This is a genomic window from Pseudomonas parakoreensis (assembly GCF_021602155.1).
In the GTDB taxonomy this organism is placed as follows: domain Bacteria; phylum Pseudomonadota; class Gammaproteobacteria; order Pseudomonadales; family Pseudomonadaceae; genus Aquipseudomonas; species Aquipseudomonas parakoreensis.
Window position 1 is genome coordinate 173015 of record NZ_BQHY01000009.1, and the last position, 114196, is coordinate 287210.

General features: G+C 60.7%; 107 protein-coding genes, 1 pseudogene and 1 riboswitch (2 of these 109 cut by a window edge). Of the genes and pseudogenes, 55 read left to right on the forward strand and 53 right to left on the reverse strand.

Annotated features, from left to right (window positions below; translation table 11 throughout):
* A protein-coding gene (locus L6D63_RS16045; protein ID WP_010203399.1) for a hypothetical protein crosses the window boundary here: on the forward strand, positions 1-38 show its end. The gene continues 130 nt to the left of window position 1, outside the view; 38 of the gene's 168 nt are visible here — the last part of the coding sequence; its start codon lies off the left edge, out of view; it ends in the stop codon at positions 36-38.
* Between the two features lie 94 nt (positions 39-132).
* Positions 133-2346: a hypothetical protein gene (locus L6D63_RS16050; RefSeq protein WP_010203400.1), complete on the forward strand. Its 2214-nt coding sequence runs from the start codon at positions 133-135 to the stop codon at positions 2344-2346.
* A gap of 336 nt (positions 2347-2682) precedes the next feature.
* On the opposite strand, the gene L6D63_RS16055 is transcribed toward L6D63_RS16050, so the two are convergent.
* On the reverse strand, positions 2683-3234 hold the full coding sequence (locus tag L6D63_RS16055) for a hypothetical protein (RefSeq protein WP_007246725.1): 552 nt from the start codon (positions 3232-3234) through the stop codon (positions 2683-2685).
* Between the two features lie 672 nt (positions 3235-3906).
* Here L6D63_RS16055 and L6D63_RS16060 point away from each other — a divergent pair.
* The 5 genes and pseudogenes from L6D63_RS16060 to L6D63_RS16080 form a co-directional block, all read left to right on the forward strand.
* Positions 3907-5319, forward strand: coding sequence for a site-specific integrase (locus L6D63_RS16060; RefSeq protein ID WP_103452362.1), 1413 nt, complete (start codon positions 3907-3909; stop codon positions 5317-5319).
* Between the two features lie 326 nt (positions 5320-5645).
* Positions 5646-7238, forward strand: coding sequence for a hypothetical protein (locus tag L6D63_RS16065; RefSeq protein ID WP_227496829.1), 1593 nt, complete (start codon positions 5646-5648; stop codon positions 7236-7238).
* Complete coding sequence (locus tag L6D63_RS16070) at positions 7238-9196, forward strand: tyrosine-type recombinase/integrase (protein ID WP_131670606.1); 1959 nt, start codon at positions 7238-7240, stop codon at positions 9194-9196. Before L6D63_RS16065 ends, L6D63_RS16070 begins: the two co-directional genes overlap by 1 nt.
* Positions 9193-9591, forward strand: a complete 399-nt coding sequence (locus L6D63_RS16075) for a hypothetical protein (RefSeq protein ID WP_095023237.1) — start codon at positions 9193-9195, stop codon at positions 9589-9591. Before L6D63_RS16070 ends, L6D63_RS16075 begins: the two co-directional genes overlap by 4 nt.
* A 444-nt stretch (positions 9592-10035) precedes the next feature.
* Positions 10036-10797 (forward strand): annotated as a pseudogene (locus L6D63_RS16080) (cation:proton antiporter); the annotation flags it as partial.
* Here the strand turns inward: L6D63_RS16080 and L6D63_RS16085 are convergent.
* Together L6D63_RS16085 and L6D63_RS16090 are read right to left on the reverse strand one after the other, a co-directional pair.
* Positions 10798-11703, reverse strand: a complete 906-nt coding sequence (locus L6D63_RS16085; RefSeq protein WP_131670607.1) for a formate/nitrite transporter family protein — start codon at positions 11701-11703, stop codon at positions 10798-10800.
* A gap of 190 nt (positions 11704-11893) precedes the next feature.
* Positions 11894-12301, reverse strand: a complete 408-nt coding sequence (locus L6D63_RS16090) for an acyl-CoA thioesterase (protein WP_047297108.1) — start codon at positions 12299-12301, stop codon at positions 11894-11896.
* Between the two features lie 196 nt (positions 12302-12497).
* Positions 12498-12596, forward strand: a riboswitch (S-adenosyl-L-homocysteine riboswitch).
* A 23-nt stretch (positions 12597-12619) separates the two neighbouring features.
* Between L6D63_RS16090 and ahcY the strand changes: the two genes are divergently transcribed.
* The 4 genes from ahcY to L6D63_RS16110 all read left to right on the forward strand — a co-directional run bounded on the left by ahcY (position 12620) and on the right by L6D63_RS16110 (position 18098).
* Positions 12620-14029, forward strand: coding sequence for an adenosylhomocysteinase (ahcY, locus tag L6D63_RS16095; protein ID WP_047297109.1), 1410 nt, complete (start codon positions 12620-12622; stop codon positions 14027-14029).
* 174 nt (positions 14030-14203) lie between these two features.
* On the forward strand, positions 14204-15049 hold the full coding sequence (metF, locus tag L6D63_RS16100) for a methylenetetrahydrofolate reductase [NAD(P)H] (RefSeq protein ID WP_047297145.1): 846 nt from the start codon (positions 14204-14206) through the stop codon (positions 15047-15049).
* A gap of 148 nt (positions 15050-15197) precedes the next feature.
* The gene (locus tag L6D63_RS16105) at positions 15198-16010 is read left to right on the forward strand and encodes a substrate-binding periplasmic protein (protein ID WP_131670608.1); all 813 of its coding nucleotides are present in this window, start codon (positions 15198-15200) and stop codon (positions 16008-16010) included.
* A gap of 222 nt (positions 16011-16232) precedes the next feature.
* A complete protein-coding gene (locus L6D63_RS16110) occupies positions 16233-18098 on the forward strand; it encodes an RNA helicase RhlE2 (RefSeq protein ID WP_047297111.1) in 1866 nt (621 codons plus the stop codon).
* 334 nt (positions 18099-18432) lie between these two features.
* Here the strand turns inward: L6D63_RS16110 and L6D63_RS16115 are convergent, their stop codons facing one another.
* From L6D63_RS16115 to L6D63_RS16125, 3 genes are all read right to left on the reverse strand, one after another.
* Positions 18433-19026 (reverse strand): YceI family protein, encoded by a 594-nt coding sequence (locus L6D63_RS16115; RefSeq protein ID WP_041063462.1) that lies wholly within the window; start codon positions 19024-19026, stop codon positions 18433-18435.
* A 31-nt stretch (positions 19027-19057) separates the two neighbouring features.
* On the reverse strand, positions 19058-19609 hold the full coding sequence (locus L6D63_RS16120; protein ID WP_131670609.1) for a cytochrome b: 552 nt from the start codon (positions 19607-19609) through the stop codon (positions 19058-19060).
* A 346-nt stretch (positions 19610-19955) separates the two neighbouring features.
* Positions 19956-21749, reverse strand: a complete 1794-nt coding sequence (locus L6D63_RS16125) for a flavin monoamine oxidase family protein (RefSeq protein ID WP_131670610.1) — start codon at positions 21747-21749, stop codon at positions 19956-19958.
* Positions 21750-21973: 224 nt separating this feature from the next.
* On the opposite strand from L6D63_RS16125, the gene L6D63_RS16130 reads away from it, so the two are divergent.
* Positions 21974-23380 (forward strand): adenosylmethionine--8-amino-7-oxononanoate transaminase, encoded by a 1407-nt coding sequence (locus L6D63_RS16130; RefSeq protein WP_131670611.1) that lies wholly within the window; start codon positions 21974-21976, stop codon positions 23378-23380.
* A 144-nt stretch (positions 23381-23524) separates the two neighbouring features.
* Complete coding sequence (locus L6D63_RS16135; RefSeq protein ID WP_131670612.1) at positions 23525-24244, forward strand: 16S rRNA (uracil(1498)-N(3))-methyltransferase; 720 nt, start codon at positions 23525-23527, stop codon at positions 24242-24244.
* A 4-nt stretch (positions 24245-24248) separates the two neighbouring features.
* Here L6D63_RS16135 and L6D63_RS16140 read toward each other — a convergent pair whose 3' ends face one another.
* Complete coding sequence (locus tag L6D63_RS16140; protein WP_131670613.1) at positions 24249-25151, reverse strand: transporter substrate-binding domain-containing protein; 903 nt, start codon at positions 25149-25151, stop codon at positions 24249-24251.
* A 41-nt stretch (positions 25152-25192) separates the two neighbouring features.
* On the reverse strand, positions 25193-26434 hold the full coding sequence (locus tag L6D63_RS16145) for a D-amino acid dehydrogenase (RefSeq protein ID WP_047297117.1): 1242 nt from the start codon (positions 26432-26434) through the stop codon (positions 25193-25195).
* A 108-nt stretch (positions 26435-26542) separates the two neighbouring features.
* On the opposite strand from L6D63_RS16145, the gene L6D63_RS16150 reads away from it, so the two are divergent.
* Positions 26543-27499, forward strand: coding sequence for a LysR family transcriptional regulator (locus L6D63_RS16150; protein ID WP_131670614.1), 957 nt, complete (start codon positions 26543-26545; stop codon positions 27497-27499).
* A gap of 51 nt (positions 27500-27550) precedes the next feature.
* Here the strand turns inward: L6D63_RS16150 and trhA are convergent, their stop codons facing one another.
* Complete coding sequence (gene trhA / locus L6D63_RS16155) at positions 27551-28168, reverse strand: PAQR family membrane homeostasis protein TrhA (protein WP_007964065.1); 618 nt, start codon at positions 28166-28168, stop codon at positions 27551-27553.
* Positions 28169-28335: 167 nt separating this feature from the next.
* Between trhA and L6D63_RS16160 the strand changes: the two genes are divergently transcribed.
* Complete coding sequence (locus L6D63_RS16160) at positions 28336-29250, forward strand: LysR family transcriptional regulator (RefSeq protein WP_047297119.1); 915 nt, start codon at positions 28336-28338, stop codon at positions 29248-29250.
* 111 nt (positions 29251-29361) lie between these two features.
* Here the strand turns inward: L6D63_RS16160 and madM are convergent, their stop codons facing one another.
* From madM to pilG, 16 genes are all read right to left on the reverse strand, one after another.
* On the reverse strand, positions 29362-30126 hold the full coding sequence (gene madM, locus L6D63_RS16165) for a malonate transporter subunit MadM (protein ID WP_047297120.1): 765 nt from the start codon (positions 30124-30126) through the stop codon (positions 29362-29364).
* A gap of 1 nt (position 30127) precedes the next feature.
* Entirely contained in the window at positions 30128-30544 is a 417-nt protein-coding gene (gene madL / locus L6D63_RS16170) for a malonate transporter subunit MadL (protein ID WP_003229065.1), read from the reverse strand.
* Positions 30545-30610: 66 nt separating this feature from the next.
* A complete protein-coding gene (mdcH, locus tag L6D63_RS16175; RefSeq protein ID WP_047297121.1) occupies positions 30611-31531 on the reverse strand; it encodes a malonate decarboxylase subunit epsilon in 921 nt (306 codons plus the stop codon).
* Entirely contained in the window at positions 31528-32148 is a 621-nt protein-coding gene (locus L6D63_RS16180) for a malonate decarboxylase holo-ACP synthase (protein WP_047297122.1), read from the reverse strand. The genes mdcH and L6D63_RS16180 overlap by 4 nt, the downstream gene beginning before the upstream one ends.
* Positions 32142-32927, reverse strand: a complete 786-nt coding sequence (gene mdcE / locus L6D63_RS16185; protein ID WP_131670615.1) for a biotin-independent malonate decarboxylase subunit gamma — start codon at positions 32925-32927, stop codon at positions 32142-32144. The genes L6D63_RS16180 and mdcE overlap by 7 nt, the downstream gene beginning before the upstream one ends.
* On the reverse strand, positions 32924-33775 hold the full coding sequence (locus L6D63_RS16190; RefSeq protein ID WP_047297124.1) for a biotin-independent malonate decarboxylase subunit beta: 852 nt from the start codon (positions 33773-33775) through the stop codon (positions 32924-32926). The genes mdcE and L6D63_RS16190 overlap by 4 nt, the downstream gene beginning before the upstream one ends.
* A complete protein-coding gene (locus L6D63_RS16195) occupies positions 33768-34067 on the reverse strand; it encodes a malonate decarboxylase subunit delta (protein ID WP_047297125.1) in 300 nt (99 codons plus the stop codon). Before L6D63_RS16195 ends, L6D63_RS16190 begins: the two co-directional genes overlap by 8 nt.
* Complete coding sequence (locus L6D63_RS16200) at positions 34067-34939, reverse strand: triphosphoribosyl-dephospho-CoA synthase (RefSeq protein ID WP_047297126.1); 873 nt, start codon at positions 34937-34939, stop codon at positions 34067-34069. The genes L6D63_RS16195 and L6D63_RS16200 overlap by 1 nt, the downstream gene beginning before the upstream one ends.
* Positions 34939-36609 carry a malonate decarboxylase subunit alpha gene (gene mdcA, locus L6D63_RS16205; RefSeq protein WP_131670616.1) on the reverse strand — a complete coding sequence of 557 codons (1671 nt, stop codon included), beginning with the start codon at positions 36607-36609 and terminating at the stop codon, positions 34939-34941. Before mdcA ends, L6D63_RS16200 begins: the two co-directional genes overlap by 1 nt.
* Positions 36610-36839: 230 nt before the next feature.
* Positions 36840-37205: a DUF6124 family protein gene (locus L6D63_RS16210; RefSeq protein WP_131670617.1), complete on the reverse strand. Its 366-nt coding sequence runs from the start codon at positions 37203-37205 to the stop codon at positions 36840-36842.
* A 530-nt stretch (positions 37206-37735) separates the two neighbouring features.
* Entirely contained in the window at positions 37736-38206 is a 471-nt protein-coding gene (locus tag L6D63_RS16215) for a chemotaxis protein CheW (RefSeq protein ID WP_027610587.1), read from the reverse strand.
* On the reverse strand, positions 38199-44111 hold the full coding sequence (locus L6D63_RS16220; protein ID WP_131670618.1) for an Hpt domain-containing protein: 5913 nt from the start codon (positions 44109-44111) through the stop codon (positions 38199-38201). Before L6D63_RS16220 ends, L6D63_RS16215 begins: the two co-directional genes overlap by 8 nt.
* A gap of 11 nt (positions 44112-44122) precedes the next feature.
* A complete protein-coding gene (locus L6D63_RS16225; protein ID WP_131670619.1) occupies positions 44123-46177 on the reverse strand; it encodes a methyl-accepting chemotaxis protein in 2055 nt (684 codons plus the stop codon).
* A gap of 154 nt (positions 46178-46331) precedes the next feature.
* Positions 46332-46871 carry a chemotaxis protein CheW gene (locus L6D63_RS16230; protein WP_047297131.1) on the reverse strand — a complete coding sequence of 180 codons (540 nt, stop codon included), beginning with the start codon at positions 46869-46871 and terminating at the stop codon, positions 46332-46334.
* Positions 46872-46881: 10 nt separating this feature from the next.
* Positions 46882-47247 (reverse strand): twitching motility response regulator PilH, encoded by a 366-nt coding sequence (gene pilH / locus L6D63_RS16235; protein WP_047297146.1) that lies wholly within the window; start codon positions 47245-47247, stop codon positions 46882-46884.
* A 60-nt stretch (positions 47248-47307) separates the two neighbouring features.
* The gene (pilG, locus tag L6D63_RS16240; protein ID WP_041063509.1) at positions 47308-47712 is read right to left on the reverse strand and encodes a twitching motility response regulator PilG; all 405 of its coding nucleotides are present in this window, start codon (positions 47710-47712) and stop codon (positions 47308-47310) included.
* Positions 47713-47937: 225 nt separating this feature from the next.
* Between pilG and gshB the strand changes: the two genes are divergently transcribed.
* The 7 genes from gshB (at position 47938) to L6D63_RS16275 (ending at position 54026) form a co-directional block, all read left to right on the forward strand.
* Positions 47938-48909 carry a glutathione synthase gene (gshB, locus tag L6D63_RS16245; RefSeq protein ID WP_095668102.1) on the forward strand — a complete coding sequence of 324 codons (972 nt, stop codon included), beginning with the start codon at positions 47938-47940 and terminating at the stop codon, positions 48907-48909.
* 107 nt (positions 48910-49016) lie between these two features.
* Positions 49017-49916 (forward strand): energy transducer TonB, encoded by a 900-nt coding sequence (locus tag L6D63_RS16250; protein WP_007964106.1) that lies wholly within the window; start codon positions 49017-49019, stop codon positions 49914-49916.
* Between the two features lie 212 nt (positions 49917-50128).
* Positions 50129-50701, forward strand: coding sequence for a YqgE/AlgH family protein (locus L6D63_RS16255; RefSeq protein ID WP_011336368.1), 573 nt, complete (start codon positions 50129-50131; stop codon positions 50699-50701).
* Positions 50701-51138 carry a Holliday junction resolvase RuvX gene (gene ruvX / locus L6D63_RS16260; RefSeq protein ID WP_003229101.1) on the forward strand — a complete coding sequence of 146 codons (438 nt, stop codon included), beginning with the start codon at positions 50701-50703 and terminating at the stop codon, positions 51136-51138. Before L6D63_RS16255 ends, ruvX begins: the two co-directional genes overlap by 1 nt.
* 80 nt (positions 51139-51218) lie before the next feature.
* Positions 51219-51725, forward strand: coding sequence for a bifunctional pyr operon transcriptional regulator/uracil phosphoribosyltransferase PyrR (gene pyrR, locus L6D63_RS16265; RefSeq protein ID WP_121187653.1), 507 nt, complete (start codon positions 51219-51221; stop codon positions 51723-51725).
* A gap of 28 nt (positions 51726-51753) precedes the next feature.
* Complete coding sequence (locus L6D63_RS16270) at positions 51754-52758, forward strand: aspartate carbamoyltransferase catalytic subunit (RefSeq protein WP_041063517.1); 1005 nt, start codon at positions 51754-51756, stop codon at positions 52756-52758.
* A complete protein-coding gene (locus L6D63_RS16275) occupies positions 52755-54026 on the forward strand; it encodes a dihydroorotase (protein ID WP_131670620.1) in 1272 nt (423 codons plus the stop codon). The genes L6D63_RS16270 and L6D63_RS16275 overlap by 4 nt, the downstream gene beginning before the upstream one ends.
* Positions 54027-54179: 153 nt before the next feature.
* Here the strand turns inward: L6D63_RS16275 and L6D63_RS16280 are convergent, their stop codons facing one another.
* Complete coding sequence (locus tag L6D63_RS16280) at positions 54180-54611, reverse strand: NINE protein (protein ID WP_007964113.1); 432 nt, start codon at positions 54609-54611, stop codon at positions 54180-54182.
* A 249-nt stretch (positions 54612-54860) separates the two neighbouring features.
* On the opposite strand from L6D63_RS16280, the gene L6D63_RS16285 reads away from it, so the two are divergent.
* Positions 54861-55487 carry a C40 family peptidase gene (locus tag L6D63_RS16285; RefSeq protein WP_108184091.1) on the forward strand — a complete coding sequence of 209 codons (627 nt, stop codon included), beginning with the start codon at positions 54861-54863 and terminating at the stop codon, positions 55485-55487.
* A gap of 121 nt (positions 55488-55608) precedes the next feature.
* On the opposite strand, the gene L6D63_RS16290 is transcribed toward L6D63_RS16285, so the two are convergent.
* Positions 55609-56643, reverse strand: a complete 1035-nt coding sequence (locus tag L6D63_RS16290) for a type IV pilus twitching motility protein PilT (protein WP_041063525.1) — start codon at positions 56641-56643, stop codon at positions 55609-55611.
* A 56-nt stretch (positions 56644-56699) separates the two neighbouring features.
* On the opposite strand from L6D63_RS16290, the gene L6D63_RS16295 reads away from it, so the two are divergent.
* The 10 genes from L6D63_RS16295 (at position 56700) to L6D63_RS16340 (ending at position 63724) form a co-directional block, all read left to right on the forward strand.
* Positions 56700-57386, forward strand: a complete 687-nt coding sequence (locus tag L6D63_RS16295) for a YggS family pyridoxal phosphate-dependent enzyme (protein ID WP_095668099.1) — start codon at positions 56700-56702, stop codon at positions 57384-57386.
* A gap of 28 nt (positions 57387-57414) precedes the next feature.
* A complete protein-coding gene (gene proC, locus L6D63_RS16300) occupies positions 57415-58233 on the forward strand; it encodes a pyrroline-5-carboxylate reductase (protein WP_047297136.1) in 819 nt (272 codons plus the stop codon).
* Positions 58234-58243: 10 nt separating this feature from the next.
* Positions 58244-58834 carry a YggT family protein gene (locus tag L6D63_RS16305; protein ID WP_047297137.1) on the forward strand — a complete coding sequence of 197 codons (591 nt, stop codon included), beginning with the start codon at positions 58244-58246 and terminating at the stop codon, positions 58832-58834.
* Positions 58831-59124, forward strand: a complete 294-nt coding sequence (locus L6D63_RS16310; RefSeq protein ID WP_047297138.1) for a DUF167 domain-containing protein — start codon at positions 58831-58833, stop codon at positions 59122-59124. The genes L6D63_RS16305 and L6D63_RS16310 overlap by 4 nt, the downstream gene beginning before the upstream one ends.
* A gap of 230 nt (positions 59125-59354) precedes the next feature.
* A complete protein-coding gene (metX, locus tag L6D63_RS16315) occupies positions 59355-60494 on the forward strand; it encodes a homoserine O-succinyltransferase MetX (protein WP_047297139.1) in 1140 nt (379 codons plus the stop codon).
* Positions 60495-60501: 7 nt separating this feature from the next.
* On the forward strand, positions 60502-61122 hold the full coding sequence (gene metW, locus L6D63_RS16320; RefSeq protein WP_047297140.1) for a methionine biosynthesis protein MetW: 621 nt from the start codon (positions 60502-60504) through the stop codon (positions 61120-61122).
* A 26-nt stretch (positions 61123-61148) separates the two neighbouring features.
* Positions 61149-61583, forward strand: a complete 435-nt coding sequence (locus L6D63_RS16325; RefSeq protein WP_047297141.1) for a DUF4426 domain-containing protein — start codon at positions 61149-61151, stop codon at positions 61581-61583.
* A complete protein-coding gene (rdgB, locus tag L6D63_RS16330) occupies positions 61580-62176 on the forward strand; it encodes an RdgB/HAM1 family non-canonical purine NTP pyrophosphatase (RefSeq protein WP_041063545.1) in 597 nt (198 codons plus the stop codon). Before L6D63_RS16325 ends, rdgB begins: the two co-directional genes overlap by 4 nt.
* Positions 62173-63378: a radical SAM family heme chaperone HemW gene (gene hemW / locus L6D63_RS16335; RefSeq protein WP_131670622.1), complete on the forward strand. Its 1206-nt coding sequence runs from the start codon at positions 62173-62175 to the stop codon at positions 63376-63378. The genes rdgB and hemW overlap by 4 nt, the downstream gene beginning before the upstream one ends.
* Positions 63379-63400: 22 nt before the next feature.
* Positions 63401-63724: a DUF3392 domain-containing protein gene (locus L6D63_RS16340; protein WP_003229134.1), complete on the forward strand. Its 324-nt coding sequence runs from the start codon at positions 63401-63403 to the stop codon at positions 63722-63724.
* Between the two features lie 236 nt (positions 63725-63960).
* On the opposite strand, the gene trmB is transcribed toward L6D63_RS16340, so the two are convergent.
* The 4 genes from trmB to L6D63_RS16360 all read right to left on the reverse strand — a co-directional run bounded on the left by trmB (position 63961) and on the right by L6D63_RS16360 (position 66203).
* The gene (gene trmB / locus L6D63_RS16345) at positions 63961-64686 is read right to left on the reverse strand and encodes a tRNA (guanosine(46)-N7)-methyltransferase TrmB (RefSeq protein ID WP_047297147.1); all 726 of its coding nucleotides are present in this window, start codon (positions 64684-64686) and stop codon (positions 63961-63963) included.
* 9 nt (positions 64687-64695) lie between these two features.
* Entirely contained in the window at positions 64696-65490 is a 795-nt protein-coding gene (locus tag L6D63_RS16350) for a thiazole synthase (protein WP_039757540.1), read from the reverse strand.
* Positions 65491-65550: 60 nt separating this feature from the next.
* On the reverse strand, positions 65551-65751 hold the full coding sequence (gene thiS / locus L6D63_RS16355; RefSeq protein ID WP_161794890.1) for a sulfur carrier protein ThiS: 201 nt from the start codon (positions 65749-65751) through the stop codon (positions 65551-65553).
* An 80-nt stretch (positions 65752-65831) separates the two neighbouring features.
* Positions 65832-66203 (reverse strand): DUF423 domain-containing protein, encoded by a 372-nt coding sequence (locus L6D63_RS16360; protein WP_047297149.1) that lies wholly within the window; start codon positions 66201-66203, stop codon positions 65832-65834.
* Positions 66204-66277: 74 nt separating this feature from the next.
* On the opposite strand from L6D63_RS16360, the gene mtgA reads away from it, so the two are divergent.
* Entirely contained in the window at positions 66278-67000 is a 723-nt protein-coding gene (gene mtgA / locus L6D63_RS16365; protein ID WP_047297150.1) for a monofunctional biosynthetic peptidoglycan transglycosylase, read from the forward strand.
* A 206-nt stretch (positions 67001-67206) separates the two neighbouring features.
* Here mtgA and rpoH read toward each other — a convergent pair whose 3' ends face one another.
* From rpoH to ftsY, 4 genes are all read right to left on the reverse strand, one after another.
* The gene (rpoH, locus tag L6D63_RS16370) at positions 67207-68061 is read right to left on the reverse strand and encodes an RNA polymerase sigma factor RpoH (RefSeq protein ID WP_003229146.1); all 855 of its coding nucleotides are present in this window, start codon (positions 68059-68061) and stop codon (positions 67207-67209) included.
* 115 nt (positions 68062-68176) lie between these two features.
* Positions 68177-69202 (reverse strand): permease-like cell division protein FtsX, encoded by a 1026-nt coding sequence (gene ftsX / locus L6D63_RS16375; RefSeq protein WP_007964135.1) that lies wholly within the window; start codon positions 69200-69202, stop codon positions 68177-68179.
* Positions 69199-69870, reverse strand: a complete 672-nt coding sequence (gene ftsE, locus L6D63_RS16380; protein ID WP_003229148.1) for a cell division ATP-binding protein FtsE — start codon at positions 69868-69870, stop codon at positions 69199-69201. Before ftsE ends, ftsX begins: the two co-directional genes overlap by 4 nt.
* Positions 69867-71369 (reverse strand): signal recognition particle-docking protein FtsY, encoded by a 1503-nt coding sequence (gene ftsY / locus L6D63_RS16385; protein WP_047297151.1) that lies wholly within the window; start codon positions 71367-71369, stop codon positions 69867-69869. Before ftsY ends, ftsE begins: the two co-directional genes overlap by 4 nt.
* Positions 71370-71713: 344 nt before the next feature.
* On the opposite strand from ftsY, the gene L6D63_RS16390 reads away from it, so the two are divergent.
* The 5 genes from L6D63_RS16390 to L6D63_RS16410 all read left to right on the forward strand — a co-directional run bounded on the left by L6D63_RS16390 (position 71714) and on the right by L6D63_RS16410 (position 77144).
* Positions 71714-73069 carry a M16 family metallopeptidase gene (locus tag L6D63_RS16390; RefSeq protein ID WP_098966083.1) on the forward strand — a complete coding sequence of 452 codons (1356 nt, stop codon included), beginning with the start codon at positions 71714-71716 and terminating at the stop codon, positions 73067-73069.
* Positions 73062-74549, forward strand: coding sequence for a M16 family metallopeptidase (locus tag L6D63_RS16395; protein ID WP_131670623.1), 1488 nt, complete (start codon positions 73062-73064; stop codon positions 74547-74549). Before L6D63_RS16390 ends, L6D63_RS16395 begins: the two co-directional genes overlap by 8 nt.
* Positions 74549-75160, forward strand: coding sequence for a 16S rRNA (guanine(966)-N(2))-methyltransferase RsmD (rsmD, locus tag L6D63_RS16400; RefSeq protein WP_027610566.1), 612 nt, complete (start codon positions 74549-74551; stop codon positions 75158-75160). Before L6D63_RS16395 ends, rsmD begins: the two co-directional genes overlap by 1 nt.
* Positions 75161-75321: 161 nt before the next feature.
* A complete protein-coding gene (locus tag L6D63_RS16405; protein ID WP_131670624.1) occupies positions 75322-76317 on the forward strand; it encodes a hydrolase in 996 nt (331 codons plus the stop codon).
* Positions 76293-77144, forward strand: coding sequence for an AraC family transcriptional regulator (locus L6D63_RS16410; RefSeq protein ID WP_236170356.1), 852 nt, complete (start codon positions 76293-76295; stop codon positions 77142-77144). Before L6D63_RS16405 ends, L6D63_RS16410 begins: the two co-directional genes overlap by 25 nt.
* A 63-nt stretch (positions 77145-77207) precedes the next feature.
* Here the strand turns inward: L6D63_RS16410 and L6D63_RS16415 are convergent, their stop codons facing one another.
* Both L6D63_RS16415 and L6D63_RS16420 read right to left on the reverse strand, forming a co-directional pair.
* Complete coding sequence (locus tag L6D63_RS16415; RefSeq protein ID WP_131670625.1) at positions 77208-78062, reverse strand: sulfurtransferase; 855 nt, start codon at positions 78060-78062, stop codon at positions 77208-77210.
* A gap of 31 nt (positions 78063-78093) precedes the next feature.
* Complete coding sequence (locus L6D63_RS16420; protein ID WP_007964152.1) at positions 78094-78765, reverse strand: TetR/AcrR family transcriptional regulator; 672 nt, start codon at positions 78763-78765, stop codon at positions 78094-78096.
* A 145-nt stretch (positions 78766-78910) separates the two neighbouring features.
* Between L6D63_RS16420 and L6D63_RS16425 the strand changes: the two genes are divergently transcribed.
* The 5 genes from L6D63_RS16425 to L6D63_RS16445 all read left to right on the forward strand — a co-directional run bounded on the left by L6D63_RS16425 (position 78911) and on the right by L6D63_RS16445 (position 83624).
* Positions 78911-80341: a coniferyl aldehyde dehydrogenase gene (locus L6D63_RS16425; protein WP_047297156.1), complete on the forward strand. Its 1431-nt coding sequence runs from the start codon at positions 78911-78913 to the stop codon at positions 80339-80341.
* 28 nt (positions 80342-80369) lie between these two features.
* On the forward strand, positions 80370-80915 hold the full coding sequence (locus tag L6D63_RS16430; RefSeq protein WP_131670626.1) for a twin-arginine translocation pathway signal protein: 546 nt from the start codon (positions 80370-80372) through the stop codon (positions 80913-80915).
* A 120-nt stretch (positions 80916-81035) separates the two neighbouring features.
* Positions 81036-82631, forward strand: coding sequence for a GMC family oxidoreductase (locus tag L6D63_RS16435; RefSeq protein WP_131670627.1), 1596 nt, complete (start codon positions 81036-81038; stop codon positions 82629-82631).
* Positions 82632-82746: 115 nt separating this feature from the next.
* On the forward strand, positions 82747-83226 hold the full coding sequence (gene coaD, locus L6D63_RS16440; RefSeq protein ID WP_003229157.1) for a pantetheine-phosphate adenylyltransferase: 480 nt from the start codon (positions 82747-82749) through the stop codon (positions 83224-83226).
* A gap of 146 nt (positions 83227-83372) precedes the next feature.
* Complete coding sequence (locus L6D63_RS16445; protein ID WP_003195146.1) at positions 83373-83624, forward strand: YfhL family 4Fe-4S dicluster ferredoxin; 252 nt, start codon at positions 83373-83375, stop codon at positions 83622-83624.
* Between the two features lie 151 nt (positions 83625-83775).
* Here L6D63_RS16445 and L6D63_RS16450 read toward each other — a convergent pair whose 3' ends face one another.
* The 3 genes from L6D63_RS16450 to L6D63_RS16460 all read right to left on the reverse strand — a co-directional run bounded on the left by L6D63_RS16450 (position 83776) and on the right by L6D63_RS16460 (position 85819).
* Positions 83776-84099, reverse strand: coding sequence for a multidrug transporter (locus tag L6D63_RS16450; protein WP_131670628.1), 324 nt, complete (start codon positions 84097-84099; stop codon positions 83776-83778).
* Between the two features lie 69 nt (positions 84100-84168).
* Positions 84169-84981 (reverse strand): bifunctional DNA-formamidopyrimidine glycosylase/DNA-(apurinic or apyrimidinic site) lyase, encoded by an 813-nt coding sequence (gene mutM / locus L6D63_RS16455; protein WP_047297159.1) that lies wholly within the window; start codon positions 84979-84981, stop codon positions 84169-84171.
* 25 nt (positions 84982-85006) lie between these two features.
* Positions 85007-85819: an HDOD domain-containing protein gene (locus tag L6D63_RS16460; protein ID WP_179295008.1), complete on the reverse strand. Its 813-nt coding sequence runs from the start codon at positions 85817-85819 to the stop codon at positions 85007-85009.
* Between the two features lie 228 nt (positions 85820-86047).
* Between L6D63_RS16460 and L6D63_RS16465 the strand changes: the two genes are divergently transcribed.
* The 6 genes from L6D63_RS16465 (at position 86048) to ilvD (ending at position 93861) form a co-directional block, all read left to right on the forward strand.
* Positions 86048-86587 (forward strand): type 1 glutamine amidotransferase domain-containing protein, encoded by a 540-nt coding sequence (locus L6D63_RS16465; RefSeq protein ID WP_131670630.1) that lies wholly within the window; start codon positions 86048-86050, stop codon positions 86585-86587.
* A gap of 268 nt (positions 86588-86855) precedes the next feature.
* Positions 86856-88052 (forward strand): class I SAM-dependent rRNA methyltransferase, encoded by a 1197-nt coding sequence (locus tag L6D63_RS16470; protein ID WP_131670631.1) that lies wholly within the window; start codon positions 86856-86858, stop codon positions 88050-88052.
* Positions 88053-88489: 437 nt separating this feature from the next.
* On the forward strand, positions 88490-89563 hold the full coding sequence (locus L6D63_RS16475; RefSeq protein WP_131670803.1) for a SagB family peptide dehydrogenase: 1074 nt from the start codon (positions 88490-88492) through the stop codon (positions 89561-89563).
* Positions 89560-90537 (forward strand): diiron oxygenase, encoded by a 978-nt coding sequence (locus L6D63_RS16480; RefSeq protein WP_131670632.1) that lies wholly within the window; start codon positions 89560-89562, stop codon positions 90535-90537. Before L6D63_RS16475 ends, L6D63_RS16480 begins: the two co-directional genes overlap by 4 nt.
* Positions 90530-91762, forward strand: a complete 1233-nt coding sequence (locus tag L6D63_RS16485) for an MFS transporter (protein WP_131670633.1) — start codon at positions 90530-90532, stop codon at positions 91760-91762. The genes L6D63_RS16480 and L6D63_RS16485 overlap by 8 nt, the downstream gene beginning before the upstream one ends.
* A 257-nt stretch (positions 91763-92019) precedes the next feature.
* Positions 92020-93861, forward strand: coding sequence for a dihydroxy-acid dehydratase (ilvD, locus tag L6D63_RS16490; protein WP_047297165.1), 1842 nt, complete (start codon positions 92020-92022; stop codon positions 93859-93861).
* Positions 93862-94054: 193 nt separating this feature from the next.
* Here the strand turns inward: ilvD and L6D63_RS16495 are convergent, their stop codons facing one another.
* Positions 94055-95110, reverse strand: a complete 1056-nt coding sequence (locus L6D63_RS16495; RefSeq protein ID WP_047297167.1) for an HAD family hydrolase — start codon at positions 95108-95110, stop codon at positions 94055-94057.
* Between the two features lie 241 nt (positions 95111-95351).
* Between L6D63_RS16495 and L6D63_RS16500 the strand changes: the two genes are divergently transcribed.
* The gene (locus tag L6D63_RS16500) at positions 95352-96743 is read left to right on the forward strand and encodes an L-cystine transporter (RefSeq protein ID WP_041063642.1); all 1392 of its coding nucleotides are present in this window, start codon (positions 95352-95354) and stop codon (positions 96741-96743) included.
* Positions 96744-96833: 90 nt separating this feature from the next.
* Here L6D63_RS16500 and L6D63_RS16505 read toward each other — a convergent pair whose 3' ends face one another.
* The gene (locus L6D63_RS16505; RefSeq protein ID WP_047297169.1) at positions 96834-97346 is read right to left on the reverse strand and encodes a dihydrofolate reductase; all 513 of its coding nucleotides are present in this window, start codon (positions 97344-97346) and stop codon (positions 96834-96836) included.
* A gap of 85 nt (positions 97347-97431) precedes the next feature.
* On the opposite strand from L6D63_RS16505, the gene L6D63_RS16510 reads away from it, so the two are divergent.
* Positions 97432-98805: a DUF2868 domain-containing protein gene (locus tag L6D63_RS16510; protein WP_047297170.1), complete on the forward strand. Its 1374-nt coding sequence runs from the start codon at positions 97432-97434 to the stop codon at positions 98803-98805.
* Positions 98798-100174: a GTPase/DUF3482 domain-containing protein gene (locus L6D63_RS16515; RefSeq protein WP_131670634.1), complete on the forward strand. Its 1377-nt coding sequence runs from the start codon at positions 98798-98800 to the stop codon at positions 100172-100174. Before L6D63_RS16510 ends, L6D63_RS16515 begins: the two co-directional genes overlap by 8 nt.
* 128 nt (positions 100175-100302) lie before the next feature.
* Here the strand turns inward: L6D63_RS16515 and L6D63_RS16520 are convergent, their stop codons facing one another.
* The 7 genes from L6D63_RS16520 to L6D63_RS16550 form a co-directional block, all read right to left on the reverse strand.
* Positions 100303-100857, reverse strand: coding sequence for a phosphonate degradation HD-domain oxygenase (locus tag L6D63_RS16520; RefSeq protein ID WP_047297172.1), 555 nt, complete (start codon positions 100855-100857; stop codon positions 100303-100305).
* Positions 100857-101990: a TIGR03364 family FAD-dependent oxidoreductase gene (locus tag L6D63_RS16525; protein WP_131670635.1), complete on the reverse strand. Its 1134-nt coding sequence runs from the start codon at positions 101988-101990 to the stop codon at positions 100857-100859. The genes L6D63_RS16520 and L6D63_RS16525 overlap by 1 nt, the downstream gene beginning before the upstream one ends.
* A gap of 143 nt (positions 101991-102133) precedes the next feature.
* On the reverse strand, positions 102134-103159 hold the full coding sequence (locus tag L6D63_RS16530) for a putative 2-aminoethylphosphonate ABC transporter substrate-binding protein (RefSeq protein ID WP_041063660.1): 1026 nt from the start codon (positions 103157-103159) through the stop codon (positions 102134-102136).
* Positions 103160-103194: 35 nt separating this feature from the next.
* Complete coding sequence (locus L6D63_RS16535; RefSeq protein ID WP_131670636.1) at positions 103195-104919, reverse strand: putative 2-aminoethylphosphonate ABC transporter permease subunit; 1725 nt, start codon at positions 104917-104919, stop codon at positions 103195-103197.
* A complete protein-coding gene (locus L6D63_RS16540) occupies positions 104919-105995 on the reverse strand; it encodes a putative 2-aminoethylphosphonate ABC transporter ATP-binding protein (protein WP_131670637.1) in 1077 nt (358 codons plus the stop codon). Before L6D63_RS16540 ends, L6D63_RS16535 begins: the two co-directional genes overlap by 1 nt.
* Before the next feature lie 256 nt (positions 105996-106251).
* The gene (locus L6D63_RS16545) at positions 106252-107115 is read right to left on the reverse strand and encodes a LysR family transcriptional regulator (RefSeq protein ID WP_047297500.1); all 864 of its coding nucleotides are present in this window, start codon (positions 107113-107115) and stop codon (positions 106252-106254) included.
* A 16-nt stretch (positions 107116-107131) separates the two neighbouring features.
* Positions 107132-109447 carry a heavy metal translocating P-type ATPase gene (locus L6D63_RS16550; RefSeq protein ID WP_131670638.1) on the reverse strand — a complete coding sequence of 772 codons (2316 nt, stop codon included), beginning with the start codon at positions 109445-109447 and terminating at the stop codon, positions 107132-107134.
* 84 nt (positions 109448-109531) lie between these two features.
* Between L6D63_RS16550 and cadR the strand changes: the two genes are divergently transcribed.
* Positions 109532-109981: a Cd(II)/Pb(II)-responsive transcriptional regulator gene (gene cadR / locus L6D63_RS16555; RefSeq protein WP_121182497.1), complete on the forward strand. Its 450-nt coding sequence runs from the start codon at positions 109532-109534 to the stop codon at positions 109979-109981.
* 122 nt (positions 109982-110103) lie between these two features.
* Here cadR and L6D63_RS16560 read toward each other — a convergent pair whose 3' ends face one another.
* The 3 genes from L6D63_RS16560 to L6D63_RS16570 all read right to left on the reverse strand — a co-directional run bounded on the left by L6D63_RS16560 (position 110104) and on the right by L6D63_RS16570 (position 112817).
* Positions 110104-111075 (reverse strand): thymidylate synthase, encoded by a 972-nt coding sequence (locus L6D63_RS16560; protein ID WP_131670639.1) that lies wholly within the window; start codon positions 111073-111075, stop codon positions 110104-110106.
* Between the two features lie 50 nt (positions 111076-111125).
* A complete protein-coding gene (lgt, locus tag L6D63_RS16565; RefSeq protein ID WP_095668081.1) occupies positions 111126-111941 on the reverse strand; it encodes a prolipoprotein diacylglyceryl transferase in 816 nt (271 codons plus the stop codon).
* A 93-nt stretch (positions 111942-112034) separates the two neighbouring features.
* Positions 112035-112817, reverse strand: a complete 783-nt coding sequence (locus L6D63_RS16570; RefSeq protein ID WP_047297179.1) for a sulfite exporter TauE/SafE family protein — start codon at positions 112815-112817, stop codon at positions 112035-112037.
* A gap of 130 nt (positions 112818-112947) precedes the next feature.
* Here L6D63_RS16570 and L6D63_RS16575 point away from each other — a divergent pair, with 130 nt between their 5' ends.
* A complete protein-coding gene (locus tag L6D63_RS16575) occupies positions 112948-113694 on the forward strand; it encodes an NRDE family protein (RefSeq protein ID WP_131670640.1) in 747 nt (248 codons plus the stop codon).
* Positions 113695-113853: 159 nt separating this feature from the next.
* Here the strand turns inward: L6D63_RS16575 and ptsP are convergent, their stop codons facing one another.
* Positions 113854-114196 carry the final stretch of a phosphoenolpyruvate--protein phosphotransferase gene (gene ptsP, locus L6D63_RS16580; protein ID WP_041072165.1) on the reverse strand. 1937 nt of this gene lie beyond the right edge of the window, so 343 of the gene's 2280 nt are visible here — the last part of the coding sequence; the start codon falls outside the window, past its right edge; its stop codon occupies positions 113854-113856.

The window sequence follows — 114196 nt, forward strand, 5'->3', positions numbered from 1 at the left end:
TCACTGCGACGCTGCTTGCCAAGACCTGCAGCCTCTAATAAATCCCTTCATCCGAAAGCAGCCTAATGGGCTGCTTTTTTTTGCGCGATCACAATGACTCCATACCTCATCACCAGCTTCGAAGAGGCGACGATGGCAGCGTTGATTCATGAGCCATACGGCTATGATCACGCTGACATCTTCAAAAAACCTCAGATCAAGTACATCTATAACTACTTGAAGTCCTTCATGCCCGAGATTCCGAAGGGTAAGAAGACGGTAGGAAGCATCCTGCTTGAGCACGAATACATCGACCGAGACTTCCTCGAGGACTACTCGCGTTTTTACCTGGGGCGTTTCGGCAACGATGGCTACAAGTGCGCTCGGCTTCACTTCTTCAGTTGCGATCTGACTCACAAGCGGCTCGACGCTCTACTGGCGGGTGACGTGGGAGAAATGTTAGATGATGCTGAGGATGACAATGCTGTAAAAACTCTAGAGCAACTCCAGTCGCACTACCTCGGTTTCATGGTTATCAAACCTCTCACCAGGACATTCGTGGGGAAAACCTGCCTTCGTGTCAGTGGTGACCGAGGTGTGGGCAAGAAGAAAATTGACAAGCCTTATGATGTGAATCTCTTTGGCATCAAGCTGACAATCGACTCAATTGCATTCCAAGAACAGGACAAGGTGGTTGCCGCGTGTGCTACCACCGCCATTTGGACAGCGTTGCACAGTTCGCCTGGTCGTAGTGTTAAGGACATTAAATCCTGCAGTGAGATCACCACCGCCGCCCTGAATTTTGTGGACGGTTCCAGTAATGGATTCCCAAATAAAGAGCTTACCAATAAGCAGATCCAGCGAACGCTTGATATTGAGGGGCTGCGATATCACAACAATAGCCTTGAGGAATCAACTCCTGAATCTTTCCGAGAGTCCCTCGTTGCTCACATTAATAGCAACCTGCCCGTCATTTTGACGGGAAAAGTATACGGCGTGGAACCCAACGAAGCTGGTGAGTACGTCAAAGCTGGGCACGCAATTACCGCCCTTGGTTATGACTTCCGGGGTGATTCGAAATGGGTATACGTTCATGACGACCGACTCGGGCCGTACGCACGAGCAGAAATGGTCATGCTTGACGAATTTTTCGGGGAATCCACTCCTGAGGCCGTAAAAGGTCGTTGGGGGCTGGCGATGTCCATTCGAGAACCGGATGCCACTAACTGGGTGGCTCCCCATGAGATTATTGTTCCAGATATCTCGATCATCCCGGCAGATAGAAAGACGCGCATCGACTTCAAGTTCGCTCATGGCACAGCAGAGCGTATTCGTGATCAGGTATTGGGATACCTGGAAGATGAAATGTGTCCTCTGCTTGAGATCCCGGTTCCTTCGGTCAGGTACGAGATCAAACTGGCATCGATTGCTCAAGCGCGAGACGATGTCCGTAAACATTACACCCACCGCAAGGTCAATGACGTGTTGGGTACTTACACCCTCGATGAAGAGAGAATGATTCGCTGGCGTAAGGAAAAACTCAGTTTCTTGACTGGCAGCCTCGCACGCTTACAGTGGCAAATTGATGTCTACTGGGATTCCGAGTGTGCTTTCCAGGTGTTCTTGGATGCGACTGACATTCCCTTGGGCAACGCTGTATCTGGCATTTACATTCATGACCCAATTTATGCAGATGCGATGCTGGCCGGCTTCAAGGGGCAGGAGAGCCAGATCGCCGGTCTAGATGATCAGCACTTCTTCCCGGCGTTCACCAGGGCTGTGAAGCAGCGCCGAGATGACTACGAAAGTCATCTCAATAGCATGTATGGGACATTGCGTGCGCCCAACCACATTAAAGAGAACGAGGTCTCGCGGAACGGAAAAGGCACCAACAAGACCGCGAAAAAATTCTGGGATCCGCAACAAATCCGTTTGGTTGATGTTCACGAGGCCTACAAGAAAGTGGCCGATTCAGTGGCTAACGACCCATCCTCTGAGAGTAAGCTTATCTGGGCCATAGGTAAGGACGGCGTGTTATTCGTCGCTGAGGACATTCCAAAACCTGATGAGCTCGGTCACCCAAGTATGACTGGGATGCAGGCCGCTCGGATTGCGGGAGAAATACGGCCAAAGGCTGGCTATTGGGAGGTCAACTTCTTCTCTGGAAGGTACAGCGGTGATTACGCCGATATAGAGAAGACTCAGTTTCTTACAAACGCCGTGTACAAAATTCAGTCACTCTTCCCGTATGACAAGTTTGAAGCTTTTTACCCTTATGCCCCTTCCTCCCAAGGTCTGGTTTCGCCTGATCTAGCGGCACAGGGAGGCGGTGACGATACGGCGGAACCCGCTGCTGTGCTCGCTTAATCCGAATAAACCCGGCTTCAGGGCATCGCCCTCGGTCGGGTTCACTCCTATCAAGCTGTTCACCGCACTGGTGAATGCCCTTTTCTCAGCCTGCATCCAATCTGGGCGTTTATCCCTTCAGAAAGCCAGTGCCAGACTCACGTTTGACTTTTCAATGGATCAGAATGTGCGAGCTACAGGCACTGTCCAGGGAGGAACTGATCTCTGCATACCGCAAGCGGAGCGCGCAGGCGTGCGGGATGAAAGCCCGAAGGGCCGAGACGCAGGCTTTGCCAAGGCTCGGTTCACGACAGCCGCTACCCGCAGGGGCACGCCGTGACCGAAAACTCAGGGTCATCAGAGCTCCGCATTCCATGCATCCATAGCCTCGCTCACAGCCGCGTACCACTGGAGATCATCGAGCTGTAGGGCATTCGCGATTTGCCTGTTGGTATTGCCGTCGACCCAAGTCGGGAGACTCTCCATGGCCTCTGTGAACAGACTGGCTGTAGCGACAGCGAATCGCCCCGTACTTGTAGACTGGAGGCACACGTAGCGCACAGCAGCGCCACTATGGAGCCGACGCCAAGCCACCACCTCAATACAGTCCTGCAGCTCTACAGGGGCCTCAGCAGCGGGGTAAGCCTTCTGCCCCACCTCGTTCTCTGCCACAGGTTGGAATGGCCTGCTTGGCTTTCCTGGCTGGTGGACAAGGTGCTGCAACTGCTCGCGTGCCGCGATTATCTGATCTCGGAGTTCTTCGGGATCGATGGACATTCCGCCCTCTGGTGTCACCTTGAGGGTCTTCAAGGAGTTGGCCGCCTGGATGAACTCGCGTTCACGCACTTTCTCACGCTCGGGGCGGCGGTCAAGGAATAGCCAGGCGGCGAGTCGCTGGAAAGTGATCATCGATAATCCGGAGGTAACAATGGGATGAGCTGTTGTTAGCAAGTAGACTAACACCTGATACGAATGAAGGATTAACGGGCTTCATAAAGAGCATCCGTGTGCGGTGCCCGTAGGCCTCAGTGCGATGTGAAACACAGGCAGAACCCGCCATCAATGATGCACGCCGCCGGAAAGCTGCAGTGAACCTGAATTAGCAATCCTATCTGCTTCATCATAGGAAAAATAAGCTCGCGTCTACGATGCACAGCGGCCTCTGCCACCAAGCCGTCTTAGGCTGAAACCGTGCACCCCTCCCAGAAAGACAATCAAAACGGAAAAAATTCTCATAGATATGGGATATAAACATTTATCCACAAATTGACAATATATCTACTAGCCCTGACTTTTTAAGTTAACAACTATAGATTTCATCACCCCCCCTCAAGAACATTGGGCCCGCCTGAATACAAGCAGATAATCTCTCCTGCAAAGTCCTGCCAACCTCTGCTAGGAGACGGTAATCAGATCATATAAATATTTAACGGATATTGTCATACAAGTATATATTCTCTTAAAAAAACCTATTGCAAAGCCAATTACACGACGCTAGCCTTTTCAAATCACTTGAAACCTAAGCTACTCGCAGCGAGCACTCACTCGACTGCGCCCCTTGTGTATGGACATAAGAAAATCATGAGCAATGCAGGCCTGATCAGAATCGAAAACCGTCCTCCGACAGGGGAACTTTCGATTAAAAAAATTGCAAAACTAAAACTACTTCAAGCAGTAGAACTGGAAGAGCGTGAGCCTAAAAAAAATATAACTTACTACTCAGCCAGCAAATCTCCAGATAACTTGTTCCCCCTAATGCCTATGGAGAGTGTTGAGAAACAAATTTTCAGCCACTTTCCATGTTTGCTGCAACCGGACGGTTCTCCATGGGCACTTGGCAATCTTTACCTGCTCGATCTTGTGGCTACCGGCGCTACAGCCAGCCAGGCGACTGTAGAAAAGCATGCAATAGCTTTAAAAGACTTCTTTCGCATCATGTTGGATCTCGGCCTTAACTTTTTAAACTTCCCCCTAAGAAAGGCCAGAAGACCCACATACGCTTACTCGGACTATTATCGTGATGTCGTCAAAGAGTTCCCTAAAGAAGGACAAAAAGCCAATGCAATGATTCGAAAAATCATTGCATTCTATCGCTGGTTACTGCACAGAGGATTCGTTCCCGAGCAGGCTATGTGGAGGGAATCAACAGGATACATACGCATCAAGAACAAAGCAGGTATGTCTTATGACAAGAAAATCACACGCACCGATCTGACGCTAAAAGTTATAAAAAACCTAGGCGCTAAAGCTCTCAGGGCGTATGACGAAACAGAGCAAAAAGCACTCATTGAGACACTGCTCCAAATCGACAATACGGAGATGACCCTAGGTTTTCTTCTCGCAATCCTTACGGGAGCTAGGCTTCAAACAGTATTCACGCTACAAGCTAGTGCTTTGGATGACTACGACGGAAGTGACTACCATCCAGTAGTGGTCGGCGAACAGGGATTCGCAGATAGTAAATTTCAGAAAAGATTTCCGATACTGATCCCTGGATGGCTTGTGTTAGCTCTCAAAACATATCTCGTTTCTGAGAGGTACGCAGCACGCAAGGATAAATCCTTTTACTCTAATGCGAAGAGCACCTATATTTTTTTGACAAAAACCGGAGCACCGTATTACGCCAAGGGAGACGATACTTTCGCAAGTGAATATCGAAGTCAACGCGTAGGGAAGTCCGTACAAGCTTTTATCTTTCAGCAATTAAACCCTGCGCTAGCGCAATCGGGTAATACATTTAAAGTTCGCTTCCACAACTTGCGCGCATCGTTCAGTGAAAACGTAGTGATTGACAATCTTGATCGCCTCAACTCTGGTAGTATCACGTGGCTTGAACTCCTGAATATTGTTTCCGAAAGGCTTGCCCATTCAAGCATAGAGGAGACTGAAAACTATATTAATAGCGTACGCAAGAAACAAATAAAAGCAGTAGCTCAAAGAAAGTTCGAATCCTATTTGGAGGCAAAGCTCCGAACCACCTGGGAAGCGAATTAATGGCAGAACAAGTGGCTTTCGTTTCGCGCCAAATAAATCTGGACGAAAGTAGTTACGACGAATGCATGCGACTATTGGATGAAATTCCTGTCGCCTCATTGCAGTTGTCACTTCGATGTGGCGCGACTGTGCACCGGCTAAATGTCGGCGCGTATCTATATCACGTAAGAGTCAAGGCAAGGCCCTACAACCCAGCGTTCGTGGATCTCCAAACAGTCTCCTACAGCAGAATACAGGCTGTTCTAAACTGGGCTATAAGCATAGTAGAGCAATACTTTCGCATACTACGACCTGCATCTGTGCATGAGGATTGGAGTCGAACGGCTATGTTTTTGGACTGGTGCGATACAAATGGCCATCCAGCAGCGCTTGATAGTATTGAAGACTATCACCTTGCACTTGTGGAATACTCTCGCCACCTTTGTTCGACAGCAGATCCTGAGCGTCGAAACACCCCACAACGCAAACTCACGGTCGCAATGCAATCAGCTGAGAAGTTCTATCCAGAACATACTCATAACGTAGGTATTGGTATACAACATCCTGGATACAGTAATAATGAGAAAATCAATACTGAAGTTCCGTCCGAAGACGCATTTCTTCCGACCTTAGCAGGTGCGCGCGGCCTGTTTGACTCTATTAGCGCATTCATGGAGGGAACACAAAGTGTACCTGTCGCCCTGAAAGGTTTTGGGCATACTTATTGGTTTACTTCCTGCTATTACCCTGTGATGTCTGAGTCGGCGATCTTACATTACCAGACCAATAAAACACCGGGTAGGATTTTGAGCTCAATTAGGCGTGATGTGCTGAATCACGTGCAAGCAACAGGGAACGACGCTTCAGATGGATTCCAAATCGTATTTGACCTTCTAAAAGACAGAGGTTGGATCCAAGATGCAGCAAATAATGAAAAACTCATTTCCCTCGATAGAATACTGACCAAAACGGAGCAATTGCAGTTATGCAAAGTCGCTCACGACTGTTTCTTGTTCATGTTCATTTTGTACACTGAGGGAAACGAGTCTCCAGTGGGCGCAATACCTTGGGATGCAACATCGTCTGTTGATACGGTTATACAAAGTTTTCGAACGATCAAATGGCGTAGCCATACCGAGTTAGACTTGTCGTTCGAGGCGAGATTTCTTGTGCACTTTCGCGCATATCTGCGAATCAGGGAAACTCTCGTTGATGGTCACGATTTCAAGTATCTTTTTGGTACGTTTGGTCGCAAGAACGGCCCACTCCCTCTAGACAATGGCTACTCATCAACTGTAGGAAAACAGCTTAGGCGTCTGGTGGATCCAAATCTTACGATCTTTGGGTTTCGGGAGCTCCGCGCCTACCACCATCATTATAAAACCACGCATCATGGCATCGAAGCCGCCGCTGCGGATGCAAACCACACTCTGGGCACCGCCCTTGCCAGTTACCAGGCAGGTAACGTTGCAGACAACATTGCTCAAGCTGGAGCCTTCTTCACCAATTTGGGCTTGATTCTGGCCAGCGTAGAGCAGCAGCAGGCAGCTCGAACGACTCAAGCTGGGTCATGTGATGGTCAACTCATACCAGCAAAGCAGCTGGATGAAGTTTCAATTCAGCCAAACTGCCGCAACTTCCTTGGCTGCTTATTTTGTGATAGCAACTTAATTCATTTTAATGCCCAAGATGCCCACAAACTATTAAGCATGGCCTACATCATAGAACAGCTTCGGCTGATACAGATCAGCCCAACAGAACATGGCCAGGTTTTTGATCTCACCTTGAATAAGATCTACTGGATTATCAAGAAAATGGAGGGCAACCCCTCCCTCGCGGCAGAGATTACTCAGATTCGAATTGATGTTTTCGAATTTGAAAACCTGACTCCCTACTGGCAAAACAAGCTACGAATATTTTCTGAAATTGGGGTTCTGTAATGCAGTTTGCAAAATTTTTTCTAACTGAATATTTGGATTCCGAGCAAACACCTTGGTCGGCATCTGCTGAAGATTATGTATATCCATCGGATTATTTCGTGGTCGCGACCCAGGCTGACGGTACCCCAGTCGAATTTTGGGAGAACACTTGGCCGATTCAGGGGCGCGAGCGAGGGATATCGCAAAGAAAGGTTGTTTATTTGGGTTACGAGGGAGAGCACACCGAGACAAATTGGGGAACCAATCTGAAACAGTCCAAGAGCATTCTGCTTGCCTTGGACAGGCACGCTTATAAATCACCTGGAACACCGCTAGGTGTCGACTCCATGAACAGGTACAACCTGGTTCTGCAAAAAGCACGAAAGTATTGCTACCAAAACAACATATCGGTATTCCAAGCCTTGTCTTCAATCGAGCACGTAAAAGGCATCCATAAGCTGTGCCTTGAACAAGCTAAGAGCAATGCGGCAGCACTTGAAGACTTGCTGCCAAAGATTTCAATGCTGCCGTTTAGATACCTGGGATTTAAGCCTGCAGTGGCTAAATTCCAGGCACCGCCCCTCTCTAAAAACACTAAAAACGACCAAACACTGGTAATACCTACTGCCATCTACGTTGAGTTGCTTGTCGAGTACAAAAAGAAGATCGCCAATTACATGGAGCATCGCGGACAATTACAACAGCTGGCAGTGCTGATCTCATGGAATAACGACCACGGCACAGCTCCATCAGAAGACCATAAAGAAAGTTTCGTAAAAGCTCTAGCTCACTGCGATCTCGCTAACTACGCAGATGCCAACAATATCACGGACAAAAAGGAGCTGTTGGGACATTTTGGCGTCATAAACTATTGTTCAGCAATGTTGATTTACTCCTTCACAGGCATGAGGCGGTCTGAACTTTATTCCTTGCGGCTTAGCGCACTTCGGCAAGACATAAAAAATGGGGTGGTGATTTCTAGAAGTCTGCATGGTTTCACGACCAAACTGCATAAAAGAAGAAAACATGTGGACTGGTATTCATCATCTGACGTTGAGTTGCCATTTGCGGCAGCGTCTCACGTCTGTAAAACGATTTTAGCTTGTAACGGAATGTTCCCAGACGATCAGTATGTTTTTATCTCTACCGCGTATTTCCCTTTCAGCAACACTGTACTGGATGCGGCGACCATTAACTCAGATGAACCGGTCGCCGGGAACTATGAACCATCTCGTTTCCAACGGAGGCTTACCACTCCGACAATCAACTCCGCCGATATGGTGGAGCTTAAGAACGTTGATCCATTGCGCATCTGGAATGCAACCAGTGAAGTCAATATCGGAAACGCATGGCCTCTAAGCATTCACCAGCTTCGGCGCTCTACTGCAATTTACGCAATCAGAAGCGGAATCGTTACCCTTCCAGCCCTGAAGTCCATGCTCAAGCACATAAGTATAGTCATGACCAAATACTATAGTCGTGGATCTATCTACGCGCCCGACATCCTTAAAGCTTTTAGCGGCAAGAAAGATAGCATGGTAGCTCTTTTCCAAGAGTCTGAACGTCACGTTGCATCCTGGCAATATACTAATGAGGTGATTATGTCAGAAGAGGCTCTCTATGGCGCTCATGGCGTCTGGGCTCAAATCCATGGCAAGAAAGCGTTGCTCAAGTTGAACTATGCAGAGCGTTTCGATGAAACCCTCAAGCGAGTGAACAAAGGTCAGCTATCGTATCGCGCCACACCACTGGGCGGGTGTACGTCGAATAGCATTTGTACTAAACGTATTACCGTTGATCTCCTAGGCTGTGATGGCTGCGCTTCTGCAGTCGTTATCAAGCCAAAACTCCTCAAGCTTATTGCCCTTCAGAATGTGACCGTAGAGGCCTGCAACCAAGGAAGCATGGAGCACACTGCAGAGCTTCAGACGCAGTATGAGTTGTCATCCTTCGCTACTCGCCTGGGGATCCAAGCATGACCGAACTCTGCGATCTAATCATCTTTTGGGATGCCTTAAATAGAATCCTTGCTGGCAAACCGCTGATCGTCAGCAGAAACATGCCTATCACCTATGACTTGGTCGCGCTTGAGGCTGGGAGAACTAGGGGGTCGATCAGAGCTGATCGCCCTCAGTTCGCGGCGCTGAGGCAAGCCGTCAGGGACGCAGCGGCTGCGCAGAAGCCCCCACCAAAGAAAGCTTCCGCTCAGCAGGAAAAAGACAAACTCAAAGCTAAGAACCGGGAAATTGCCGACCTCAAAAATGAGTGCGACGGAGTTCGTAGTCGCGAGTTGATGCTTGTCCGATACATCGACGAGCTTGAAAGGGAGATTGTAAGGCTGCGTAAGCCAAGGCTGGTCAGTTCCATTGGCTGAGTCTCTTGGCAAAGTTTCCAGAGTACGAATGTTGGGATGCCTCATTGCCAACATTCGTTCTCCCGTCAGGAAGCTGGCAATGCACCTTGTCTCGCAATCGTCCAGTTCTAAGAAGGTTTAATATCAACTTCGCATCGGGCAATTCATTACGTCCGGTCGCCTACATCATGCAAGTTCTATTTTGACTCACAGGCTCATTCCTACTCTGGAATAGTGCCCCGAGTCCTGGAGCGCCGAGCTGCTAGAGCAATCGCCCAGCCAAATTCCATTGCCCCTCATCCTTCTAGTCATGTGTATAGGCTCTCTCCCTATGTCCATGCTTGCCTGAAGCTTTCTGAAGTCTGCTCTGATGCGCGTTCAAGGTAGCCGGCACGCTCCATGGAAAGGTGTCTGTCCACATGGTCACATGTACGGCATAGGTTTTAGGTGTCTATATAGACCGTATCGTTGTTCAACGACGGCACCGCGGTCGTGGTGTTCACCGTGCTGCTGGGCATCGCCCAATTGGGTGAAACGCCGACCCTCGGCGCCACCGCCATGCTGTTCGTTCATGAAGCCCTTGGCGGCGTGCTGTTCGGCGGGCTGATCGGTTATGGGGTGTACCGGATGATCAAAAGCGTCCAGCAGCATCAGATCACCGTGATGCTGACCCTGGCGCTGGTGATTGGCGGTTCGGCGATGGCCACCGAGCTGCACGTCTCGGCGCCGATTGCGATGGTGGTGGCCGGTCTGATCATCGGTAACCTGGGGCGCAACCTGGCGATGAACGACATGACCCGCAAGTACCTCGACGGCTTCTGGGAACTGCTCGATGACATGCTCAACGCCCTGCTGTTCGCGCTGATCGGCATGGAGCTGTTGCTGCTGCCGTTCAACTGGGCGCACGTGGCGGCGGCCAGCTTGCTGGCGCTGGCGATCCTGCTGTCGCGCCTGCTCACCGTGGCCCCGGCCATCGTTCTGCTGCGGCGTTGGCGCACAGTGCCGCGTGGCACCATCCGCATCCTGACCTGGGGCGGTTTGCGCGGCGGTGTTTCGGTGGCACTGGCGCTGGCCCTGCCGCTGGGCCCGGAGCGCGATCTGCTGCTGAGCATCACCTACATCGTGGTGCTGTCGTCGATCCTGTTGCAGGGCCTGACCATCGGCAAGCTGGTCAAGCATGCCACCCGCGACGAGCCGGCCACCACGGCCGAACCCGCGCACCACTGATCATTTTCTGATCTGCTGCGGGTCAGGCTTTTCGGCCTGATCCGCAGACCCTTTGGCCTTGCCTGTTTCCTTTGGCGCACCGCTTTCGCTGCGGATCTGCGCATGGCTGATCAGGGCAAAGATGCAACTGCCGCCGATGATGTTCCCCGCCAGCGTCGGACCGGCAAACACCATCCAGAAATCACTCCACGCCAACTCGCCGGCAAACACCAGGTACGAGACTTCCGCCGAACCGACCACGATGTGGGTGAAGTCGCCCAACGCCATCAGATAAGTGATGAGGATGATGATCCACATCTTCGCGCTCTCCATGGACGGGATCATCCAGACCATGGTGGCGATCATCCAACCGGAGACGATGCCCTTGGCGAACATCTGGCTGGCGTGGTTCTCCATGACCTTGCGGCCGATTTCAAGGAAGGCGTGATCGGTCCTGGTGTCAAAGATCGGCAGCTCGAGCATCACGTAGGCCACGAGTATCGTCCCGCACAAATTGCCGAACAGGACGACGCCCCACAAGCGGATCAACCGGCCAAAATTGGCCAGGGTCGGTTTGGTCATCACCGGGAGGACGGCGGTCAGGGTGTTTTCGGTGAACAGTTGCTGGCGGGCGAGAATCACCGCGAGGAAACCGGCACAGTAGCCGAAACTGGCGATGACCTTGAATTCGTCACCCTCGGGCAGGCGCGAATTGAGCAGGCCCATGCCCATCAGCGACAGGCCCATGGTCAATCCGGCCGCGAGCGCCGACCACCACAACGCGGCGATGCTGCGCTCCAGTTCCTGATCGCCCTGCGTGCGGATGATTTCATGCAGAACCGCTGCGCGCGGCGGCTGGTTTTTCTCGACTTCGTGTTGTTCATCGGTCGAGAGGTTGGGGGTCTTGCCGTCTGTCGGGGTGGTCATGGCGTGGGAACCGGGTGGGGGCTTTTAGCTACGACCGTTCTTGCCTGGAATACGTTCTGTATGCGCCACGCAAATCCCCGGTTTTACGCATGACAGTGTAGGAGCTGCCGCAGGCTGCGATCTTTTGATCTTGCTCTGCAAAAACAACGTCAAAAGATCGCAGCCTGCGGCAGCTCCTACAGGGCTCGCATTACTCGCTGACGAGCTCATCTTCCTTGAACTGGTCTTTGACGTACTTGATCTCGGTCCGCCCGTGCGGCGCTGGCAGGCCGTCTTCGCCGAGGTTGACGAAGACCATCTTTTCGACGGTGAGGATGCTCTTGCGGGTGATCTTGTTGCGTACTTCGCAGGTGAGGGTGATCGAGGTGCGGCCGAACTCGGTAGCGGTGATGCCCAGTTCGATGATGTCGCCCTGACGCGAGGCGCTGACGAAGTTGATTTCGGAAATGTACTTGGTCACCACGCGCTGATTGCCCAACTGGACGATCGCGTAAATCGCCGCCTCTTCGTCGATCCAGCGCAGCAGGCTGCCGCCGAACAGGGTGCCGTTGGGGTTCAGGTCTTCGGGTTTTACCCATTTGCGGGTGTGGAAATTCATGTTCACTCCTGAGCATTTGCCGAAAGATGGCGCCATCTTGGCAGACCGGGCGGTCATGCTCCATGAGCCTTCTACTATGGTCGCTATTAACGATCTTCATCTGGCCGACAGAAACCCTTTGGAAGATCAGTCTAGACGGCTATAATCGCCCCCGTTTCAAAACGGTAACCTTCACTTGCTACCGTTTTCCCGCCACCTGTCCGAGGGGCGCTGCAGCAGGATCAACCTGTCAGGCTCGGATGGGGCGTTGACTGGCCACGGCCGGACACTAAACGCACAACGGCGCCCATTCGCATACATTACGAATGGAGGCTCTTCATGAGCGCTGTTATCACGCCTGCCGATTTTAACGATTACAAAGTTGCCGACATGTCCCTGGCTGCCTGGGGCCGTCGCGAAACCATCATCGCCGAATCGGAAATGCCGGCCCTGATGGGTCTGCGCCGCAAGTACGCTTCCGAGCAGCCGCTCAAGGGCGCGAAAATCCTCGGCTGCATCCACATGACCATTCAGACCGCCGTGCTGATCGAAACCCTGGTTGCCCTGGGTGCCGAAGTACGCTGGTCGTCCTGCAACATTTTCTCGACTCAGGATCAGGCTGCTGCGTCCATCGCTGCCGCCGGCATCCCGGTTTTCGCCTGGAAAGGCGAGACTGAAGAAGAGTACGAGTGGTGCCTGGAGCAGACCATCCTGAAAGATGGCCAGCCATGGGACGCCAACATGATCCTCGACGACGGCGGCGACCTGACCGAGCTGCTGCACAAGAAATACCCACAGGTGCTGGACCGCGTTCACGGCGTGACCGAAGAAACCACCACCGGCGTTCACCGTCTGCTGGACATGCTGGCCAAGGGCGAGCTGAAGATCCCTGCGATCAACGTCAACGACTCGGTGACCAAGTCCAAGAACGACAACAAGTACGGCTGCCGTCACAGCCTGAACGATGCGATCAAGCGCGGTACCGACCACCTGCTGTCCGGCAAGCAAGCGCTGGTCATCGGTTACGGTGACGTGGGCAAGGGTTCCGCGCAGTCCCTGCGTCAGGAAGGCATGATCGTCAAGGTTTCCGAAGTTGACCCGATCTGCGCCATGCAGGCCTGCATGGACGGTTTCGAACTGGTTTCGCCGTTCATCGACGGCATCAACAATGGCACCGAAGCGAGCATCGACAAAGCGCTGCTGGGCAAGATCGACCTGATCGTGACCACCACCGGTAACGTCAACGTTTGCGACGCGAACATGCTCAAAGCCCTGAAGAAGCGTGCTGTTGTCTGCAACATCGGCCACTTCGACAACGAAATCGACACCGCTTTCATGCGCAAGAACTGGGCATGGGAAGAAGTGAAGCCACAGGTCCACAAGATCCACCGTACCGGCCCGGGCGCTTTCGACGCGCAGAACGACGACTACCTGATCCTGCTGGCCGAAGGCCGTCTGGTGAACCTGGGCAACGCCACCGGTCACCCGAGCCGCATCATGGACGGTTCGTTCGCCAACCAGGTACTGGCGCAGATCTTCCTGTTCGGCCAGAAGTACGCCGACCTGTCGCCAGCCCAGAAAGCCGAGCGTCTGACCGTTGAAGTACTGCCGAAGAAACTCGACGAAGAAGTGGCCCTGGAAATGGTGCGCGGCTTCGGCGGCGTGGTCACTCAACTGACCAAGCAACAGGCTGACTACATCGGCGTCACCGTCGAAGGCCCGTTCAAGCCGCACGCTTACCGCTACTGATTGGCTGAGCGTCGACGCGGTGTGCCTTGCGCACCGCGTTGCCTGACTGGCGCTGCTGACCGCTCTGTGTAGGAGCTGCCGCAGGCTGCGATCTTTTGATCTTCAAAGATCGCAGCCTGCGGCAGCTCCTACAGGAGTACAGCGTCCGGCTTACGTGTTTCCAAGGGTATGACCATGTCCCAAGACCGTCGCTACAGCTTCGAGTTCTTCCCGACCAAGACCGATGCTGGGCATGAAAAACTGCTCAACGTTGCCCGTCAGTTGGCAACGTACAACCCCGATTTCTTTTCCTGCACCTACGGCGCTGGCGGTTCGACCCGTGATCGCACCCTCAACACCGTTCTGCAGCTGGAAAGCGAAGTCAAAGTACCGGCCGCACCGCACCTGTCGTGCGTCGGCGACAGCAAGGACGACCTGCGCGGACTGCTGAACGAGTACAAGGCTGCCGGCATCAAGCGCATCGTTGCCCTGCGTGGTGACCTGCCGTCCGGCATGGGCATGACCAGCGGCGAGCTGCGTCACGCCAATGAACTGGTTGAATTCATTCGTGAAGAAACCGCTGATCATTTTCACATCGAAGTTGCCGCTTATCCGGAGATGCATCCGCAAGCGCGCAATTACGAAGACGATCTCGCCAACTTCGTGCGCAAGGCCCGCGCCGGCGCCGACAGCGCGATCACCCAGTACTTCTTCAACGCCGACAGCTACTTCTACTTTGTCGACCGTTTGCAGGCGCTGGGCGTGGACATTCCGGTGGTACCGGGGATCATGCCGATCACCAACTACAGCAAGCTGGCGCGGTTCTCCGATGCCTGCGGTGCGGAAATCCCGCGCTGGATCCGCAAGCAACTGGAAGCCTACGGCGATGACAGCCAAAGCATTCAGCGCTTCGGCGAGCAGGTTGTCAGCGAAATGTGCGAGCGCCTGCTGCAAGGTGGCGCACCTGGGCTGCACTTCTATTCCATGAACCAGGCCGAGCCTAGTCTGGCGATCTGGAATAACCTGAAGTTGCCGCGCTAAAAAGCATCAAAGCACAATCAAAAGATCGCAGCCTTCGGCAGCTCCTACAGGGATGTCGTGGCTGCGATCTTTTGCTTTTGAATCCCCGAATTAGAGCTTGTGCAGGCACTTTCTGGCTCTTTCGCGTTTCTCGTCGTAATCTCAAGCCATGCCTTTGATCGCGCAATTATTCACGGTGCTGGTTTTTGCTTGCCTGAGCTTTGCCGCTCGGGGCGAGAAGTTGCGCATTGTCACCGAGCCATGGGCGCCGTACGTGTACGAAGAGGACGGCAAGAACCTCGGGCTGGATTACGAAACCACGGCCATCGTGTTCAAGCGCCTGGGGATCGAGGTCGAATGGCAATTTTTGCCGTGGAAACGTTGCCTGTCGATGCTCGAAACCGGTCAGGCTGACGGCGCACTGGACATCTTTCACAGCGACGAGCGCGACGCCATGCTGCTCTACCCCATCGAACCGCTGTCGGACGTCGAGTTCGTGATGTTCTACGCCAACGACCGGCCGCACCCGTTCAGCAAACTCGAAGAACTCAAAGGCCTGACCATCGGCACCTCGCCGGGTTATCTGTACAGCCCTGACTTCCGCGAATCGACACTGTTCACCCGGGAACCGGCGCCAACCCACGAAGCCAACTTCGGCAAACTGCTGCGCGGGCGCATCGACTTGCTGATCACCGATCGCCGCGTCGGTCAGCATTTGCTCGATCAGTTGAATATCCGCGACCAGATCACTGAAAACCCCACTGTCATTAGCCGCCAGAGCCAATATTTGGCCGTTCGTCGCAATGCCGGGATGGATCTGCTGGTGGCGCGTTTTGGCGCCGAGCTCAAGCGTTTCAAGCGCGAACCGGCCTACGCCGAGCTCAGCGCACGCTACGGCGCAGCCCCGGTCGACGCCGCGCCAATGAGCAACGTCTCGGCCAGCCGCAAAACCGTTGAGCAGCAGGAAAGCAGCGCGCAGTGATTGCTCTGTTATACTCCGGCGTTCCCGCCAGGCTCACGCCCGGACGCCCGGAACCGTAACAGGCCTCCAGTCCCGCTACAGCGCAGCTTTTCAGCCTGCGCGAGCGCTCCTGACGTGCCTTCGAGACCGCAGCAGGACCGGACGGGATCGCGTCCTCTTAAACGCGATTCGCGCCAGGCAAGACTCCCATTGGGCCAAGCCCTAACTAAAACAGGATTACTCATGTCCTTTGCTTCCCTCGGTCTCTCCGAGGCTTTAGTCCGTGCCATCGAAGATGCGGGCTATACCGAGCCTACTCCGGTGCAACAGCGGGCCATTCCCGCCGTGTTGCAAGGTCGCGACCTGATGGTTGCGGCACAGACAGGTACCGGTAAAACCGGCGGTTTCGCCCTTCCGATCCTGGAGCGGTTGTTCCCCAACGGTCACCCGGACAAATCCCAGCGTCATGGCCCGCGCCAACCGCGCGTACTGGTCCTGACCCCGACCCGCGAACTCGCGGCCCAGGTTCACGAGAGCTTCAAGATCTACGCCCGTGACCTGAAATTCGTCAGCGCCTGCATCTTCGGCGGCGTCGGCATGAACCCGCAAGTCCAGGCCATGTCCCGTGGCGTTGACGTCCTCGTCGCCTGCCCGGGTCGCCTGCTTGACCTCGCCGGCCAAGGCAGCGTTGACCTGTCCCACGTCGAAATCCTCGTCCTCGACGAAGCCGACCGCATGCTCGACATGGGTTTCGTGCACGATGTGAAGAAAGTCCTTGCGCGTCTGCCGGCCAAGCGTCAGAACCTGCTGTTCTCGGCGACCTTCTCCAAAGACATCACCGATCTGGCCGGCAAACTGCTGCACAACCCGGAACGCATCGAAGTCACGCCGCCGAACACCACGGTCGAGCGCATCGAGCAACGCGTGTTCCGTCTGCCGGCCAGCCACAAGCGTGCCCTGCTGGCGCACCTGATCACCGCCGGCGCCTGGGAACAGGTGCTGGTGTTCACCCGCACCAAGCACGGCGCCAACCGTCTGGCCGAATACCTGGACAAACACGGCCTGCCGGCTGTGGCGATCCACGGCAACAAAAGCCAGAACGCCCGCACCAAAGCCCTGGCCGATTTCAAGGCCGGTGAAGTGCGCATTCTGGTAGCGACCGACATCGCTGCTCGCGGTCTGGACATCGACCAGTTGCCACACGTGGTCAACTTCGAGCTGCCGAACGTCGATGAAGACTACGTGCACCGTATCGGCCGTACTGGCCGCGCCGGTCGTTCGGGCGAGGCGATCTCGCTGGTCGCGCCGGACGAAGAAAAACTGCTGAAAAGCATCGAACGCATGACCAAGCAGAAAATCGCCGACGGCGACCTGATGGGCTTCGATGCCAGCACCATCGAGGCCGAGAAGCCTGAAGTGCGCGAGCGTCCGGACATGCGCAACCCGCGCAACTCCCGCGGTCCGCGCGGCGACGGTCCGAATGGCGGCGGCGGTGGCGGCGGTCGTAAAGACAAAGGCAAAGACAAGGGCAAGGAAAAACCGGCCGGCGAACGCGGCGAGCGCCCTGCCCGCCAGCAGAAGCCCCGTGAAGGCACGCCGAGCCGCGAACAGCGTCCGAGCCAGCCACCACGCGCGGCGGCTGATCGTGCACCGGACGAGTTCCTCGACGACGATATCGATAACTTCGGTAACCGCGTTGACTACGTGCCCAAAGCCGCTCCGGCCGGTGGTCGTGGTCGCCGTCCGGGCGCGCCAGGCCAGGGCGCAGGTGCCGGCGCACCTCGCGGCGGTCAATCGCAAGGTCGCCAGAACGGCCCGCGCAACAGCAACGGTTCGAGCACCGGCACTCCACCGGGCAAACGCAACGGTCCGCGCAATGGCGCCCCACGTGACGGCCAGGGCCGTCGTGACGAGTCCTCGCGCAACCGCCGTCCGGCTCGCGACGATCAGCAACGCGCCGAACCGGCCGTGCAGAACCCGCGCAGCACCGGGCCGAAGATCATGCACAAGGAATCGAAAGCCGACCGCTTCCCGACGCCTGAGCAACTTGATCAATTGCCGACCCGTCCGCGCGGCGAAAAACCAGCCTTGCTGACCCGCAATCGCTGAGTTATCGCTGCAATGAAAAATGCCCCGGTTCGAAAGAGCCGGGGCATTTTTTTATGCCGTCACGAATATCCCTGAATCACCGCATATCCCCCTGTGTAGACCCAACACTGTGGAGAGGGGATTTATCCCCGATCGGCTGCGAAGCAGTCGCAAAACCATTCAACGCGGTATGCCTGATACCCCTCGGTTGGCGGTCATGGGGCCGCTGCGCGACCCATCGGGGATAAATCCCCTCGCCACAAAAGCCCGTACCACGGGGTGGATGTGTGCGTGTAGCAGGCAAAAAAAACGCCCCCGGCCTTGCGACCGGGGGCGTTTTTGTAAGGCGGCGAAGTTACTTCGCTTTCACACCTTCGAACGAGATGTACAGGTCGACGTTGTCGGACTGTGGACCCAGGTCCATCATCTTGCCGAAATCAGAACGCTTGATGCTGGTAGTACCTTCGAAGCCGGCACGGTAGCCGCCCCATGGATCCTTGCCTTCGCCCAGGAACACGGCCTTGACCACGATTGGCTTGGTCACGCCGTGCAGGGTCAGGTCGCCGGTCACGTCAGCCGTGTCTTTGCCAGCGGCGTTCTTGCCGGTGGATTTGACGCTGGTGGAGACGAACTTGGCGTCAGCGTATTTGCCCACGTCCAGGAAGTCTTTGCTGGCGATGTGCTTGTCGCGCTCGGCATGGTTGGTGAACACGCTGGCGGTCTTCACGTTGAATTCGATTTTGCTGTCTTCAGGCTTGGCAGCGTCAAAGCTGAACTTGCCGTCGATGTCCTTGAACGTACCGGTGATGTAGCTGTAGCCCAGGTGGCTGATCTTGAAGTCGACGAAAGCGTGCTGGCCTTCCTTGTCGACGGTGTAATCAGCAGCCATCACGTTCGCGGACAGTACGGCCGAACCGATTGCCAGAGCGGCCAGAGTCTTTTTCAACATGCTTTCTTTTCCTTTGAGTCGAGGTTGAATTTCAGGCTTTGCGACCGAGCATTCGCGTCAGGGTCGCATCACGATCGATAAAGTGGTGCTTCAATGCTGCCAACGCATGGAGGCCGGAAAAAATTACCAGCGCCCATGCCAGCCAGAGATGAATCACCCCAGCGGTATCTGCCTGATCCGGTAGTCCGGAAACCAGTGCAGGCACTTCAAACAGACCAAACACCGGAATCCCGACACCGTCTGCGGTGGAAATCAGGTAACCGGCAAGCATCACAGCGAACAGCCCGACGTACAGAAACCCGTGGCCGAATTTGGCGCCGAGGCGGGTCATGCGGCTGTAGCTTTGCAGCGTCGGTGGCGGTGGGCTGATAAAGCGCCACAACACCCGCAACACCATCACACCCAGCAGCACCAGACCGATGCTCTTGTGCAGATCCGGCGCGTCTTTGCGCCAGCTGCTGTAGTAATCCAGCCCCACCATCCACAGACCCAGCGCGAACAGTCCGAAGACCGCCAGCGCCACGCCCCAGTGCATGAAGATGCTGACCCAACCATAGCGTGAAGCAGAGTTACGTAGCTGCATTGCCCAAATCCTGTGAGAACTGCGAACCAAGACTAGCGAGTTATCTATCGAATTAAAGCGGAAAATTTTGCTTTGAAATATCGAGAAATACGATCAAGAGTCTGTAAGTGGCTTGTTAAGGAAAGATTAACCGGGAAAAGTGTGGCGGGATGTCAGGTGGAAGATCCTGATGATGTACTGTATGAACAGGCCTCATCGCGGGCAAGCCCGCTCCCACAGTGGACAATAGCGCACACAAACTCTGCGCTCACCGCAAAATCTGTGGGAGCGGGCTTGCCCGCGATGAGGTTCTCACAGGCAATAAAAAAGCGCGGCCGGAGCCGCGCTTTTCATTCACCGCAAAGCCTTACTGCGCTTTGCTGTCCGTGCCTGCCGCCGGAGCCGGCACTGCAACAGGCTTGGCCGCTGGCTTCTTCGCCGGCTCAGCCTTTTTCGCCGCAGGCTTGGCCGGGGCCTTTTTCGCCTCGGTTTTCGCTGCAGGTTTCTTCGCCGCAGGCTTGGCTGGCGCTTTCTTCGCCGGCTCGGCTTTCACCGGAGTCGCTGGTTTCGGCGCTTCCACCGGAGCTGGCGCAGGTGCCGGAGTCGGTGCAGGCGCTGGCGCCGCTGGAGCTGGAGCGGGAGCCGGCTCAGGCGCCTTCGCAGGCTCTGGCTTCTTCTCGTCATCCGAACCGCCAAACAGGTTGCTGAAGAAGTTACCCTTCTTCGCCGCCACGGCACCCGCCGCGCCCGCCGCTGCTGCAGCCGGAACCACTTTGGCCGGTTCAAACGACTTGCCGGCGGCCAGGTCTTCAACCTGACTGGCCGCACGCTGACCAGTGCGCAGCGCGCCTTCCAGGGTGCCCGGGTACAGGGTGTCGGTGTGTTCACCGGCAAACGCTACACGTTGCAGCGGACGCTCCCACAGGCGCCAGAACTTGCTGATCTGGCCCGGGCCGTAAGCCAGGTAGGCGCCGCCCATCGACGGATCGGTGCTGTAACGACGGATTTCATAACCGGTGAACGAGCCACGGGCCTGTGGATAAAACGCGTGCAGGCGGATCAGCACCTGATCGACCATCTGCTTGTCGCCGAACGCCTGCATCACACGGGCGTTGTCGCCGGACAGGTTGATCACCACGTTGGCGCCGCCCTTCAGCGCCGGCTCGATCCAGAGCATGCCGAGGCCGGCGTTGCTGTAGATCTCACCGGACATGCGCGCCTTGCTTTCCCACACCGGCGTCTTGAACTTCAACATGATCTGGTCGCGCCAGCCGTAGTTGGTGCCCTTGATCGCGGCCAGGTGCTGCGCGTCCAGCGCCGGGGTCAGCGCAATCTTGTTGAGTGCGCGCAGCGGCACGGCCAGCACCACGTAATCAGCCTGGTAGCCGACACTGCCGACCTTGACGGTCACGCCGTCCTTGTCCTGAGTGATCGCCGACACCGGCGAGTTGGTCTTGATGGTCTTGATCTGTTTGACGAAGGCCTGGGCCAGCACCTGGCTGCCGCCGACCAGACGCGAGGCACGCAGGTCGCGGTCAGAGACGCCGCGATACACGCGGTTCTGCTGGGCGAAATACAGCAGCGACAGACGCGAAGGCTCGTCGTAATGGGTGCGGATGTCCTGGTTGATCAACTGACGCGCGGTGGCCGGCAGGTTCTGCTTGTCGAGCCAGTTCGACACGTTGATCTGATCCAGCGCATGCAGGGTGCTGGTCGCGGCCGGGTTCTGCGGGTCGTCGATCGAGCGCGCCAGGTCGTCGAGGGTTTTCTGGTAGCGCTTCAAGGCATCGGCGGTGGCCGGTTGCTTGGTTGCCAGATCGGCAGCGGAGAAATACTCGCCGTCGATCAGATAACCCGGGGTACGCACGAACTCCGGGGCTGGCGTGGTGCTCAGCTTGAAGGTCGAGACGTACTTGTTCAGCACCGGCTGGGTCTTGTCGTTGCCGATCCACTCGCTGGTGGCCATGCCCGAGCGACCGCCCAGGCTCGGCTTTGCTTCGAGCAGCGTGACCTGCCAGCCCTTGTTTTGCAGCTCGTAAGCCGCGGTCAGGCCCGACAGGCCGCCGCCGATCACGATTGCGGTTTTATCCTTGGCCAGCGCCGTAACGCTGAACAGCCCCAACATCACCAGCGCACAGGCGCGCAGCCAACCGACAGACATTCAGCGAACTCCGGAAATACACGTAGGAAAAAGCAGTTTTTGCGGGTCAGACGACCCAAAGAACCGCGAAGAATACGTCAGCCATCAAAACGCCGCCAGCGACGTCTATCGGCCCATACAAAGTAGCTCAATCGACACAATGGGTTGTTCCGACGCGATGCATTGCATAGGCTTGCGCGATTGTTTGCCCGCGCCTGACGCGAGCCGCCTCGAGGAGACTGTAAATGGGCCTGAATAACCAGTGGATGCAACGCGACCTCGCGGTGTTGTGGCATCCCTGTACCCAGATGAAAGACCACGAACAGCTGCCGCTGATCCCGATCAAGCGCGGTGAAGGCGTCTGGCTCGAAGACTTCGAAGGCAAGCGCTACCTCGACGCCGTCAGCTCCTGGTGGGTCAACGTGTTCGGCCACGCCAACCCGCGCATCAACCAGCGCATCAAGGATCAGGTCGATCAGCTGGAGCATGTGATCCTCGCCGGTTTCAGCCATCAACCGGTGATCGAGTTGTCCGAGCGTCTGGTGAAGATGACCCCGGAAGGCCTGAACCGCGCGTTCTACGCCGATAACGGTTCGTCCTGCATCGAAGTCGCGCTGAAAATGAGCTTTCACTACTGGCTCAATCGCGGCCAGCCGAACAAGAAACGCTTCGTCACCCTGACCAACAGCTACCACGGCGAAACCATGGCAGCGATGGCGGTCGGCGACGTGCCGCTGTTCACCGAGACCTACAAAGCGCTGCTGATGGACACCATCAAGGTGCCAAGCCCGGATTGCTACCTGCGCCCCGAAGGCATGAGCTGGGAAGAACATTCGCGCAATCTGTTCGCCGCCATGGAACAGACACTGGCAGAACATCATGCCAGCGTGGCGGCAGTCATCGTCGAACCGTTGATTCAAGGCGCCGGCGGCATGCGCATGTATCACCCGGTGTACCTCAAGCTGCTGCGCGAGGCCTGCGACCGCTACGGCGTGCACCTGATTCACGACGAAATCGCCGTCGGCTTCGGCCGCACCGGCACCATGTTCGCCTGTGAACAGGCCGGCATCCGTCCGGACTTCCTCTGCCTGTCCAAGGCCCTGACCGGCGGCTACCTGCCACTGGCGGCGTGCCTGACCACCGACGAGGTCTACAGCGCGTTCTACGACGACTACCCGACCCTGCGCGCCTTCCTCCACTCGCACAGCTACACCGGCAACCCGCTGGCCTGTGCGGCGGCGTTGGCGACGCTGGATATCTTCGAGCAGGACAACGTCATCGAGAACAACCAGGCGCTGGCCCGGCGCATGGCCTCGGCCACGGCGCATCTGGTTGATCACCCGAACGTCTCCGAAGTGCGGCAGACCGGCATGGTCCTGGCCATCGAGATGGTCAAGGATAAAGCCAGCAAAGAGGCCTACCCTTGGCAGGAACGTCGCGGCCTGAAGGTGTTCCAGCATGCGCTGGAGCGTGGCGCGCTGCTGCGGCCGCTGGGCAGCGTGGTGTATTTCCTGCCGCCGTACGTGATCACCCCGGAGCAGATCGACTTCCTCGCCGAAGTCGCCAGCGAAGGCATCGACATCGCCACTCGTGACAGCGTCAGCGTGGCGGTGCCGAAGGATTTCCATCCTGGGTTCCGTGATCCGGGCTGATCTATTTCACTTAAGCTTCAGCGGTGACCGGACTACCGTCATCGCTGGCAAGCCAGCTCCCACAGGTCCTGCGCAAAACCCTGTGGGAGCTGGCTTGCCAGCGATGGGGCCGCCAGACTTTTACAAATTTTACAGAGACCCCGCATGAGACTGTCCCGCTTCTTTATCGACGCCCCCCTGAGCACCGGCGAACACGAACTGCCGGAAGCCCAGGCGCATTACATCAGCCGCGTGTTGCGCATGGCCGAGGGCGATGCGGTGCAGTTGTTCGACGGTTCCGGCCATGAGTTTCGCGGCTCGCTGGTGGAAGTCGGCAAGAAACGCGTCGTGGTGCAGATCGACGAACAGCTCGCCGGCCAAGTCGAATCGCCGCTGCACATCCATCTAGGCCAAGGCCTGTCCCGGGGCGAACGGATGGACTGGGCGATCCAGAAAGCCACCGAACTGGGCGTGAGCGAAATCACCCCGATCTTCAGCGAGCGCTGCGAAGTGCGCCTGAAGGACGAGCGCGCCGACAAACGCCTGCTGCACTGGCGTCAGGTGGCGATCAGCGCCTGCGAGCAATGCGGTCGTTCGCGGGTGCCGGTGATTCATCCACCGGTACTCCTGGCGGACTGGCTGAAACAGACCGACGCCGAGCTGAAACTGGTTCTGCACCCGGTGGCCGAGCCGTTGGTCAGCCACGCCAAGCCTGCGACCCTGGCGTTCCTGATCGGCCCCGAAGGCGGCTTGTCCGACGCCGAAGTCGAGCAAGCCAAGGCCAACGGTTTCCACGCCGCCCGCCTCGGCCCACGCGTGCTGCGTACCGAGACTGCGCCGGTGGTTGCACTGGCGGTGGCTCAGCAGCTTTGGGGTGATTTCTAACCCGTCACTGCACCGGATCACTGATCGGTTTGGCGATGATTGCCTTGAGTTCGCTGGTCATCGGGAACTCAAGGTTCAAGCCTTTCGGCGGGATCGGCTGTTCGAACCACTTACGGTAGATCCCGTTGATCTCCCCCGAGCTGTACAGATCGGCCAGCGCCCCGTTCACCAGCGCGAGGAATGGCGGATCATCCTTGCGCACCATGCAGCTGTAGATTTCCCGCGATTGTTCCTCCCCCACCACGACCCAGTTGTGCGGGTCCCGCGCCTTGGCCCGCTCGCCGTAGAGCAATGCGTCGTCCATGTAGAAGGCCGCTGCCCGTCCCGACTGCAGCATCTGGAACGCCTCGCCGTGATCCTTGGCGCTGATCACGAACATGTTCAGTTTGTGGTCGAGGTTGTAGCTCTTCAGATAGCGCTCGTTGGTGGTGCCGGCGGTGGTCACCACGTTCTTGCCGCGCAGGTCATCGAAGCTGTGAATGCCGCTGTCCTTTGCGGTCAGCAACTGCCCTTTGACGTAGATGAAACCGTAGGAGAACGCCACCTGTTTCTGCCGCTCGGCCGTCACCCCGGTGGAGCCGCACTCAAGATCAACCGTGCCGTTCTGCACCAGCGGAATCCGCGTCTGCGACGTCACCAGGTTGTACTTCACCTTCAGCTCCGGCAACGCCAGTTGCTGCTTGATCCGCTCGACAATCTTGCCCGCCAGCTCCACCGAATACCCCATCGGCTGCCCGGTGTGATCGCCCACATACGAGAACGGCACCGAGGCGTCGCGATAGCCCAGGGTGATGCTGTTGGCGCTGGCGATCTTGCCAAGCGCGCCGGCCAGCGGCACTTCATTGGCCTGTGCCTGGGCGCCGATGAACAGCGCCAGTGTGCAGCCGAGCAACGTGATTTTTTGCATTGTTATTCTCCGTTGTGGTTGGGGTGTTTTAGCAGAAACTGTCACGCCGCACGGGGATTGAACCCGTGCAGGTCAATGGATGTACGCTGCTGACCGATCAGTTCACTGAGCAACTGCCCGCTGCCGCAGGCCAGGGTGAAACCGAGCGCGCCGTGGCCGAGGTTGAGCCACAGATTGCGATACGCCGTGGCGCCCAGCAGCGGTACGCCGGTGGGGGTGGCCGGGCGCATGCCCGCCCATTCCACAGCCGCGTCGTAATTGCCGGCATCGGGAAAGGTGTCGCGGGCCTGGCGCTTGATCAGTGCCAACCGCTCGGGATCTACCGCCGGGTCGAAACCGACGATGTCGACCATCGCCGCCACCCGTAACTGTTCGCCGATGCGCGCGTAGACGATCTTGCGGTCGTAGTCGGTGATGCTCACGTCCGGCGCCCGATGCTCATCGCCGATCGACAAGGTCAGGCTGTAACCCTTCAGCGGATACAGCGGCAGGCGCAGGCCGGGCAGCGCCAGCAAGGGGCTTCGGTGCCCGGCGGCGATCACCAGTTGTTCAACTGGCAGGGGTTCGTTGCCAAGCTCAATCGCCGTAACGACGCCGTGGCTGTGGCGAATGCCGGTGACTGCCTGACCGAGGCGAAACTCGCAGCGACCCGACGCCGTCAATCGCGCCGCCAACTGCTGGCAGAAGGCGTGACAGTCGCCGACTTCTTCATCCGGCGTGTAGATCGCGCCTACAAACGGCGCATCGGTCAGTGCCGGTTCCAGCTGCGCACATTCGGCGGCGGACAACACCTGTTGTTGCTGCGGATCGGCCAAGCCCTTGCGCGCATGGTCGAAGTTGCCGGCATTGCGGAAGGTCACCAGTTTGCCGTTGCGCCGCCAGTTGAAACCGGTGAGCCCGTCATCCTCGCGCCAGCGTTTCAGCGTGCTCTGGCTGAACAGCGCCAGACGCAACAGATGCGCCGCGTTTTCCCGGTTGACCGAGGTGCGGCAGGCGGCGAGAAACGACGCCATCCAGCGCCACTGCGCCGGGTCCAGACGCGGGCGCAGCTTGAGCGGCGAGTCGCCGCGCAGCATCCAGCCGAGCGCCTGCAACGGCACGCCGGCATCAGCCAGCGGCGCCACATAGCGGTAGGACAACTGGCCGCCGTTGGCGAAACTGGTTTCGCTGCCCAGCGACTGCCGCGCCTCGACCACAGTCACTTCGAAACCGTCGCGCACCAGCGCATAGGCCGTTGCCAACCCGATCACACCGCCGCCGATGATGCACACGCGCTGAGCCATGTCCGTCCTTATTTCTATGTGAAGACGAGGCTGAGGTTAGGGTGAGGTGACAGGCGCCGAACAATGAATAAAGATGCCAGACTTATAAACAAAGGTTATGGACTCACCATGCGCCTTCGCCACATCGAGATTTTCCAGGCCATTCGCCAGACCGGCTCGATCAGCGCCGCTGCGCAATTGCTGCACGTCTCTCAGCCGGCGGTGACCAAAGTGCTGCAGCACGCCGAGCAGCAGTTGGGCTTTCCGCTGTTTCTGCGGGTGCGCGGTAAATTGCAGGCGACTCCGGAAGCGCTGGAGCTGGAGCGCGAAGTCGACAAGGTCACGGAAAGTCTGCAAGGCGTGCGACGCCTGGCCCAGAGCCTGCGCCGCGAGCCCGGCCACAGCCTGCGGATCGGCGCGACCCCGGCGCTGGCGCTGTCGTTGCTGCCGCCAGCGATCCGGCAATGGACGGCACAGTTCCCGGACATCGCCTGCGAACTCTCCAGCGCCCACAGCCGCGAGCTGATGCAGAATCTGCTGATGCGCGAAGTGGACGTGGCCCTGACGTTGCAGTTGCCGGATCATCCCGGATTGAAGGCGCAGGCATTGGCCTCGGGCGTGTTGGTGGCGCTGGCGCCGAAAGGTTACTGGCCGGAGGAAGAAGCCGGTCAGCCGTTGCCGCTGATGGCGTTGGCGGGAGCACCGCTGATCGGGCTGTCCAGCGCCGACCCGCTGGCTGCCCGACTCGACAGCTACCTGGAAGCGGTCGAGCCACCGCCTCGCGTGCGGATCGCCGTGCAGACGTATTCGCTGGCGCGGGCGATGGTGGAGTCTGGCGCCGGGGTGGCGGTGATCGACCCTTTCACGGCACTCGGTGCTTCGCCGACCAGCACCGTAATCCGCCCGTTGGCGCCGCCCTTGCCGATCACGTTGTACGCAGTGACCCGCGCCACCGAACCGCCACCGCATACCCTCGGCGACTTGTTGCAGATGTTCAGCAGACGCGCGCAGATACAACTGCAAACCCTGGTCCCTGTGGGAGCTGGCTTGCCAGCGATTGCGGTTGCCCCATCAACACATGAGTGACTGACAGTCCGTCATCGCGGGCAAGCCCGCTCCCACAGGATTTGTGATGTTCTAAAGGACATAAAACAGAATCGCCACAAAGTGCAGCAGACTCCCGGCGATCACAAACAAATGCCAGATTCCGTGCGCATGCCGCAACCGGTGATCCAGGGCAAAAAAGATGATCCCCACGGTGTACAACACCCCGCCCGATGCCAGCCAGGCAAAGCCTGCTGTGCCCAGCGCCGCGATCAACGGTTTGACCGCCACCAGCACGATCCAGCCCATCACCGCGTAGATCACGATCGACAGGATCCGCGCTTCCGAGCGTGGCTTGATCTCCTGCAGGATACCGATCAGCGCCAGCCCCCAGACAATCCCGAACAACGTCCAGCCCCACGGCCCGCGCAACGTCACCAGGCAGAACGGCGTGTAGCTGCCGGCGATCAGCAGATAGATGGAAAAGTGATCGACCTTCTTCATGATCGCTTTCTTGCGCCCGCGCACGCTGTGGTACACGGTTGAAGCGCTGTAGAGCACCAACAAGGTAAAGGCGTAGATCGCCACGCTGACGATCTTCCACGGACTGCCGTCGAGGCTGGCAATCACCAGCATCCACACGCCGCCAATAAACGCAGCCACGGCCCCGACCAGATGCGTCCAGGCGTTGAGTTTTTCCCCGTGATACATGTGTCGCTCACCTCAAGATTCGTTACCGCAACGCGCAAGGCTCGGGCCTTGAGCGTAAAAGCGCAATGTTTCCGTTTAAAAGATCAAAAGATCGCAGCCTTCGGCAGCTCCTACAAAGAGCGGCGCATACCGGGCACAATCGGTCGATACCAAAAAGAGTCCGCGCCATGCTGATCGACGAAGAATTGACCCTGAAAAAACTCGAGGTGTTCCTCGCCTTCATGCGCACCGGCAATCTGGCGCGTGCCGCAGCCGAGTTGCAGACCAGCAATGTCAGCGTGCACCGGGCGATCCATTCGCTGGAAAGCGCCCTGCGCTGCCCGCTGTTCAAGCATGAAGGGCGCAACCTGACGCCCCTGGAAAGCGCCTACGTGCTCGAAGAACGCGCGCAGAAGCTGATCCAGGACGTGGTCGAGAGTGTGCGCCTGACTCGCGAGGCCGCCGGTTTCTCCGCTGAGCGCTTCAAACTCGGCTCGCTGTACTCGCTGACGGTGAAAACCGTACCGCAACTGATCATGGGCCTGAAGATCCGCCGCAGCGAACTCAACATCGACCTGATCCTAGGCTCCAACATCGACCTGCTCTACAAGCTGAAGAACATGGAAGTCGACGCGATTCTGGTGTCGCTGGACGACACCGTCAGCGACCCGGACTGCGAGCAGATCCCGCTGTTCTCCGACGACATTTTCCTCGCCACGCCGGCAGATTCAAGGTTCGCCCAACGCAGTGAAGTCGATCTGGCCGAGGTGCGTGACGAAACCTTTATCACCCTGACCCAGGGCTTCGCTACGCATCAGGACGGTATCCGGGTGTTCAAGCAGGCGGGGTTCGAGCCGAAGGTGGCGATGCAGGTCAACGACATCTTCACCCTGCTGAGCATGGTCAGCTCCGGGGTCGGCTATGCGTTGCTGCCGGGGCGGATTGCGGCGGTGTACGAGAATAGGGTGAAGCTGATCCCGTTGCAGGAGAAGTACCGCTTGCAGCAGCACATTGGCGTGGTCTTCTTGAAGGCCAAGGAGCGCGATCCGAATCTGCTGGCGTTGCTGGCGGAGTGTCGGATGTATGCCAATCGCCAGATCTGACACCGAGTTGCGCCCTTCGCGAGCAAGCTCGCTCCCACAGGAGAATGCATTCCAAGTGTGGGAGCGAGCTTGCTCGCGAAGGCGTCAGCGCAGACAACTGAAATTCCGGATCTAGCCCACAATCCCGCGAACAATGAAGAACAACAGCGAAGGCCCCAGCAAGCACCCGAGCCCGGTGTGGAACGTCGCCGTCAACGCCCCATAAGGCACCAACCGCCGATCCGTCGCCGCCAGCCCTGCGGTCACCCCGCTCACCGTCCCGGCCAGACCACCAAACACCATCGCCGAACGCGGGTTATCCAGGCCCATCCAGCGCGCCGCGACCGGCGTGCCGACCATCACCAGAATCGCCTTGATCAACCCGGTAGCAATCGACAGCGCCATCACATCCGAAGTCGCGCCAATAGCCGCACCGGTCACTGGGCCGACGATGTAGGTCACCGCGCCCGCGCCGATGGTGGTCATGCTCACCGCATCGCGATAGCCGAAGGCCCAGGCCATGCACGCGCCGACAATGAACGGCAACACCGTACCGAGCAGCAGCGCGATCACGCCAATCAACCCGGCCTTCTTCGCCTCGGTCGCCTGCACTTCGAACGCCGTGGCGACAATCGCGAAATCCCGCAGCATCGCCCCGCCCATCAGGCCGATGCCGGAGAACAGCGTCAGGTCGGCCAGGCCTTTTTGCCCGCCAGTCAGGGTGCCGCCGACCCAGGCCAGCACCAGACCGATGACGATGGCAATCGCCGAGCCATGAATGCGCCCGAAGGTCAGGCGTTTGGAGAGAATCACCGAGACCCACATGATCACGCCGACGAAAGCGAACGCGGTGATCAGGCCGTTGTGTTCCAGACCGTTTTCAATGAGTGCCCACATGTCAGCGACCTCCTACCGGGGTACCGACCGGGGTGACTTCCACCGGTTCGTCAGGCAACGGTTCGCCTTTATGGGTGCGGCTGATCAGGGCAATCGTGCAGCCACACACCACCACCGAACCGATGGCCGCCAGCACCGCCACCGGACCGCCGTGCAGGGCGGTGACGACGTTCTGTTGCGCGGCCATCGCCACCACCACAGGAATGTACATCGCGCCCCAGAAGCCGACGCCCATCTCGCAATCCTTGGTCATGCCGCCGCGTTTCTGCATCCACAACCGCGCGCAGATCAGCAGGATCATGGCGATGCCGACCCCGCCGACGTTGGATTTGACGCCCAGCAACACGCCGAGCATGTCACCCATGATCACCCCTGCCAGCGTACAGATCGCCAACAGCGCCACACCGTAAATAATCATTGTTGTAGTCCTCAAAGTGCATCGTCGAATGTTGTTTTTGTTGTTCGAAGCCTGAGTCGCGGCGGTTTAGGGTCGGCGGTCTCCCTCCTCTCGCAACAGCGCCTGCAAGGTGTCCAGACGCGCACTGTCGAAGGCAGTGACCGTGCCCGATTCGAACACCCGGCGCGCCAGCCCGGTCAGCACCGCACCGGGCGGCAGTTCGATCTGTAAACGCACGCCGCGCTCGTAGGCGCTTTGTACGGTGCCGCGCCAGTCCACCACGCGGCACATGTTGAAAGCGAGGTCGTCGCGCAGGGCGTCAGGCTTGATCAGCGGACGCGCGCGGCTGCCACTCAGGTAGGCGATTGTCGGGCGCTTCAGTTCAACCTTGGCGAAGGCTTTGGCGAGGATTTGCGCAGGTTTTTCCAACAGCGGACAGTGCGACGGCACGCTCACCGCCAGACGTTTCGCCAGACCGGCGCCACGACTGCGCGCCAGTTCCGCCACCCCTTGCATCGCCGCGTCACTGCCGGCAATCACCACCTGGTTATCGGCGTTGATGTTGGCCAGGTACACCGGCGACTCCGCGCTGTGCACCTGCGCCAGCAGCGTTTCGACGGTGGATAACTGCAGACCGATAATCGCGGCCATGCCGTAGCCCTGTGGATAAGCCTGCTGCATCAACTCGCCACGCAGGCTGACCAGATGCAACGCATCGCTGAAGCTCAGCGACCCGGCGACCACCGCTGCCGGGTACGCACCGATGGACAGGCCGGCGACGTAATCCGCCGTGAGTCCGTCCTGCAGCAACTGCCGCGAGGCGGCGACCCCGGCGATCAACAGGCACAGCTGAACCGCCCGGGTGCTGCGCAGCGCATCGGCCGAATCGAGCAGCGAGACATCCTCACCGAGCACGTCGCTGGCCTCAATCAAGGTTGCCCGAGGCAAACGCTGGAGCATGCCCGGTTGCTGCGCGCCCTGGCCGGGGAACACCAACAGGCTGCTCACGCTGCCTGCTCCTGCGGGTTCCACGGGTCAGTGACCAGACAGGCCTGATGCTGAGTTTTCAGCAGCACCCGGGCCGAACCGCTGGCCCATTCGCGCAGCGCCACAGCACCAAACGGCGTCTGCAATTGCATATCCACCCGGCATACAGCCTGATCGAAACCCGCGACCAGTTTGCGTGCCTGATTACGGGTGATCAGCTGCGGGGTACGCAGAATCAGATCGAGGTCACTGGCCGCGTGCATCGCGGTAAAACCACTGGCCAACTCAAATCCGACACTGCCGCTGACACCCCAGACCCAACCACAATCATCGAGCATCGGCCGCAGTTGTTTGAGTGCCTGCATCACTGACAGATCGTGCTCGCAATCGACATGACAAAGCGCCTCCGGACTGATCCGACGCACGATTGCATCAAGACTCATGAACGCCGCCAGGCGCTGCTCACGCAACACACCGCGAATACCCACCGCGACCCAACCTTCTGCACTCACCGCGCGCCGCACCACCACCGGTTGCCCGGCAGCCAGCGACTCGATCGCCCACTGCGGCGCATCCGCTGGCAACTGCGCAGGAGTCATGCCCCACAGCAGGTCGTGGGCCAATGGCAAGTTCACCACTGTGCCCTCAGCAGTTCACGCACGCGGCTGGAGGCCTCACGGTTTTTCGCACCGAGACGTTTGCTCAAGTCATTGCCGGAGATATCGTCGATGGCCTGTTTCAGGCACTCGGTGACCCGCGTCAGATCCTCCGTCGTCGGCTGCTCGATCTGCTGCACCGAGAGGGTTTCCCAGAGCAATCCGAGGCTGGCGTAGCTGTCGATGTCGTAGGCCATCGGCGGCACGCTGGCGGCCAGCGCTTTCAGTTCCTCGACACTGCGCAATGTCACCCGCGCCGCCGAAGCCTTGCCCATCGCATGCACCATCACCCCGGGATCGCGCAGGGCAATCAAGCGGTTGGCCTGATAACCGTGGGCCAGAAACGCCCCGGACATCGCCTTGCCCACCAGCAGCGCAATCACCGGATGCCCGGCCAGACGGGCGCGGGCATAACTGTCCGCCGCACCGGCCAGGGCCTGATGAATGCCGAGGGCTTCTTCGCGACGACCGTAAGCCTGGCTCGGTACATCGACGATGGCGATGATCGGGCGTTTCCGTGTGTTGTCGCGATCTGCCGTGATTGCGTCATCCACCGCCTTGGCCAGGCCCCAGCCTTCGAGCAAACCGACTTCGCCGTTGCGAGCCCGTGGAAAACGGTTGTCGGGGTCAGCAACCACAGCAATAAAGCGTCCGAGTTCGCCATCGGCCACCTTCAACGACGGCGGCAAACCTTCCACCGCTTTCGCACCCGCGCTCAATGCGTTGAACCAGTTCAAACCGCGCATCGAATAACCACTCATGAGCGCTCTCCTTGATACAGATCGCGAACCACCGCAGGCTCGATTTGCTTATCGGTGTCCAGGCTCGCCAGACGTTGCAGAAACCAATCGGAGCGCTGACTGCGCGGCCGGGTTGGCAAACCCTGTTGCAGCAACGCACCGACCTGCTGGCGAATCTGTGCCACATCATCGGCGACGTAACGATCCACCAAGCCGCTGGCGAAACGCTGCTCGCCACCGGTCAGGCTCCAGATGAAGGGCCGGTCGCGGGAGTCGTACTCTTCGATCCCGGCTTCCTGTTCGATCACTTGCGGGCCGTTGAGACCGAGGCGCGCTTCCTGAGTCACCAGCAAATAGCTGCACAACGCAGCGGCAATCGACATGCCGCCGAAACAACCGACACTGCCCGCGACCACGCCGACCACCGGTTGGTACTGCTGCAAATCGACAATCGCCGCATGAATATCGGCAATCGCCGCCAACCCGAGATTGGCTTCCTGCAAGCGCACGCCACCGGTTTCCAGCAGCAACACGGCGCGCGTCGGGATGCCTTTGCGGTTGTCTTCGGCGGCCAGTTCCAGCGCGCCGGCAATCTTCGCGCCGCCGACTTCGCCGAGGCTGCCACCCTGGAACGCGCCTTCAATCGCGGCGATCACCAGCGGCAGGCCATCGAGGCTGCCTTTGGCAATCACCACGCCGTCATCGGCTTGCGGTACCACGCCCTGGCGCTCGAGCCACGGCGACATGACCCGTTGAAACGGGTCGAGCAATTCGCGGAAAGTCCCGGCGTCGAGCAAGGCCTTCGCCCGTTGCCGCGCACCGAGTTCGACGAAGCTGTGCTTATGCAACAGCGCTGCGCTGTCAGTCATGGCCGATCTCCTCGAAACCTTGTTCCAGACGCAGCCGCACCACACCCGGCGTGGCGCCGAAATCGTGGATATCGATGGCCATCGCCGGTGGCGTGGTGCCGTCGAACATCCGCGCAAACAGATGCTGCCAACGCTGCTGCGCACCGTTGACCGAGGTCTGCACATTGATCGTCAGCTTGCCGGCCAGCCCCGGTTCGATCAGCACTTCCAGATCGCCGGAGCCGACACAACCGACCAGCGCGCGCCCGCGTGGCGGCTGCCCGGCGGGAAATTCAAAGGATAAGATTTCCATCAAAACGCTCCCTGAAGGATACCGTCGCGCTCGATTCGGTCGAGCAGCAGCGTGGCGGCGAGCAAGTCGGCGGCGCCACCGGGCGAGGCATTCAATGCGATGAGTTGTTGATCCAGTGCGTGCAGGCGCCGACGCCCGTTGAGGCTGGCGCTACCACCGGCGTCGAGCACTGCTTGCGCGCCGTGTTGCATGGTCTGCAGGCCTTGTTCACCGGCGCGGTAGAGCACGCAGGTGTCGGCCAGATCGGTCATGATCGCCAGCAGCGCATCGAGCCGGGCATTCTGTTCGCCGTGGCCGTTGGCGCGGCTGCGTTTGAGTTGCGGCAAGCCGCGTTGCAGCACGGACGGAAAGCCGAGTTGCGCTTCCTCCCGAGCGCCGCGTGCGCCGTAACGCAGGGCGACCTGAGCGCCGTGGCTCAAGGGTTTTGGTGCGTAGCGATCATCCAGCAAGGCCAGACGTGCGGCGCGAACAGAGACGGCGTTGGCACTTGAAGATTTCGGTTCCAGCGCAGCGGCGGTCACCAGTAAACCCAGTGCCCAAATGGCGCCGCGATGAGTATTCACCCCGTTGGTGGTCGCAAGCATGGCTTGCTCGCCTTCGCGACCGATGCGACCAATCGCTTCGCGCAACGCTGTATCGACTGCGCCGATATCAACTGCGGCCTCGGCCATTTCCTTGAACGCCGGCCACAATGACAATGCCGAAGCGTGCATCAGGCCCAAGTGCAGATCGGTGTGCGCGCCATTGCCACGCCGGTCGACCAGCGCCGGTTTCGGTGACAGATCGGCTTCGTCGATCAGCGCATCCACCGCCAGATCCGCCAGGCGCTCGCTCAGGCTCAGGGGTTTCGCTTGCAGGTTGAGTGCGTGCATTACCAGCTCCTGAACTTGGCGGGCGGGTTGTACAGGCCGCCGGACCACTCGACCAGATCGGCCACACTCTTCGCTGCCAGCAGTTCGCGGGTGGCGTCGGTGCGGCGGATGCCGAGGTCTTCGGGCAAGGCGATCAGGCCTTCGCGGCGCATACGTTCAGTGTCTTTCGGGTTGTGGCGTAGGCCGATGGCGGTGACGCCGGCAACCGCTGCGATCATCGCCTGGCGCTCTTCCAGCGAGCGCGCCTTGTACAAGTAGGCGATGCCTTCTTCGGTGAGCAGGTGGGTGACGTCGTCGCCGTAGATCATGATCGGCGCCAGCGGCATGCCGCTTTTCTTCGCCACGTCCACTGCGTCGAGGGTTTCGACGAAGGTCGGTTTACCGCCCTCCTGGAAGGTCTCGACCATTTGCACCACGAGTTTCTTGCCGCGTTCGAGCATCGGTTGCGGCGCGTCGTCGTGGCGCATGTCGAGCCACGCCGGGGTGCCGTGACGCCGACCGCGCGGGTCGTGGCCCATGTTCGGCGCACCGCCGAAACCGGCGAGGCGGCCACGGGTCACGGTCGAGGAATGCCCGTCGCCATCGACCTGCAGCGTCGCGCCGATAAACAGATCCACCGCGTACTGCCCGGCGAGTTGGCAGAACATCCGGTTGGAACGCAGCGAGCCGTCGCGGCCGGTGAAGAACACGTCCGGGCGCGCGGCGATGTAGTTCTCCATGCCCAGTTCAGTGCCGAAGCAATGCACGCTTTCGACCCAGCCGCTTTCGATAGCCGGGATCAGCGTCGGGTGCGGGTTGAGGGTCCAGTTGCGGCAGATCTTGCCCTTGAGGCCGAGGGATTCGCCGTAGGTCGGCAGGATCAATTCGATGGCAGCGGTGTTGAAACCGATGCCGTGGTTGAGCGACTGCACGTTGTGTTTTTCGTAGATCCCGCGGATCGCCATCATCGCCATCAACACGTGCACCGGTTTGATGTGCCGTGGGTCGCGGGTGAACAGCGGTTCGATGTAGAACGGCTTGTCCGCCACCACCACGAAATCAACCCATGAGGCGGGGATATCCACGCGCGGCAGTTCGCTGACGTCATCCACCAACTGGTTGACCTGAACGATGACGATGCCATCGCTGAACGCCGCCGGTTCGATCAGTGCCGGGGTGTCTTCGGTGCTGGGGCCGGTGTAGATGTTGCCGGCGCGGTCGGCCATGAACCCGGCCGAGAGCACGACGTTGGGGATCAGGTCCACCACCAGCCGCGCGTAGAGTTCGATGTAGGTGTGAATCGCGCCGACTTCCAGCAGGCCGTCTTCGAGCAACTGGCTGATGCGCAGGCTCTGGGTGCCGGCGAAGGAGAAATCGAGCTTGCGGGCGATGCCGCGTTCGAACAGATCCAGATGCTCGGAGCGACCGACGCTGGGCATGATCATGTGCAGATCATGCAGCTTTTCCGGATCGGCTTTGGCCAGCGAACGGGAAAGGAAATCCGCCTGTTTCTGGTTGTTGCCCTCCAACACCACACGGTCGCCGGGATGGATCAACGCTTCGAGTGCGGCGACGATCTTGTCGCTTGGCAGTACCACACCGTCGGCCAGGCCGCGCACCTTGTCGAGACGCCGCTGCTTCTCGTCACGCCGCCGCGTCCAGCGCGAGTCGGGGGAAATTGTTGTTGTCATGCTCACTCCACGGGGTTCGCTGTCGTGGAGCTACGTTAGGCGTGTGGGGTGGGGGCATCAATCAAGCGCGGTGGTGAATCATTACGCTGAGCGTAACGTTCACTGGCCTCATCGCTGGCAAGCCAGCTCCCACAGGTTTTTGGGTAATTATCAGAATCCGAAAACAACTCGGACACTGTGGGAGCTGGCTTGCCAGCGATAGGGCCGGTCAACACACCGCAACGACTGGATCAGTCTGCGGGCACCCACTTGTCCAACACCCGATTCACCGCCATCTCCGCCACCATCACCACCTGAGCGATGCCTTGCAGGGTCTTGCGGTGCGTGCCTTGCACCAGCGCCGCATGGTTGTTGAGCATGACCGTGGCCGAGCCGAGGGATTCACTGGCGTCGGCCAGCAGGGATTCGCTGTCGGCGTCGGGGTTGGCCATGTACAGCGTGTTGGGGGTGTAGGGTGTGGCCATGAGGTCGGGTTTTGGCGGGCCGAGGTAATGGTCGAGGGCGCGTTCGGCGGCTTCGTGGAATTTCTTTGATTCGGGGGCTTCGTAGGGGGATGCCGTGTCTGTTAGCGGCGGGTTTGGTGTTGGTTTAATCATTCTCAGGTTCCGAAATAAAGCTGGAACCGCTTCTCTGCTAAAAGAAGGGGTGGCAGCTGAACGCAGGTTAGCAGACCGGGGAACCTAAGGAAGCCGGCGCGCCGAAGCGCCCTGCGCACAGCCGCCATCGAATGCAGGCACTGAGCCTGACGATGATGTATGTGCACCCTTAGATTAACCACGGGCTGCTAAACCCGATCACTGGGAATCAGTGACGCAATCAAGTTACGCAGGCTGCCGAGGGCGCACAAGCCGGCGGATTCTGGTGCATGCGTAGGCAGTGGCGCAAGGATTTGTAGGCTGGTGAGGCGTAACACTGAGTGTCTTTAAACAGCTGTGCCAGAAGGTGTTTATTGCACTGCAGAAATTGAAGATTTGCCTGTAAGAATTTGCTGATTCAACTGGCCCCATCGCTGGCAAGCCAGCTCCCACAGGGTTTTGTGTGATTCACAAAATCCGAATACGACTCGGACATTGTGGGAGCTGGCTTGCCAGCGATGAGGCCAGTCAAAGCACCACAAAACTCTAACTCAGTGAACCAGCCCAGCCTCCACCAACAACTGCTCCAACCCCAACAAATCCGGCACCTTGGCCACCTGTTCCCCGACCTGCACCGCCGCCTGCTCCAGCGCACACAACGGCACATCGACATAACTCAACTGGCTGTCGAGCTTGTATGAACGCGGGATCCCCTGCACCAGCAGCGCGATGAATTTCAGCTGCGGCAACCCACCAAGGGCATTGAGGATGACGATCCGCGCGCGTTCGCCGATGACGATTTTCTGCCCGCACGCCGACTCGAAACTCAGCAGCGGAATCTGCCGTTCACGCCAGCTCACCCGCCCCAGGTACCACGGCGGCGTGTCCAGGTCGAAGGCGCTGGCCTGATAGTCGATGAGCTCGGCGACGGCGACGTTGGGCAGGATCAGGTTGCGGTCGGCCAGCGGCAGCAGCAGGCCGGTGAGTTGGCTGGTGCGCGCGTTGTGGCGGCGCTCATGCATGTTTCTTGCTCCAGTGGGCAATGCTTTCGAGCAGCACCGATTCCTGATACGGCTTGCCAAGGTAGTCGTTGACGCCGATGGCCATCGCACGGTCGCGGTGTTTCTGCCCGGTGCGCGAGGTGATCATGATGATCGGCAGGTGCTGCAGACGTTCGTCGTGGCGCACCTGGGTGGCGACTTCGAAGCCGTCCATGCGCGGCATTTCAATGTCGAGCAGCATCAGGTCGGGCATGTGTTCTTCCAGCAGCAGCATGGCATCGACGCCGTCCTTGGCGGTCAGCACGTTCATGCCGTGGCGTTCGAGCAAACGGCTGGTGACCTTGCGCACGGTGACCGAGTCGTCGACCACCAGCACCAGCAGGGGTTTCTGCGGTTCGCTGTCGATGTCCGCCTGCGCCGGATGCTGGGCGATCCGCGCCTGCATCGCGCGGATCGGTGCGAGCAAATCAAGAATCAGCACCACCCGGCCATCGCCGAGAATCGTCGCCCCGGACACCCCTTGCACCGCCGCGAACTGCGGGCCGAGGCTCTTGACCACAATCTCGCGCGTGCCGGCCATCGCGTCGACCTGCACCGCGATGTGCCGGTCATTGCACTGCACCAGCAGCACCGGCAATGGCAGGCTCTGGCCGAGCAGTTTGGGGCGTGGCGCGGTTTTCAGCAGCTCGCCCAGATAGCACAACTCGTAACGCTGGCCGGCGTAGTGGTAGCTCGGCGGATCGTTGCGGTAGTGCGCTTCCAGATCATTCGGCAACACCCGGACGATGCCTTCGATGGTGTTCAGCGGAATCGCATATTGATCCTCACCACACTGCACCATCAGCGCGCGGTTGACCGACACGGTGAACGGCAGACGGATGCGGAAATGCACGCCCTGCCCCGGCACCGAGTCGATGCTCATGGTGCCGCCGAGCTGCCGGACTTCCTCATGAACCACGTCCATGCCGACGCCGCGCCCGGAAATCTGGGTGATCTTTTCCGCGGTGGAAAAGCCCGGCTGCAGGATGAACTGCAGCACGTCGCGGTCGCTGATCTCGGCGTCCGGTGCGAGCAGGCCACGCTTGATCGCCTTGCGCCGCACCGCGTCCAGCGGCACCCCGGCGCCGTCGTCACGGATATCGAAAACGATGTCGCCGCCCTCGCGGGACAAGTCCAGGCTGATTGTGCCCTGCGCCGGTTTGCCCGCCGCCAGCCGCACTTCGGCTGACTCCAGGCCATGGTCGACGGCGTTGCGCAGCATGTGTTCCAGCGGCGCCGCCATGCGCTCCAGCACGTTGCGGTCCATCTCGCCTTCGGCGTTGTCGATGATGAAGGCGACGTCCTTGTTCAGCTCTTCGGCGACCTGCCGCACGATACGTTTCAGGCGCGGCAGCATCCGTTCGAACGGCACCATGCGCGTGCGCATCAGGCCTTCCTGCAATTCGGTATTGATCCGCCCCTGCTGCTGCAACAGGTTCTCGGCGTCGTGATTACGGCGCTCAAGGGTTTCCTTGAGGTCAAGCAGGTCGGAAGCGGATTCGAACAGCGCCCGCGACAGTTGCTGCAACTGCGAGTGACGATCCATTTCCAGCGGGTCGAATTCTTCGTAACCGAGGCGTTCAGCATCGACTTGCTGGCGGCTGAGAATCCGTCCCTGGGTTTCGGTATCGAGCCGGCGCAATTGATCGCGCATGCGCTCGATGGTGGTTTCCATCTCGTTCAGCGCGGTTTGCGCATCGCTGACCTGCTGCTCGATACGCCCACGAAAAATCGAAGTTTCGCCGGCCAGATTGACCAGTTCATCAAGCAGTTCGGCGGAGACCTTGACCATGTCCGCGCCAGCATCGGCGGCGGGTGCGGCAGGTTCGGTCTTGGCCGGAATCGGCAGCAACGGCGGCGTGTCGGGGGTCGCCGGATGGCTGAAATTCTGGATCGCGTTGATCAGCCGATCCGCCGGCGGGCATGGCTGCCCGGCGCGTACGCCGTCGAGCATCTGCGCCAGGCGGTCATGCCCGCGCTGCACCAGCGCGAACAGTTCGGCAGATGGCTGCAGCACGCCGGTGGCGAGACTTTCGTAAAGGAATTCGAGCTCATGGGCGAGGTCGCCGATCGGGCCGATCTCGACCATCCGCGCGCCGCCCTTGAGGGTGTGCAGATCGCGCAGCAGGGTTTCCACTTCCTGCCGATTGCTTGGCTCGGCCTGCCAGCGCAGCAGCGCCGCGCCGGAGCTTTCGATGATGTCGAAACCTTCTTCGAGGAAGATGTCCAGCAGCTCCGGATCATGCGCCGCGCTGTCGGAATCAGCCGTCGGTGGCGCCGCTTCGGCAGTGCCGGCGGCACCCTGGCGGAACTGGCGGAGCGTCTCGATCAGATCCTGCGCCGGGCGCAATGGTTGATGCGCCTGCAACTGCTCCAGCAACAAGGCCAGGCGGTCATGGCCCTTGTGCAGCAAGCGGCCCAGCGCTTCGCTGTGACTGTAGCGACGATCCACCAGCCCTTCATAAAGGCCTTCCAGCTCATGGGCCAGATCGCCAATGGCATCGACCTCGGCCATCCGCGCACCGCCCTTGAGCGTGTGCAGATCGCGCTGCAACGACGACAGCGGTGCAGCGTTGTCCGGGTCGCTCAACCAGCGTTGCAAGGCTTGCCCGGCGCTGTCGAGAATGTCCACCGCTTCTTCGAGGAAGATCTCGACGATCTCGTCGTCCGGCGCCGTCTCGGTATTGGTGCGGGACAGTTCGGCGGTGGCGGCACCCAGTTCGCTGATGTTCAAGGTGCGGCTGCCATCGCTGCGGATCAGCCCCATCGCTGACGGGTCGAGGCTTTCATCGAGCAGCTCGTGCAAGGCACGAATGCGCTGCGGCTGCGGGGTAATTTCCTGGCCGGCAGCCAGTTCGTCGAGCATGTTGATCAGCGCTTCATGGGCGTTCTGCGCTTCGTGGAAAAACCTGTCGCTGACCGCCAGGCTGCTTTCTTCGACCGCGCCGTAGAGGTCGAGCAAGGCTTCGCACAACACATCCACCGGCAGCAGATCGGCGAGGTGCGCGCCTTCGCCCAAAGTGCTCAGCTCATCCAGCAGCGCGCTGAGTTCCTGGCGCTCGCCGGGGTGTTGCTGCCAGCGTTGCAACAGGCTTTCGGCGTCAAGCAGGATGTCCATGCCCTGGGCGAGGAAGTTGTTGATCAGTTGCGGATCGCGCTTGATTCGCAGGCCGGTATTGGGCGCGCTGAGGATCGCTTCCAGACGTTCGGCAAGCAGCGTTTCGGTGCGTTTGATCAGCGACTGCGCACCGACAATCGGCGCCAGCGGATCGTGCTTGAGCTGGCGCAAACCAACGCGGAACAGGCCTTCGGCTTCGAGGAGCAATTCCACTTCATCCAGATCCAGAGGCAACTGATGCGCCTTGAACTCCCGCGCCAGCTTATCCAGCGGCGCGGCCAGTTCGGCAATCGGCAACACGCCGGCCATCGACGCACTGCCCTTGAGCGTGTGCAAGGCGCGCTGCAATTCGTCGCTGGCCGGCAGCGGCACATGCTCGGCAGCCTGATCGAGGAAGCGGTTGAGGCTGGCGAGGTGGGTTTCAGCCTCGTTGCGAAAGATCTCCAGCAACAGCGGATCGAGGGCCGCCACATCGTCGACGTCTTCGGCCGCCAGCGGCTCGACACCTTTGGCCAGCGCATGCGCGCGGGCCGCCAGTTGATCGACATCGCTGCGCTGCCGCTGGCGCTGAGTGGCGAATTCGCTGATCAGTTCCGGCAGCAACAACACCGTGTCCGTGAGCAACTGCTGCACCTGCGCGCCGGGCTCGACGCTGTGTTCCAGCACGCGGTTGAGCAGGTTTTCCACGGCCCAGGCCAGCTCGCCAAGGATCAGCGCACGAACCATGCGCCCGCTGCCCTTCAAGGTGTGAAAAGCGCGGCGCAGCTCGGTCAGGGCGGCGCGGTCGTGGGTGTCAGCCGTCCAGCGCGGCAGGTATTCGTGCAGGACTTCGAGCACCTCGTCGGTCTCTTCGAGGAACACTTCGCGCAGTTCATCGTCCACCGGTGCTTCATCGAGCGGCGGCGGCATCAGGCTGCCGGGGGTGATCAAGGCCGGCGGGTTGACTGCCGATACCGGACTGGCCAGCACCTCGGCCAGCGACTGCACGGTCTGCGGATCGTCCAGCGCCTGCAGGTCCTGCATCACCAGCGCTTCGCTGGGGCTGAGGACATCGTCGAGCAACGGCACGTGAGGTTCGCCGGGAGGCTCGTCAGGAAAGAAACCGAGGCTGGCGAGGCTCTTTTGTGCAACATCCAAAAGTTGTTCATTCGGCGCTTGCGGGTCGTCGCTCAGGCGTTCGAGGTAATACTCGAGGCTGGTGATGACGTCGGCGAGGTGATCCAGTTGCTGCCAGCCCGGCTCATGCGGATCGAGCAGCAGGTGTTCGCGAATGAAGCTGTTGCAGGCCTCGACCAGACTCGCCGCGCGGCTCAGCGGAATCATCGCGAGCGCGCCGCGCACCTGGGTCAGCAACTCCGGCAGCGGTTGCAGTTGCTGGCGATCCCAGTCGGCGTCGATGTAATCGACGATCATGTCCTTGGCCTGTTGCAGGCAGATGCGCGCTTCCTTGATCACGATCTGATGGATCTGTGTCAGGTCGGTGGTCGGCAGGCGCGCGTCTTCGGGACTTTCCGGCTCTACGGTGCCGACCATGCCGGCGAGGTTGGCTTCGACGTAGAGCAGCGCGCCAGCCACGTCCATCAGGGTCGCGTCATTCGGCTCGCGCTGGCCCTGAGCCAGGCTGAGGACCACCGCCAGTTGATCGATGATGACTTTGCGCGGCTGGCCAAAACCGAGCACCGCGAGGGTGTCGGCGATCTGCCGCAGCGGCGCCAGCAGGCTCTCCAGATCAGCGGTGTGCTGACGGTCGCTGCGCACGAACAGGTCGAGGCGCTCCTTGACCCGCACCAGCTCTTCGCACAGCGCCGCCAGCACCGAGCGCATCGCATCGCGGTCGGGGCCGGCCAGGCGCGCGCGTTCTTCGTCGACCATCGCGCTGTCGGGCAACGCGTCGTCCAGGGAGTAGCGATCTTTCATGGTCAGCATCTGCCCGGTGGGATGTTCGGCTTTGGCAATATAGAACAGCAGGCTTTTCAGCAGCTCCGGCGGAGGCGGCTGATTGAGGCCGCGCGGGCCTTGTTCGAGCAGGCGCTTGAGTTCCTTGTCGGCGTCCTTGAACAGGCTGCGCAAGGCCGGGCTGTTGGCGATGGCGCCTTCGCGCATGCCTTCGACCAGCGCTGAAGCGACCTGCCACAACGGGCTCAACGGCGCATTGGCGCTCAGCGCTTCGAGGCGCTGGAAGACTTTCGCCAGGTAGTCGAGGTGCGTCTGGTCATCCTGCTCGCGCAGCAACCCGACCAGCGCCATTTGCAACATCTGGCGCAACTTGCGCAGTACGTTGGGCCACTCGGCCGGCTCCAGCGCGGCCAAGGCTTCCTCGCTCAACGGCGGCAAGTCCGGCAGTGGCGGGCTGAACAGGCTGGTTTCCGAGAGCAGGCTTTCACCGCGCGCACTGCGCAGATCGTTGATCAGCGGCAGCACCACCAACGGCAAGTCGCGGCGGGCGCTCTGCACCCGATCGAGGTAAATCGGCAATTGCCCGAGGGCTTGCAGCAACAAGTGCAGGGCTTCGTCGCGGTGGCTGACGCGCCCTTGCTGCAGGGCGTCCACCAGATGCTCCATCTCTTCGGCCAGCAATGCCGCGCCGTAGAACTCGACCATCTGCAAACTGCCATGCACTTGATGAATAAACGCCAGGCACTCGTCCAGGCCCGGCGCGGCCTGCGGGTCATCGAGCACGGATTCAATCGCCTGATGCGCCTGCTTCAGCGTTTCGGCAATTTCACCCTTGACCCATTCGAGGGCCACATAGTCGTGCCGGTCACCCATAACCACTCCACTCACGCCTTGTCCGTCGCGGACGCCGACGGCAAGGTGAAACCGGATACCGAACGGCGCAGCTGACTGGCCATCTTCGCCAGGTTGCCGATGCTCTCGGCGGTGGCGGTCGAGCCAGACGAAGTCTGCGAGGTGATCTGCTGGATCACGTTCATCGTCAGCGAGATTTGCCCGGCCGACGAGGTCTGCTGCTGCGCCGCGTTGGAGATGCTCTGGATCAGCGCGGCAAGGGTCTTCGATACCCCTTCGATTTCTTCCAGCGCCACCCCGGCATCCTGCGCCAGTCGCGCGCCGCGCACCACTTCGGTGGTGGTCTGCTCCATGGAAATCACCGCTTCGTTGGTGTCGGTCTGAATCGCCCGCACCAGGGTTTCGATCTGCCGGGTGGCGGCGGACGAGCGCTCGGCCAGCCGCTGCACTTCGTCGGCAACCACGGCAAACCCGCGTCCGGCATCCCCCGCCATCGAGGCCTGAATCGCCGCGTTGAGCGCGAGGATGTTGGTCTGGTCGGCGATGTCGTCGATCAGGCTGACGATGTCGCCGATTTCCTGCGACGACTCGCCGAGGCGTTTGATGCGTTTGGCGGTGTCCTGAATCTGTTCGCGGATGTTGTCCATGCCATGGATGGTGTTGTGCACCACCTCGTTGCCCTTGTTGGCGATTTCCACCGAACGCTCGGCCACCGCCGAGGATTCAGCGGCGTTAGCCGAGACCTGATCGATCGACTGAGCCATGTCGCTGATCGCCGTCGAGGCTTCGGAAATCTGCTGCGCCTGATGTTCCGAGGCCTGGGCCAGGTGCATGGCGGTGGCCTGGGTTTCCTGCACGGCGGCAGCCACTTGGCCGGCGGTGAGGTTGATGGTGGCGACCAGATCGCGCAGTTGGTCGACCGAGTAGTTGATCGAATCGGCGATGGTCCCGGTGAAGTCTTCGGTCACCGAGGCGGTCACCGTCAGGTCACCGTCGGCGAGGTCTTCGATCTCGTCGAGCAGGCGCATGATCGCGTTCTGGTTACGCTCGTTCTTCTCGGCGGTCTCGCGCAACTGGCGGTTGGTTTCGCGGACCATGACCAGGCCGATCAGGATGATCGAGGCCAGTGCCAGCAAGCCCAGGACGTAGCCGCCAATGGTGTCGGTGCTGCGTCCGCCGGCAAGGTTTTCGAAACCGCTGGCGAGGTGTGAAGCCTCGTCGAGCAGGGTCTGCGACAGGCTGAAGATGTTGCTCGCCGATTCACGGACCTTGAACAGCTCCGGCGAGGTTTCGAGGATTTCGTCCACGGAGCCGGAGACGAACTGGAACAGCTCGGAAATTTCACTCAGGCGTGCGCGGGCATCGCGGTCTTCGACCTGGCTGATTTTCAGGGTCGGGTTGCCCTGCAGCATGCCGTTGAGCACCTGGCCGAAACGAGTGGCGTCGCGGCCAAAAGCGTCGGCGGCCTGCTGCGAGTTTTCGTCGCCAGCGAGCACGGTGTTGACCGCGCCGAGGATGCGTTCGGCCAGCAGCGATTGACGCTGGGCCATCGCCACTTGCGCCGCCGGGGCGCCGCGTTGCAGGAGAATTTCGACGACTTTTTCGTATTCGATCTGCAACTGCGGCACGGTTTCGGCCAGGGTCGCGGCGACCTGATGCAGCGAGAGCACGGTCTGTTCGCTGGAGAGAATCGCGTCGGTGTTTTTCAGCAGGCGTTCCCAATCCAGCTGCACCGCGCGCATTTCCGGGCGCACGGTGGCCGGCGCAGGCGGCAGACCGGTGGCCGGGTCGCCCTTCTTCAGATAACCCCAACGCTGGGCGAAATCGTTGCGCGCATCGCTCAGCAGCTTGAACGCGGCAGCCTTGCCGGCGGCGGCTTCGGTGGCGTTCTTGGCGATGCGTTGCGACAGCACCCGCAGCTCACCGGCGTGGCCGATGTACTGCTTGTCGTAGTTGGCCTGGGTGTTGAGGTAGGCGAAGTTGGCGAACAGCAGCATGATGAACACGATCAGTGCGATGAACAGCACGATGATCTGCGAACGACTGCGCGACCCTTCTGCCGACTTGCCTGTTTTTGCTTTTGTCATCGGTCCTCGCCTATTCCCGCGCCATTTAAAGCTCACCGAAAACCCTGTGGGAGCGGGCTTGCCCGCGATGAGGCCGGCACATCCGACATCTATGGCGACTGATCTGACGCCATCGCGGGCAAGCCCGCTCCCACAGGTTTGGGTGGTGTTTCGACTAAATCGCGACGCTCATGAACACCGGCGACCTGGCCAGCGCAAACAGGCTGAACACCCGCCAGTTCTGCTCGCGCCGGAAATAGCCTTTGACGAACTCGGCCTTGGAACCCTGGCGCTTGCTGATCGAGATCGGTTCGAAGCTGTCCTGCTCGAAGTGCTGCAAACCGAACACCTCATCCACCAGCAGCCCGGCGAACACGTCGTTGTGCTCCACCACCAACACCCGCCGCTGTTTGCGCAGCGGTGACAGCTCGTGGCCGAAGAAGCCGCACAGGTCCATGATCGGCAGCAAGCGCCCACGCAGGTTAGCCACCCCTTTGACCCATGGTTTGACCCCGGGCAATTGAGTGCAGCGTGGTTCGTGCAGCACTTCGCTGACTTCACCCATCGGCGTCACGTACCAGTGCTCGCCGAGGCGAAAACCGATGCCGCTCCAGCGATCCTGGCGGCCGGGTTGCGACGGCAGGTCCGCCGCCAGCAGGCGGCAGCGCTGGTCGATCTGCCACAGCAGTTCGAACGCGGTCAGCGATTCGCTCATGGTCGCGCGATCAACCGGCCAGCACGTTGTTCAGAGTCTTGATCAGCATGTCTTCTTCGACCGGTTTGGTCAGGTAATCCCTGGCGCCCTGGCGGGTGCCCCAGACCTTGTCGGTTTCCTGATCCTTGGTGGTGATGATGATCACCGGGATATGGCTGGTCTCGGCATCCTTGGTCAACTGGCGGGTGGCCTGAAAACCGTTGAGGCCGGGCATGACGATGTCCATCAACACCGCGTCGGGTTTTTCCTGACGGGCCAAGGCCACGCCGTCGGCGCCGTTTTCGGCCTTGAGCACTTCATGGCCGTGCTTTTCCAGCATGCCGGTGAGTTTGTACATTTCAGTCGGCGAATCATCGACGATCAGGATACGTGCCATGGTCTTCCCCATTTTTCTTGTCGACTCCCGGCCCGCTGGCCGAGCGTCACTGTACGTGTCTTACTGCGGCAAAACGGCGGCAAAGCCCGGAACGTGGGCCTGAATCGCGTCGAGCAGTTCTTCCTTGCTGAAAGGCTTGGTCAAAAATTGATCAGAACCGACAATGCGCCCCTTGGCCTTGTCGAACAGTCCGTCACGCGACGACAGCATGATCACTGGCGTGGCCTTGAACGCACTGTTGTTCTTGATTAAAGCGCAGGTCTGATAACCATCCAGACGCGGCATCATGATGTCGACAAAAATGATACCGGGGTGGTTGTCGGCGATCTTGGCCAACGCGTCGAAGCCGTCGATGGCCGTGATGACCTCGCAGCCCACATTCTTCAACAGCGTTTCGGCGGTGCGACGAATCGTTTTCGAGTCGTCGATCACCATGACCTTCAAGGCGCTGGACTGCTGTTCCATAAGGGGGCTCTACCGTCGCCTTTGCGAATCAAATTGTCCGTTTTGCGATGAGTAATGGCTGGAAACCCTTGATGCTCAAGGGCCAGCACGCTATGCCAGCCTTTTTAGCACAGTCTCCAGATGCAATCTATCGACGGGTTTTTCCTTGACCGAAAACCCTGCCAGCGCCACTCTGGCGGCACTTTTTCAATACCGATCCGGTAGCCAATTTTCGAGGAAAACCCAATGAGCGTTCGCGTCGGGATTGTCATGGACCCTATCGCCAGCATTTCCTATAAAAAGGACAGCTCGCTGGCCATGCTGCTGGCCGCGCAGAAACGTGGCTGGGAACTGTTCTACATGGAACAGCGCGACCTGTATCAGGCCGAAGGTCAGGCCCGGGCGCGCATGAAGCCGCTGAAAGTCTTCGCCAACCCGGAAAAATGGTTCGAACTGGACGCCGAGCAGGACAACCTGCTGAGCGACCTGGACGTGATTCTGATGCGCAAGGATCCGCCGTTCGACATGGAGTTCGTCTACTCCACCTACCTGCTGGAACAGGCCGAAACCGCCGGCGTGCTGGTGGTCAACAAACCGCAGAGCCTGCGCGACTGCAACGAAAAGCTGTTCGCCACGCTGTTCCCGCAGTGCACGCCGCCGACCATCGTCAGCCGTCGTCCGGACGTGCTGCGTGAATTCGCCGACCACCATGGCGATGTCATCCTCAAGCCGCTGGACGGCATGGGCGGTTCGTCGATCTTCCGTCATACCGCCGGTCACCCGAACCTGTCGGTGATCCTTGAAACCCTGACGCTGCACGGCAAGCAGCAGATCATGATTCAGGGCTACCTGCCGGCCATCGTCGATGGTGACAAACGCATCCTGATGATCGACGGCGAGCCGGTGGATTACTGCCTGGCGCGAATTCCGGCTCACGGCGAAACCCGTGGCAACCTCGCGGCCGGTGGTCGTGGCGAAGCGCGGCCGCTGACCGACAAGGATCGCTGGATCGCCGCGCAAGTCGGCCCGACCCTGCGTGAGAAAGGCTTGCTGTTCGTCGGTCTGGATGTGATCGGTGAACACCTGACGGAAATCAACGTCACCAGCCCGACCTGCATCCGCGAAATCGACAACGCGTTCGGCACCGACATCGGCGGCATGCTGATGGACGCGATCGACAAGAAACTGCAAGCCGCCGGCAAAAAGCCACAAGCTTGATGCACGTCACATGCAGTCTGTCGCTTGAAGCGTGAAGCCCAAGGCGTGAAACCAACATTGCGTTATCATGCGCAGCCTCTGAAAAACGCGATGTTGGTTTTCTTGTCATGACCCTCCCGTCCGATCTGCCCGCAGAACTCGCCCATCGTGGCGTGCGCCCGGCCGATCGCCTCGGCTTTACCCTGTTTCTGGCGGCGCTGATTCATTTGGCGCTGCTGCTCGGCGTGGGCTTCACCATGGTCGAGCCCAAGCAGATCAGTAAAACCCTGGAAATCACCCTCGCTACCTTCAAGAGCGAAACCAAGCCGAAAAAGGCGGATTTTCTCGCTCAGGAAAACCAGGAAGGCAGCGGCACCCTCGACAAGAAGGCGATTCCCAAGACCACCGAGGTCGCGCCGTTCCAGGATAACCAGGTCAAGAAGGTCACCCCGCCACCGGCCGCCAAGCCGGAAGTGCGCGAAGCAGCGCCCAAGGCTGCGGTGACCACCGTGGCGCCGAAACAGCAAAAGGCGCCGACCAAGAAAGAAGAAACCAAAACCGAAACCAAGCCTGCGGTCAACGCGCCGACGTTCGACAGCTCGCAGCTGTCCAGCGACATCGCCAGCCTCGAAGCCGAACTGGCCAACGAACAACAGCTATACGCCAAGCGCCCGCGCATTCACCGTTTGAGCGCGGCCTCGACCATGCGCGACAAGGGCGCCTGGTACAAGGACGACTGGCGCAAGAAGGTCGAGCGCATCGGCAACCTCAATTACCCGGAAGAAGCCCGGCGCAAGCAGATTTACGGCAACCTGCGCCTGATGGTTTCGATCAACCGCGATGGCTCGCTGTATGAAGTGCTGGTGCTGGAGTCCTCCGGCCAGCCGCTGCTGGATCAGGCGGCGCAGCGCATCGTCCGGCTGGCGGCACCGTTTGCGCCGTTTACCGGCGATCTGTCGGATATCGACCGACTGGAAATCATCCGCACCTGGAAATTCGCCCGGGGCGACAAGCTCTCCAGTAACTGACCAGCGCCAAGCAAGCTTATGTGGCGAGGGAGCTTGCTCCCGCTGGGCTGCGAAGCGGCCCCCTGCATTTATTCAGATACACCCAGATATCGGGATTTACGACTGCTGCGCAGCCGAGCGGGAGCAAGCTCCCTCGCCACAGGGGACGGGCAGACCATTCGCAACGCATCCTCAGCTTGTCAGTTCGCCCCTTGAACGCCACACTATCGCTCATGAAAAACGTCAGCCCCAGCTACCTCAAGCATCACTTCCTGATCGCCATGCCGCACATGGCCGACCCGAACTTTGCCCACACCTTGACCTACATCGTCGAGCACACGGCCAATGGCGCCATGGGGCTGGTGGTCAATCGACCGCAAGAGCTGAATCTGGCTGACATCCTCGAGCAATTGCGCCCGGACATCGATCCGCCAGCGCTGTGCCAGCACGTGCCGATTTTCATCGGCGGCCCGGTGCAGACTGATCGCGGTTTCGTCCTGCACCCGGCCGGCAAGACCTTTCAGGCCACCGTTGAGCTCGAAGGTGATCTGGCGCTGTCCACTTCTCAGGACGTGCTGTTCGCCATCGCCGACGGCGTGGGCCCGGCGAAAAGCGTGATCACCCTCGGCTACGCCGGTTGGGAAGCCGGGCAACTGGAGGCTGAACTGGCCGACAACGCCTGGCTGACCTGCCCGTACGACGCCGACATCCTGTTCAACACCAGCAGCGAGCTGCGTCTGGAAGCGGCGGCACGGCACCTGGGGATCAACCTCAGCCTGCTGACCAGCCAGGCGGGGCACGCCTGATGGCCCTGCGCCTGATTCTCGGCTTCGACTACGGCACCAAACAGATCGGCGTTGCGGTCGGCCAGGTGATTACCGGCCAGGCCCGCGAGCTGTGCACCCTGAAAGCGCAGAACGGCGTGCCCGACTGGAATCAGGTCGAAGCGCTGTTCAAGGAATGGAAACCCGACGCCGTGGTGGTCGGCCTGCCGCTGAACATGGACGGCACGCCCAGCGAGATGTGCCTGCGCGCGGAGAAATTCGCCCGCCGCCTCAATGGCCGCTTCAATGTGCCCTTCTATACCCATGACGAACGCCTGACCACCTTTGAAGCCAAGGGTGAGCGACTGGTGCGTGGCGGGCAGAAAGGCAGTTACCGCGACAACCCGGTGGACGCCATCGCCGCCGCTCTGCTGCTGCAGGGCTGGCTCGATGAAAACACTGCATTGTTTGAATCCTGACAAGCGCTTCGGCGCTTTTCTTTTGAGCTACGACCCGAGCCGCGTCCAAGGACCCGGCTCGGCCCCAAGAAGGAGCAACCATGAGCCTGCCCAATCCCGCCGATCTGATCAGCCAGATGGCGACCCGCCTCAAGGCGCACCTTGCCCAGCGTGATATCCGCGAGCCGCGTTACATCGGCATTCGCACCGGTGGTATCTGGGTCGCGCAGGCCCTGCTCAAGGAACTGGGCAGTGACGCGCCGCTGGGCACGCTGGATGTTTCCTTCTACCGCGACGACTTCAGCCAGAACGGCCTGCACCCGCAAGTGCGTCCGTCGGCCCTGCCCTTCGAGATCGAAGGCCAGCATCTGGTGCTGATCGACGACGTATTGATGAGTGGCCGGACCATCCGCGCCGCCATGAACGAACTGTTCGACTACGGCCGCCCGGCCAGCGTGACCCTGGTCTGCCTGCTCGACCTGGATGCCGGCGAGCTACCGATCCGCCCGAACGTGGTCGGCGCGACGCTGTCGCTGGCCGCCAACGAGCGCGTGAAGCTGTCCGGCCCGGAACCGCTGACGCTCGAACTGCAAGACCTGAATTCCTAACCCGCCCTTATTGAGAGTCCCCCTCGCGATGACGCCTCTAGATACCAAGCGCCCGCTGCAGCTCAATGATCAGGGCCAGCTGCGCCACTTCCTCTCGCTCGATGGCCTGCGCCGCGAGTTGCTGACGGAAATCCTCGACACTGCCGACTCGTTCCTCGAAGTCGGTGCCCGAGCGGTGAAGAAGGTCCCGTTGCTGCGCGGCAAGACCGTGTGCAACGTGTTCTTCGAAAACTCCACCCGCACCCGCACCACCTTCGAACTGGCGGCCCAGCGGCTGTCGGCGGACGTGATCACCCTGAACGTGTCGACTTCGTCGGCCAGCAAAGGTGAAACCCTGCTCGACACCCTGCGCAACCTCGAAGCGATGGCCGCCGACATGTTCGTCGTGCGCCACGGTGATTCCGGCGCCGCGCATTTCATCGCCGAGCATGTCTGCCCGCAGGTGGCGATCATCAACGGCGGCGACGGCCGTCATGCGCATCCGACCCAGGGCATGCTCGACATGCTCACCATCCGTCGGCACAAGGGCGGTTTCGAAAACCTCTCGGTGGCGATTGTCGGCGACATCCTGCACTCGCGGGTCGCGCGCTCGAACATGCTGGCCCTGAAGACCCTGGGCTGCCCGGACATCCGCGTGATCGCGCCGAAGACCCTGCTGCCGATCGGCATCGAGCAGTACGGGGTCAAGGTCTACACCGACATGAACGAAGGCCTGAAGGACGTCGACGTGGTGATCATGCTGCGCCTGCAGCGCGAGCGCATGAGCGGCGGCCTGCTGCCGAGTGAAGGCGAGTTCTACCGCCTGTTCGGCCTGACCACCGCGCGTCTGGCCGGGGCCAAGCCCGATTGCATCGTCATGCACCCGGGGCCGATCAACCGTGGCGTGGAAATCGAGTCTGCGGTGGCCGACGGCCCGCATTCAGTGATCCTCAATCAAGTCACCTACGGCATCGCGATCCGCATGGCCGTGCTGTCCATGGCCATGAGCGGGCAAACAGCGCAACGTCAATTCGAGCAGGAGAACGCCCAGTGAAGCTCAGCATTCTCGGCGCCCGCGTCATCGATCCAAGCAGCGGCCTGGATCAAATCACCGATATCCACGTTGAAGCCTGCAAGATCGTCGCCTTCGGCGCCGCACCCGCCGGTTTCACTGCCGTTGAAACCATCGACGCTCAAGGCCTCGTTGCCGCGCCCGGGCTGGTCGATCTGAACGTCGCCCTGCGCGAACCGGGCTACAGCCGCAAAGGCAGCATCGCCAGCGAGACCCGCGCCGCGGCGGCTGGCGGCGTGACCAGCCTGTGCTGCCCGCCGAAAACCAAACCGGTACTCGACACCTCGGCCGTGGCCGAACTGATCCTCGACCGCGCCCGCGAAGCCGGCAACACCAAGGTGTTTCCGATTGGCGCGCTGAGCAAAGGCCTGGACGGCGAACAGCTGGCAGAGCTGGTGGCGCTACGCGACGCCGGGTGTGTGGCGTTCGGCAACGGTCTGGAGAGTTTCCGCAACACCCGCACCCTGTGCCGGGCGCTGGACTACGCGGCCACTTTCGACCTGACGGTGATCTTCAATTCGCAGGATCACGATCTGGCCGATGGCGGTCTGGCCCATGAAGGCGCGGTCGCCAGTTTCCTTGGCTTGCCGGGCATTCCGGAAACCGCGGAAACCGTGGCCCTCGCTCGCGATCTGCTGCTGGTCGAGCAGACCGGCGTGCGCGCGCACTTCAGCCAACTGACCAGCGCGCGCGGCGTGTCCCTGATCGCTCAGGCGCAGGCCCGTGGTTTGAAGGTTACGGCGGATGTCGCCCTGTATCAGCTGATCCTTACCGATGAAGCGCTGATCGACTTCAGCAGCCTGTATCACGTGCAACCGCCGCTGCGCACCCGTGCCGACCGCGACGGCCTGCGCGAGGCAGTGAAATCCGGCGTGGTGTCGGCGATCTCCAGCCATCACCAGCCGCATGAGCGCGACGCCAAACTGGCGCCGTTCGGCGCGACCGAGCCGGGCATCAGCAGTGTTGAATTGCTGCTGCCGCTGGCGATGACGCTGGTCGAGGATGGCTTGCTGGATCTGCCGACCCTGCTGGCGCGCCTGAGCACTGGGCCTGCGGACGCGCTGCGTTTGCCGGCGGGCAAACTGGAAGTCGGTGGTGCGGCCGATATCGTGCTGTTCGACCCGAAAGCCTCCACCGTGGCCGGCGAAAGCTGGCTGTCGAGGGGCGAGAACTGCCCGTTCCTCGGGCACAGCCTGCCGGGCGTGGTGCGCTATACGCTGGTGGACGGGCGGATCAGCCACCAGGCGTAACCGGCTGCTGAGGGACATTGTGGCGAGGGGATTTATCCCCGATGGGCTGCGCAGCAGCCCTCGATCTACAACCGCGGTGATTTCAGTTCCTCCGCGGTTGAATGTTTTAGGGCCGCTATGCGCCCCATCGGGGATAAATCCCCTCGCCACAGGTTACTGAAAAGCGCCGCGATTCTGCGCGTTGCGCACCGACACCTGATCATTCAGGGTCCAGAAGTCATACAGCACACCAATAAAGAACAACCCGCCGGTCAGCAGATACAGCAATCCGCTGATCCACTTGCCCTGGTACATCCGGTGCACGCCGAACACGCCCAGGAACGTCAGCAGAATCCACGCCACGTTGTATTCGATCGGCCCTGCGGTGAAACGCAGATCCGCCTCGCGATCCATCGCCGGGATCAGGAACACGTCGATCAGCCAGCCAATGCCCAGCAGACCGAAGGTGAAGAACCAGATCGTTCCGGTCACCGGCTTGCCGTAATAGAAGCGGTGAGCGCCCGTGAAACCAAAAATCCACAGCAGATAACCGATGATTTTGCTGTGCGTATCTTGCGGTGCAGCGACCTGCTGATAGCGGTTCATGAAGACCTCGATTCACTCGATAGATAAATTTTTCTTTAATTCTTTGTGACTTTTTTACAGGGAGCCGACGTACGGCAAATGTTACTGTGTCGTCCGTCAAAGCCTTATACCACCGGACTTCTGTCGGACAATCGCGTCCATTTGCCGCTTGTTTGGTTCCGTTGCCTCCCGATTGAATCGACCAACGGCCTCGGAAGGGACAAAAAAGCTGTTATAAAGTTGCGCGCTACCACCTAAGAGCCACGCCTAATGCGACCATTTTTCAAGACATGGCTAACTATTTGCCTATTAATGCCACTGGCCGCCCACGCCACCAATCGTGAGCAACGTCTTCCCAACGTCAACGGTTTCACCCCTAAATCCCATGCTTCGGCTCCTTCGAGCAAGAGCAGCAAACAAACGAAACACACCACGCTTGCCAGCAAGAGTCACGGCAAGCTGGTGCCACCGATGGCCAACAAGGAAAGCAGCAACGTCCTGAGCCGTGCGGTGAACGTCCTCGGTACTCCCTACCGTTGGGGCGGCAGCAGCCCAAGTAAAGGCTTCGACTGCAGCGGTCTGGTCAAATATGCGTTCAACGACGCCACGTTCGACCTGCCACGCACCTCTAACGCCATGGCCAGCGGGCATGGTGAGAAAGTCGAACGCAAGGACCTGAAACCCGGCGACCTGATTTTCTTCAACATCAAGAGCCGTCGGGTCAACCACGTTGCCATCTACTTGGGCAACGACCGCTTCATCCACGCACCACGCCGTGGCAAAGCGGTCAGCATCGATACGCTGAACAAGCCGTACTGGGAACAGCATTACGTGGTTGCCAAGCGTGTGCTGCCGAAAGAACCGGGCGGCAAGCAGATGCGCGTCGTGCAGCGCTGAAACACGATCAACTGTGGCGAGGGAGCTTGCTCCCGCTGGGCTGCGCAGCAGCCACAAAATCTTGTGAGCGCTACGCGCTCAAGCGGGAGCAAGCTCCCTCGCCACAGGCGTAATCCAGCCTTTAGAAATTATCCGGCGTACGCGCCTTTTCCCGCGCATGCTCGCGGCTGATCAAGCCCTTGGTCACCAGCTCCTTCAGGCACATGTCGAGTGTCTGCATCCCCAGCGACCCACCGGTCTGAATCGCCGAATACATCTGCGCCACCTTGTCCTCGCGGATCAGGTTCCGGATCGCCGACGTTCCCAGCATGATTTCGTGCGCCGCCACCCGCCCGCCACCAATCTTCTTGATCAGCGTCTGCGACACCACGGCCAGCAGCGACTCGGACAACATCGAACGCACCATGGACTTCTCGTCGCCCGGGAACACATCGACAACCCGGTCGATGGTCTTGGCGGCTGAAGTGGTGTGCAGCGTGCCGAACACCAGATGCCCGGTCTCGGCGGCAGTCAGTGCGAGGCGGATGGTTTCCAGGTCGCGCATCTCGCCCACCAGAATCACGTCCGGGTCTTCGCGCAGCGCCGAACGCAACGCCGTGGCAAAGCTGCGGGTATCGCGGTGGACTTCGCGCTGATTGATCAGGCATTTGCGCGATTCGTGGACGAACTCGATGGGGTCTTCGATGGTGAGAATGTGATGATGGCGATGGGTGTTGAGGTAGTCGATCATCGCCGCCAGCGTGGTGGATTTGCCGGAACCGGTCGGCCCGGTCACCAGCACCAGCCCGCGTGGCGCATCGGTGATCTTGCGAAACACATCGCCCATGGCGAGGTCTTCCATGCTCAGCACTTTCGACGGGATGGTGCGAAACACCGCACCGGCGCCACGGTTCTGGTTGAACGCATTGACCCGAAAACGCGCGACGCCAGGGACTTCGAACGAGAAATCCGTTTCCAGGTGTTTCTCGAAGTCGACGCGCTGGGTGTCGTTCATGATGTCGTAGATCAATTCGTGCACTTGCTTGTGATCCAGCGCCGGCAGATTGATCCGCCGCACATCGCCATCAACGCGGATCATCGGCGGCAGGCCGGCCGACAGGTGCAGGTCGGAAGCGCCCTGTTTGGCGCTAAACGCCAGCAGTTCAGTGATATCCATAGCGTCCCTCAATTCCAGTAGAATGCCGCGAACCTTCAGACCGCCGGCGCCTCTTGATGTCCACGATAGCAGACAACATCCAACTGGTTAGTTCGCGCATCCAGGCTGCCACCGCAGCGGCCGGGCGCAGTGAAAACAGCGTGCAGTTGCTGGCGGTCAGCAAAACCAAACCCGCGCAGGACCTGCGTGAAGCTTACGCCGCCGGCCTGCGTGACTTTGGCGAGAACTATCTGCAGGAAGCCTTGGGCAAACAGCTCGAACTGGCCGACCTGCCCTTGATCTGGCACTTCATCGGCCCCATTCAATCGAACAAGACTCGCGCTATCGCCGAGCATTTCGACTGGGTGCACTCCGTGGATCGCCTGAAAATTGCCCAACGCCTGTCCGAACAGCGCCCGGCCGAGCTGCCGCCGCTGAACATCTGCATTCAGGTCAACGTCAGCGGTGAAGCCAGCAAGTCCGGCTGCACCCCGGCCGACCTGCCGGCGCTGGCCGAGGCCATCAGCACCCTGCCCCGGCTGAAATTGCGCGGGCTGATGGCGATTCCCGAGCCGACCGAAGATCGCGCCGAACAAGACGCCGCTTTTGCTGCCGTACAACGTTTGCAGGCCAGCCTGAATCTGCCGCTCGACACACTTTCCATGGGCATGAGCCACGACCTCGAGTCGGCCATCGCCCAAGGCGCCACCTGGGTGCGGATCGGTACCGCCCTGTTTGGTGCCAGAGATTACGGTCAGCAATGACCGACAGCCATCTGAAAAAGGACCTGACATGAGCAACACACGTATTGCCTTTATCGGTGCCGGCAACATGGCCGCCAGTCTGATTGGCGGCCTGCGCGCCAAGGGTCTGCAAGCCAGCCACATCCGCGCCAGCGATCCAGGTGAAGAAACCCGCCAACGCGTCAGCGCCGAACACGGCATCGAAACCTTCGCCGACAACGCGCAAGCCATCGACGGTGTCGATGTGATCGTGCTGGCGGTCAAGCCACAGGCGATGAAAGCCGTGTGCGAAGCCATCCGTCCAAGCCTGAAACCGCATCAACTGGTGGTATCGATCGCCGCCGGCATCACCTGCGCGAGCATGACTGCGTGGCTCGGCGAGCAGCCGATCGTGCGTTGCATGCCGAACACCCCGGCGCTGCTGCGTCAGGGCGTCAGTGGTTTGTACGCCACCAGCGAAGTGACTGCCGAACAGCGTCAGCAGGCTGAAGAGCTGCTGTCCGCCGTGGGCATTGCGCTGTGGCTGGACGAAGAGCAGCAACTCGATGCCGTGACCGCCGTCTCCGGTTCCGGCCCGGCGTACTTCTTCCTGCTGATCGAAGCGATGACCGCCGCCGGCGTCAAACTCGGCCTGCCCAAGGAAATCGCCGAGCAACTGACCCTGCAAACGGCGCTGGGCGCCGCGCACATGGCGGTATCCAGCGATGTCGACGCCGCCGAACTGCGCCGCCGCGTGACCTCGCCAAATGGCACCACAGAGGCTGCAATCAAATCATTCCAGGCTGATGGCTTCGAAGCCCTGGTGGAAAAAGCACTCGGCGCCGCCGCGCACCGCTCGGCCGAAATGGCCGAACAACTGGGCAAATAAGGAGCCTTACATGATTGGATTGAACACCGCAGCGGTTTACGTGCTGCAAACCCTCGGCAGCCTGTACCTGCTGATTGTGCTGCTGCGCTTCGTCCTGCAACTGGTGCGGGCGAATTTCTACAACCCGCTGTGCCAGTTCGTGGTCAAGGCCACCCAGCCGCTGCTCAAGCCACTGCGCCGGATCATCCCGAGCCTGTTTGGCCTGGATATGTCATCGCTGGTGCTGGCAATTCTGGTGCAACTGGCCCTGATGGCCCTGACCCTGCTGCTGACCTACGGCACCACCGGCAACCCGCTGCAGCTGTTCATCTGGTCAATCATCGGCGTGACCGCGCTGTTCCTGAAGATCTTCTTCTTCGCCCTGATCATCAGCGTGATCCTGTCGTGGGTCGCCCCAGGCAGCCACAACCCGGGCGCTGAACTGGTCAACCAGATCTGCGAGCCGGCGCTGGCACCTTTCCGCCGTATCCTGCCGAACCTCGGCGGTCTGGATCTGTCGCCGATCTTCGCCTTCCTCGCGCTGAAGCTGATCGACATGCTGGTGATCAACAATCTGGCGGCGATGACGATGATGCCGGAAATCCTGCGCCTGCTGATGTGAGCTGGTTTCGCTGGGACGGGGACGATTTGATCCTCGAATGTCATCTGCAACCGGCAGCCCGCAGCGATGATTTCGCCGGGCTGCACGGTGACCGCCTGAAGATCCGCCTCACCGCGCCGCCGGTCGAGGGTAAGGCCAATGCGTATCTGATGGGCTTTCTGGCCAAGGCTTTCGGGGTGTCCAAGAGCCAGGTCAGTTTGCTCAGTGGCGAGCTGAACCGGCAGAAACGGGTGAAGATCCGTGCGCCGAAGAAGCTGCCGGCATTGCCTGATCTGACGCGTCCAGCCTGATCCACTGTGGTGAGGGGATTTATCCCCGATGGGTCGCGCAGCGGCCCCCTGGTTGTTGCCCACCCCATTCCTTCGGCACGGCCAAAGATTACAGAGCTGCTACGCAGCCATCGGGGATAAATCCCCTCACCACAAGGACTTCGCTCAATCAACGATCAGGCCTTATCGTTGCTTGCCGCTAACCCCCCCGGTCTTTAGACTTACGCCTCATTTCAACGAGAGCAGGGTCGATGCCAGCTGCCTTTCCCCCCGATTCTGTTGGTCTGGTGACGCCGCAAACGGCGCACTTCAGTGAACCTCTGGCTCTGGCCTGCGGCCGTTCGCTGCCCGCCTACGACCTGATCTACGAAACCTACGGCACGCTGAACGCGCAGGCGAGCAACGCCGTGCTGATCTGCCACGCCTTGTCCGGGCATCATCATGCCGCCGGCTATCACAGCGTCGACGACCGCAAGCCCGGCTGGTGGGACAGCTGCATCGGCCCGGGCAAACCGATCGACACCAATAAGTTCTTCGTGGTCAGCCTGAACAATCTGGGCGGCTGCAACGGCTCCACCGGCCCGAGCAGTATCAATCCGGAAACCGGCAAGCCATTCGGCGCCGACTTCCCGGTGCTCACCGTGGAAGACTGGGTGCACAGCCAGGCGCGTCTGGCCGACCGGCTCGGCATTCGTCAGTTCGCCGCCGTGATCGGTGGCAGCCTCGGCGGCATGCAGGCCTTGCAGTGGACGATCACCTACCCGGATCGCGTGCGTCACTGCCTGGCTATCGCCTCAGCGCCCAAACTGTCGGCGCAGAACATCGCCTTCAACGAAGTCGCGCGTCAGGCGATCCTCACCGACCCGGAATTCCACGGTGGTTCGTTCCAGGAACACGGCGTGATCCCCAAGCGCGGGCTGATGCTGGCGCGCATGGTCGGGCACATCACCTACCTGTCCGACGACTCGATGGGCGAAAAATTCGGTCGCGGCCTGAAGAGCGAAAAACTCAACTACGACTTCCACAGCGTCGAGTTCCAGGTCGAAAGCTATCTGCGCTATCAGGGTGAAGAATTCTCCGGGCGTTTCGATGCCAACACCTATTTGTTGATGACCAAGGCGCTGGACTACTTCGATCCGGCGGCGAACTTCGACGATAACCTGGCGAAAACTTTCGAAAACGCCACAGCCAAGTTCTGCGTGATGTCATTCACCACCGACTGGCGCTTCTCCCCGGCCCGCTCGCGGGAACTGGTGGACGCGCTGATGGCGGCACGCAAAGACGTGAGCTATCTGGAAATCGATGCGCCACAGGGCCACGACGCCTTCCTGATTCCGATCCCGCGCTATCTGCAGGCGTTCGGCAATTACATGAACCGAATTACGGTGTGAACAAGCCATGAGAGCTGATCTGGAAATCATCCAGGAATGGATCCCCGCCGGCAGCCGCGTGCTCGACCTCGGCTGCGGCGATGGCGAACTGCTGACCTGGCTGCGCGACAACAAGAACGTCACCGGTTATGGCCTGGAAAACGACGCCGACAACATCGCCGAGTGCGTGGCCAAGGGCATCAACGTCATCGAGCAGGATCTGGACAAAGGGCTCGGCAACTTCGCCAGCAACAGTTTCGACATCGTCGTCATGACCCAGGCCCTGCAAGCCGTGCATTACCCGGACAAGATCCTCGACGAAATGCTGCGGGTCGGTCGTCAGTGCATCATCACCTTCCCCAACTTCGGTCACTGGCGCTGCCGCTGGTACCTGGCAAGCAAGGGCCGGATGCCGGTGTCTGAGTTTCTGCCGTATACCTGGTACAACACGCCGAACATTCACTTCTGCACCTTCGAAGACTTTGAAGAACTTTGCCGCGAACGTGATGCGAAGGTCATTGATCGGCTTGCCGTGGATCAACAGCACCGCCACGGGTGGGCCAGTAAGCTATGGCCTAATCTGTTAGGTGAGATTGGTATCTACCGCGTCAGCAGCCCGGTGCTCGCAGATCATCGGATCGCGGTCTGAACCACGATATTTCGAGGAGAACGATCATGGGTCGCTTGATTACTGTGCTATTGGCCGCCTGCCTGAGTCTGTCGGCGGTGGCCGCCGATGCCATCAAGGGCGAACGCAAGGAAGTGTTCGGTGACATTACCGTGCACTACAACACCTTCAACTCGACCTTCCTGACACCCGACATCGCCAAGGCAGCCGAGCTGATCCGCAGCAAGAACCAGGGCGTGATCAACGTCTCGGTGATCAAGGACGGCAAACCGCTGATCGCCAACGTCACTGGCACGGTCAAAGACCTGACCAGCCAGAGCGTGCCGCTGAACTTCCGCCAGGTCACCGAACAGGGGGCGATCTACTACATCGCGCAGTACCCGGTGGAGCAGCAGGAAACCCGCACCTTTGAAATCAAGGTGCAGAACGGCGACAAGATCAACACCATCAACTTCAACCAAGAACTCTTTCCCGGCGAATGATGAACCTCACGCAACTCGTACTGGCCAGCCATAACGCCGGCAAACTCAAGGAACTCCAGGCCATGCTCGGCGACTCGGTGCAACTGCGCTCGATCGGCGAATGGAGCAAGGTCGAACCGGAAGAAACCGGTCTGTCGTTCGTCGAGAACGCGATCCTCAAGGCGCGCAATGCCGCGCGCATCTCCGGGCTGCCGGCACTGGCTGATGACTCGGGTCTGGCGGTGGATTTCCTCGGCGGCGCGCCAGGCATCTACTCGGCGCGTTATGCCGATGGCAAAGGCGATGCAGCGAACAACGCCAAACTGCTCGACGCGCTTAAAGACGTGCCACAAGCCGAGCGCGGTGCGCAGTTCGTCTGCGTGCTGGCACTGGTGCGGCATGCCGATGATCCGCTACCGATCCTCTGCGAAGGCCTGTGGCACGGACGCATCCTGACCGCCGCCAGCGGCGAGCACGGTTTCGGCTACGACCCGCTGTTCTGGGTGCCGGAACGTGACGTGTCCAGCGCCGAACTGAGCCCGGCCGACAAAAACCAGATCAGCCACCGCGCCCGTGCAATGGATCTGCTGCGCCAGCGTCTGGGTTTGAAATGACCGACAGCCACCCCGCGTCGTCGCTGATCATCGGCGGCGCCGCCTCCTCGCCTCGGGCGCCGCTGCCGACGCTGCCGCCGCTGGCGCTGTACATCCACATTCCGTGGTGTGTGCGCAAATGCCCGTATTGCGACTTCAACTCGCACACCGCCAGCCCGGTACTGCCGGAAGAAGAGTACGTCGACTCGTTGCTGGCTGACCTCGATCAGGACCTGCACGCGGTGTATGGCCGTGAAATCAGTTCGATCTTCTTCGGGGGTGGCACGCCGAGCCTGTTCAGCGCCGAAGCCCTCGGACGGTTGCTCAAAGGCGTCGAGCAGCGCATCCCGTTTGCGCCCGACATCGAGATCACCCTGGAAGCCAACCCCGGCACCTTCGAGCAAGAGAAGTTTGTCGCGTATCGCAAGCTGGGGATCAATCGCCTGTCGATCGGCATCCAGAGCTTCCAGCAGCAGAAACTCGAGGCCCTCGGCCGTATCCACAACGGCGACGAAGCGGTGCGCGCGGCGGGCATGGCACGCCAGGCCGGGTTCGACAACTTCAACCTCGACCTGATGCACGGCCTGCCCGATCAGTCACTGAACGATGCCTTGAGCGACCTGCGCCAGGCCATCGAACTGAAACCGACGCACATCTCCTGGTATCAGCTGACACTGGAGCCGAACACGGTATTCTGGAACCAGCCGCCGGTGCTGCCGGAAGACGACACGCTGTGGGACATTCAGGAGGCCGGGCAAGCGCTGCTGGCCGCACACGGTTACGCGCAGTACGAGGTCTCGGCCTATGCCCAGCCCGGGCGTCCGGCGCGGCATAACCTCAATTACTGGAGTTTCGGCGACTTCATCGGCATCGGCGCTGGCGCCCACGGCAAGCTCAGCCATCCGGACGGGCGCATTATGCGCACCTGGAAGACGCGTTTGCCGAAGGACTATCTCAATCCGGCAAAAAACTTCCAGGCTGGCGAAAAAGCGCTGACCAACGACGAGATGCCGTTCGAATTTCTGATGAACGCTTTGCGCCTGACCGCGGGCGTCGAATCGCGCCTGTATCCGGAGCGCACCGGCCTGCCGCTGGAAAGCCTCGCAGAAGGCCGGGCCGCGGCAGAACAAAGTGGCCTGTTGCAGGTCGAACCGTCACGTCTGGCGGCCACCGAGCGCGGACAGTTGTTCCTCAACGACTTGCTGCAACAATTTCTGAACTGACTTCAGTCCCAAGGGAAAACGCATGGATTTGATACTCGACCTGCTCGCCACCGTATCCCGCTGGAGCCGCAGCAACCTCTCGGAAATCGCCCTGGCGCTGGTGGGCTGCCTGCTGGTGCTGTTCGGCGCCGACTTCAAAGGCTGGGTCGAACAACGCCTGGGCAGCATCGCCGGCGCCCTGCGCGTACCATTGATGGCCCTGCTGTGCGTGATCGGCAGCGGCGCCGCACTGATCTACGCCACACCGTGGGTGGTCAAGGGCCTGAGCCAGTTCAACAACTACAGCCTGGCGCCGGTGTTGTTGGTGGTGCTGGTGTTGATAGGCGTAGTCGCCGACCGCCGCTGATCTTTCAGTACCCCCAAAACAACTGTAGGAGCTGCGGCACGCTGCGATCTTTTGATCTTCAAATCAAGATCAAAAGATCGCAGCGTGCCGCAGCTCCTACACCGCTTGCACCGTGAACCTAAAACAAATGTGGGAGCGAGCCTGCTCGCGAAGACGTCTTAACATTCAACCTCATCGTTGAATATCAGACCGCTTTCGCGAGCAAGCTCGCTCCCACAGTTTTTATTGCGTGATGCTCAGGAGATTTTCTCGAACTTCAGATCCCACACGCCATGCCCAAGACGTTCGCCGCGGCGTTCGAACTTGGTGATCGGGCGTTCGGCCGGGCGCGGTACGCATTTGCCGTCTTCGGCGAGGTTGCGGTAGCCCGGGGCGACGTTCATCACTTCCAGCATGTACTCGGCGTACGGTTCCCAGTCGGTGGCCATGTGCAGGATGCCGCCGACTTTCAGCTTGCTGCGCACCAGTTCGGCGAAAGACGCCTGAACGATGCGACGCTTGTGATGACGGCTCTTGTGCCATGGATCCGGGAAGAACAGCATCAGTCGATCGAGGCTGTTGTCGGCGATGCAGCGGTTGAGCACTTCGATCGCGTCGCAATCGTAGACGCGCAGGTTGGTCAGGCCCTGAGTCAGCACGCCATTGAGCAGCGCGCCAACACCCGGACGGTGCACTTCCACACCGATAAAGTCCTGATCCGGTGCCGCTGCGGCCATTTCCAGCAACGAGTGGCCCATGCCGAAACCGATCTCCAGCGAGCGCGGCGCCGAACGGCCGAACACCTGATCGTAATCCACCGGCGCGTCGGCCAGCGGCAGCACGTACAGCGGCGCGCCCTGGTCCAGACCACGTTGCTGGCCTTCGGTCATGCGCCCGGCGCGCATCACGAAGCTCTTGATGCGGCGGTGTTGGCGCTCGTCGCCCTCTTCCGTCTGGATAGGCGTGTCGTTCGATTCAGTCATCAATGGCTCTTACTTGATCAGACCATCCAGCGGCGAAGAGGCGCTGGCATAGAGTTTTTTCGGCATGCGGCCGGCGAGGTAGGCCAGACGGCCCGCGACGATCGCGTGTTGCATGGCTTGGGCCATCATCACCGGTTGCTGGGCATGGGCGATGGCCGAGTTCATCAGCACCGCGTCACAGCCCAGTTCCATGGCGATGGTGGCGTCGGAAGCGGTACCGACACCGGCATCCACCAGTACCGGAATTTTCGCTTCTTCGAGGATGATCTGCAGGTTGTACGGGTTGCAGATCCCCAGACCGGAACCGATCAGACCGGCCAGCGGCATGACCGCGATGCAGCCGATTTCCGCCAGTTGCCGGGCGATGATCGGGTCATCACTGGTGTACACCATCACGTCGAAGCCCTCCTTGACCAGCGTTTCCGCGGCCTTGAGGGTTTCGATCACGTTGGGGAACAGGGTTTTCTGATCGGCCAGCACTTCCAGCTTCACCAGGTTGTGGCCGTCGAGCAGCTCACGGGCCAGGCGGCAGGTGCGCACGGCTTCGATAGCGTCGTAGCAACCGGCGGTGTTTGGCAGGAAGGTGTAGCGCTCCGGCGACAGCACATCGAGCAGGTTCGGCTCGCCTTCGATCTGGCCCAGGTTGGTGCGGCGCACGGCGAAGGTGACGATCTCGGCACCCGAGGCTTCGATGGCCTGGCGGGTTTCTTCCATGTCACGGTACTTGCCGGTACCGACCAGCAAACGCGACTGGTAAGTACGACCGGCCAGGACGAAAGGCTTGTCGCTACGAACGATGCTCATGGGGAATCCTCTTTAGGGGTGAGGGTCTTGCAGAATTCTGTGCCCTTGCGGGTCGGGCGACTAGCCGCCGCCGATGGCGTGCACCACTTCAACATGGTCGCCGTCATTGAGAACGGTGTCGGCATGCTGACTGCGCGGGACGATATCCAGATTGAGTTCGACTGCCACCCGGCGACCGGTCAGGTCCATACGGGCAATCAGGGCCGCAACGGTTTCACCGTCGGGCAGTTCAAGGGATTCGCCGTTCAACTGAATGCGCATGCGCCAAGCCGCCATCATTTTTAGGGGGTGGCATTCTAGCCCGATCATGACCTAAAGGTCAGCACCAAGCGTCAAGCGGTTCACTGCAGGCGCCAGGCGGCAAGCCCAAGGCACAGCCAGCCGACCAGAAACGCCAGCCCGCCGAACGGGGTAATGATGCCGAGCTTGCTGATGCCGGTGGTGGTCAGCACATACAGGCTGCCGGAGAACAGCAGGATGCCGACGGCGAACGATGCCCCCGCCCAAGCGACGAGACGCCCCTGAATCTGCGAGGCCAACAGTGCAACACCAAACAACGCCAAAGCGTGCACCAGCTGATAGGTCACGCCAGTGTGGAAAATCGCCAGATACTCGGGGGTCAGGCGGTTTTTCAGGCCATGGGCGGCGAAGGCGCCAAGGCCCACACCGGTGAAACCAAAGAAAGCGGCCAGCATCAGAAAGCCACGCAGCATGTGGAACTCCAGTCAGACTCGTTCGGCAGGGTCTGTATAATGGCCCGCTCCATCGGTTCGGCCAAGCCATCTCTATGCTGCGTTCACTTTTGCGTCGTCTCACGAAGGCCCTGCTCTGGTTCGCGGGCGGCAGTGTATTGCTGGTGTTGCTGTTTCGCTTCGTGCCGCCGCCGGGCACGGCGCTGATGGTCGAGCGCAAGGTTGAATCCTGGGTCGACGGCGAGCCGATTGACCTGCAGCGCACCTGGAAACCGTGGGACGAGATCTCCGACGATCTCAAGGTCGCGGTCATGGCCGGCGAAGACCAGAAGTTTCCCGAGCACTGGGGCTTTGACTTCGGCGCGATCCAGGCGGCATTGGCCCACAACGAATTGGGCGGTTCGATTCGCGGCGCCAGCACCCTGAGCCAGCAAGTGTCGAAGAACCTGTTCCTGTGGTCGGGGCGCAGCTATCTGCGCAAAGGCCTGGAGGCCTGGTTTACCGCATTGATCGAAGTGTTCTGGCCCAAACAGCGGATTCTTGAGGTTTATCTCAACAGCGTCGAGTGGGATGACGGAGTGTTTGGTGCCGAAGCGGCGGCACGCCATCACTTCGGCGTGAGCGCCAAGTCACTGTCGCGTCAGCAGGCAAGTTATCTGGCAGCAGTACTGCCCAACCCGCGAGTGTGGAGTGCGAGCCATCCGACGGCTTATGTATCGCGCCGGGCCGGGTGGATTCGGCAGCAGATGAGCCAGTTGGGCGGGACCAGTTATTTGCTGGGGCTGGATGATTCGCGCCGGGCGCCTTGGGCGCGATAGCCCTCACTGTTCTTATAGACACTGAAAATCCCTGTGGGAGCGGGCTTGCCCGCGATAGCGGTAGTTCAGCCACCATCTACATGACTGACCCGACGCCATCGCTGGCAAGCCAGCTCCCACAGGGATTAATGCCGCCCTGACATATGCGCATAAAAAAACGCCCCGATCATCGCTGATCGGGGCGTTTTTGTTTGCCTGAGCGCCGGTTACGCGGCGATCGACAACTTGAGCTTGTTCATCGCGCTCTTCTCGAGCTGACGGATCCGCTCGGCCGATACGTTGTACTTCTGCGCCAGGTCGTGCAGCGTGGCTTTCTCCTCTGCCAGCCAGCGCTGGTAGAGGATGTCGCGGCTACGTTCATCCAGCACTTCCAGCGCTTCGTGCAGGTTGTGGTTGGAGTTGTCGCTCCAGTCGGCATCTTCCAGTTGACGCGCCGGATCGTACCGGTGGTCTTCCAGGTAGTTGGCCGGCGACTGGAAAGCACTGTCGTCGTCAGCTTCTGCAGCCGGGTCGAAGGCCATGTCATGGCCGGTCAGGCGACTTTCCATCTCGCGCACTTCACGCGGTTCGACGCCGAGGCTTTCCGCCACACGGTGGACTTCCTCGTTGTTCAGCCATGCAAGACGCTTCTTCTGGCTGCGCAGGTTGAAGAACAGCTTGCGCTGGGCCTTGGTGGTCGCGACTTTCACAATGCGCCAGTTGCGCAGGATGAACTCGTGAATTTCCGCCTTGATCCAGTGCACGGCGAACGACACCAGACGCACACCCATTTCCGGGTTGAAGCGTTTTACCGCCTTCATCAGCCCGACGTTGCCTTCCTGGATCAGGTCAGCCTGAGCCAGACCGTAGCCGGAATAGCTACGGGCAATGTGTACGACAAATCGCAGGTGGGCGAGCACCATCTGCCGAGCCGCCCCCAGATCCTGCTCATAGTAGAGACTCTCGGCCAGTTCACGCTCCTGCTCCGGCGTCAGCAATGGAATGCTGTTGACGGTGTGCACATAGGCTTCCAGGTTCGCACCCGGAACCAACGCGTACGCAGGTTGCAAAGAATTGGTCATGCGAAAAAACCTCCCACTTACATACTCGTGCCTCTCGGCACTGCGAAAAATTGACCGGGAATTCAAGTACAAGTTCCCAAAAAAACCGCAAGGTCAATCACGCGCAAAAAAGATTCTACTTCGGCGCCAGCTCCCTGAGATGACGTGCGACTGCAATCCATGCACCGATATAACCCAACAGCACCGCGCCAAGCAAGAGCGACAGACCGTCGGCAACTGGCACTCCGGCCAGCGCGAAATCACTGCCGTACAAGCCGGCCAGTCCAACCACCGCGTCGTTCAGCCAGTTCAGGCCAAACGCCAGCACACCCCAGGACAGAACACCCGCACCGAAGCCATACAACGCGCCCATATAAAGGAAGGGACGACGCACATAGCTGTCAGTGCCGCCGACGAGTTTAATCACTTCTATCTCTGTGCGGCGGTTTTCAATATGAAGACGAATGGTATTGCCTATCACCAAAAGTAATGCAGAAACCAGAAGCACCGTCAGACCGAAGACAAAACGGTCACCGAGCTTGAGGATCGCAGCCAGACGCTCGACCCAGACTAGATCAAGTTGCGCCTGTTGTACCTTGGGCAGCTCGGAAAGTTTTTGTCTTAATGCTTCCAGGGTCGGCTTGTCGACCTCGTTCGGGGTCACCAGCACCACGCCCGGCAGCGGGTTCTCCGGCAGCTCGCGCAGGGCTTCGCCCAGACCGGACTGCTGTTGAAACTCTTCCAGCGCCTGGTCACGGCCGACATATTCGGCATCAGCAACGCCGGGCATGCCTTTGATCTGCTCGCGCAACGATTCGCCCTGCGCGGGCGTGGCATCCAGTTGCAGATACAGCGAAATCTGCGCCGCCCGCTGCCACGAACCGCCGAGACGCTCGACGTTATTGATCAGCAGCGACAGCCCCATCGGCAAGCTCAGCGCCACGGCCATCACCATGCAGGTGAAGAAGCTGCCGATCGGCTGCTTGCCAAGGCGACGCAGGCTGTCGAGCAGGCTGGCACGGTGACTTTCGATCCACGAGCGCAACAGCGTGGAAAAGTCCGGGCCGTCGTCATCGTCGTGTTTTTTCTTCTTTGGCGGCTGCGGATCGGCGGCTTTCGGGGCCACGCGTTCGGAAACCTTCGGACTGCGTGTCGCACTCATACGCCGGCCTCCCCGTCGCCAATCAAGCGGCCGCGCTGCAGGGTCAGCATGCGGTGCCGCATGCGCGCAATCAGGGCCAGGTCGTGACTGGCGATCAGCACGCTGGTGCCCAGTCGGTTGATATCTTCGAACACGCCCATGATCTCGGCCGCCAGGCGCGGGTCGAGGTTACCGGTCGGTTCGTCCGCCAGCAGCAGCGCCGGACGGTGAACGATGGCGCGGGCAATGCCGACGCGCTGTTGCTGACCAGTGGACAGGTCGCCGGGGTACAGATCGGTTTTATCCGACAGCGCCACGCGCTCCAGCGCCGAATCGACGCGCTTGGCGATCTCGGCCTTGGACAGCCCGAGAATCTGCAGCGGCAGCGCGACGTTGTTGAACACCGTGCGATCGAACAGCAACTGGTGATTCTGGAACACCACGCCGATCTGCCGGCGCAGGAACGGAATCTGCGCATTGCTGATGGTGCTCAGGTCTTGCCCGGCCAGCAGCAGTTTGCCGCTGGTCGGACGCTCCATCGCCAGCAGCAGGCGCAACAGTGTGGATTTACCGGCACCGGAGTGACCGGTGACAAACAGAAACTCGCCACGACGGACTCGAAAGCTCAGCTCATGCAAGCCGACGTGACCGTTCGGGTAGCGTTTACCGACCTGTTCGAAACGAATCATGAACGCTCCCGCTCGGCAAACAGTGCCTGGACAAAGGGTTCGGCTTCAAAGGTACGCAGATCGTCGATGCCTTCACCGACACCGATGTAGCGAATCGGCAGGCCAAACTGCTTGGCCAGGGCGAAAATCACCCCGCCCTTGGCGGTGCCGTCGAGCTTGGTCAGCGCCAGGCCGGTCAGTTCGACGGTCTGGTTGAATTGCTTGGCCTGGTTGATGGCGTTCTGACCGGTGCCAGCGTCGAGCACCAGCAACACTTCGTGCGGCGCGTCGGCGTCGAGCTTGCCGATCACCCGGCGAACTTTCTTCAACTCTTCCATCAGGTTGTCTTTGGTGTGCAGACGACCGGCGGTGTCGGCGATCAGCACGTCAATGCCACGGGCCTTGGCGGCCTGCACGGCGTCGAAGATCACCGACGCGGAGTCGGCACCGGTGTGCTGGGCGATCACCGGGATCTTGTTGCGCTCGCCCCAGACCTGCAACTGCTCAACGGCAGCGGCGCGGAAGGTATCACCGGCGGCAAGCATGACTTTCTTGCCTTCCAGCTGCAGCTTCTTCGCCAGCTTGCCGATGGTGGTGGTCTTGCCGGCGCCGTTGACGCCCACCACCAGAATCACGAACGGCTTGGTCTGCGAGGCGATTTTCAGCGGCTGTTCGACCGGTTTCAGCATCGCCGCCAGCTCGGCCTGCAGCGACTTGTACAGCGCGTCGGCGTCGGCCAGTTCTTTGCGGGCGACCTTCTGGGTCAAGCGCTGGATGATCTGCGTGGTGGCTTCGACACCGACGTCGGCGGTCAGCAGACGGGTTTCCAGCTCATCGAGCAAATCGTCATCAATGGTTTTACGGCCGAGAAACAGGCTGGCCATGCCCTCGCCGATGCTGGCGCTGGTTTTCGACAGGCCTTGCTTGAGGCGGGCGAAAAAGCCGACTTTGGTTTCTTCGCTGCGCGGGGCTTCCACTGGCGTTTCAGCAACCACGTCTACCGGCACCACCGGAGCAGCGACGACCGGTGCAGGTGCAGGCTGCTGAACGACCGGCGCAACAGGGGCGACGACCACCGGGGCCACGGGTTCGGGAACAACCGGTGCCGGCTCGACAACCGGCTCAACCACTGGCGCCGGAGCGACTTCAGGGACGAACGCGGCGGGCGCCGGAATCGGCGGCGTCACATGCGGCGATGCCTCTTCGACCAACGCCACCGGCTCTTCCGCCACCGGCAAGGTCAGCCACGGCTCGGCCGCCGGGGTCAGGGGCAACTCGGCCGCCGCCGGGGTTTCAGGTTGCGGCTCTGGCTCAACCGGTTGCAGCACCGGCTCGGCAATCGGCAGCACGATCGGCGCCGACTCTTCTTCTATGGCAGGCGCTGGCGTCGGAGCCGGTTCAGGAATCGCGGGCGGCTGTTCGACGACGGGTTCCTGCGGTTTCTTACGCAGCCATCCGAACAGGCTTTTCTTCTCGCCAGCCGCAGCTGGGGTCTTCTTGTCGTCGTTGGAACCAAACATGGAGGACGGCTATCTCACGGTAGCGACGCGCCATAAGGGCGCCCCGGCAAATAAATATTCGATGCAGAACAGACTGTGTTTCATCCAGCTTGTTCACGCGCAACATTTTGTCGAGGCGCCAGCGGCACCCCAAAGATTCGTATTAACGAAGGACTAAACCGGAAAAATCGGCGAAAAAGCGAAGTCTAGTCGATAAACCGCAGCTTTCTGCCGCCAACCTATACAACCGCATCAGGCCTGAAAACCTGATAGGCGTGGTCGCCGGTAAAACGGATCAGTATCCTAGCACCCTCTCGCCCGCCGACGCTAAGACCAAGCGGGCAGCCCAACAGGTTAAAAAACGAATGAATGCTCTAGCCCGCCGCGCTGCAGGCCTGCTGCTCAGCACAGTCTGCCTGCCCCTTTCGGCCCTGGCGGCCGACCCGCAACCGACCCACGAATTCACCCTCGACAACGGCCTGAAGGTCGTCGTGCGCGAAGACCATCGCGCGCCAGTCGTGGTGTCGCAGGTCTGGTACAAGGTCGGCTCCAGCTACGAAACCCCGGGCCAGACCGGTTTGTCCCACGCGCTCGAGCACATGATGTTCAAGGGCAGCGAGAAAGTCGGCCCCGGCGAAGCCTCGCTGATCCTGCGCGACTTGGGCGCCGAAGAAAACGCCTTCACCAGTGACGACTTCACCGCCTATTACCAGGTGCTGGCCCGCGACCGTCTGGGCGTAGCGTTTGAACTGGAAGCCGACCGCATGGCCAATCTGCGCCTGCCGGCCGACGAGTTCGCCAAGGAAATCGAAGTCATCAAGGAAGAGCGCCGCCTGCGCACTGACGATAAGCCGATGTCTAAAGCCTACGAGCGCTACAAGGCGATGGCTTACCCGGCCAGCGGCTACCACACGCCGACCATTGGCTGGATGGCGGACCTTGACCGGATGAAGGTTGAGGAGCTGCGTCACTGGTATCAATCCTGGTATGTGCCGAACAACGCCACGCTGGTGGTGGTCGGCGACGTCACTCCTGATGAAGTGAAGACCCTCGCCCAGCGCTACTTCGGGCCGATTGCCAAGCGCGACGTGCCACCGGCGAAGAAACCGCTGGAGCTGGCCGAGCCGGGTGAGCGCCAGATCACCCTGCATGTGCAGACCCAACTGCCGAGCCTGATGCTCGGTTTCAACGTGCCCAGCATCGCCACCGCTGAAGACAAGCGCTCGGTCAACGCCCTGCGCCTGATCTCGGCGCTGCTCGACGGCGGCTACAGCGGGCGCATCCCGACGCAACTGGAGCGCGGCGAAGAGCTGGTTTCCGGCGGTTCGTCGAGCTACGACGCCTACACCCGTGGCGACAGCCTGTTCACCCTGTCGGCAACGCCGAACACCCAGAAGAACAAGACCATGGCGCAAGCTGAAGCCGGTCTGTGGAAACTGCTGGAACAGCTGAAAACCACCGCACCGTCCGCCGAAGAACTCGAGCGCGTGCGGGCACAGGTCATCGCCGGCCTGGTGTTCGAACGCGATTCGATCACCAGTCAGGCCACCGCCATCGGCCAACTGGAAACGGTCGGGCTGTCGTGGAAGTTGATGGACACTGAACTTGCCGATCTGGAAAGCGTGACCCCGCAAGACATCCAGAACGCCGCCAAGCTGTATTTCACCCGCGAACGTCTCAGCGTCGCCCATGTCCTGCCACTGGAGACGACTCATGAGTGAGCGCAAATCCCCACGCCTGCTGCTCGGTTTAATCGCTATTGCCGTGATCGGCTCTGCCGCGTTCTATCTGATGCCCGGAGTTAAAACCGACGCCAGCGAAGCGCTGGATAACGCCAAGACCAGCCAGAAGCTGCAATCGCTGGCCGAACTCGACGGCAAGGCCCCGGCCAGCCGCAAGCTCGACGTGCAAACCTGGAACACCACCGAAGGCGCCAAGGTGCTGTTCGTCGAAGCCCATGAGCTGCCGATGTTCGACATGCGCCTGATCTTCGCCGCTGGCAGCAGCCAGGACGGCAATGCGCCGGGCCTGGCAGTCCTGACCAATGCCATGCTCAACGAAGGTGTGGCGGGCAAGGACGTCGGCGCCATCGCCCAAGGCTTCGAAAGCCTCGGCGCGGATTTCGGCAACGGTGCCTACAAGGACATGGCGCTGGCGTCGCTGCGCAGTCTGAGCGCCGCCGACAAGCGCGAGCCGGCGCTGAAGCTGTTCTCAGAAGTGGTGGGCAAACCCACGTTCCCGGCCGACTCCTTCGCGCGCATCAAGAACCAGATGCTCGCCGGTTTCGAATACCAGAAACAGAACCCCGGCAAACTCGCCAGCCTCGAGCTGATGAAGCGCTTGTACGGCGACCACCCGTATGCGCATTCCAGCGACGGCAACCCGCAGAGCGTGCCGAAGATCACTCTGGCGCAACTGCGTGAGTTCCACGCCAAGGCCTACGCGGCGGGCAACGTGGTGATCGCGCTGGTCGGTGACCTGTCGCGCGCCGAGGCGGAGGCGATTGCCAATCAGGTCTCCGGCGCCCTGCCGAAAGGCCCGGCGCTGGCGAAAATCGCCCAGCCGCAGGAACCGAAGGCCAGCGTCAATCACATCGAGTTCCCGTCCAAGCAGACCAACCTGCTGCTCGCGCAACTGGGCATCGACCGTGACGACCCGGATTACGCGGCGCTGTCGATGGGCAACCAGATCCTCGGTGGTGGCGGTTTCGGCACCCGGCTGATGAGCGAAGTGCGCGAGAAGCGCGGCCTGACCTACGGCGTGTATTCCGGGTTCAGCCCGATGCAGGCTCGCGGCCCGTTCATGATCAACCTGCAGACCCGCGCGGAAATGAGCGAAGGCACGCTGAAACTGGTGCAGGACGTGCTCGCCGATTACCTGAAGAGCGGCCCGACCCAGAAAGAACTCGACGACGCCAAACGCGAGCTGGCCGGCAGCTTCCCGCTGTCCACCGCAAGCAACGCCGATATCGTCGGCCAACTGGGCGCCATGGGCTTCTATAATCTGCCGCTGAGCTATCTGGATGACTTCATGCGTCAGTCCCAGAGCCTGACTGTTGAGCAGGTCAAAGACGCGATGAACAAACACCTGAGCACGGACAAACTGGTCATCGTCAGCGCTGGCCCGACCGTGCCGCAAAAGCCGTTACCGGCCCCATCTGATAAACCTGCCGAGCAACCGCTCGGGGTTCCGGAGCATTAATGGCTACTCGTCCTAAAAAACCTGCGCAGAACGTCCATAACGGTGTGAACCAGTTGCGCATCATCGGCGGCGAATGGCGCAGCCGCAAACTGAGCTTCCCCGATGCGCCGGGGCTGCGCCCGACGCCGGACCGCGTGCGCGAAACCCTGTTCAACTGGCTCGCGCCGTACGTCGCCGGGGCCAAAGTACTGGACCCGTTCGCCGGCAGCGGCGCGCTGTTTCTTGAAGCACTGTCGCGTGGCGCGGCCATGGGGCAGGCGCTGGATGCCAGCCACGTAGCGGTATCGAGCCTGAAGGAACACCTCGGCACCCTGCGCTGCACCAACGGCCAGGTGCAGACCGCCGACGCGCTGCGTTATCTGGAGACCCAGGTCGCCACGCCGTTCGATCTGGTATTTCTCGATCCGCCGTTCAACCAGAACCTGCTGCCAGCGGTCTGCACTTTGCTCGAAGAGCGCCAATGGCTGGCGCCGGATTCGTGGATCTACACTGAAAGCGAGACCGCGCCATCGACGTTGGGCCTGCCGGGCAACTGGCGCCTGCACCGCGAGCAGAAATCCGGGCGGGTGTACTACGCGTTGTGGCAACGTATGGCAGAGATCGCCGGTTAACTGAAAGTTTGCGCTAAATCTGTGGCGAGGGAGCTTGCTCCCGCTGGGTCGCGAAGCGGCCCCGTTTCAGAAGCGAGGCCTGCTGCGCAGTCCAGCGGGAGCAAGCTCCCTCGCCACAAAAGCCTGCCTACTCTGCCCACAAAGCTGCATCGAGAACCATCGTGCCCGCTTCTTCAGATCGCTTCACCCCCGCCTTCGGCCTCGGCAATCCGCACCTGCAAACCTTGTGGGGGCCGCTGTGGCGCAAAACCGTCCACCTTGATCGCGAGCGGGAACGCCTGTGGCTGGACGACGGGGATTTTCTCGATCTCGACTGGCATGGCCCGCACAGCGCCGAGGCGCCGCTGGTGCTGGTGCTGCATGGGCTGACCGGTTCATCCAATTCGCCTTACGTCGCCGGGATCCAGGCCGCGCTCGCCGCGCAGGGCTGGGCCAGTGTCGCGCTGAACTGGCGCGGTTGCTCCGGCGAACCCAACCTGCTGCCGCGCAGTTACCACTCCGGTGCCAGCGAAGACCTCGCCGAGGCCATCAAACACTTGCGGGCCAAGCGCCCGCTGGCGCCGCTGTATGCGGTCGGCTATTCATTGGGCGGCAACGTGTTGCTCAAGCATCTGGGCGAGACCGGCAGCGACAGCGGCGTGCTCGGTGCGGTGGCGGTGTCGGTGCCGTTTCGTCTTGATCAGTGTGCCGACCGCATTGGCCAGGGTTTCTCCAAGGTCTATCAAGCACACTTCATGCGCGAGATGGTCGCCTACATCAAGAACAAGCAGCGCCAGTTCCAGCATGACGGGCGTGAGGATGGCCTGGCAGCCCTGGCGGCGCTCGGTTCGCTGGAGAACATGCGCACCTTCTGGGACTTCGATGGCCGAGTCACCGCGCCGCTGCACGGTTTCAACGATGCCGAGGATTACTATCGGCGAGCATCGAGTCGCTACTTTCTCGGTGAAATCCGCACCCCGACCCTGATCATTCAGGCCGCTGACGATCCGTTCGTATTCCCCCACAGCCTGCCGACGGCCGAAGAACTGTCCGCCAGCACCCAGTTCGAATTGCAGGCCAAGGGCGGGCACGTCGGCTTTGTCGATGGCACGCTCCGCCAGCCCGGCTACTACCTGGAACGGCGCATCCCGCAATGGCTGGCCCGTGTGACGTCGTGAGCGATCAGGGCGAGTCGATCCGCTTCTGGCAAACCGCGCCGCTGGCCGGGGTCGAGTTGCTGTCGGCGCGCTACATCGAGCATCGCTTCGCCCCGCATGTCCACGACGGTTATGTGATCGGCATGATCATGGCCGGCGCCCAGCGTTATCGCTATCGCGGCGCCGAACACCTGGCCGGCAGCGGCACGCTGGTGCTGATCAATCCGGACGAATTGCACACCGGGCACAAGGGCACCGAGGACGGCTGGCTGTACCGGGCCTTTTATCCCGATACCGGACAGATCGTGTCCTTGCTCGAAGAACTGGAACTGCCCTGCGCGCCGATGCCGGCGTTTGCCGCGACGCTGTACCGCGACCCGGATCTGGTCAACGGCTTCTGTCAGTTGCACCGCTTGCTGGAAAGCCCGGCCACCGCGCTGCAACAGCAGACGGTGTGGCGCGAAATGATGATGCTGCTGTTGCAGCGGCATGCAGCGGTGCAGATCAACGGCAAACCGGGCAAGGAGCATCGCGCGGTGGTGATGGCCAAGGAGCTGCTGCACGCGCAACTGGCGGCGCCGCCATCGCTGGAAGAACTGGCGGCCGCTGTGAATCTGTCGCCCTTCCACTTCGCCCGTGTCTTCCGCCGCGCCACCGGCATGCCGCCGCACACCTGGCTGATGCAGCAACGCATCGCCACTGCCCGGGGTTTATTGCAGAGTGGTTGCCTGCCGGTGGAAGTCGCCATGCAACTGGGCTTTGCCGATCAGAGTCATCTCAGCCGACAGTTCAAGCAGGTTTACGGGGTGGGGCCGGCGGCGTATCGCAGTGCCCGCGTGGAACGCTAAAAGATCGCGGCCTGCGGCACGCCAGCCCCTGTAGGAGCTGCCGCAGGCTGCGATCTTTTGCTGTTATTCGCCCGTGGCTATACCTCTGGAAGGCTCGTTGATCCACTCACTCCACGATCCGGCATACAGCGAGCCCAGCGGATACCCCGCCAGGCACAACGCAAACAGGTTGTGACACGCCGTCACCCCGGAACCGCAATAAGCGACCAGGTCCGTTGGCGAACGCTCGCCGAGTTTCGCCGCAAAACGCTGCTTGAGCTGCTCCGCTGGCAGGAAGCGCCCGTCGCTGCCGAGGTTCTCGGTAAACGCCGCGCATTGCGCCCCGGGAATGTGCCCGGCAATCGGATCGATCGGTTCCACCTCACCCTTGAAGCGCGGCAAGGCCCGGGCATCGAGCAATGTCAGCGACGGCTGAGCAAGGCGCTGGTGCAATTGCTCGGCGCTCAGCAGCAGTTTCATGTCCGGCTGACCACTGAAGTTGCCCCGGCTGACCGACGGCGCATCCAGGCTCAGCGGTTGACCCGCCGCGTGCCAGGCCTTGAGGCCGCCGTCGAGAATGTACACGCCGTCGCGCTTGCCCAGCCACGCCAGCAACCACCAGGCGCGGGCCGCATAGGCACCAGGGCCGTCGTCGTGCAAAACCACATCGCTGTCGGCATTGATGCCCCACGCCTGCAGACGCTCGATCAGCGCCGCCGGCTCCGGCAACGGGTGACGTCCGGTCACGCCTTTGACCACTTTGCCACTCAGGTCACGCTCAAGATCAGCGAAGCGGGCGCCGGCGATGTGCCCTTCGGCATAGCTGCGCTGCCCGTAGTCCGGGTCTTCGAGGGCAAAACGACAATCGAGAATCACCAGCCCCGGCTGCTCCTTGCGGGCATCCAGTGCGGTCGGGCTGAGCAGTTGCGCAATCGGCATGACGGACTCCTGTGAGCGACTTCGAAATGGGTTACCGCCCTTCCTCGAGGGCCTGGGCCAGCGGTACGTAGAACTCGTCGAACAAGGCATTCACCTCTTCGCGGGCCTGATCGGTGACGAACCCGGCTTCCAGCACCAGCACCTGATAGACGCCACGTTTGATGGCCTGCTCGCTGAGGTGGTTGGAGTTTTCCCGGGTGGTGCACAGAAAACGCACCCACGAGGTGAGGATGATCCAGGCATTGATCGTCAGGGACTCGATCTGTACCCGATCCATCTTGAGAATGCCGGCGGCGACAAAGCCCTCGTAGATCGCCATGCCCTGGATCACACAGCGCTGGGAAAAACGCCGGTAGCGCGCGGCCAGGTCCGGGTCACTGTCGAGCAGGTGTTCCAGATCCCGATGCAGAAAGCGGTAGCCCCACATCGCCGACAGCAGCTCCTTGAGGTAATAGCGCTTGTCTTCGACGGTGGCGGCACGCCCCTGTGGCGGGCGCAAAAAGCTGTCGACCAGACTTTCGTACTCACTGAACAGCACGGCGATGATCGCCTGCTTGTTGGGGAAGTGGTAGTACAGATTGCCCGGAGAAATCTCCATGTGCGCGGCAATGTGGTTGGTGCTGATGCTGCGCTCGCCCTGCTGATTGAACAGTTCGAGGCTGTTCTGCACGATGCGCTCGCTGGTTTTTATTCGTGGGGCCATGGCTTGAGCTTTAATTCAGAGTGCGGTGAGGGGCATCTTACGACCTAACCGGAACTGGATAAAACAAAGCTGTGTCGGGAAGTCATTTGACTTTCTAGAGCTTAGACTCTAAAAAGTCCTCACTACAATAAATCCGGAGCCGACGATGACTGCCGACATTGCTTATCTGCAAACGCTGCAACAGCCCCTGGAAGAGCTGGATCGGCTGTTCGCGGCACAGCGCGCCGCCTACACAGCCAACCCGATGCCGCCGGCGGCCCAGCGTCAGCAATGGCTCAAAGCGTTGCGCGACATGCTCAGCAATGAGCGCCAGGCCTTGATCGACGCCATCAGCGCAGATTTCAGTCATCGCAGCGCCGATGAAACCCTGCTTGCCGAGCTGATGCCCAGCCTGCACGGTATCCATTACGCCAGCCGCCATCTCAAGGGCTGGATGAAGTCGTCGCGGCGCAAAGTCGGCATGGCCTTTCAGCCGGCGTCAGCGAAAGTCGTGTACCAGCCGCTCGGCGTGGTCGGTATCATCGTCCCGTGGAACTACCCGTTGTATCTGGCCATCGGCCCATTGGTCGGTGCGCTCGCGGCGGGCAACCGGGTGATGCTCAAACTCAGCGAATCGACTCCGGCCACCGGCCAGTTGCTCAAAACCCTGCTGGGACGAATTTTCCCCGAAGACCTGGTCTGCGTGGTGCTCGGCGAGGCCGACATCGGCGTGGCGTTCTCCCGTTTGCGCTTTGATCACCTGCTGTTCACCGGCGCCACCAGCATCGGCAAGCACGTGATGCGCGCGGCGGCGGAAAACCTGACCCCGGTGACCCTCGAACTGGGCGGCAAGTCCCCGGCCATTGTCTCCGGCGACGTACCGCTCAAGGACGCCGCCGAACGCATCGCCTTCGGTAAAACCCTCAACGCCGGCCAGACCTGCGTCGCGCCCGACTACGTGCTGGTACCGCAAGACCGTGTCGGCGCGTTCGTCGAAGCCTATCGCCAGGTAGTGAACAATTTCTATCCGACCCTCGCCGACAACCCGGACTACACCGCGATCATTAACGAGCGCCAACTGGCCCGGCTCAACAGTTATGTCAGCGACGCCACGAGCAAGGGCGCGCTGCTGATCCCGCTGTTCGAACAGGGCCAGGGCCGGCGCATGCCGCACAGCCTGCTGCTGAACGTCACCGATGAAATGACCGTGATGCAGGATGAAATCTTCGGCCCGCTGCTGCCGATCGTGCCGTATCAGGATCTCGATCAGGCGTTTGCCTACATCAATCAGCGCCCGCGTCCTCTGGCGCTTTACTACTTCGGCTACGACAAGCGCGAACAGAACCGCGTGCTGCACGAAACCCACTCCGGCGGCGTGTGCCTGAACGACACCTTGTTGCATGTGGCCCAGGACGACATGCCATTCGGCGGCATCGGCCCGTCGGGCATGGGCCACTATCACGGCCACGAAGGCTTCCTGACTTTCAGCAAGGCCAAGGGCGTCCTGATCAAACAGCGCTTCAACGCCGCGAAGTTGATCTATCCGCCGTACGGCAAATCGATCCAGAAACTGATCCAGAAGCTGTTCATCCGCTAATCGTCGTCACCGCCGGGTAATAACAACAATGCACCCAAGCCTGACCGAAACACCTGCCATGTCGCGCCGTGGCCTGCTGAAATTCAGCCTCGGTGCCACTGCGTTCCTCGCCACCGCCGGCCTTGGCGCCAGCCTCAGTGGTTGCTCATCGAGTATCGCGGCCAATGGCTTCGTCACTTTGCGTGACGGCGACCTGCTGTTCCTGCGTGCACTGATTCCGGTGATGCTCGAAGGCGCCGTGACCACCGAGAAAATGCCCGGTGCGGTGGATGGCACTCTGAAGTCGCTGGACTTCAGCCTCGATCACCTGTCGCCGGAGATGCTCAAACTCACCCGACAACTGTTCGACGTGCTCGGCATGGCCGTTACCCGCGGGCCGCTCACCGGCATCTGGGGCAGTTGGGAAAACGCCAGCCCCGAGGCAATGCGTCACTTCCTCGAACGTTGGCAGAACAGTTCATTGAGCCTGCTGCGCATGGGCCATAGCTCATTGCAGCAAATGGTGATGATGGCCTGGTACACCCGCGCCGAGTCCTGGGCGCATTGCGGCTACCCCGGCCCGCCGACTGTTTGAAACCGAGTCGCGTCCTTCGCGAGCAGGCTCGCTCCCACACATGCACCGCATTCCTCCTGTGGGAGCGAGCCTGCTCGCGAAGGGGCCCGCCAGAACAACAAGAACAAGAGAACCTGATCAATGCCTGTACCCGACCCGTTCCGCGAAGGCCTTGCCCGTGGCTGGAAAACCTACAACGGCGCACAACTGACCGACGACCTGACGCTGCAAACCGACGTGGCCATCATCGGCAGCGGCGCCGGAGGCGGTACCACGGCGGAGATCCTCAGCGCCGCCGGTTATAAAGTGCTGCTGATCGAAGAAGGCCCGCTCAAGACCAGTTCCGACTTCAAAATGCTTGAAGACCAGGCCTACAGCAGCCTCTATCAGGAAGGCATCGGCCGCATGAGCAAGGACGGCGCGATCACCATCCTCCAGGGCCGTGCGGTGGGCGGCACCACGCTGATCAACTGGACGTCGAGCTTCCGCACGCCCGAGCCGACCCTCGAACACTGGGCCAGGGAACACAACGTCAAAGGCCACAGCCCGGCCGAGATGGCGCCGTGGTTCGAAAAAATGGAACAACGCCTGGGTGTGGCGCCGTGGATGGTCCCGCCCAACGCCAACAACGATGTGATCCGCAAGGGCTGCGAGCAACTCGGCTACAGCTGGCACGTGATCCCGCGCAACGTCCGTGGCTGCTGGAACCTTGGCTATTGCGGCATGGGCTGCCCGACCAATGCCAAGCAATCGATGATGGTCACCACCATTCCGGCGACCCTGGAAAAGGGCGGCGAGCTGCTGTACCTGGCCCGCGCGGAAAAACTGTTGATCAGCGGCGACAAAATCACCGGCCTGCAATGTGTGGCGATGGACGAGCGCTGCGTCGCGCCGACCGGACGCAAAATCACGGTCAAGGCCCGGCATTACGTGCTGGCGGGCGGCGGCATCAACAGCCCGGCCCTGCTCTTGCGTTCAGACGCGCCGGACCCGCATCAGCGCCTCGGCAAACGCACCTTTTTGCATCTGGTTAACATGTCCGCCGGGCGTTTCGACGAAGTGATCAACCCGTTCTACGGCGCGCCTCAGTCGATCTACTCGGATCATTTCCAGTGGCAGGACGGCACCAGCGGGCCAATGGGCTACAAACTCGAAGTGCCACCGCTGCAACCGGCACTGGCGGCAACGCTGCTCGGCGGCTTCGGCCAGCAGAACGCCGAACACATGGCTGATCTGCCGCGCACCCACGCGATGCTGGCGCTGCTGCGCGACGGTTTCCATCCGGACAGCCCCGGCGGCAGTGTCGAATTGCGCGGCGACGGCTCACCAGTGCTCGACTATCAAGTCTCGCCTTACGCCTGGGAAGGCTTGCGTCGCGCGTTTCACAGCATGGCCGAGATCCAGTTCGCCGGCGGCGCGAAAGCGGTAATGCCGATGCACGCCGATGCGCGCTACGTGAACACCCTGGCCGAGGCGCGCAAATTGATCGACGGTCTGCGCCTTGAGCTCTATCGCACGCGGCTGGGCAGTGCCCACGTGATGGGCGGTTGCGCAATGGGTGAAGACCCGAAAAACGCAGTCACCGACAGCCTTGGCCGGCATCATCAACTGAGCAATCTGTCGATTCACGACGGCTCGCTGTTCCCCACCAGCATTGGCGCCAACCCGCAATTGTCGGTGTATGGACTGACTGCACAACTGGCGACATCCCTCGCCGATCGGCTGAGAAATCCGTGAAAAAAACGGTTTATCGCGTCGTCTATAGTGCTTTCTTACCCAACAGGCGACTTGGCCGACCGAGACGGCTGCGATACCATCCGACTCCCCAACGGACTCCCGCCAGGACGACGCGATGAACCGAGTGTTGTACCCAGGTACCTTCGACCCTATTACCAAAGGGCATGGCGATCTGGTCGAACGCGCCTCGCGCCTGTTCGATCACGTGATCATTGCGGTCGCCGCCAGCCCGAAGAAAAATCCGCTGTTCCCGCTGGAACAACGGGTTGAGCTGGCTCGCGAGGTCACCAAACACCTGCCCAACGTCGAAGTGGTCGGCTTCTCGACGCTGCTGGCGCATTTCGCCAAGGAGCAGAACGCCAATGTGTTCCTGCGCGGTCTGCGCGCAGTGTCGGACTTCGAATACGAATTCCAGCTGGCCAACATGAACCGCCAGTTGGCCCCGGACGTCGAGAGCCTGTTTCTCACCCCGTCCGAGCGTTATTCGTTCATTTCCTCGACGCTGGTGCGGGAAATCGCCGCGCTGGGCGGCGATATCAGCAAGTTCGTGCACCCGGCCGTGGCCGATGCCCTGACCCTGCGCTTCAAAAAGTAGGAGCTGCCGAAGGCTGCGATCTTTTGCTTTTAAAGATTGCAGTCTCGTGCCCTTGATCGCAGCCGCGTGCACTGCGCTCGCCAATGCGGCACAATTGCGCGCATTGATTTATTGCGCCCGGGCCTGCCGCCCCGGCTGGAGTTAGCATGTCCCTGATCATCACCGACGATTGCATCAACTGCGACGTCTGCGAACCCGAGTGCCCGAACGCTGCCATTTCCCAAGGCGAAGAGATCTACGTGATCGACCCGAACCTGTGCACCCAGTGCGTCGGCCACTACGACGAACCGCAGTGCCAACAGGTCTGCCCGGTGGATTGCATTCCGCTGGACGAGGCGCATCCGGAGACTGAAGAACAGTTGATGGAGAAGTACCGCAAGATCACCGGCAAGGCCTGAGTCCTTCAGCGCCTGTTCCGACGCCATCGCGGGCAAGCCCGCTCCCACAGGGTTGTGTGGTGATACACAAATCGTGTGAACACCGAAATCCTTGTGGGAGCGGGCTTGCCCGCGATGAGGCCGTCAATAACACCGGTGATCTCGGATCAGCTCACTCACGCTGCTCAAACCCCTCCCCCGTACACCCCAGACACCGCACAAAAGCAGCTTTCGCCGGATCCACCACCAGCGCCTGCCCAGCATCGCCAATCCCGCCACCCAGCGCGGTAAACGGCAATGACACCACAAACACCCCCGCACCCAGCACCGTTGCCGCCACCAACAAAGGTCGGGCAATCAGCAGATCGCCAATCATGGCGTAGGCGGGAGGGTTCTGGATGGCGTAGCGAGGATCACCGCTGCCGTTTTCCGTGGCCTGAACGGCCAGGCTGGAACACAGCAGCAATGTGACAAACAGGGCTTGCAAGGACTTCATGGCACGATCCTTCGGGCTGAACAGTGAGACCACTCACTATAGACCGTAGGACTTTTTCAGCTTTTTGCCTCAGGTCTGGCAGCGCGGACAGAACACACTGGCCCGTTGCCCCAGCTTCACTTCCCGCAGACCGGTGCCGCAGACCTTGCAGTGCTCACCGCCACGACCATAAACGAAGAGCTCTTGCTGGAAGTACCCCGGTTGCCCGTCGCCGCCAATGAAATCACGCAACGTGGTGCCGCCGCGCTCGATGGCTGCGGCCAGGATGCGTTTGATCTCGATTGCCAGCTTCAGATAACGCGCCCGGGAAATGCTCTTGGCTTCGCGCCGCGGATCAATCCCGGCGGCGAACAGCGCTTCGGTCGCATAAATATTGCCGACGCCCACCACCACCGCGTTGTCCATGATGAACGGCTTGACCGCCATCGAACGCCCGCGTGACAACTGGAACAGCCGCTCGCCGTCGAACAGATCGGTCAATGGCTCCGGTCCGAGGCGAATCAGCAGTTCGTGATTGAGCGGGTCGCTACTCCAGAGCATCGCGCCGAACCGGCGCGGATCGGTGTAGCGCAGGGCCAGCCCGGATTCCAGCTCGATATCGACATGCTCATGCTTGGCCGCCGGCATCCCGACCTCAACCAGCCGCAAGTTACCGGACATGCCCAAGTGGCTGATCAGCGTGCCGACTTCGGCGTTGATCAGCAAATACTTGGCCCGCCGCTCGACCAGCACGATGCGCTGTCCGGACAGGCGCACATCGAGGTCCTCGGGGATCGGCCAGCGCAACCGGCGATCACGCACGATGACCCGGCTGACACGCTGACCTTCCAGGTGCGGAGCGATCCCGCGGCGGGTGGTTTCGACTTCCGGCAATTCAGGCATGGGGGTCTCGAATCAGTTTGCTAAATCAGTGTGCGCCAAGTTCGCGGATCGTCTGCTTCAACGTTTCGAAGTCGTAATCCGAGAGGCCGATGTACTCCAGCACCAGCGGCCCGACGGCCTGCCATTCGAAGTCTTCGGTCTGGTTGCCCAGCACCCGGTACGACGCGCAGATGTGCTCGGCCATCTTCAGGATCGCCAGCAGGTTTTTCATCTGACTGTTGCGCGAGGTTTCGTCGCTGAAAATCGCCAGGGCATTGTGGTGGTTGGCGATGGCTGCACTGACGTGTTCCGGCAGGCGCCAGGACTTGGCGGTGTAATAACCGACCACCGAGTGATTGGTGTTGTAGACATCATTCTCGGTGTCCACGACCCGGCGCTCGGCACTCGCGTTGGCGTAGGCCTTTTCGAGTGTCGTCATGTAATCCGGGAAACGCTGAAGCATCAGCGGCACGCCGCAGTCGTGGAAAAGCCCCAAGGCGTAAGCCTCGTCGCTGGCCTCGGTGCCGACGCGCTTGGCAAGGGTCAGGCAGGTCATGGCCACATCCTGGGCGGTATCCCAGAAACGGTTGAGGGTGACGATGGTGTCGTCATTCATCTCGCCCTTGATCGACATGGCGTTGATCAGATTGACGATCGAACGGCTGCCCAGCAGGTTCACCGCGCGCTTGATCGAAGTGATCTTGTTGCTCAGGCCGTAATACGGCGAGTTGACGATTTTCAGCAGCGAACCGGACAGGCCGGGATCCTGGGAGATCAGCTTGGCGATCACCTCCAGGTCCGGGTCGGGCATGTACTGCTCCATTTGCAGATCCACCATGATCTGCGGCTGCGCCGGCACACTGATGCCTTGCAGGGATTGTTGAATCTGTTCGGTGGTCAGCTCTTGGGACATAAGTACACACTCTGGGACAGGCGGCGATTCTAACCTCTAAAAACCGCACGACGACACACCAGTGGGCAATTGTCAGGAACTTTCATTCACGCTCAGCCTTCGGACTGTGTAAGGCCGACCGGACAAACAAGCACCGGCTCGGCGGTAATTTCCCGCAGACTCAGGAGCTTATTGATGACTACCTCCCTCACCGGCAAACGCGTCGCCATTTTGGTAACAGACGGTTTCGAACAGGTCGAGTTGACCGGCCCCAAGCAGGCTCTCGAGCAGGCCGGCGCCCAGGTCGACATCCTCTCCGCCGAGGCCGGCAAGGTCAAAGGCTGGAACCACGACAAACCGGCGGATGACTTCAAGGTCGACCAGACCTTTCAAGGCGCCAGCAGCGAGCAGTACGACGCGATCGTCCTGCCGGGCGGCGTGCAGAACTCCGACACCATCCGCATCGACCAGGATGCCCAGCATCTGGTGAAAACCGGGGCCTCCGCCGGCAAACCGATTGCGGTGATCTGCCATGGCGGCTGGTTGCTGATTTCCGCCGGGCTGGTCAACGGCAAAACCATGACCAGTTACAAGACCCTCAAGGATGACCTGGTGAATGCCGGGGCCAACTGGGTCGATAAAGAAGTGGTCAAGGACGGTCATCTGATCAGCAGCCGTCAGCCGGATGATATTCCGGCGTTCAACAAGGAGCTGATCGACGCGCTGTCAGCCTGATCTGTGGGCTAGTGAATTCATGTGGTGAGGGGATTTATGTGGCGAGGGGATTTATCCCCGATGGACAGCGCAGCTGTCCCAAATCGATTCACGCGGTCAGTCAGACAACTGCGTTCGGGGTTTGCGGCTGCTACGCAGCCGATCGGGGATAAATCCCCTCGCCACAGTAAACTCCTTCTTTACTGATTGCCCTTGCCACATATCCACTCACCAGCCAATCAGGCCGAGCAACACGCTATACTCCCGCTCTTTTTTCCGGAGCGACGTTATGTCCCTGCCTAGCCTGCGCCTCAAAGCCAACGCCGACCGTCGCCTGCGCAACGGCCACTTGTGGGTCTACAGCAACGAAATCGATGTGGCCGCCACGCCACTGCACGGCTTCAAGGCCGGCGATCAGGCGATCCTCGAAGCTGCCAGCGGCAAGCCGCTGGGCATCGTTGCCATGAGCCCGAACAACCTGATCTGCGCGCGTCTGCTGTCGCGCGACATCAAGTTGCCGCTGGACAAGTCGCTGCTGGTGCACCGCCTGAACGTGGCCCTGTCACTGCGCGAGCGTCTGTTCGACAAGCCGTTCTACCGCCTGGTCTATGGCGACTCCGACCTGCTGCCAGGTCTGGTAGTCGACCGTTTCGGCGACATCCTCGTCGTGCAGATCGCCTCGGCGACCATGGAAGCGCATAAAGATGCCGTGATCGCTGCACTGACCCAAGTGCTCAAGCCGAGCGGCATCCTGTTCAAGAACGATTCCGCCGCCCGTGATGCCGAAGGCCTCAACCGATACGTCGAAACCGTGTTCGGCCTGGTGCCGGAGTGGGTGGCCCTGGAAGAGAACGGCGTGAAATTCGAAGCGCCGGTCATTGGCGGCCAGAAAACCGGCTGGTTCTACGACCACCGCATGAACCGCGCCCGTCTGGCCCCTTACGCCAAAGGCAAACGCGTTCTCGACCTCTATAGCTACATCGGTGGCTGGGGCGTGCAGGCTGCCGCGTTCGGCGCCAGCGAAGTGTTCTGCGTCGACGCATCGGGCTTTGCCCTCGACGGCGTCGAGCGTAACGCCGCGCTGAACGGCTTCGCCGACAAGATGACCTGCATCGAAGGTGATGTGTTCGAAGCGCTGAAGGAACTCAAGGCCAGCGAAGAACGTTTCGATGTGATCGTTGCCGACCCGCCTGCGTTCATCAAGCGCAAGAAAGACATGAAGAACGGCGAAGGCGCCTACCGTCGCCTGAACGAGCAAGCCATGCGCCTGCTGACCAAGGACGGCATTCTGGTCAGCGCTTCATGCTCGATGCACCTGCCGGAGGACGATCTGCAGAACATCCTGCTGACCAGCGCCCGCCACCTGGACCGCAACATCCAGTTGCTTGAACGCGGCGGTCAAGGTCCGGATCATCCGGTACACCCGGCTATCGCCGAGACTCGCTACATCAAGAGCATTACCTGCCGTCTGCTGCCGAACAGCTGATTGCCCATGAAACGGGGAGCCTGCGGGCTTCCCGTTGGCTTTACGGCGATGCAATATCGTCGAATTTCTTTCCTTTTCCTACAACTAACTTCCTACATGTACGCAGGACATTTCCCTGCGCGTTGAATTTCAAGAACTAAAACTTACAAACTTGACCTTGCAGCACATCCACTCCGACAAAATTAATAGAAATTTCCTACCCAAGTATCGCTTGCCAATAATTCATTACAACCTATTATTAAGTTGTCACCACGACGGTGACATTCACTCTCAATGAACAAGGAGTTCATACTTATGAAAGCAATTACTCTGGAAACCAACAAAATCGCAAACCTGGCTTTTCTGGTTGCGCCTAAAACCCGCTAAGTAAACCGGAACGCTGGGGAGTGCCGGCACCCCAGCGTTCTTTCGACTATATCCAGAGTGATGAATACAACATGTACATCAATCCTTATTTATTCATATTGCCGCGCACACCCGGACAAATAGTCTGGAACTACAAAAACCACACTCAACATGAACTGGACCTGAGTTACTCTTGTCGACTTGCACAACTAATCAACAATCCGGAACAGTTCGACAGACGCAACATAATAGACTCACAACTTCTAAACGCAGGCATATTAACCGTTGCAAAAATAGACAGTCCGCCATGGGGCTGGGACGAGCTGTCGAAGATTTATCATATTGGTACCCAGAACATTCCCTGCGAACAGACACCCCGGAATATTCATGAGTGGTCCAGGCAATACCTGAACCATTGCAGCGCAGTGCTGACCACACCGGCACCCGCTCAAGATCGCCCGATACTTGAAGACGCACCTCGAATCGCCCTCCCCGCCTCTGCGGCCCTGACCGTCGCCAGCCTGGGTAATGTCCTGCGCTTGAGAAAAACCTGCCGCTCCTTTACTGGTGAAGCGATCACGCTCGGCGACGTCGGCACACTCATGTATCTCACACTGGGTTTTCTTCACCATCGCGACCATGACCGCGACGAAAGCATCGCCGAAGGCCTCGGCGCCCGTCGCAGCAGTCCCTCCGGGGGTGGACTGAACGCCTGTGAAGGCTTTCTTCTGGCACGCAATATCGAGGGTCTTGAGCCGGGCCTCTACGCCTATCACCCGGCAGAACACGCGCTCAGCCGGGTCAACCCATTGCCCGAACCTGCCCTCGGTCATTTGCTGGCGGGCCAGCATTTCATCAATAACCTGCCTCTGGGCCTGTTCATCACCGCTCGTTTCGACAAGCTCTGGTGGAAGTATGAACACTCGCGCGCCTATCGCATGGCGTTCGTCGAGGCGGGTCATCTGTCGCAGACCTTTCAACTGGTGGCCACGGCGCTGGGCCTGGGAACGTGGCTGACCGGGGCATTCGCTGATCGGCAGGTCGAAGCCCTGCTCAAGCTCGAAGGCAGCGCTGAACAACCGTTGTTCTTTGTCGGCTGCGGTGCCAGCGACGGTCAGGCGATGTGTCAGGAAATGCGCGACCTGTTGCTGGAGACACGGACATGAACGTGCCATCCACGGATCTTCCCGAAGCACCAACGTCCTGGGCGCTTCGATTCACCCTCGGCGACTGGAACAACCACGCTTCGGTACGCACCAGCCGGCACGACTACCGTTTGCCGGAGGACCTGCAATTGCAACTGCAGACCCGCTTCTGGTTCCCGCCGGCCTTCCTGCCGTATCTGTCCCACCCGGCCATCGAAGCCGCAGGCAGCAAGATCATGCATCGGCTGGCAGCCAGCCACCTGGTGCACTTCCTGGACTACACCACGCTGCTTGAACACCGCATCGTCAACCGCGCCGTGGAAACCATCGTCCACGGCGAGTTGCCCGCGTACATTCCTCCACGGATGAAAACCGCCGCGCTGCAGCTGTATACCGACGAGGGTTATCACGCGCTGTTCTCCCATCATCTGGCCGAACAGATCGCCGAACTGCATGGTTTTACCGGTCGTCCGCAGATGCCGCTGCGCATCACCCGCCTGACCGGTCAGATTGCCCGAACGCCGGAGAGTAAACGCCCGCTGGCATGGTTTCTGCTGGGTTTCGTCTCGGAAACCATCATTGCCCGGGAGCTGCTGGATGTGTGTCGGGAAACACTGGTCAGCAGCGTGAATGACATGTTGCGCGATCACCTCGCTGACGAAGCGCGCCACAGCCGGTTTTTTTCCGAAGTCTTCCACTATCTCTGGTTGACCCTGAACAGCCGCCAGCGCGCCTTTGTTGCCAGAACCTTGCTGGAGACCCTGGCGACCTTCTTCGAAGTGGACGAGCAATGGCTGCACCAAAGTCTGCGCCGCGCCGGTATCGGCGAAGCTGCGATCAAGGAAATCCTCGACAGCCTGACCAACGAGCACGCCAGCCGCCAGCGTGCCAGATCCGGAGCCGTGGCCACGCTTGCCGCACTCGAAAGGGCCGGATTTTTCGCACTACCCAACAACCGTAAACTTTTCGCCAAGGCAGGACTGATCGATGCGTGAAGAACGAAAGGCAGTAACAACCCGACAACGCCGCGGGGCGGTCAGTCTGCTGTTGGCCATGGTGCTGCTGGGGGTGTTTCCGCTGGATGTTCTGCTGCCGTCGTTCCCGGCGCTGGCCGAACACTTCGCCCGCACTCCGGCCGACATCGCGCTGTCGATCAGCCTGTTTGCCGTGGGCATTGCCTTCGCCCAGCTGGTGATCGGACCGTTGTCCGACGTCATCGGGCGCAAGGGATTGTTACTTGCCGGCATGGCGGTTTCGATCCTCGGCGCCATCGGTTGCGTGATGACCAGTGACTACATACTGTTCATGGCTTTTCGCATCGTGCAGGCCATCGGTTGCGGCTGTTTTGTCCTGTCGCAGGCGCTGGTACAGGACCTGTTCGATGGCAGGGAGCGCGATCGCCTGCGGATCCTGATGGTGACCGCCACCGGGATCTTCATCTCCCTGTCACCGCTGGCTGGCAGCTTCCTGCAAGCGGCCCTGGGCTGGCGCGGCAGCTTCTGGGTGTTCATCGCCCTGGCGGCTGCGGTGTTGCTCAAGGCCTGGCTGTTTCTCGACGGTGCTCGGCCAGACGTCAACGCTACACCGCTCAACTTCCTCAGAGCCTATCGACGGGTGCTCGGGGATTTCGAGTTCGTCGGCTACTGGCTGATTTCGGCTTTCGCATTCGCCTGCCACTTCTCGTTCATCGTCATTTCGCCGTTGATCTTCATGGATCAATTGCAGCTGTCAGCCTACGACTTCTCGCTGATCCTGCTGATCTACGGCGCGGCCTATGTAACAGGCGGAATTGCCGCCGCGCTATTGAGCCGACGTATCAGTTCTGCGCAACAGATCGTGGCCGGGTTGAGCTTGATCCTGCTGGCAGGGCTGGTGATGCTATTCCTGTCGCAGCACTCTGCACTCTCGCCCGCTACGGTATTGATCCCGATGCTGATCTGCACCGCCGGCACCACCATCTCACGCCCGGCCGCCACCTCACGAGCCATGGACCTGTTCCCGGAGAACGCCGGTACGTCAGCCTCGGCCGGCAGCACAATCATTTTTATTTGTGGTGGGTTGATCAGCGCACTGATCAGCCTCAGCCCGAGCAATCTGCAAGCGACCCTCGGCTACAGTTTTGTCCTGCTCAGTTGCATCGCACTGGCGTTGAACAGGCGGATCAGCCGCCACGCCAGAGCGCTCGACACCAATCCCATCACCAGCACGGGCGGCGATTGAACCTGCCGGTCGTCCTGCCACACGCACCGTCGGCACTGGAACAACGCTTTGCGCCATTCCCTCCAGACGCCAGCGGTGTAGAATCGACTGATTCATCGCCATTCATCCCCCGGCGGGTTTATGAGCTCAGGCTGAGGCAAGCGGCGATCCCGCAAAGTCATCGGCAACATCCAGGACACACGGCCATTTCTGAGTGTTCCAGACGTCAATAGAAGCTCACTCCCTTTTGATACCTGATTAGCCGCCCGGAGTGCTCCATGCCAGATTACCGCTCGAAAACATCCACCCACGGCCGCAACATGGCCGGCGCCCGCGCACTGTGGCGCGCCACCGGGATGAAAGATGACGACTTCAAGAAGCCGATCATCGCCATTGCCAACTCCTTTACCCAGTTCGTTCCTGGCCACGTGCACCTCAAAGACCTCGGTCAACTGGTCGCTCGTGAGATCGAACGCGCCGGTGGCGTCGCGAAAGAATTCAATACCATCGCCGTGGATGATGGCATCGCCATGGGTCACGACGGCATGCTGTATTCGCTGCCGAGCCGCGAGATCATCGCCGACTCCGTCGAGTACATGGTCAACGCCCACTGCGCCGACGCCATCGTCTGCATCTCCAACTGCGACAAGATCACCCCGGGCATGCTGATGGCCGCCTTGCGCCTGAACATTCCGGTGATCTTCGTGTCCGGCGGTCCGATGGAAGCCGGCAAGACCAAACTCGCTTCCCACGGCCTCGACCTCGTCGACGCCATGGTGATCGCCGCCGACTCCAGCGCTTCTGACGAGAAGGTTGCCGAGTACGAGCGCAGCGCCTGCCCGACCTGCGGTTCGTGCTCCGGCATGTTCACCGCCAACTCGATGAACTGCCTGACCGAAGCCCTTGGCCTGGCGTTGCCGGGCAACGGTTCGACCCTGGCCACCCACAGTGATCGCGAGCAGCTGTTCCTGCAGGCCGGCCGCACCATCGTCGAGCTGTGCAAGCGTTACTACGGCGAAAACGACGAATCCGTGCTGCCGCGCAACATCGCCAACTTCAAGGCGTTCGAGAACGCGATGATGCTCGACATCGCCATGGGCGGTTCGACCAACACCATCCTGCACCTGCTGGCGGCCGCCCAGGAAGCCGAGATCGATTTCAATCTGCGCGACATCGACCGTCTCTCGCGCAGCGTGCCGCAACTGTGCAAAGTGGCGCCGAACATCCAGAAGTACCACATGGAAGACGTGCACCGCGCTGGCGGCATCTTCAGCATTCTCGGTTCGCTGGCCCGTGGCGGCCTGCTGCACACCGACCTGCCGACCGTACATAGCCGCAGCATGGAAGAAGCCATCGCCAAGTGGGACATCACCCAGACCACCGACGAAGCCGTGCACCACTTCTTCAAGGCCGGTCCGGCGGGCATCCCGACCCAGACCGCGTTCAGCCAGTCGACCCGTTGGGAAACCCTGGATGACGACCGTGAAAACGGCTGCATCCGCAGCTTCGAACACGCCTATTCGAAAGAAGGTGGCCTGGCCGTGCTGTACGGCAATATCGCGCTGGACGGCTGCGTGGTGAAGACCGCCGGCGTTGACGAGTCGATCCACGTCTTCGAAGGCAACGCGAAAATCTTCGAAAGCCAGGACAGCGCGGTGCGCGGCATCCTTGCCGACGAAGTGAAGGAAGGCGACATCGTCATCATTCGCTACGAAGGTCCGAAAGGCGGCCCGGGCATGCAGGAAATGCTCTACCCGACGTCATACCTGAAGTCCAAAGGCCTGGGCAAAGCCTGTGCGTTGCTCACCGACGGGCGCTTTTCCGGCGGTACTTCCGGCTTGTCGATCGGCCACGCTTCGCCAGAGGCCGCGGCCGGCGGCGCGATCGGTCTGGTGCAGGACGGCGACAAAGTGCTGATCGACATTCCGAATCGCTCGATCAACCTGTTGGTCAGCGATGAAGAACTGGCTGCACGCCGGGTCGAGCAGGACAAGAAAGGCTGGAAGCCGGTCGAACAGCGTCCACGCAAAGTGACCACCGCTCTGAAGGCCTACGCCCTGCTGGCGACCAGCGCCGACAAGGGTGCGGTGCGTAACAAGGCGATGCTCGACGGGCTGTAAGCGTCGAATCGCAGTAACGAAAATGCCCCGCCAACGTGCGGGGCATTTTTTCGCCTGATCGAATCAATGGATGAACACGAGGTCCCCATCGCTGGCAAGCCAGCTCCCACAGGGATTTATGGCGTTCTCTCCATTTGTGTTTCACCTTGCACACTGTGGGAGCTGGCTTGCCAGCGATGGGAGCGACCCGGTCTTACTGAATCTCTTCAGGCTTGACGATCACCCAGTTCTTGTCCGCCGTCACCGGCAACCCTTCCTTGGCCTGCGCCGCTGCGTGCTTGGCCATCATGCCGTTCAATTGAGTCATGTATTTATCCTTGCGGTTGACCCACAAGTGAATGCCGCCCTTGGCCACATCCACATCGTGGAACAGCATGTAGCCATCGCTGCTCGGGGTGTCGCCGCCCACCAGTACCGGTTTTTTCCACTCATCGATGTAGGTCAGGATCGCCGCATGCTTGCCGGCCATCCAGGTCGCCGGGGTCCACAGGTACGGCGTCAGTTCGAGGCCGAGGTTGGCCTTCTCGTCATACTTGCCGGCGGTGATCTGTTTGCGCGCTGTGGTCAGTTCGCCGGTTTCGCGGTTCTTCAGCAGCGTGGTCACGCCGATCACGTTTTGCGGTTTGACGTTGTAGCCGTACTTCGGATCGGCCGCGACCATGCGTACCAGTTCTTCCGAGGCAGCGGTCATCACGTAGACCTCAATGCCATTCTCCATCAGCTTGTTGTACAGCTCGGCCTGGCCGGTGAAGACTTTCGGCGGCTGCACATCGAGGTTCTTCACCACGTCGCCGTCGTAATAAGTGGTCGGCACCGGTTTGCCCGACGCCATCAGCTCATCGACGTAGCCCTTGAGTTCCTTGAGGGTGAAGCCGGAGAATACCTGCGCCACCCACGGGTAGCAGACCATGTCGTCGACTTCGCACAGGCGATAGTAGTAACTGAACAGGCTTTCCTTATGGTCGGCGGTGTCCTTGAACGGCATCAGCTTCAGGGAGGGATCGAGTTTGTCGCGGGTGATCAGGCCCTTGTTTTCCATGAACGGCAGCAACGACTCTTCGAGGTCATAGCGGTAACTGGTGTTGTCCATGTCGAACACCGCGTAGTTACCTTTGTTGGCATTGGCCGCGATCATCGCGTCCAGTGCCTTGGCCTGATCCGCCGGCCAGTGCTTCAGATCGGTGGCGAATGCGTGAGCGGCTAGACCCAATCCAAGCACCACAGCGAGCATTTTCGGTGCGAACTTCATCGGCGTTTTCTCCCTGACTGAAAGACATCGACGCTAACAAATAAGTGTGACAGTCCTCGTCTGTCAGCGACCGCTTACGTCTCTTCAACGCCAGTTGCATTGCCAAGAGCGACAAGCGCTTATTCCAAAAACGACGGACGACCTGCTATTTCGGTATTAATTCATTGGAAATCAAACTGTTAGGCTTGCCGGTTCGCAGTTGCCCCAGAAGGCGACTGGCACAAGTCTTATCGGAGTCTTCATGAATCTGCCGCTGATCCTCAATCTGCTGGTGTTCCTCGCCCTGCTCTTCGGTCTGGCGCAAACCCGCCACACGACGTGGAGCCTGGCGAAAAAAGTCCTGCTTGCACTGGTGCTGGGCGTGGCGTTCGGCGTGGCCCTGCACACCGTTTACGGTGCCGGCAACCCGGTGCTGAAAGCCTCGATCGGCTGGTTCGATCTGGTCGGCAACGGTTACGTGCAGTTGCTGCAAATGATCGTGATCCCGCTGGTGTTCGCCTCGATCCTCAGCGCGGTGGCCCGTCTGCACAACGCCTCGTCGCTGGGCAAGATCAGCTTCCTGACCATCGGCACGCTGCTGTTCACCACCGCGATTGCGGCGCTGATCGGTATCGGCCTGACCAACCTGTTCGGCCTCACCGCCGAAGGCCTGGTCGCCGGTACTCAGGAAATGGCCCGTCTGCAAACCATCCAGACCGACTACGCCGGCAAGGTCGCCGACCTGAATGTGCCGCAACTGCTGCTGTCGTTCATTCCGCAGAACCCGTTCGCCGACCTGGCCCGGGCCAAGCCGACCTCGATCATCAGCGTGGTGATCTTCGCGGCTTTCCTCGGTGTCGCGGCGCTGCAACTGCTCAAGGATGACGTCGAAAAAGGTCAGAAAGTGATCAACGCCATCGACACCCTGCAAGCCTGGGTGATGCGTCTGGTGCGTCTGGTGATGAAGCTGACCCCGTACGGCGTGCTGGCGCTGATGACCAAAGTGGTCGCCGGTTCCAACCTGCAGGACATCATCAAGCTCGGCAGTTTCGTCGTGGTTTCGTACCTCGGTCTGGGCCTGATGTTCGTGGTGCATGGCCTGCTGGTGTCAGCGGCCGGGATCAACCCGCTGCGTTTCTTCCGCAAGATCTGGCCGGTGCTGACGTTCGCGTTCACCAGCCGTTCCAGCGCCGCGAGCATTCCGCTGAGCATCGAAGCGCAGACCCGTCGTCTGGGCATTCCACAGTCGGTAGCAAGTTTTGCCGCCTCGTTCGGCGCGACCATCGGCCAGAACGGTTGCGCCGGCCTGTACCCGGCGATGCTCGCGGTGATGGTGGCCCCAACAGTCGGCATCAATCCGCTGGATCCGCTGTGGATCGCGACGCTGGTGGCAATTGTGACCCTGAGCTCGGCCGGTGTGGCCGGGGTCGGTGGCGGCGCGACATTCGCCGCACTGATCGTGCTGCCGGCGATGGGCTTGCCGGTGTCACTGGTGGCGCTGCTGATTTCGGTGGAGCCGCTGATCGACATGGGTCGTACGGCGTTGAACGTGAGTGGTTCGATCACCGCGGGTGCGATTACCAGCCAGGTGATGCAGCAGACCGATAAAGCGCTGCTGGATGCGGATGAGCATGCGGAGCTTGCTCAGGCTTGATGTAAAGCACGATCAAAAGATCGCAGGCTTCGCCAGCTACTACAGGGGACATGCGTAAACCTTGTAGGAGCTGCCGCAGGCTGCGATCTTTTAGGCTTTTTCCCAGACTTCGAAGTTGTACGCAGGCTTGTCGCCCTCAGCCGGATTCGGCACATTCGACACCAGCTTCCACTGGTTCAGATCGAACTGAGGAAACCACGCGTCCCCTTCCGGGCTCAGCGCCACACGGGTCAGATACAGACGATCGGCCTGCGCCAGCCCTTGCGCATACAACTGCGCGCCACCAATCAGCATCAGCTCATCGACGCCCTGGGCTTTCGCCCATTCCTCGGCACGCACCACCGCGGCTTCCAGCGACGGATACACCTCCGCGCCTTCCAACACCAAGTCTGGCTGGCGGCTGACCACGATGTTCAAGCGCCCCGGCAGCGGACGACCGAGGGAATCCCAGGTCTTGCGACCCATGATGATCGGCTTGCCGAGGGTCGTGGCCTTGAAGTATTTGAAGTCCCCCGGCAGGTGCCAGGGCATGCTGTTGTCGACGCCGATCACGCGGTTTTCACCGAGGGCTGCGATCAGGCTGAGGGGGAGTGATTTAGTCATACCGGCGAGGATACCAGAGCCTCGCTTGACCCGATAAGCGCCACAGCGGTTATGCTCACGGCTCAATTGAGCAACGGAATGGCGCGTGACTGAACTGACTCCCCTGCAAAACCTCTGGCTGACTGAAACCATCCGCCTGCGTGAAGAGCACGCAGGTCCCCTGGAGGATCTGGAAGCCAATCGTCTGGCCCGCGCGGCCGGCGGCGATCTGTCGAGCCGTATTCAGCGCCGGGCGGCGTGGCTGGCCGAGCGCGACGGGCTGAGCACGGCACTCAAGCACTGGCTGCAGGGCGCGCGTCTGGCGCTGGTGCTGCTGGTCATTTTCGCGCTGCTGAGCGGTGCCGGTCTGGCTTTCGCCGCACTGAGCCAGTCACCGGTGAATGTGTTCTGGGCCTTGGGCAGCCTGCTCGGGCTGAACCTGATTCTGCTGCTGAGCTGGGCGCTGGGGCTGATCTTTGCCGGTGAACACGGCGCCACTCTCGGGCGCCTCTGGTTGTGGCTCAGCGAAAAATTCGCCCGCGACGCCAAAGCCGCGCAACTCGCACCGGCCCTGCTGCTGATGTTACAGCGCAGAAAACTCAATCGCTGGGCCCTCGGCACATTGGTCAATGGCCTGTGGTTGCTGGCGATGCTCAGCGCACTGGTGCTGCTGCTGGCGCTGATGGCAACCCGGCGCTATGGCTTCGTTTGGGAAACCACGATCCTCAGCGCGGATACGTTCATCAACCTGACCCAAGCCCTTGGCGCGCTGCCGGCGCTGCTCGGTTTCAACGTACCCAGCGTGGAAATGATCCGTGCCAGTGGCGACGCGGCGCTGGGTATCGAAAGCGCGCGACAGGCCTGGGCGACCTGGCTGGTCGGTGTGCTGGTGGTCTACGGCGTGCTGCCGCGTCTGCTGCTGACGCTGTTATGTTTCTGGCGCTGGAATCGCGGCAAAGCCGCGCTGGCGCTGGACCTCAACTTGCCCGGCTACGCCCAGTTGCGCGAACGGCTGATGCCGACCAGCGAACGCCTCGGCATCAACGACGCGGCGCCTGAGCAGTTGCATCGGGTCGAAAGCAGCGTCAGCGAACACGCCAGCGAGGGTGCCCTGCTGGTCGCCATCGAACTCGACGATCAACGCTCCTGGCCACCAGCGCTGCCGAAAACCGTGAGCAACGCCGGCATTCTCGACAGCCGCGAATCGCGCAACAAACTCCTGGAGCAACTCAGCCGTTTCCCTCCGGCACGCCTGCTGATCGCCTGCGATCCACGGCGCTCGCCGGATCGCGGCAGCCTCGCGCTGATCGCCGAACTGGCGCGCAACGCCAGCGCCACCCGCGTCTGGCTGCTGCAAGCACCGCCCGGTGAAGCGCTGGACAGCGCCCGCCTCGGCGACTGGCATGTCGCGCTGCAACAGCTGGAATTGCCGTTCGCCGATTGCGCACCGATGAACTGGCTGGAGAACGGTCATGACTGATGCCCGCAAAGCCCCGCTGAAACTCGCGGTGGTCGGCCACACCAACGTCGGCAAGACCTCGCTGCTGCGCACCTTGACCCGTGACGTCGGTTTCGGCGAAGTCTCGCACCGCCCGAGTACAACCCGCCATGTCGAGGGCGCGCGGTTGTCGGTGGACGGCGAGCCCTTGCTTGACCTCTACGACACGCCGGGGCTGGAAGATGCCATTGCCCTGCTGGATTTCCTCGAGCGTCTGGAGCGCCCCGGCGAACGCCTCGACGGCCCGGCTCGACTGGCGCGGTTTCTCGACGGCAGTGAGGCGCGCCAGCGTTTCGAACAGGAGGCGAAAGTGCTGCGGCAACTGCTCGCCTCCGATGCCGGACTGTATGTGATCGACGCCCGCGAGCCGGTGCTGGCCAAGTATCGCGACGAACTGGAAGTGCTGGCCAGCTGCGGCAAACCGCTGCTGCCGGTGCTGAATTTCGTCAGCAGCGCCAGCCATCGCGAACCGGACTGGCGCGAAGCGTTGGCGCGGCTCGGCCTGCATGCGCTGGTGCGGTTCGACAGCGTTGCGCCGCCGGAAGATGGCGAGCGGCGCCTGTACGAAAGCCTCGCGCTGCTGCTGGAAAACGCCCGGCCGCAACTGGAACAGCTGATCGCCGATCAACAGGCCCAGCGCCTGGCGCGCCAGCAAAGTGCGGCACGCCTGATCGCCGAATTGCTGATCGATTGTGCGGCGTGCCGGCGCAGCGTGGTCAGCGACGCCGAGCAGGAACAGCAAGCCATCAGCGAACTGCGCAAAGCCGTACGTCAGCGCGAACAGAAATGCGTTGAGGCGCTGCTCAAGCTCTACGCCTTTCGCCCGCAGGACGCGTCGGCCAGTGATCTGCCGCTGCTGGATGGGCGTTGGGGCGATGACCTGTTCAACCCGGAAACCCTGAAGCAACTCGGCGTACGGGTTGGCGGCGGGATGGCGGCAGGCGCTGCGGCCGGGGCTGGCGTGGATTTGCTGGTGGGCGGGATCACCCTTGGCGCTGCGGCGCTGGCCGGTGCGCTTGCCGGCGGCGCGCTGCAAACGGCGCGCAGTTATGGCAGCCGTCTGCTCGGCAAGATCAAGGGCCAGCGCGAGTTGACCGTGGATGACGGGGTGCTGCGGCTACTGGCGTTGCGTCAGCGGCAGTTGCTGTCAGCGCTGGATCAACGCGGACATGCGGCGATGGACGCGGTTCAGGTCGCCACCCCGCAGGACAAGACCTGGCGCGAGGGCAAGCTACCGGAGGCGCTGAACAAGGCGCGGGCGCATCCGCAGTGGTCGTCGCTCAATCCCCATGCGAAGTTGAATCAGGCGGAGCGGCAGGAGCAGATAGATCTATTAGCTGCGGATTTGTAGCGCCTGATCCGGCCTCTTCGCTGGCAAGCCAGCTCCCACAGGGTTCTCGGTGAAAACCCATTTTGTGATCAACCAAGATACCTGTGGGAGCTGGCTTGCCAGCGATGGCAGCCACTCGGTTCCAAGACCTAAGAAGACAAAAGACGCACCGCTTTCCCCTTCAACACCTGAAGGTCAATCACCGGTACATCCATCTCCTTGGCCTGCTCATCCCACTGGCGCATGCGCAAACTCACGGCACACAACGGATCACGCTCAAACGCATCCGCCTCCTCCTCGCTCATCACCCCGCCCTGATACTCCAGGGTCCGGCGACTCGCTTCACTCAAGCGCTCGAAATACCCAGGCTCGCGCAAGGTCAGGTAACGCTTGGCCTCAACGTGATATTCCACCAGCCGCGCCATACGCTCACTGAAACCCGCCTCACGCAAATAATCCGCACCCAGCCGCTCATGGCTGACCACGCCATACCCGCCCATGTTCTCGGCGCCCTCGGCACACAAATGGCCGATGTCATGGAAGAACGCCGCCAGCACCACTTCATCATCAAACCCTTCAGCCATCGCCAACTGCGCGGCCTGGGACATGTGCTCGATCTGCGACACTGGCTCGCCGATGTAATCGCTGGTGCCGAAGCGCTCGTACAACCCGAATACCCGAGCGACGATTTGTGGATGATCCATCAGATTTCCTCCAGCCACTGCGCGACGTTGCGCTCGGCCAATGCCGGGCCGATGCTCATGCCGACGCCGGTGTGCATCAGCGCCACACTCAGCCCCGGTGCCGGGCGCAGCAACGAAAACGGCCCCGGCCCACGCGCACCGTAGACGCCCTGCCAGCGCTCGAGCACTTGCACCTTGCAGCCCAGCGTCTGTTCGGCCAGATCGAGCATCCAGTTGTCGACCTGCTCGGCGTTGAACGGCGACGGATCACTGCCGTAATGGTGGGAGTCGCCGATGATCAGCTCGCCATACGGCGTCGGGCTGATCAGCAGATGAATGCCGTTGTCGTGCAGGTGCGGTTGTTCGCGCAGGATCTGCGCCTGCACCGCCGCCGCTTGCGGCAGGTCAGCGAAAGCGCCGTAGTGCACGCTGCTCAGTCCGGTGAGCAAGGCGTGTTGCAGGTTCAGCTCGACCTGTGGTTTGGCACGGAGCATTTGCAGGCGACAGATCTGCGGATCGAGCGCAGCGATCGGCTCGGCCAGCAGGGTCTGATAGTCATGACCGGAGCAGACAATGACCTGCTTCGCCGTGAAGCTGCCGGCGGTGCTGTACAGGTGTCCGGGTTCCACGTCGCGCACCAGCGTCGAGAAGTGAAACTCGACGCCGAGGTCGCGGCGCAGGTAGTCGATCAACGCCGGAATCGCTTCCCGCGAGTACAGCTGTTGATCGTCCATGCCGTGCAGCGCCGCCCGGTGGTGACTGAACTGACCGTGGTACAAATCACGCAGGGCAGCGCCACGCAGCAAGGCCACGTTGTAACCGTGCTCCACGGCGCGACCGTTGCAGAAAGCTTCGAGCAAGTGCTCTTCGGCTTCGCTGCGGGCGAACAGGTACGAGCCGTTGCGCTTGAGCTGCAGACCGGCGAGTTGCGCCCAGTCGCCCCAGATCTCGCGGCTGGCCTTGGCCAGTTCGAGCATCTGACCCGGCGGCTGGCCAGTGACCAGCGCCTGACCGAAGTTGCGCACCGAAGCGCCGAGGGGCGTGGCGGTGCGTTCGAAAACGCTGACCTTGAGGCCGCGTTTGGCGGCGGCGTAGGCGTGGGACAAGCCGAGGATGCCGGCGCCGACGATAAGCAGGTCTTGGTGTTGGGTCATTTAGAGGTGCTCTGAATGAGAGACCGTCATCGCTGGCAAGCCAGCTCCCACAGGTATCGAGGTGTTCACAAAATTCGTGTTCAGCGCAAAACCCTGTGGGAGCTGGCTTGCCAGCGATGAGGCCCTGTCAGTCGATAAAAATCTTACTTGGCAGCGACTTTCTCGGACTTGCCGTCATAGCGCTTGCGCCATTCGGTCAGGATCTCGTCGCGATTCTTCGAAGCCCAGGCGAAGTCGTTCTTGATCAGGCGCTGCTCGTAGTCGGCCGGCAGTTCGGTCTGTGGCTTGGCGATGCCCGGCTGGGCGAGGACGGCGAAGTTTTCCTTGTACAGGTCCATCGCCTCGGCGCTGGCGGAGAAGTCCGCGAGTTTTTTCGCCGCGTCTTCATGCGGCGTGCCTTTGATCACCGCAGTGGCTTCGATCTCCCAGCCCAGGCCTTCCTTCGGCAGGATGATGTCCAGCGGCGCGCCTTGGCGTTTCAGCTGTACGGCCGGGTATTCGAAGGAAATGCCGATCGGAAATTCGCCGGCAGCGGCCAGTTTGCAAGGCTTGGAACCGGAGTGAACGTACTGGCCGATGTTCTGGTGCAGACCATCCATGTAGGCCCAGCCCTGCTTCTCGCCAAAGGTTTGCAGCCAGGCGCTGACGTCGAGGAAACCGGTGCCGGACGACGCCGGGTTCGGCATGACGATCTTGCCCTTGTACTCAGGCTTGGTCAGGTCTTGCCAGCTCACCGGTTTGCTCAGGCCCTGCTTTTCGGCTTCGACGGTGTTGAAGCAGATGGTCGCGGCCCACACGTCCATGCCGACCCAGGCGGGCGGGTTGGCGGCGTCGCGGTAGTTCGCGCCGATCTTGCCCAGATCCTTCGGCGCATAGCTTTGCAGCATGCCTTGCTGGTCAAGGATCGCCAGGCTCGACGCGGCCAGGCCCCACACCGCGTCGGCCTGCGGACGGGCCTTCTCGGCCAGCAGTTTGGCGGTGATGATCCCGGTGGAATCACGCACCCACTTGATTTCGACGTCCGGGTTGGCCTTTTCGAACGCAGCCTTGTAGGCGGTCAGTTGCTCGGCTTCGAGGGCGGTGTACACCGTCAACTCGGTTTTTGCCGCGAAGGCATTCAGGCTGAAAGTAGCGAGCACAGCAGCGGCCAGGGCCATAGGCTTGAACATGATCGTTTTCCTGTCTTGAGTTGAGGTTGGGAAAATCAGTGACCGGGCGCGGTTTGCCGCCAGGCCTGGGAACGGCGCAGCAAGCCGCGCGAAGCCCACGCCAGCAGCAAGGACACGCCTGCCGAGGTGAACAGAATCAGGGTCGACATCGCCGCCGCGCCGCCGACATTGCCGGCGTCATCCATGTTCAGCACCGCCACCGCCGCGAGGATGGTGTCGGGGCTGTAGAGGAAGATCGCCGCCGACACCGTGGTCATCGCCGAGACAAACAGGTAGCGCACGATGTCCAGCAGCGCCGGCAAACAGATCGGCACGGTGACGCGCAGGTAGTGGCGGTACAGCGGCGCCTTGAGCGACAGCGCAGCGGCTTCGAATTCCGCGTCGAGCTGGCGCAGTGCGGTGGTCGCGGTCATTTGTGCGGTGGTCAAATAGTGAGCAATGGTGCAGACAATCAGCAGGGTCATCGTGCCGTACAGCACGTGCAGCGGGTTGCCGCTGAGGTTGAAGAAGAAGACATAACCCAGACCGAGTACCAGCCCCGGCACGGCCATCGGGATGAAACTGAGCATGCGCAGCGCCAAATTGAGGCCGCGCTGGCTGCGGGTTTTCTCCATCAGGTAAGCGCCGGTGAAGATCAGCACGCTGCCGATCAAAGCGGTGCCCAGCGCCATCTTCAGGCTGTTGCCATAGGCCAGCCAGCCGCCACCGGCGGTTTCGTTGAACTGGTAGTGATTGAGCGACAGCGACAGGTTGTACGGCCAGAACTTCACCAGCGACGAAAACACCGCCATGCCGAACACCAGCAGCAACGCCGCGCTGATCAACACAACAATCGCCAGATAGCAGGCATCACGCATTTTCGACGGCGCTGGTTTGAATACTTGCGCACGGCCACTCATGGAATCGCCGTGACGCCGACGCAGCCAGGCATCGACGCCGAAGCTGAACAGCGCCGGCAGCAACAGCACCATGCCGATCAACGCGCCGCGGCCGAATTGCTGCTGGCCGACCACGGCTTTGTAGGCCTCCAGTGCCAGCACTTGATAGTCGCCACCGACCACCACCGGCACGCCGAAATCGGTGATGGTCAGGGTGAACACCAGACAGAACGCGGCGAATACCGCTTGCCGGGTCGCCGGCCAAGTGATGCTGCGAAAGGCTTTCGCCGGACTGGCACCCATGCTCGATGCGGCATCGAACAGCCGCGCATCGGCCAGCGACAACGCCGACAGCAGAATCATCAACGCATGGGGAAAGGTGTAGATCACCTCGCCCAACACAATCCCCCAGAACCCGTAGATGTTGTCCGAAAGCAGCCCGCGCAGCATGCCTTGGTTGCCGAACAGATAAACCAGCGCGATCCCCGGCAGCATCGACGGCGCCATCAATGGCAGCAAGGAAATCCCGCGCCAGAGGCCCTTGGCCGGCATCAGCGTGCGCTGCAGAGCGTAGGCAAACAGGTAGGCCAGCGGGACGACGATGGCCGCGACGCTGAGGGAAACCTTCAGGCTGTTGCCGAGCAGCCAGTGGAAATTCTCGCTGCTCACCAGTTCCTTGGCGGCGAGCCAGCCGCCGCCCTGTCCGGCCTCGCTGCTGAAACCGCGCCAGAAGATCGCCAGCAATGGCAGCAACACCGCGACACCGAGCAGCAACAGCAGCAGGAGTTTGCCGCCGAGGACGAAGACCCGGTCACCGACCTCGGCCCCGGACACCCGCCGCGCCTGCTGGTGCGGTAGCGGCAGTGCGATGTTCGCGCTCATCAGGCAAACACCTGCAGGCTGCGCGGTGGCAAGGCGACCATGATCTGTTGGGCGCCAAGGCGTGGCATGGCTTCCGGCGCCAGTTCGGCGAGCAGCGAATGGCCCGGCAATTGGTCGAGTTCGAAGCTCATGCGGCAGCGATTGCCGAGGAACGTGATCTCGCGAACCTTGGCCGGGAACAGGTTTTCTTCGTGCACCAGCGGATTGACGCTGATCGCTTCCGGGCGGCAGAACAACCGGCCCGAAGCGCCGCTCACGCTGCCATCCGCCAGACGCACATCCATCCCGCCAACCCGGGCGTGACTGGCGCTGCTGCGCTGGAACGGCAGCCAGTTGCCCTGCCCGACAAACTCGGCCACGAACGGCGTGGCCGGGCGGTTGTAGATGTCCTGCGGAGTGGCGTACTGCTCGACCCGACCGTTGTGCATCACGGCGATGCGGTCGGCCATCAGCATGGCTTCGTCCTGATTGTGGGTGACCATCAGGGTGGTGATGCCGAGGTTGCGCTGCAATTGGCGCAGTTCGGTGCACAGATGCTCGCGGACGCGGGCGTCCAGCGCCGACATCGGCTCATCAAGTAATAACAGCGACGGCGCCGGGGCCAGGGCACGAGCCAGGGCGACACGTTGTTGCTGGCCGCCGGATAACTGGCCCGGGTACTTTTTCTCACTGCCGCTGAGACCGACCAGTTCCAGCATCTGCCCGACGCGACGGCGTACTTCGTCACGACCACTGCCGGCGAGGCCGTAGGCAATGTTCGCTTCGACGGTCAGGTTGGGGAACAGCGCGTAGGACTGGAACAGGATGCCGTAGTCCCGGGCTTGCGGCGCGAGGTGCGAGACATCGCGATCACCGAGGTACAACTCGCCGCTGTCCTGCTTCTCCAGCCCGGCGATGCAGCGCAGCAGCGTGGTCTTGCCGCAGCCTGACGGGCCGAGCAGGCACACCAGCTCACCGGCGGCGACATCGAGGGAGACGTTATCCAGTGCGGTGAAGGCGCCGAAGCGCTTCTGCACGCCGCGCACTTTCATCGGCGCACCGGGGTTGGTCAGGGCAGTTGCGATGGCAGGATTCATGGACAGACCTCATCAAGCAGATGGGGCCCATCCTAGAGTTGTAATGCGTCCGTCATGTGGCAGTGAGGCAAAAACGGCCGATAGTGGTATTCGGGGATTTTGGTTCAGGTTTCAAGTCATGGGTTGCCGGGTCTGGCCCCATCGCTGGCAAGCCAGCTCCCACAAGGATCTTCAGTGAATGCAGATTTTGTGAACACCTGAAATACCTGTGGGAGCTGCCTTGCCAGCGATGGGGCCAGTACGAGCAGCGAAGAAATCAGGCCGGGGACATTTCCTGAGCCAAGCCGAGGAAGGCCGCCGGCAACCGCGCGCCCTTGCGCTCCTTGAGGCAATAGAGGTACTCGGGAATCTGCGGCGCATTCTCGATGGTCAGCACGCGCAACTGCGGATCATGCGGCACTTCCTGGCGGGCAATGATGCTGATGCCGATATTGCGCAGCACCGCCTCGCGGATCGACTCACGGCTGCCGATCTCCAGCAACGGGCCAAAACTGACCCCGGCGCTTTCCAGCAACTCCTCGGTCAGGCGCCGGGTGGTCGAACCGGACTCGCGCATCAGCAAGGTATGCCCGGCCAAAGCACTCAACGCCACATGCTCCTGCGCCGCCAGCGGATGATTGCGATGCACCGCCAGCACCAGCGGATCGCTGCCCAATACCCGGCGAATCAAGCGCGCATCCTCAAGCAACTGCGACGACGCCGCGACATCGACGCGGTAATCCTCCAGCGCTTCGAGCACCTGCTGCGAGTTGCCGATTTCCACCGACACTTCCACCTGCGGCAGGCGCTCGCGGAAGGTCTTCACCAGATCGAGGATGTAATACGGCGCGGTCGCAGCGATGCGCAACGTGCCCTGCACCTGACCGCTGTTGCGCAGGAAGAACTCGATGTCGGCCTCCTGCTGCAACAGCGCCTTGACCATCGGCAGCAGTCGCGCGCCTTCGTCGCTGACGCTCAGGCGCCGACCGCCACGGTAGAACAGCTCCACCGAGTACTGACTTTCCAGATTACGGATCTGCGTGGTCACGGTGGGTTGGCTGAGGCCGAGCTTTTTCGCCGCCAGCGTCATGCTGCCCAGGCGGGCGACCATATAAAACGCTTTCAGCTCGGCACTCAGCACAACCATCCCTCATCGTTTATTTGCGCAGCAGGCGCAAACCGTTGAACACCACCAGCAGGCTCACGCCCATGTCGGCAAACACCGCCATCCACATGGTGGCGAGTCCGGCGAAGGTTACCCCAAGAAAGATAGCCTTGATCACCAGTGCCAAGGCGATGTTCTGTTTCAGGATGCTCGCGGTGTCGCGCGACAGGCTGATGAACGCCGGGATCTTGCGCAGATCGTCGTCCATCAGGGCGACATCAGCGGTTTCAATCGCGGTGTCGGTACCAGCCGCCGCCATGGCGAAACCAATCTCGGCCCGTGCCAATGCCGGGGCGTCGTTGATACCGTCGCCGACCATGCCCACTCGATGACCCTGTGCATAAAGCTCTTCGATAGCCTGCAGCTTGTCGGTCGGCAGCAAGTCGCCCTTTGCCTGGTCCATGCCGACCTGCGCCGCAATGGCCTGCGCGGTGTGTACGTTGTCGCCGGTGAGCATCAACGTTTTCACGCCCAGGGCATGCAACTGGCGGATCGCTTCGCGGCTGGATTCCTTGACCGTATCAGCCACGGCGAACAGCGCCAGCGGACCAGAACTGTCGAGCAGCAACACCACGGACTTGCCCTGTTTCTCCAGCGCAAACAGCTTCTCTTCCAGTTGCGGCGAGCACAGGCCAAGCTCTTCGACCAGACGGTGGTTGCCCAGGTGATAAGTCTGACCGTTGACCTGGCCTTTCACGCCGCGACCGGCCAGCGCTTCAAAGTTATCCACACTGAGCACGGCGAGGTTTTTATCCACAGCCGCATTGGCAATCGCCAGCGACACCGGGTGATCGGAGCGCCCGGCCAGCGCGGCGGCGATGGCCGGAGCGCTGGCGTCGGCGGTCGGGTCGAGCGACAGGTAATCGGTCTGCACCGGTTTGCCGTAGGTGATGGTGCCGGTCTTGTCCAGTGCCAGATAATCGAGCTTGAAACCGCCCTCCAGATAAACGCCGCCCTTGACCAGAATGCCTTTGCGCGCCGCCGCCGCGAGGCCACTGACGATGGTCACCGGGGTGGAGATCACCAGCGCGCACGGGCAGGCCACCACCAGCAACACCAGCGCACGGTAGATCCAGTCAAACCATGCCGCACCCATAAACAGCGGCGGAATGATCGCCACGGCCAGCGCCAGCACGAACACCACCGGGGTGTAGATTTTCGAGAACTGATCGACGAAGCGTTGGGTCGGAGCGCGCGCCCCCTGAGCCTGCTCGACGGCATGGATGATCCGCGCCAACGTCGAGTTGTTCGCCGCCGCAGTCACCGAGTATTCCAGCGAACCGGCCTGGTTGATGGTGCCGGCGAAGACTTTGTCGCCCACGGTTTTCTCCACCGGCAGGCTTTCGCCGGTGATCGGCGCCTGATCGATGGTCGAACTGCCGCTGACGACTTCACCGTCCAGGGCGATGCGCTCGCCGGGTTTTACCCGGACACGGGCGCCGAGTTCGACGCTTTTGACCTCTTGTTCGATCCAGTTGCCGTCGGCCTGCTGCACCGTGGCCTGTTCCGGGGTCATTTGCATCAGGCCGCTGATGGCGTTGCGCGCACGATCCAGCGAGCGCGCCTCAATCAATTCGGCCACGGTAAACAGGAACATCACCATTGCCGCTTCCGGCCACTGCCCGATCAACACCGCACCGGTCACCGCGATGCTCATCAGCGCATTGATGTTGAGGTTACGGTTCTTCAGGGCGATCCAGCCCTTTTTATAGGTGGTCAGGCCGCCGCTGAGAATCGACACCAGCGCGATGATCGCCACCACCCAGGTCGGCGCAGCGTTGGTGAAGTGGATCACTTCCGCCGCCAGCGCGCCGACGCCGGACAACGCCAAGGGCCACCAGTGCTTTTTCACTGGCGCTGTGGCCGGGGCTTCGACGCCCGCCTCCAAAGGTTCGGCGTGCATGCCCAGCGAGGTGATCGCCTCGGTAATCGGCGCGGTGTCGGGCAGAGTGTGGGTCACGCCAAGCACGCGGTTGATCAGGTTGAATTCCAGCTGCTGCACGCCGGCCAGTTTGCCGAGTTTGTTCTGGATCAGCGTCTGCTCGGTCGGGCAGTCCATCGCTTCGATGCGGAAACTGCTCAACCGGGCGTCAGCGCTGGTCTTTTCGCTCAGTTGCACCAACGCAGGCGCAGCCGCTGTCGACGAGCAGCAAGAATCTTCGTGCGAATGAACCGGCGCCGGTGCTGCGGCTTTCGACCCGCAGCAGGAATTGCCGCCATGCTCGTGCTTATGCACAGGCTGCAATTTATGGCTGTGGCTATGATCGTGCCCGTCGCCGGGCTTGTGGGTGTGCTGGGAATCGCTCATTGGTCGCGTCCATAAAGGTGCCTGTTGCCAAGTAAAGACCCTGTAGCCACTATAGGGTCAAGCACCCATTTGGAGATGGCCGTCATGAAGATCGGAGAACTGGCGAAACTCACCGATTGCGCGGTGGAAACCATCCGCTACTACGAGCGGGAACACCTGCTGCCGGAACCGGCGCGCAGCGATGGCAACTACCGCGTCTACACCCAGGCCCACGCCGAACGCCTGACCTTCATCCGCAACTGTCGCACCCTCGATATGACCCTCGAAGAAATCCGCAGCCTGCTGGCCATGCGTGACAGCCCGCAGGATCAGTGTGCAAGCGTCAATACACTGATCGACGAGCACATCCAGCATGTGAAAGCGCGGATTGATGGCTTGCTGGCGTTGCAGACACAACTGCTCGACCTGCGCCAACGCTGTGGCGAAGGGCCGGGGGCCGATCAGTGCGGGATTTTGCAGCGGCTGGAGGTGAGTGGTGGCGTCGTCGCAACCGAAGTCGAACATTCCCACGTAGGCCGCAGCCACGGCCACTGACAACACCACAAAATATTGTGGGAGCTGGCTTGCCAGCGATAGCGGTTTTACAGACACATCAATGTTGAATGTGCTGCCGTCATCGCTGGCAAGCCAGCTCCCACAGGTTTAATGGCAGTCTGTCAGACCGCCATCGGCGCGGTCATCGGCGCATGGTGCTCATAACCTTCCAGCGAGAAGTCGCTCGGCTCCACCAACTCCAGCCACTCCGGCTGGTACACACCGGTCTTGGCAAACTCCGGTACGCGGTCGGAGATTTTCAGTTTTGGCATGGCGAACGGCTCGCGCTTGAGCTGTTCGTTGAGCATGTCCAGGTGGTTCTCGTAGACGTGCGCATCACCGATGAAATAGGTGAACCAGCGCGGCGTGTAACCGGTCAGGCGCCCGATCAGACTCAGCAGCGCAGCGCCTTCGGTGAGGTTGAACGGCGTGCCCAGACCCAGGTCGTTGGAGCGGATGTACAGCGTCAGGGAGATCTCTCGGGTCTCGACGTTCGGGTGGAACTGGTACAGCAGATGGCACGGCGGCAGGGCCATTTCATCAAGCTGGGCGCAGTTCCAGCCATGGAACAGGATGCGGCGGCTGCCTGGATCCTTGATGATCGTGTCGACGCACTGGCGCACCTGATCGATGGCTTTGTACAGCACCACGTAGGCCTGACCATCCTCTTCGCCTTGGGCGATCTGCTTGTAGCCGTTGTTCAGGGTTTGTTCGATGGCGGCGGTGTTGCTCAGCGGGATCTGCTTGTACGCCGGCCACTTGCGCCATTGCACACCGTAGATTTCGCCAAGGTCGTCTTCGCCCTGACGGAACGGGTTGGCCAGCCACTGCGCGTTTTCGTTGGCGTTCTGGTCCCAGACCTTGCAGCCCAGCGCACGGAATTCAGCGGCGTTGTTCACGCCACGCAGAAAACCGCACATCTCGCCGATGGCCGATTTGAAGGCCATCTTGCGGGTGGTGATCGCCGGAAAGCCTTCCTGCAGATCGAAACGCAGCATCGCACCCGGGAAGCTGATGGTGTTGATGCCGGTGCGGTTGGCCTGTTTGGTGCCGTTCGCAATGACGTGCGAGACCAGTTCGAGATATTGCTTCATGAGTTACCTGTGTCCTTTGAGCCCCAGCGTCGCGCGCCGGGGTTCGTAGTTTAAGCGGTCGGCGCGAGCGGCGCTGCCGGCGCACGACGATAGGCCAGCCAGATCAGGAACAGCCCGCCGACGATCATCGGTACGCACAGCACCTGACCCATGGTCAGCCAGTTCCAGGCCAGGTAGCCCAGTTGCGCGTCCGGTACGCGGACGAACTCGACGATGAAACGGAAGATGCCGTAGAACAGCGCAAACATGCCCGATACCGCCATGGTCGGACGCGGTTTACGCGAGAACAGCCACAGGATCAGGAACAGCGCGACGCCTTCAAGCGCGAACTGATACAGCTGCGACGGGTGACGCGGCAGCTGCGCCGGATCGCTGAACGGCGGGAAGATCATCGCCCACGGCACGTCGGTCGGCTTGCCCCACAGCTCGGCGTTGATGAAGTTGCCGATACGCCCGGCACCCAGGCCGATCGGCACCATCGGCGCAACGAAGTCCATCAGCTGGAAGAACGTCTTGCCGTTACGCTTGCCGAACCACAGCGCGGCGAGCATCACGCCGATGAAACCGCCGTGGAACGACATGCCGCCCTTCCACACTTCGAAAATCAGCGTCGGGTTGGCGAGGTAGGCGCTCAGGTCGTAGAACAGCACATAGCCCAGACGTCCACCGACAATCACCCCCATCGACAGCCAGAACACCAGATCGGAGAGCTTCTCCTTGGTCCAGGTCGGGTCGAAACGGTTGAGCCGGCTCGACGCCAGCAGCCATGCGCCGCCGATGCCGACGAGGTACATCAGGCCGTACCAGTGGATTTTCAGCGGACCGATGGCCAGGGCCACCGGGTCAATCTGCGGGTAAGGCAGCATTGCGACTCCTCGTTAGAGTTGAAACCAAAATTCCCGGGCGACGCTGCCACCTCAGGATTAAGCCAGGATTGCGGCCTGTTCTGAACCAGAGGCTCAGAGCAGGAAATTCAGGCCCACGCAGAACAGCAAAGCGGCGAACAGCCGTTTCAGCAAGCGCGGCGACAACTTGTGCGCCAGACGCGCGCCGAGACGGGCGAATACCATGCTGGTCAGGGCAATGCCCAGCAGCGCCGGCAAATAAACAAAACCGAGACTATGCGGCGGCAACAACGGATCATGCCAGCCCAGAATCATGAAACTTAAGGCACTGGCCAAGGCGATCGGCAAACCGCAGGCCGACGACGTGGCCACCGCTTGCTGCATCGGTACGCTGCGCCAGGTCAGGAACGGCACGGTCAGTGAACCGCCGCCGATCCCGAAAATCGCCGAGGCCCAGCCAATCACACTGCCGGCCACGGTCAGACCCAGTTTGCCAGGCACCGTTCGACTGGCCTTGGGTTTGACCTCCAGCGCCAGTTGCACGGCAATCACCAAGGCGAACACGCCGATGATCTTCTGCAGGTTCGGTCCGGAAATCGCCTCGGCGGTCAGCGCACCAAAACCGGCGCCGAGCAGAATGCCCACGGTCATCCACATGAAGATCGGCCAGCGCACCGCACCACGCCGATGGTGTTCACGCACGGCATTGACCGAAGTGAAAATGATCGTCGCCAGCGATGTCCCTACCGCCAGATGAGTAAGGATCGACTGATCGAATCCCTGCAAGGTAAAACTGAACACCAGCACCGGGACAATAATGATCCCGCCGCCCACCCCGAACAGCCCGGCCAGCACGCCCGCACAGGCGCCCAACGCCAGATAGAGCAGAAATTCCATGACCGTCTCCCAGACGCATCCCCAAAACCGGAGCGGCATGGTAACGGATGCATGCCCTCCGGCTCCACTTGCGATGGATGCACGGACGCCGACTGCGTAGAGTGAGCAGAAAACACACAAGGACCACCTTATGTGCCTGATCGTTTTCGCCTGGCGTCCGGGCCATGCCCAGCCGCTGATCGTCGCGGCCAACCGTGACGAGTTCTACGCCCGCCCGAGCCTGCCGCTGGCGCCATGGGCCGATGCGCCACACGTGCACGCCGGGCGCGATCTTGAGGCTGGCGGCACCTGGCTGGGGATCGGCGCCAACGGGCGCTTTGCCGCGCTGACCAATATCCGCGATCCGCACCAGCCACCGGCGCGTAAATCGCGGGGCGAGCTGGTGGCGCGGTTTCTCACGGGCGATGCGTCAATTGATGATTATTTAAGCGATGTGGTCGCGCGCTCGCCGGAATACGCCGGGTTCAACCTGCTGCTGGGCAATGCCCACGAGCTGTGGCACTTCAATGCGCGAACGTCCGAGCCGGTGATGCTCCAACCCGGGGTTTACGGGCTGTCGAATGCCGGGCTGGATACGCCGTGGCCGAAGTTGCTCAAGGCCAAGGCTGCCCTGAGCGCGGTGCTGGACGATCCACAACCTGCGCAGTTGCTGGAGTTGCTGGGCGATGCGCACACCGCACCGTTTGCCGAACTGCCGGACACCGGAGTCGGGCTGGCGACCGAATCACTGCTGTCGAGCGTGTTCATCGCCAGCCAGAGTTACGGGACGCGAGCGAGTACCGTGTTGATTGTGCAGGCGGACGGCACGCGGCGGATGATCGAGCGCAGTTTCGGGCCGTATGGCGGGCATTTGGGGGAGGTGGAGATCAATACCTGAAAGTGAGCAACCATTGTGGCGAGGGAGCTTGCTCCCGCTCGGGTGCGAAGCAGCCGCAACCCAGCCAATGCGATCTCTCAGAAGAATCTCATTGACCGAATTGGGAGCGCTCCGCACTCCAGCGGGAGCAAGCTCCCTCGCCACAGGGCCATCAGCCTTTTAAAGGGCCTTGTTGACCGCCGGCGGATTCATCTTCGACAAGCCGAGATTCTTCAGCGCCAGTTGCAGCGAGCTGTGAATAACCTGCGGGTTGTCGATGGTCATCAGCTCGGCCAGCAGGTCCTTGGCCTTGCTCAGGTTGATCTGACGCAGCATCCACTTCACTTTCGGCAGGTTGGTGGCGTTCATCGACAGGCTGTCGAAGCCCATCGCCATCAACAGCACCGCGGCGGCTGGATCACCGGCCATTTCGCCGCAGATGCTCACCGGCTTGCCTTCGGCATGCGCGTCGCGCACCACGGTCTGCAGGGCTTGCAGCACCGCCGGGTGCAGGTAGTCGTAG

Coding starts and splice junctions, on each gene's coding strand:
- L6D63_RS16195 (WP_047297125.1), bottom strand. CDS start 34,067: ATGGAAATCTTATCCTTTGAATTTCCCGCCGGGCAGCCGCCACGCGGG.
- L6D63_RS16295 (WP_095668099.1), top strand. CDS start 56,700: ATGTCCACGATAGCAGACAACATCCAACTGGTTAGTTCGCGCATCCAG.
- L6D63_RS16390 (WP_098966083.1), top strand. CDS start 71,714: ATGAATGCTCTAGCCCGCCGCGCTGCAGGCCTGCTGCTCAGCACAGTC.
- L6D63_RS16360 (WP_047297149.1), bottom strand. CDS start 66,203: ATGCTGCGTGGCTTTCTGATGCTGGCCGCTTTCTTTGGTTTCACCGGT.
- L6D63_RS16130 (WP_131670611.1), top strand. CDS start 21,974: ATGGGCCTGAATAACCAGTGGATGCAACGCGACCTCGCGGTGTTGTGG.
- L6D63_RS16500 (WP_041063642.1), top strand. CDS start 95,352: ATGAATCTGCCGCTGATCCTCAATCTGCTGGTGTTCCTCGCCCTGCTC.
- mdcA (WP_131670616.1), bottom strand. CDS start 36,609: ATGACAACAACAATTTCCCCCGACTCGCGCTGGACGCGGCGGCGTGAC.
- L6D63_RS16145 (WP_047297117.1), bottom strand. CDS start 26,434: ATGGCTCAGCGCGTGTGCATCATCGGCGGCGGTGTGATCGGGTTGGCA.
- L6D63_RS16395 (WP_131670623.1), top strand. CDS start 73,062: ATGAGTGAGCGCAAATCCCCACGCCTGCTGCTCGGTTTAATCGCTATT.
- ftsY (WP_047297151.1), bottom strand. CDS start 71,369: ATGTTTGGTTCCAACGACGACAAGAAGACCCCAGCTGCGGCTGGCGAG.
- rsmD (WP_027610566.1), top strand. CDS start 74,549: ATGGCTACTCGTCCTAAAAAACCTGCGCAGAACGTCCATAACGGTGTG.
- ilvD (WP_047297165.1), top strand. CDS start 92,020: ATGCCAGATTACCGCTCGAAAACATCCACCCACGGCCGCAACATGGCC.
- hemW (WP_131670622.1), top strand. CDS start 62,173: ATGACCGACAGCCACCCCGCGTCGTCGCTGATCATCGGCGGCGCCGCC.
- trmB (WP_047297147.1), bottom strand. CDS start 64,686: ATGACTGAATCGAACGACACGCCTATCCAGACGGAAGAGGGCGACGAG.
- L6D63_RS16125 (WP_131670610.1), bottom strand. CDS start 21,749: ATGTCTGTCGGTTGGCTGCGCGCCTGTGCGCTGGTGATGTTGGGGCTG.
- pyrR (WP_121187653.1), top strand. CDS start 51,219: ATGAGCCTGCCCAATCCCGCCGATCTGATCAGCCAGATGGCGACCCGC.
- L6D63_RS16270 (WP_041063517.1), top strand. CDS start 51,754: ATGACGCCTCTAGATACCAAGCGCCCGCTGCAGCTCAATGATCAGGGC.
- L6D63_RS16305 (WP_047297137.1), top strand. CDS start 58,244: ATGATTGGATTGAACACCGCAGCGGTTTACGTGCTGCAAACCCTCGGC.
- pilH (WP_047297146.1), bottom strand. CDS start 47,247: ATGGCACGTATCCTGATCGTCGATGATTCGCCGACTGAAATGTACAAA.
- ftsX (WP_007964135.1), bottom strand. CDS start 69,202: ATGAGTGCGACACGCAGTCCGAAGGTTTCCGAACGCGTGGCCCCGAAA.
- L6D63_RS16410 (WP_236170356.1), top strand. CDS start 76,293: ATGGCTGGCCCGTGTGACGTCGTGAGCGATCAGGGCGAGTCGATCCGC.
- L6D63_RS16210 (WP_131670617.1), bottom strand. CDS start 37,205: ATGATTAAACCAACACCAAACCCGCCGCTAACAGACACGGCATCCCCC.
- L6D63_RS16055 (WP_007246725.1), bottom strand. CDS start 3,234: ATGATCACTTTCCAGCGACTCGCCGCCTGGCTATTCCTTGACCGCCGC.
- trhA (WP_007964065.1), bottom strand. CDS start 28,168: ATGTATCACGGGGAAAAACTCAACGCCTGGACGCATCTGGTCGGGGCC.
- L6D63_RS16415 (WP_131670625.1), bottom strand. CDS start 78,062: ATGCCGATTGCGCAACTGCTCAGCCCGACCGCACTGGATGCCCGCAAG.
- ftsE (WP_003229148.1), bottom strand. CDS start 69,870: ATGATTCGTTTCGAACAGGTCGGTAAACGCTACCCGAACGGTCACGTC.
- cadR (WP_121182497.1), top strand. CDS start 109,532: ATGAAGATCGGAGAACTGGCGAAACTCACCGATTGCGCGGTGGAAACC.
- L6D63_RS16495 (WP_047297167.1), bottom strand. CDS start 95,110: ATGAAGTTCGCACCGAAAATGCTCGCTGTGGTGCTTGGATTGGGTCTA.
- metW (WP_047297140.1), top strand. CDS start 60,502: ATGAGAGCTGATCTGGAAATCATCCAGGAATGGATCCCCGCCGGCAGC.
- L6D63_RS16065 (WP_227496829.1), top strand. CDS start 5,646: ATGTTTTTGGACTGGTGCGATACAAATGGCCATCCAGCAGCGCTTGAT.
- L6D63_RS16430 (WP_131670626.1), top strand. CDS start 80,370: ATGCACCCAAGCCTGACCGAAACACCTGCCATGTCGCGCCGTGGCCTG.
- L6D63_RS16515 (WP_131670634.1), top strand. CDS start 98,798: ATGACTGATGCCCGCAAAGCCCCGCTGAAACTCGCGGTGGTCGGCCAC.
- L6D63_RS16325 (WP_047297141.1), top strand. CDS start 61,149: ATGGGTCGCTTGATTACTGTGCTATTGGCCGCCTGCCTGAGTCTGTCG.
- L6D63_RS16255 (WP_011336368.1), top strand. CDS start 50,129: ATGAAAAACGTCAGCCCCAGCTACCTCAAGCATCACTTCCTGATCGCC.
- L6D63_RS16530 (WP_041063660.1), bottom strand. CDS start 103,159: ATGTTCAAGCCTATGGCCCTGGCCGCTGCTGTGCTCGCTACTTTCAGC.
- metF (WP_047297145.1), top strand. CDS start 14,204: ATGTCCCAAGACCGTCGCTACAGCTTCGAGTTCTTCCCGACCAAGACC.
- L6D63_RS16535 (WP_131670636.1), bottom strand. CDS start 104,919: ATGAGCGCGAACATCGCACTGCCGCTACCGCACCAGCAGGCGCGGCGG.
- L6D63_RS16450 (WP_131670628.1), bottom strand. CDS start 84,099: ATGAAGTCCTTGCAAGCCCTGTTTGTCACATTGCTGCTGTGTTCCAGC.
- madL (WP_003229065.1), bottom strand. CDS start 30,544: ATGATTATTTACGGTGTGGCGCTGTTGGCGATCTGTACGCTGGCAGGG.
- L6D63_RS16340 (WP_003229134.1), top strand. CDS start 63,401: ATGGATTTGATACTCGACCTGCTCGCCACCGTATCCCGCTGGAGCCGC.
- mutM (WP_047297159.1), bottom strand. CDS start 84,981: ATGCCTGAATTGCCGGAAGTCGAAACCACCCGCCGCGGGATCGCTCCG.
- lgt (WP_095668081.1), bottom strand. CDS start 111,941: ATGCTGCCTTACCCGCAGATTGACCCGGTGGCCCTGGCCATCGGTCCG.
- coaD (WP_003229157.1), top strand. CDS start 82,747: ATGAACCGAGTGTTGTACCCAGGTACCTTCGACCCTATTACCAAAGGG.
- metX (WP_047297139.1), top strand. CDS start 59,355: ATGCCAGCTGCCTTTCCCCCCGATTCTGTTGGTCTGGTGACGCCGCAA.
- L6D63_RS16280 (WP_007964113.1), bottom strand. CDS start 54,611: ATGAACCGCTATCAGCAGGTCGCTGCACCGCAAGATACGCACAGCAAA.
- madM (WP_047297120.1), bottom strand. CDS start 30,126: ATGTGGGCACTCATTGAAAACGGTCTGGAACACAACGGCCTGATCACC.
- L6D63_RS16075 (WP_095023237.1), top strand. CDS start 9,193: ATGACCGAACTCTGCGATCTAATCATCTTTTGGGATGCCTTAAATAGA.
- L6D63_RS16290 (WP_041063525.1), bottom strand. CDS start 56,643: ATGGATATCACTGAACTGCTGGCGTTTAGCGCCAAACAGGGCGCTTCC.
- L6D63_RS16060 (WP_103452362.1), top strand. CDS start 3,907: ATGAGCAATGCAGGCCTGATCAGAATCGAAAACCGTCCTCCGACAGGG.
- mtgA (WP_047297150.1), top strand. CDS start 66,278: ATGCTGCGTTCACTTTTGCGTCGTCTCACGAAGGCCCTGCTCTGGTTC.
- L6D63_RS16160 (WP_047297119.1), top strand. CDS start 28,336: ATGCTGATCGACGAAGAATTGACCCTGAAAAAACTCGAGGTGTTCCTC.
- L6D63_RS16200 (WP_047297126.1), bottom strand. CDS start 34,939: ATGCACGCACTCAACCTGCAAGCGAAACCCCTGAGCCTGAGCGAGCGC.
- L6D63_RS16525 (WP_131670635.1), bottom strand. CDS start 101,990: ATGACCCAACACCAAGACCTGCTTATCGTCGGCGCCGGCATCCTCGGC.
- L6D63_RS16190 (WP_047297124.1), bottom strand. CDS start 33,775: ATGACTGACAGCGCAGCGCTGTTGCATAAGCACAGCTTCGTCGAACTC.
- L6D63_RS16550 (WP_131670638.1), bottom strand. CDS start 109,447: ATGAGCGATTCCCAGCACACCCACAAGCCCGGCGACGGGCACGATCAT.
- L6D63_RS16110 (WP_047297111.1), top strand. CDS start 16,233: ATGTCCTTTGCTTCCCTCGGTCTCTCCGAGGCTTTAGTCCGTGCCATC.
- L6D63_RS16150 (WP_131670614.1), top strand. CDS start 26,543: ATGCGCCTTCGCCACATCGAGATTTTCCAGGCCATTCGCCAGACCGGC.
- L6D63_RS16250 (WP_007964106.1), top strand. CDS start 49,017: ATGACCCTCCCGTCCGATCTGCCCGCAGAACTCGCCCATCGTGGCGTG.
- thiS (WP_161794890.1), bottom strand. CDS start 65,751: ATGCGCATTCAGTTGAACGGCGAATCCCTTGAACTGCCCGACGGTGAA.
- L6D63_RS16220 (WP_131670618.1), bottom strand. CDS start 44,111: ATGGGTGACCGGCACGACTATGTGGCCCTCGAATGGGTCAAGGGTGAA.
- ruvX (WP_003229101.1), top strand. CDS start 50,701: ATGGCCCTGCGCCTGATTCTCGGCTTCGACTACGGCACCAAACAGATC.
- L6D63_RS16505 (WP_047297169.1), bottom strand. CDS start 97,346: ATGACTAAATCACTCCCCCTCAGCCTGATCGCAGCCCTCGGTGAAAAC.
- L6D63_RS16135 (WP_131670612.1), top strand. CDS start 23,525: ATGAGACTGTCCCGCTTCTTTATCGACGCCCCCCTGAGCACCGGCGAA.
- L6D63_RS16120 (WP_131670609.1), bottom strand. CDS start 19,609: ATGCAGCTACGTAACTCTGCTTCACGCTATGGTTGGGTCAGCATCTTC.
- L6D63_RS16470 (WP_131670631.1), top strand. CDS start 86,856: ATGTCCCTGCCTAGCCTGCGCCTCAAAGCCAACGCCGACCGTCGCCTG.
- L6D63_RS16115 (WP_041063462.1), bottom strand. CDS start 19,026: ATGTTGAAAAAGACTCTGGCCGCTCTGGCAATCGGTTCGGCCGTACTG.
- L6D63_RS16050 (WP_010203400.1), top strand. CDS start 133: ATGGCAGCGTTGATTCATGAGCCATACGGCTATGATCACGCTGACATC.
- proC (WP_047297136.1), top strand. CDS start 57,415: ATGAGCAACACACGTATTGCCTTTATCGGTGCCGGCAACATGGCCGCC.
- L6D63_RS16475 (WP_131670803.1), top strand. CDS start 88,490: ATGTACATCAATCCTTATTTATTCATATTGCCGCGCACACCCGGACAA.
- L6D63_RS16520 (WP_047297172.1), bottom strand. CDS start 100,857: ATGGATCATCCACAAATCGTCGCTCGGGTATTCGGGTTGTACGAGCGC.
- L6D63_RS16285 (WP_108184091.1), top strand. CDS start 54,861: ATGCGACCATTTTTCAAGACATGGCTAACTATTTGCCTATTAATGCCA.
- L6D63_RS16560 (WP_131670639.1), bottom strand. CDS start 111,075: ATGAAGCAATATCTCGAACTGGTCTCGCACGTCATTGCGAACGGCACC.
- gshB (WP_095668102.1), top strand. CDS start 47,938: ATGAGCGTTCGCGTCGGGATTGTCATGGACCCTATCGCCAGCATTTCC.
- L6D63_RS16105 (WP_131670608.1), top strand. CDS start 15,198: ATGCCTTTGATCGCGCAATTATTCACGGTGCTGGTTTTTGCTTGCCTG.
- L6D63_RS16435 (WP_131670627.1), top strand. CDS start 81,036: ATGCCTGTACCCGACCCGTTCCGCGAAGGCCTTGCCCGTGGCTGGAAA.
- L6D63_RS16215 (WP_027610587.1), bottom strand. CDS start 38,206: ATGCATGAGCGCCGCCACAACGCGCGCACCAGCCAACTCACCGGCCTG.
- L6D63_RS16570 (WP_047297179.1), bottom strand. CDS start 112,817: ATGGAATTTCTGCTCTATCTGGCGTTGGGCGCCTGTGCGGGCGTGCTG.
- L6D63_RS16225 (WP_131670619.1), bottom strand. CDS start 46,177: ATGACAAAAGCAAAAACAGGCAAGTCGGCAGAAGGGTCGCGCAGTCGT.
- rdgB (WP_041063545.1), top strand. CDS start 61,580: ATGATGAACCTCACGCAACTCGTACTGGCCAGCCATAACGCCGGCAAA.
- L6D63_RS16540 (WP_131670637.1), bottom strand. CDS start 105,995: ATGAATCCTGCCATCGCAACTGCCCTGACCAACCCCGGTGCGCCGATG.
- L6D63_RS16350 (WP_039757540.1), bottom strand. CDS start 65,490: ATGAGCATCGTTCGTAGCGACAAGCCTTTCGTCCTGGCCGGTCGTACT.
- L6D63_RS16575 (WP_131670640.1), top strand. CDS start 112,948: ATGTGCCTGATCGTTTTCGCCTGGCGTCCGGGCCATGCCCAGCCGCTG.
- L6D63_RS16070 (WP_131670606.1), top strand. CDS start 7,238: ATGCAGTTTGCAAAATTTTTTCTAACTGAATATTTGGATTCCGAGCAA.
- L6D63_RS16480 (WP_131670632.1), top strand. CDS start 89,560: ATGAACGTGCCATCCACGGATCTTCCCGAAGCACCAACGTCCTGGGCG.
- L6D63_RS16140 (WP_131670613.1), bottom strand. CDS start 25,151: ATGCAAAAAATCACGTTGCTCGGCTGCACACTGGCGCTGTTCATCGGC.
- L6D63_RS16420 (WP_007964152.1), bottom strand. CDS start 78,765: ATGGCCCCACGAATAAAAACCAGCGAGCGCATCGTGCAGAACAGCCTC.
- ahcY (WP_047297109.1), top strand. CDS start 12,620: ATGAGCGCTGTTATCACGCCTGCCGATTTTAACGATTACAAAGTTGCC.
- L6D63_RS16445 (WP_003195146.1), top strand. CDS start 83,373: ATGTCCCTGATCATCACCGACGATTGCATCAACTGCGACGTCTGCGAA.
- L6D63_RS16090 (WP_047297108.1), bottom strand. CDS start 12,301: ATGAATTTCCACACCCGCAAATGGGTAAAACCCGAAGACCTGAACCCC.
- mdcE (WP_131670615.1), bottom strand. CDS start 32,927: ATGAGTGGTTATTCGATGCGCGGTTTGAACTGGTTCAACGCATTGAGC.
- L6D63_RS16085 (WP_131670607.1), bottom strand. CDS start 11,703: ATGACCACCCCGACAGACGGCAAGACCCCCAACCTCTCGACCGATGAA.
- L6D63_RS16230 (WP_047297131.1), bottom strand. CDS start 46,871: ATGAGCGAATCGCTGACCGCGTTCGAACTGCTGTGGCAGATCGACCAG.
- L6D63_RS16425 (WP_047297156.1), top strand. CDS start 78,911: ATGACTGCCGACATTGCTTATCTGCAAACGCTGCAACAGCCCCTGGAA.
- rpoH (WP_003229146.1), bottom strand. CDS start 68,061: ATGACCAATTCTTTGCAACCTGCGTACGCGTTGGTTCCGGGTGCGAAC.
- pilG (WP_041063509.1), bottom strand. CDS start 47,712: ATGGAACAGCAGTCCAGCGCCTTGAAGGTCATGGTGATCGACGACTCG.
- L6D63_RS16485 (WP_131670633.1), top strand. CDS start 90,530: ATGCGTGAAGAACGAAAGGCAGTAACAACCCGACAACGCCGCGGGGCG.
- L6D63_RS16465 (WP_131670630.1), top strand. CDS start 86,048: ATGACTACCTCCCTCACCGGCAAACGCGTCGCCATTTTGGTAACAGAC.